Source organism: Rhodopseudomonas pentothenatexigens (genome assembly GCF_900218015.1).
Taxonomy (GTDB): Bacteria; Pseudomonadota; Alphaproteobacteria; order Rhizobiales; family Xanthobacteraceae; genus Rhodopseudomonas; species Rhodopseudomonas pentothenatexigens.
Genome location: NZ_UFQQ01000011.1, coordinates 61,457 through 173,948, shown reverse-complemented (window position 1 = coordinate 173,948; position 112,492 = coordinate 61,457). Strand labels below are relative to the sequence as shown.

Below are 112,492 nucleotides of genomic sequence, written 5' to 3'. Positions count from 1 at the left end.
ACTGAGAGCAAGATGGATATCAACGTCCCCGCTCTACTGGCGCAGCTTCTGGTCGGCCTGATCAACGGCTCGTTCTACGCGCTGCTCAGCCTCGGCCTCGCCGTGATCTTCGGCATGCTCAACATCATCAACTTTGCGCACGGCGCGCTGTACATGATGGGCGCGTTCTGCGCCTATTTCCTGCTCAATCTGCTCGGCCTGAACTATTGGTGGGCGCTGATTCTGTCGCCGATCATCGTCGGCCTGTTCGGCATGGTGATGGAGCGCACGCTGCTGCAATGGCTGTCGGGGCTCGATCATCTCTACGGCCTGCTGCTCACCTTCGGCGTCGCGCTGATCATCCAGGGTGTATTCCAGAACTATTTCGGCTCGTCCGGCCTGCCTTATGCGATCCCCGAGCAGCTCCGCGGCGCGATCAATCTCGGCTTCATGTACTTGCCGGTGTATCGCGGCTGGGTGGTGGTGTTCTCGCTGGTGGTGTGCCTGCTGACCTGGTTCCTGATCGAGCGGACCCGGCTCGGCGCTTATCTGCGCGCCGCCACCGAGAACCCGACGCTGGTGCGCGCGTTCGGCATCAACGTGCCGCGGATGATCACGCTGACCTACGGCCTCGGCGTCGGGCTCGCGGCGCTCGCCGGCGTGCTGTCGGCGCCGATCAATCAGGTCCGGCCCCTGATGGGCGCCGACCTGATCATCGTGGTGTTCGCGGTGGTGGTGATCGGCGGCATGGGTTCGATCATGGGCTCGATCATCACCGGCTTCGCTCTCGGCGTCGTCGAGGGACTGACCAAATATTTCTACCCCGAGGCCTCCAACACCGTGGTGTTCGTGCTGATGGTGCTGGTGCTGCTGGTGAAACCCTCGGGCCTGACCGGACGGACAACCTGACATGACCTCGATTGCGCACAATTCCGTCCCGACCACGACTCGCCGCCCAGTGCGTGACGAGATGATCGCGTTCGCGATCATGACCGTGCTGCTCGCTGTGGTGCCTTTCACCGGGGTGTATCCGTTCTTCGTGATGCAGGGGCTGTGCTTCGCGCTGCTGGCCTGCGCCTTCAACCTGCTGATCGGCTATGGCGGACTGCTGTCGTTCGGCCACGCGATGTTTCTCGGCACCGCCGGCTATGTCAGCGGCCACGCGCTGAAGGTCTGGGGACTGCCGCCGGAACTGGCGATCGTGGTCGGCACCGGGGCGTCGTTCGCGCTGGCGGTGGTAACCGGGCTGATTGCGATCCGCCGCCAGGGCATCTATTTCGCGATGATCACGCTGGCGCTGTCGCAACTGCTGTATTTCATCTATCTGCAGGCGCCGTTCACCCACGGCGAGGACGGCATTCAGGGCATTCCGCAGGGCAAGCTGTTCGGCTTCATCGACCTGTCCAACACCGACACGCTGTACTTCGTGGTTCTGGCCGGGTTCCTGATCGGCTTCCTGATCATCTACCGCGCGATCAATTCGCCGTTCGGCGAGGTGCTGAAGGCGATCCGTGAGAACGAGCCGCGCGCGGTGTCGCTCGGCTACAAGACCGATCAGTACAAGCTGCTGGCGTTCATCCTGTCGGGCACGCTGGCGGGCTTCGCCGGCTCGCTGAAAGTGTTCGTGGCGCAGAACGCGTCGCTGACCGACGTGCACTGGTCGATGTCCGGCGAAATCGTGTTGATGACTCTGGTCGGCGGGCTCGGCACGATCTTCGGCCCGGTGGTCGGCGCTTTCGTGATCATCGCCATGCAGCAATATCTCGCCGGCTTCGGCCAATGGGTCACGGTGATCCAGGGCGTGATCTTCGTCGCCTGCGTGCTGACCTTCCGCCGCGGCATCGTCGGGGAGATCGGGCACCTGTTCAAACGGTCGCTGTAGCGACCAAGGAGGGCCGCGGCTCCAGAGGCGTGAGCAGCGGCGAGCGGCACTTCGTTTTCCTGAACGGCAACCTGTCCAAATGAAAAACCGCCGCGTGGCTGAGCCGCGCGGCGGTTTGCTTTCGCGGCAGATCCCGCCGGCGCTACGGCTTCGGCGGCAGCTCGGGCCGCGCCGTGTGGTCCAGCGGCAATTCGGCTTCGCCCTCCGCGCGATGTTCTCGCCGTGGCTGCGCCGCCTTCTTGCGTGGCCGGGAGTGTTCGACCGCGTCGGTCATCAGCTTCTCGACGTCGGCACTGTATTTCGGTAGCGGGCCGGCCGCTTCGGCACTGGTGCTGCTCGCCGCAGCCTCGTCGGCCATGGCCGACTGCGGAAACGGCGCGGATTGCTCGGCCGGAGCTGGTGGCGCGTGGGTCAGGACGTTCGGCAGCACGTCCGGCTCCAGCGGTCGAGGCGGCACCGACGGAGCTTCGGCGACTGTATTGGCCGGCTCCTGTTCGGACGTGGATGCCGCCGGCTCGTTCTGAACGGGTTCGGGATGGGGAGGCTCGACCGGCCGAGCAGCCTCGACCCGCGGCGTCTCTGCCGGTGACGGTTCACTGCGGACCGGTTCGGCGCGGGCAGCGGAGCCGGCGTCGGCCAGAACCTGACGGACCAACTCGCGGGTGTTGAGGTCGTCGACCGGAATACTGTCAGGCCAGCGCAGGCTGCGTTCGGCGGCAGGCTCCAGGTGCGATGCTCGCTCCTGGACCGGGCTGTCAGGAGGCATCCGGACCCGCGGCGCGGCCTCGGCCGCGAACGCCTCGCGGCGCGGGCGCCGCGGCATGATCAGATTGCGGACGTCGATCTCGCTGCTTTCGAACTCCGGCTCGTCGAAGTCGCGGGCGCCGTAATCGCGCATCGCGTAGTCGCGGGCGACGAATTGCGGCGGACTGCGCCGGGCCGCCGCGCGGCGGGGGCGCTCGTCGTAGCGATCGTAGTCGTGGCGCCGGGCGAACTCCCGGCGATCGACATCGCGTGGATCGTGGTCGTCGTAGCCGCGGTCGTCATCGTCGCGGCGGCCATAGCGCCGCCAGTCGTAGCCGCGCCGATCGTCGCGGCGCCGCAGCTCGTCGTGTTCGGCATAGTCTTCACGGAAAGCGCGTTCGCGCGGTTCCGGGGCATAGGGGTCGAAATCGCGGGAGCGTTCGGCCGGCCGCTGCGGCTCAGGACGCGGATCCGCCGCCCGGACCGGCGCTGCGGGGGCTTGCGGCTTCGGCGGTTCGGCCGCCGCGGCCTGCGGCTGGGCGATCGTCACCGGCTCGACCGTCATCGCCGGCAGGGTGATGGCGGCCATCGCGGGCGCCGGAGCGGGCTTCGGTGCTTCGTCCTCGAGATCTTCGTTGTTCTCGATCCGCTGCCGCGCGCGTTCGACCTGCGCCTGAATCTTCGCGGCGTAGACGCTGGGCGGCGAGAAGAAGATTTTCGCAACCACCGGAACGATTTCCAGGAAGATGATGAAGAACCGGGTCATCCACGAGAACAGCGTCATGGTGGCGCCGTCGCGCGGATCGTTCTTCAGTTCCTGATATGCGGCGATACGCGTCAGCGGATCGAATGTGTCCTTCTTTTCCTGGAAGTAGGAGTCCGCCATCACCTTCTTGCGGAACTCGGCGACGCTGGCGACCTTGTCGACCTCGAACTGCTTGAGGTCGGCCCGCGCGGCGTCGATCCGGTGCTGCAGCGCGTCCGCCCGCGCCTTGATCGCGGCGCGCTCCTGCTCGCGCGCGGCGAGCGCGTCGGCGGTGATCTTGGCCTGCACCGCGCGCAGATCGTCGCGGCGGGCGTGCAGCTGCACGATCTCGGCCTCGCGCTCGGCGCGCTGGGCGATGAAGGCCTGGCGCTGTTTCTTGGCGAATTCGTAGCGGGGGCCTGCGCCCGGGCGGCCGGAATTGTTCGGGGCGGCCTTCAACCCGAACTCTTCGGCGTTCATGTCGGCGGTATAGCGCTGGATCGTCCGGTCGATCTCGGCAATGTCGGCGCGGATGCCGGCTTCGCGGTCGGTGACCGACTTGATCTGCTGCTCGATGTCCTCGGTGCGCGCCTGGGTGGTCGGCTCCGGCTTCGGCTGTTCGGTGAGGGCGGCGCGGTGCAGCGCCTCGAGCTGCTCGATGTCGGCCTGCCGGCGTTTGGCCTCGGCGTTCAGCCCGGCCTCGAAGGTGGCGATCTTGTCGTAGATCGGCTGATTGGCGGCGATCCGGTCGGCCTCGATCTTCTCGTTGATGGTCGAGGAGAAGATCGCCAGCTCCAGGAACATCGCGATCACCCAGGCCAGCCCGAACGACAGCGCCAGCCGGACGCCGACCCGGACGAACCGCCAGCCGGTCTGCTTGGCTTCGGCGCGCGACTGGATCGGCGCGGTATTCCACAGCGTGCCCTGATAGAACCAGTCCGACTGGCACAGCGCGCGGTCGAACATCAGCACCGTCAGGGCGATCACGCCGGACACCATCAGCCGGGTCCAGATATTGTCGATCATGTAGCCGGTGGCGTGAAACGACACGCCCAGCACCACGATGAACGACAGGCAGAGCGAAGCGCCGAGATGGGCGGCCCACAATTTGTCCGACGCCGGACAGCTCTGCAGAGTCTTGCGATCGACGCCAGCGATGATGCCAAGGACGCGTTGAATCATGGCCGCCCAGTTCTGCGGTGTCATGCGCCGCGGTTTGGAGTGACAGGTCGGCGGAGTCTAACAGAGCGTAAACAAATTCAATACGAGTGGCGCTTCAGGGGGCGAGTCAGCAGCCTGTCAAACGACCTCAGCACTGCCTGCTAAGTGCTGGTGATCGATGATAATCTCGGCTGTTACGAAGCGCGCCGGAACGGCCGCTCCCGTCCTCAATATTTTGGCAGGGGAGTCGGATCGGACACACCCGTCCATTCCTCTGTTACCACTCGGAGTCATCGCTGCGGGGCTCGAATTCACCCGAGCGGGTTCAAGTGATTCGCGAACCGTGAGTCGCCGCGATGACGCCGACGCCCGCCGGCGACCGGCCGCCCGGCAAATCCTGTGGACGATGCGTCGGCCCCGAGCCGGCCGGCGCAGCGGCGCGCGGGCGGTTTGCACGGATCGGCGCGCCGATGCCGGTCGGCTGCCCGGAATGGACGGTTGCCTGACCGGCTCCGAAGTGTTTTATGACGCCGGTGTGACGCGGCCGGGTGCCTCCGGCCCCGGACGGCCGACCTTTCAAATCCGCGTCACGTCAACCGGATAGCCCCAGATGCTACGATACTTTCGAGCCTTTCTGCCCAAGGAGGAGAGGTTCTTCGACCTGTTCGCCCAGCACACCCATACCGTGGTGCAGGGCGCCCAGGCGCTGCAGGACATGTTGCGCGGCGGCGACGAAACCCTGGTCCACTGTCAGCGCGTCAGTCATTTCGAATCCGAGGCCGACAACGTCACCCGCGAGGTGCTGACCGCGGTGCGCCGCACCTTCATCACCCCGTTCGACCGCGTCGACATCAAGAACCTGATCACCTCGATGGACGACGCCATCGACCAGATGCAGCAGACCGCCAAGGCGGTGATCCTGTTCGAGGTCCGCGAATTCGAGCCGCCGATGCGCGAGATCGGCGCACTGCTGGTCGAAAGCGCCAACCTGGTCGGCAAGGCGCTGCCGCTGATGAAGTCGATCGGGCCGAACCTGCAGATGCTGACGGCGATGACCGAAGAGATCACCAAGCTCGAAGGCCGGGTCGACGATCTGCACGACATCGGGCTCAAGGAGCTGTTCCTCAAGCACCGCAACGCCAACACCATGGACTACATTGTCGGCGCCGAGATCTACGACCATCTCGAAAAGGTCGCCGACCGGTTCGACGACGTCGCCAACGAGATCAACTCGATCGTCATCGAGCAGGTCTAGGGCAGGGGCCGGCCGTGGACGCTTCGCTCGGGCTGCCCATCCTGGTCGGATTGATCGCCGTCGCGCTGCTGTTCGACTTTCTGAACGGCCTGCACGACGCCGCCAATTCGATCGCGACCATCGTCTCGACCCGGGTGCTGCGGCCGCACTATGCGGTGTTCTGGGCGGCGTTCTTCAACTTCATCGCCTTCCTGGTGTTCGGTCTGCACGTCGCCAACACCATCGGCACCGGCATCATCGAACCGGGAGTGATCGACGCCGCGGTGATCTTCGCGGCGCTGACCGGCGCGATCGTCTGGAACCTGGTGACCTGGGGGCTCGGCATCCCGTCGAGCTCGTCGCATGCGCTGATCGGCGGCCTGCTCGGCGCCGGCCTCGCCAAGGCCGGCTTGTCGGCGGCGGTGTGGAGCGGGCTGACCAAGGCGCTGCTGGCGATCGTGCTGTCGCCGCTGGTCGGATTCCTGCTGGCGCTGGTGCTGGTGGCGATCGTGTCGTGGGCCTCGGTGCGGTCGACGCCATTCGCGGTGGACCGCGCCTTCCGCATCCTGCAGTTCGCCTCGGCCTCGCTGTATTCGCTCGGCCACGGCGGCAACGACGCCCAGAAGACGATGGGCATCATCGCGGTGCTTTTGTATTCGCAGGGCTATCTCGGCAGCGAGTTTTCGGTGCCGTTCTGGGTGGTGCTGTCGTGCCAGGCTGCAATGGCGCTCGGCACGCTGATGGGCGGCTGGCGGATCGTTCGCACCATGGGCCTGCGCATCACCAAGCTGACGCCGATGCAGGGCTTCTGCGCCGAAACCGGCGGCGCCGCGACGCTGTTCACGGCGACCTTCCTCGGCGTTCCCGTGTCGACCACCCACACCATCACCGGCGCGATCGTCGGCGTCGGCGCGGCGCGGCGGATGTCGGCGGTGCGCTGGAACGTGGCGAGCTCGATCGTGTACGCCTGGGTGATCACGATCCCGGCTTCGGCAATCGTCGCGGCGCTGGCGTATTGGGCGACCAGGCTGCTGCCGACGCACCTGTTCTGACGGTCACGAGGTTGCGCTCAGGCGACTTTCAGCGGCTGGATGTGGCTGACATCGACGTTGCGCTCTGCATGCCAGGTATCGAACGCAGCCTGCATCCTGACCCATGGCGCGGCGCCACCGCCGAACAGCTTGCCGACTCGCACCGCGACTTGCGGGGACATTGGCTTCCGCTCGCTGAGAATGTCGTTCAAGTGCTGGCGGGAGATGCCGAGCAGTCGGGCGATCTCCGACTTGGAACGTTTGACGGAAGGGATAACGTCCTCGCGCAGCACGGCGCCCGGATGGGCTGGACAACGGTCCTTGCTGCGCTTGGCGATATGATCGTTCATCGTTCTGCGTCCTGATGTCGAAGGTGAGCCGGCTGTTCCGCGTCAGTGATACTGTTCGAAATCGACCCGATAGGCATCACCTGCTTCGAATTCGAAGGTGATGCACCAAGGGCCATTCACATGTACCGAATAGCGCTGAGGTTTGCCGCGCAGCGCGTGAAAGTCGAAACCAACGACGTTCATCTGCTCCGGTGAAGTCACCACATCGAGCTGGTCGAGACGCCTGAGAACCCGTGCCAGCATCTTCGCGTCGATCTTCGAGGTCTTTCCGGTCGACCACAGCTCGGCCAAAGCCTTGGACCTGAACGTCTTGATCATGCCTCGGAGCCCGCATGACTGTCAGCAAACAGCTTACAGCAGCGGCGATGTCGACGCAATCAGGCCGGCTTCTGCGACGAGCCGAGCCTCAGCCCACCAGCTTCAGCCCGACGATGCCGGCGACGATCAGGCCGATGCAGGCGAGGCGGCCGACCGTGGCGGGATCGCCGAACAGCGCGATGCCGAGCGCCGCGGTGCCGACCGCGCCGATCCCGCTCCACACCGCATAGGCGGTGCCGATCGGCAGCGTCTTCAGGGCGAGCCCGAGCAGCGCGACGCTGGCGACCATCGCCGACACGGTCAGTGCCGTCGGCACCAGCCGGGTGAAGCCTTCGGTGTATTTCAGGCCGAGCGCCCAGCCGATCTCCATCAGGCCGGCGACGAACAGATAGAACCAGGCCATGGCGGCCTCCTTGCGCACGTCCGGGCAATTTTGATGAGGCCATCCAGCGGGATGGCGCGCCGGCGCAATGCGCGGTCTTGGCGGAGGCCGGGTCGTCCCGGCCGAAAAGGTGATTTTGAGGTCGTCCTCGAACCCCTATATGAGGGACGCCGCTGCGCCGCGCAACTGCGGGCGCGGCGATCCGCCGGAAGCCCTTGATTGCGCCGGCTTTCCCTGCCACAGGCTGACGCATGTCCGACACCGCTGTTCCGGCCGAAGCGCCGTCCTCGACCCCGATTTCGCTCGCCCATGAAGTGGCGCGGCGGCGCACCTTTGCGATCATTTCGCATCCCGACGCCGGCAAGACCACGCTGACCGAAAAGCTGCTGCTGTTCGGCGGCGCGATCAATCTCGCCGGTCAGGTCAAGGCCAAGGGCGAACGCCGCAACACCCGCTCGGACTGGATGAAGATCGAGCGCGACCGCGGCATCTCGGTGGTCACCTCGGTGATGACCTTCGAATTCGACGGGCTGGTCTTCAACCTGCTCGACACCCCGGGCCACGAGGACTTCTCGGAAGACACCTACCGGACGCTGACCGCGGTCGACTCCGCCGTGATGGTGATCGACGCCGCCAAGGGCATCGAGGCGCGCACGCGGAAGCTGTTCGAGGTCTGCCGGCTGCGCGACATTCCGATCATCACCTTCATCAACAAGATGGACCGCGAGACCCGCGACATCTTCGATCTCTTGGACGAGATCGAGAAGACGCTGGCGCTCGACACCACGCCGATGACCTGGCCGGTCGGGCGCGGCCGCGACTTCCTCGGCACCTACGACGTGCTCGACGGCGGCGTGCGCCTGCTCGAAGGCGGCGGCGCCAAGACCGGCGCGGCCGAGCAGATCACGATCGAGGAACTCGGCAAGCGCCATCCCAATCTCGACGTCGCCGCGGTCAAGGAGGAGCTGGAGCTCGCCACCGAAGCCTGCAAGCCGTTCGACCTCGAGGCGTTCCGCGAAGGCCATCTGACGCCGGTGTATTTCGGCTCGGCGCTGCGCAATTTCGGCGTCGGCGATCTGCTGCAGGGCCTCGGCCGCTACGCGCCGCCGCCGCGCGCGCAGGAAAGCAGCGCCCGCAAGATCGCCGCCGACGAGCCGAAGATGAGCGCCTTCGTGTTCAAGATCCAGGCCAACATGGATCCGAACCACCGTGACCGCATCGCGTTCGCGCGGCTGTGCTCGGGCAAGCTGACCCGCGGTATGAAGGCCAAGCTGGTACGCACCGGCAAGGCGATGCCGCTGTCGAGCCCGCAGTTCTTCTTCGCCCAGGACCGCTCGGTGGCCGACGAAGCCTTCGCCGGCGACGTCGTCGGCATTCCCAACCACGGCTCTTTGCGGATCGGCGATACGCTGACCGAGGGCGAGGACGTCACCTTCGTCGGCGTGCCTTCCTTTGCCCCGGAAATCGTCCGCCGCGTCCGGCTCACCGACGCGATGAAGGCCAAGAAGCTGAAAGAGGCGCTGCAGCAGATGTCGGAAGAGGGCGTCGTGCAGGTGTTCCGCCCGCGCGACGGCGCTCCGGCGCTGGTCGGCGTCGTCGGCCCGCTGCAGCTCGACGTGCTGAAAGCCCGGCTCGCCGCCGAGTATCAGCTGCCGGTCGATTTCGAAGTGTCCGAATTCCAGCTCGCGCGCTGGATCTCCTCCGACGACCGCAAGAAGCTCGACACCTTCATCGCCCATAACGGCTCGTCGATCGCCGACGACGTCGACGGCGATCCGGTGTACCTCGCCAAGAACGAATTCTATCTCGGCTACACCAAAGACCGCGCCGAAGGGATCGTGTTCTCGGAAATCAAGGACGTGAAGAAGACGGGTTGAGGCGACGTACTACGCGCCATCACGATGCGTCATTGCCGGGCTTGCCCCGGCAATCCATCCTCTTCGTCTGATCGTCGTCTTTGTTGCGCGCTCGGCGCGCGATGGATGCGCGGGTCAAGCCCGCGCATGACGACTTTCATGTAATCAACCCTGTCAAACAGCCACACCTCCGCATCCTCGCGGCGCAATGCGCCCGAGCTTTGCCCGAACAGCCGCCCCGAAGTGAGGGGCGGCGGCGCGCCGCAAGACGCGGCGTTGGTCGTGTCGCGATCCGGCCTTCGCCCGCGCGAGGGGCGAAGATCGCGAACCGCGCGTCGCCTTGCGGCGCGCCACCCCGGCGGTTTTTGGCTGAAGGGCCGCTCTTCCGGGATACGGCGAGCTTGCGGGCTTTCCCCGGCCTCTACTCGACCCGTCCAGCCTCTGAAGCGGCGGCCGCTCGTAGTAGCGGCGGACGGTGACCCTCAGCCTCCCGGACGCGTGGGTGCGAGCCACGACGCGCAGGACGCCGTATCCCGCTCCGCCTCGCAAGCGCCCTCGAGAAGCGCCCCTCGCGAACGAGACGAATAGGAATATAAGCCGTGGTCGCGGGCTTGTCAACCGATCTGAATGCGCGTTTCCTGCGCCGTCAGGCTTGAAATCCATTTATATAGTTATTTATATAGGTCGGCTGTGTCCAAGGATCTTCCGAAGCGCTTGGTCTGGATCGCATCCAGCCGCCGCGACATGCAGACTCTTCCGAAGAGCATTCGCCGGAGCTTCGGCACGGCGCTGTTCGCGGCGCAGATGGCGTAGCGCCGCCCATCGCCAAGGTGCTGAAGGGGTTCGGCGGCGCCGGCGTGTTGGAGTTGATTGAAGACGATCGAAGCGGGACGTACCGCGCGGCCTATACCGTGCGCTTCGCGACGGCGGTCTACGTACTACACGTTTTCCAGAAGAAGTCGAAACAGGGCATCGCGACACCGCATCAAGATATCGAGCTGGTCCGATCGCGATTGAAGGTCGCTGAAGAATTGCACAGGAAGGCCGACCATGAAAACTCATGAAATCAGCAGCGGCAACGTATTCGCCGATCTCGGCTTTGCCGACTCCGAACAGGAACTGGTTAAGGCCAAGCTGACGGCGCAGATCTACAAACTTCTCTCCGAACGCTGCATGACGCAGGGGGCGGCGGCGAAGCTTCTCGGCACCACGCAGCCGCAAGTCTCGGCGCTGATGCGCTGTCGGCCGACGTCGATCTCGGTCGGACGACTGATGGAATTTCTGACTCTGCTTGGGCAGGACGTGCAGGTCACTGTGAAGCCCGCTCCGCGCCGGAAAGCGGCGGGCGGGGCGGGGCGTTTGTCGGTCGTGGTGCAGGCTTAGAGGCGCGGCCCAACTATCTGCTCTCCACAATCCTCTTGATATTCCCCAGCCCCAGCTCGGCCTCCGCGCTCATCCGCTCCACCATCTCGGGCGTCGGCGGTTTCGGCCGTGCCGGATTGCGCAGGATGCGGGTGAAGCGGGTGCCGCCGGCCACAGCTTCGAACGTGTAGTGCACCACCACCGGGCCCATGAAGCTGGTGGTGGTCATGCCGATCCACAGCGTCGGGCGGTCGCTGGCGATCACCAGCCAGTCGAGATCGACCGGGCCGGTGCGGGTCGACCAGTGTTCGTGGAAAGTGTCGCCGAACCCCATCGGGCGGTCGTCGCAGTCGAGCGCGTGGGAGGAGGGCAGCCATTCCGGCCACGACCTGGGGTTAGTGACGTAGTCGAACACGGTTTCCGGCGGCGCGGCGATCACCATTGCATGACGGATTTGGAACGCCGAGGTGGCGGTCGCGGCGGTGGTGGACATCCGGGTTCCTCATCAGGTGTCGCGCGGCGGCTGCAGTGCGGGCTGCGCGATCGGCACGTGCATCGGCGATTGGCGAAGCCGCGCAGCCGATCACAGGCCGATACGAGCAGCGAAGCGCGACTTTCAGGTCCGGAGAGTGTACTTAAGTCGATGTCGGGTAATGACCCGTTGCAGACCTCTGCGCCTTTTGTCCCGTTGCGGAGCCGCCTGCATTGAGATTTTTCTCGTCGCCGCGGCGGATCGTCGAGGTCCGGGCGCTTTGAGCGACTCGCCAGCAAGTTCCGTCAAAGAATAGGTCAAAGTGAGCGGCCTACTCAAAGCGCAAGCCAAACAGTCCCCCGGTGTCCGTGGCGTCAGTCAGCTTCGTCTCCATCACGCGCGAGCGAACATCAAAGCCAGGCTTGAAACCCTCCTGCGGCAGCGCATCAGAGTTCATCGTGACGATATACTGAAACCCCGCAGCTTCGGCACGTTCGGCGCCGAGTTGCAGCGCTTTGGCCACTTGCCGCTCGTCTACGCCGTCGAACAGATGGCTGTCATGGATCAGGAAGCCGGGACCGCGGCCGTTCTTCAAGCTGATTTCCGTCAACATGAGATCGAAGCAGAATATCTGCATGTTGGTGATGCCCTTGCTTCGTTGTCCGTCGATATGGACCTCGAATTGGGGGCCGCTTCCGGTTTCGGAAATCGTCAGGCTGCCGGCCTTCTCGTAAAGGGATTCAGAGAGCGACTCGAAGGAAAGGATAGCTTCACGGATGATGTCAGCCCGCTCATGGATGTCGTCGCGTAGCGACTTGGTCAGGTTGGCGCGCTCGATGTCGAGTTCCGCCTTGGTGCTCTCGATACGTTCAGCGGTGTCGAGACGTTGCCGAAGGCCCTCGACCTCAGCTTCGGCCCGACCGGTTTCCTCGCGTAGCGAAGTGTAGTGTTCCAATGCTCCGCCGGAGCGCAGCACGCCCATGATCTGCCGACGGCGCCGGTCGCGCTCTAAAGTGCGCTGATCGCGTTCGGCAACACGTGCCTCGGCGGAGGCGATCTCGGCTGCCAGATGCGCACGCCGGTTCTCGATGATTGTCCGGTGGAAACGCTCAACTTCGTCGAAACGCCGCCGCACCATGTCGGGCAGAACGATCCCTGCCTCGGCATATAGCTTCGAGACATCGCCCAGATCGGGCGCATCTTCGTCGGTCAGCGAGGCGCGTAGCTGCTGAAGGAGATCGCCATCGACTACGTTCTCCACGTTCATGCCATCAATTTCGCGCGTGATTTCGTTCGCCTCTCGCTCCAGCGCTTTATATTCCGGCACGACCTCGAAAGTCTCAAGCTGCTGCCGCAGCCGCACCGCGCGTGCCTCGGCGATCGTCAGCTTCGTCCTGAGATCGGCCGCCTTACCGAAGAACCGGCCAAGGTCGCCGCTGCGGGCGGCCTTGCGTAATTCTTGCGCGACCTTTTCCTGCGCGCGCAACTCCTGAAAGCGGCCGGGGATGCTCCAGTCGAGGCCGAGCAGGTAGCAGATCGAGACTTGCTGATCCCATGCCTGCTGCATCGCCGAATGCTGCATCGGTTGCTGGAAGCCGCCGCTGTTTTGACGGCGGACGAAATAGGAGAAGAGCGAGCGGAACGACGGGTGGAAGCGCTCGGCTTCATCCTCAACCGAAATCGGAAGGCCGAACCAGAGCTGGCCGAGATTGGCCTTCCAGTTCTCGTTCGAGAGCTCGAACATCCCGGCGCGGCTGTCGAACTGCGGCGAGATCGGCCAAATCTCCACCGGACCGTTGACCACGATCCGGCTTGGCTTGGTGCCGGTGCGCGCGGCCGAGATAGTGTCTCCTTTGATGTCGACGACGACGTCGAACGTCCAAGCCGACAGCACGTCGGAGCGAAAGATGCTGTCCTTCCGGGCATCGGCGCCGAACAGGAAATGGACCAGCTCGATGAAGCTAGTTTTGCCAGCACCATTCCTCGACTGGCGATCGTTCGCGCCTTCGCTCTTGTCGGCCAGCAGGATGTTCAGGCCGGGTTTGAAAGTCAGCGTCTTGAAAGACGAGAGGTCGCTTCCGAACCGGCGGATCATGACTGGACCCTCCGCACCAAGCCTCGATCGTAATCAACTGCGCCGATCATAAACAACAGGTCGAGTGACAGGATGAACCACTGATAATCAATCGGGGCGTTGGGTGCGTGGAGCGAGCGCCGTCCGCGCATCTCGTCCCACAGCCGCGACATAGTCATCGGCCGCTTGAGGATATCGAGAACCTCGGCGCCTACGCCGATCAACGCGCGATCGGAACGGACATGCTTCGTCGGGAGGATCATGGTGCCTCCACAGCAATGACGATCGGATCTTCGAAGATGTCGCAGCTATCGAAGAAATAGGCGAGGACAGCCAGCGCCGCGCCTTGCCGTGTCGGCTCGCCGTTGAAGCCAGCGTAGTCCTGAAGGTGCTTGAAGATCGTATCGGCCGAAAGGTCAAAAGCCTTCAACTCGGCGTAGCGCAGACGGAAAGCCTCGGCGATGCGTTCGCCGAGATCGGGACGCGGGCTTTTGCGGAAGAAGGTTCCGACGAGCGCCGACTTCCGACGACCGATGCGTAGGAACAGGTCCGATTCTTCGGACAGGGCGTTTTTCTCCAGCTTTTCGGGTGACGGTGGCGTCAGGGGCGGATCGCTCGGATTGGGTTCCTGCCGCTGAAGTGCCTCGATGATCGGCACCAGATCGGCCATAACGAGACGATCCACGATCGCGATCGACGCCGCGGGACCGAAGAGAGCCTGAAGTGGCGACAGATCGAGCTTCATGGCAAGATCGAGCAATTCCGGCTCCGACCAAGTTGCGATCTTAAGCGGCGCATGGGCCTGACGAAGCCCGTCGAGATGCTGGACTGCGTTCGGCGGAAGTCCGCGCCCGTCATTATGGACGAACACCCATTCCTGCATATTACCGCCCCAATGGGCGCGTGCGCCGTGGAAGTCCGCATCGACCTTGGCGATGAGCTCGGCTTCCTTCATGGCGTCGGGCGCGTAGCACTGGAATACCGAGCCGGAGCTGATCCGGCGGCCGTCGCATTTCAGATCGCCATAGGGTCCGTAGGGGCGAACTTCCTCGAAATCGGGGCCAAAGGCGTAGCCCGCCAGAAGAACGAACCAATCCTGAAAGGCTGCGCCTTTCTTCGTATGAAAGGCTAGACGGAAGCGGTCGACGTAAATGGACCGTTGCAGCTCATCCATGGCGCCGCCTTGGCGATGGATCGCCGCTCTTCTTCCGGGCTGGCACCGCGTCCACCGGCGCAAGATCGCCCAGATGATGAATCCGCATCGCCGGCCGTTTGGGCAGTTTGACGGTCAGCTCCAGTTCGCCCCCGACAGCTTCCACGTAGTTGCGCAGCGTCGAGAGGTGCATATCTGTCTGCCTCTCGATCTTCGAGACCGAAGGCTGGGTAATGTTGAGGGCGAAAGCGATGTCCGCTTGCGCCTTGCCCACTATCTGGCGCAGTTCGCGCAAACCGTCGACGTCCTGCCTCAATGCGTCATGGTAGGCTTCGCCCGCGACCTGCTGATCAAGAGGAAGGACGGCAATGATATCGTTGCGGCTCCGGCCCATCCTGCTGTCCATTCTTGATGAGTGTTAGTCGTATCAGGCCAACCCCCTCCGAGAGCCCCCCATAACGAGATCCCGCGTCGGACGTGCTCACGTGCATAGCCCTGAAGCTATATTCATGTCAATGGTGTGATGCCTATCTATCCCTTGACAGGATGCAAGATTCCGAACTCCGAGCACCCGAACCCCTCTTAAAGGAGGGCTACAGCGTGAACGTACTTCTCATCATCACCCGGCGCGGCGCGAAACTTTCAATCTAAGAACGGTCGCGTCTGTAATTCCGCTTCTCGCCCATGGCGGCCATTAGGGCGTGTCGACCCTGTTGGCCGCCGCTTCTCCGGTCGGCTCACCGCCGCTCCACGATCTTCTTGATATTCCCGAGCCCCAGCTCGGCCTCCGCGCTCATCCGCTCGACCATCTCCGGCGTCGGCGGTTTCGGCCGTGCCGGATTGCGCAGGATGCGGGTGAAGCGGGTGCCGCCGGCCACGGCTTCGAACGTGTAGTGCACCACCACCGGGCCCATGAAACTGGTGGTGGCCATGCCGATCCACAGCGTCGGGCGGTCGCAGGCGATCACCAGCCAGTCGAGATCGACCGGGCCGGTGCGGGTCGACCAGTGTTCGTGGAAGGTGTCGCCGAACCCCATCGGGCGGTCGTCGCAGTCCAGCGCGTGCGAGGAGGGCAGCCATTCCGGCCACGACCTGGGGTTGGTGACGTAGTCGAACACGGTTTCGGGCGGCGCGGCGATCACCACTGCATGGCGGATTTCGAACGGCGAGGTGGCGGTCGCGGCGGTGGTGGACATCCGGATTCCTCATCGAGGGTTGCGCGGCGGCCGCGGTTCGGGCGGCGCCGTCGGGGCGGGTGAGGCGGGACTATTCATCGCAAGGCCGCTCAATTCTTGCGCGAATTGCCGGTTCCGTTCTGTTTCGGGACATTTCCGGCATTTCACGTGGCAAAAAGGCAACGGCGGGGTGCAATTGCGGTGCCTTCGCGGAAAAAAAGATACCGCCGGGCGAACGCCTCCCGCAAAATCCCGACCAATTAGCTCGGCCAACGAGCAAACGGTTTCCAGATCAGATGATTTCGGGGTGCGGCGTGCGATTGAAGGCGACAGGGATGAGCGCTGTGGCGGCGATGTTGATCGCCGTCTCCGGCGCGTCGGCGCAGGAGGCGAAGCCGACGCCGGCAGCCGTGGTGCAGCAGGGCTACGACGCGCTGTTCAATCAGATGTATCAGCAGCCGGCGAATCTCGACGTCAGCTTCACGTTCGCCCATGCGGCGGTCGAGCGCGGCGACTACGAGGCGGCGATCGGCGCGCTGGAGCGGATGCTGTTCTTCAATCCCGACCTGCCCCGGGTGAAGCTCGAACTCGGCGTGCTGTATTTCAAGCTGGCGTCCTACGAGATCGCGCGCGGCTATCTGGCCGACGCGATCAAGGGCGGCAACGTGCCGGACGACATCCGCGCCCAGGTGATGGCGTATCTCGCCGAGATCGACCGCCGGATGTCCAAACACGAATACAGCGTGTTCATGCACGGCGGCATGCGCTATCAGACCAACGCCAATATCGGCCCGAACTCGCTCCAGGTGCGCGCGCTCGGCCAGGACGCGATCCTCGATCCGCGGTTCGGCCGCAAGCCGGATTGGAATGCGTTCCAGACCATTACCGCCGCCTACGCCTACAAGCTCAATCTGCGTGGCGACGCGATCGAGACCACCTTCCTCGGCTACAATTCGCGGCAATTCACCCAGAGCCAGTTCAATCTCGGCCTGCTCGAAGGCACCATCGGCCACCGTGTCGGGCTCGGCCAGAGCGCCTCGTTCAAATACTACGCGATCGGCGACAAGGTCTGGCTCGGCGACTACAGCTATTTCAGCGCGCTCGGCGGCGGCCTGTCGGCGCGCTCGACGATCGGCGACAACGGCCTGATCGAAGGCTATGTCGAGACCCGGCATCGCAAGTTCAGCGACTCCACCTACTATCCGACCGCCGGCACCCAGACCGGCGACCTGACGACCGCGGCGATCACCACCGACTTCAGGTTCGGGCCGGTGCACTGGACCACGCGCGGCGGCTACGACGTCAACAAGGCGGTCGCCGACTACAACAGCTACAAGCGCTATTCGATCGACATGGCGTTCCCGGTCCAGTTCGTGGTGCCGGTGTTCGGCCAGCCGCATCAGTTCGTGGTGGCCCCGACGATCGGCTACAGCCGCTCGACCTACGATGCGCCGAACTTCATCGTCGATCCGACCACGGCGCGGCGCGAGGACGAATATCGCTACGGCGCGATCCTCGATGCGCAGATCGCCGGCAATGTCGGGCTGCGCACCCAGGTGCTGTACACCAAGATCGACTCCAACCTGCCGAACTATCGCACCAACAACCTGTCGGCCTCGATGGGCCCGACGGTGCGTTTCTGAGGAGGCTCGCGATGCGTCTGTCGGGATGGATGATCGGAGCCGCCGCGCTGATCGCAGCCGGGGGCGGGGCGAAGGTCGCGATCGCCCAGGAGGTCGGCAAGGCCTCGGCGGTGAACCCCGCCGCCACCGCCAATCTGCGCACGATCTCGATCGGCGCGTCGATCACCCACAAGGAGCGGATCAAGACCACCGACAAGGGCTCGGTGCAGATCCTGTTCATCGACAAGACCTCGATGACGATCGGCCCGAACAGCGATCTGACGATCGACGAATACGTCTATGATCCGAACGCCGGCAGCGGCAAGCTGGCGGCGCGGCTCGGCAAGGGCGCGCTGCGCTTCGTCGGCGGCCAGATCAGCCACACCGGCGACGCCGAGATCAAGACCGCCTCGGCGACCATCGGCATCCGCGGCGGCGTGGCGATGATCGGCCCGGGCTTCGTGTTCGCCGGCTACGGCAATTCCACGGTGACGACGCAAGGCGGCACCGTGACGCTCGGCGCCGGCGAATTCACCCAGACCCCCGGCGGCGCCCAGCCGCCGTCGCCGCCGGCCCCGCCGCCGCCGAACTTCGTGCAGAATCTGATCCGCTCGTTCCAGAGCGCGCCCGGCCAGAGCGGCGGCGCCGGGCAGGGCACCGCCTCGCGCGGCAATGTGCAGCGCGCCGAAGCGCGGGCCACCGGCAGCCCGAACGGCTCGGTCGCGGGCTCGCTGACCCCGCAGCCGCCGCCGACGCCGCTGCCGCAGATCAATCAGGTGGCGTCGAACCTCAACCAGACGATCCAGACCTCGACCCAGCAAGCGGCGGTGCAGCAGACGGAGTCGCAGCACAGCGAGTCCCTGGTCGGGTTCATCGGCGGCCTGATGACGGCGTGGCTGACCTCGGGCAGCTACTCGTACGGCGGTTCCTCGGTCGGTCCGTACACCGGGACCGCCACGGTGGGGATCGACAGCACCAGGCGCCGGGTCCAGGCGAATTTCGACGGCACGGTGTCGCACGGTCAGCAAGGCCAGTATCTGCCGGGATCGTTCAACTATCAGTTCGGCTTTCTCGATACGAACGAAGACGCGCAGGGCGGCTATTACGACTCGTCGAACTTCGCCGCCGGGCCGGCGATCCGCAGGAACGGCGAGATCGTCTCCAAGATCGACAACGCGCCGATCACCAACCACACCGGCGTGATGGTGTCGCTGTCGCGCGACATGGCGCAGCAATACGTCTCGGAATACGGCTTCGGCAACGTCTCGCCGTGCGACTGCGACTACACCAAATGGGGGTTCTGGAGCAGCGTCAGCGACCAGGGTCCGTACAAGGACTTCGCCCACGGCTTCTGGGTCGCCGGCCGCCCGACCACCGCCGGCGAGGTGCCGCTGAGCGGGCAGGCGACCTATGCGGGCCACGTCGCCGCCGCGATCGAGAACGCCGGCAGCAGCTATTACGCGGCTGGTGCCTTCAACAACACCGTGAATTTCGGCACCCGCACCGGGCAGGTCTCGGTCACCGGCCTCGACGGCACCAACTACACCGGGCAGGTGTCGCTGCTGCAAGGCTCGACCGCGTTCGGCGGCACGCTCGCCGGCAATGTCGGTGGCCGCAATATGGCGGTGGACGGTTCGTTCTTCCGCGGCGTCGCCGGTCCGGTCGGCGAGATGGGCGGCAGCGTCTCGCTCAGCGGGCCGAGCTATCTCGGCGCCGGCATCTTCGCCGCCAAGATGCAGTGAGCGCGGCCTGAAATTGCCGTGCTTACATGTGAGCCGGCGGCCCGGCGTGGCGGCCGATGGCGGCCGACTGCTGATCGATCCGGCCGGCGCTCGGCGGCACGTAGCGGGCGGTGGCGCTGGCGCGCTGCCGGGTCGTCTGGTCGGTGACTTCGACGGAAACTTCGAGCGTGTCGGCGGAGGGCGCGCTGGCCGTTACGGCGGCCGGACGGTCACCCAGCACGCGCTGTGCGGCCGCTGTCGATACCGCGGTGCGGCGCTGCTCGGTCAGTGGCGCGCTGGCGGCGAGCGCGCGGACGCCGGCCAATGCCGCCTCGTCGGCGAGGCGCTGCAGCGGCCGGTCTGTATGACCCAGCAGCGGCACCGCGTAGACCGCGCCAAATCCGACCGGGGCGGCGAGCAGCAGAGCCAGCGGTGCGGTGAGCCGGAGACGGGAGCGGTGCGGTCCCATGGCGTGATCCTCCTGATCGTCGCCGCGGCGCAGCACGCGCTGCCTCCGCGCCGGGCGCGGGCGTGGCCGGTGCTCCCGGTCCGCCCTGCAATCTGCTAACGTCGCGCCGATGGACCAGTTCCCCGATCCCGGCATCGATCCCAGCCGAGCCGAGCGCCGGCCGCTTGCGCCATGCGTCTGCTGAGCCGCTCCGCCCATCCGGTGCTGGTCCGGGCCGCGCGCGGCCTGGTGCGGCTGCGCTGGCTCGCCCGCGGCAAGTACATGCGCGCGGCGGCGGCGGCGCTGCTGATGCTGCTCGCGCTCACCGCCTTGCGCACCTACGAGCCGCGGATCGTCACCGAGACCAAGGAGCGCGCCTTCGACGCCTATCAGCGGCTGCAGCCGCGGCAGCCTGCGCCGGATCTGCCGGTGCGGATCGTCGACATCGACGAGACCTCGCTCGCGGCGTTCGGCCAGTGGCCGTGGCCGCGGACGCGGCTGGCGGCGTTGACCAAGCGGCTCGGCGAGCTCGGCGCCGGCGTGATCGCCTACGACATCATCTTCTCCGAGCCCGACCGCACCACGCCGGAGCGGCTGATCGCCGATCTGGCGGCGTCCGATCTGCCCGACCGCGACCGCGCGGTGGCGCTGCTGAAGAGCCTGCCGGATCACGATGCGAGCTTCGCCGAGGCGATGCAGCGGACCGGCGCCGTGCTCGGCTTCGCCGCGACCCGGCGCCCCAACGACACCCGGCCGTCGGTGAAGACCGGGCTGGCGTTCGTCGGCATCACCCCGACCACGGTGCTGCCGCCGTTCCGCGGCGCGGTCGCCAATCTGCCGATGCTCGACGAGGCGGCGTCCGGGATCGGCGCGATCAACCTGTCGGCGCGCGACCGCTCCGGCGTGGTGCGGCGGCTGCCGATGCTGATGTCGGACGGAGCCCGGGTGTATCCGAGCCTCGCGGTCGAAGCGCTGCGGGTCGCGCAGGGCCAGAAGGGCGTGATCGTGCGCGGCACCGGCGCGTCGGGCGACGACGACACCGGCCATGCGGCGCTGGTCGACATGCGGGTCGGTCAGTTCAAGCTGCCGCTGACCGACGACGGCGAGGTTTGGCTGTACTACACCCGCGACGATCCGGAGCGCTACGTCTCGGCCAAGGACGTGCTCGACCCGGCGCAGACCGAGCGAATGCGCGACCGGCTCGAAGGCACCATCGTGCTGGTCGGCACCACTGCGTCGGGGCTGGTCGATGCCCGCGCCACGGCGATCGGGCAGGTGATGCCCGGGGTCGCGATCCAGGCGCAGATGATCGAACAGATCGTGTCGCAGGAATTTCTCGAACGCCCAGATTGGGCGCGCGGCTTCGAGATCGTGATGACGCTGCTGCTCGGCTCGCTGGTGGCGGCGCTGGTGCTGCTCGCCGGGGCGCGGTTCTCGCTGGTCGCCTGCGGCCTGGTGTTCGTCGGCGCGATCGGCGGCTCGTGGATCGCGTTCTCGCAGTTCCGGCTGCTGATCGATCCGGTGTATCCGTCGCTGGCGACGCTGTTGACCTACATCGCGGTCGAGCGGGTGCTGCACACCGCCTCCGACCGCGAGAAGAAGTTCGTGCGCCAGGCGTTCGGGCAATATCTGGCGCCGGATCTGCTCGCCCAGCTCGAACGCGCGCCGGACGGGCTGCGCCTCGGCGGCGAGCAGCGCGAGCTCAGCGTGATGTTCATGGACGTGCGCGGCTTCACGCCGATCTCGGAGACGCTGAGTGCGACCGAGCTGGTCGATTTCATCAACACCCTGCTGTCGCCGCTGTCGGATGCGATCCAGGACGAGCTCGGCACCATCGACAAGTACATCGGCGATTCGATCATGGCGTTCTGGAACGCCCCGGTCGACGTGCCGGATCACGCCGCGCGCGCCTGCCGCGCCGCGCTGAAGATGCGCACGGTGGTCGACCAGCTCAACGACGCCGACGCGTTCGGCTTCGCGGCCCGCGGGCTCGCCGATCCGGTGGTGCGGATCGGCGTCGGCCTCAACACCGGCGTCGCCTGCGTCGGCAACATGGGCTCGGAGAAGCGCTTCAACTATTCGGCGATGGGCGACGTGGTCAACGTCGCGGCGCGGATCGAGAGCGCGTCCAAGGAGTTCGGCACCGATCTGTTGGTGTCCGAAGAGGTCGCACGCGCCGCGCCGGGCTTGGCGCTGCTGGAAGCCGGCGAGATCATGCTGAAGGGCAAGTCGCGGCCGACCCGGCTGTACGCGCTCGCCGGCGACGAGAGCTATGCGGCCTCGGACGTCTTCGCCGAATTGCAGCGGCTGCACCGCGGTCTGCTCGACGCGCTGGCGGCGCACGACGCAACCCGCGCCCACACCACGCTCGAGGCGTGCCGCGCCGCCGCGCCGCCGGCGCTGGCCGGACTGTTTGATCACCTCGCGCGGCGCGTGGCGATGCTGGCGGCCACGCCCCATCCGGTTCTGAACCGCGCCGACGGTTAGTTGGCGCGCGCTATTCCGCCGCGTAGGGGCTGAAAATGGCCTGCTGGCGCGGCGGGTCGGCGCAGGGCAGGGTGAAACGGAACAGCGTGCCGCCACCCGGCGACGGCTCGGCCCTGATCGAACCGCCATGGGCCTGGATGATGGTCTGGGAGATCGACAGGCCGACCCCCATGCCGTCCGCCTTGGTGGTGGCGAACGGCTGGAAGATCCGCTCGGCGATCAGCGAGTCCAGCCCGGGGCCGGTGTCGGCCACCACCACCTCGACCATGTCGTCCTCGACCAGCCGGCTGCCGATCGTCAGGCGGCGGTCGCGCTGCTCCCACATCGCCTCGAAGGCGTTGCGGATCAGGTTGAGGAACACCTGCTGCACCTGGACCTTGTCGACCAGCACGCGGTCGATCGCGGGATCCAGCGCCAGCGCGACGTCGACCGGGCGGTCGCGGGTCAGCACCGAGGCGAGGGCGAGCGCGTCCTCGGCGATCGCGCGCAGGCTCTCGATGGTCTTGTCGGTCTCGCCGCGGCCGACGAATTCGCGCAGCCGCTGGATCACCGCGCCGGCGCGTAGCGTCTGCTGCGCCGCCTTGTCGAGCGCGGTGCTGATCTTGCCCTTGTCGGGATGGCTGCTGGCCTCGATCAGCCGGCGCGAACCCTGCACGTAGTTGGTGACTGCGGCGAGCGGCTGATTGAGCTCGTGCGCCAGCGCGCTCGACATCTCGCCCATGGTGCTGAGCCGGGCGACCCGCAGCAGCTCGGCCTGCAGCGCCTGCAGCCGCTGGTCGGCCTCCTGCTGCCGCGCCACCGCGCGCTGATGCTCGATCAGAAACGCGGCGATCGCGGCGCTGCCGACGGCGAGGATCAACAGACAGGCGGTGATCAGCGCGGCGGCGAGGCTTTCGCGGTCGTGGCGCGACAGCCGCTGGATCAGCAGCGCCTGCTCGGCGCGGGTCAGTGTCGTCAGGCTGGTCTCGATCCGCTCGGTCAGCCGGTCGACGCGGGCCTGCTCGAGAATGTCGAGCGCCTCGCGCATCCGCTCGGGGCCGAGTTCGACGACGCGGCCGAGCTGCGCCATGCGCATGTCGGTGAGCAGCCGCAACTCGTCGATGTGGGCAATCTGCTCGGGATTGTCGGCGAGCACCGCGCGCAGACTGTCGAGACGCGTCGCCAGCGCCTCGCGGGCGCGACTGTAGCTGTCGCGATAGGTTTCGACGCCGGTCAGCAGGTAGCCGCGCTCGCTGGTTTCGGCTTCCAGCACCGCCTGCTGGATCCCCGACAGCGCCAGCAGCGCCTCATTGGTCTGCTGCACCCACGAAAAGCTGTCGCGCAGCCGCATCAGGTTGAGCACCAGCGCGCCGGCGATGACGATGAACAGCAGCAGGGTGGCACCCAGCAGCCACGGTCCGAGAACGCCTGTTGATAATGATTTTCGCGACATCGCCACTCACGCACACACGACCCGAATACCCTAGAGCAAATCCGTTACGGATTGAATCCGCATCAGACTGGTAGATTTGTTCTAGTGTGGCGTGGGCAGCAGGCGAAACAGGGTCAGACCCGCCGCCGGCTTAGACGAAAGGCGAGCCTCGATCGCGCAGCTTGCGTCTGCTGCGAGCGAGTTGCAGTGCAGCTTACAGCTTGCGACTGAGCGTGAAGGCGCCGCGCATCTGCCCCGGCGCGAAGCCGGTGGCCTGATCGGCAGGGTACAGCGCCCGGATCTTGGCAGCCACCTCCGGCTTCAGCGCGCTGCCGTGACAGGTCAGGCACAGCTCGGCGGTCGGGATCGCCTGGATATATCTGAACACGCGTTCGCCGTTCTGCTCGACGATCTCGGCGTGGCGCAGCGAGGCGGTGGGAGTGCCGCCAGCGATCTGCGCCACGAATTCGGTCATCACCCGGCGCTCGAACTCGTCCGGCGCCGCGTGTGGGTTGCGCGGCTTCAGGCTGGTGCGGGCCACGGTCCAGCCGCTCTGTTGCGACGCCGTCTCGGCGATCGCCGGGGCTTCCCTGTTGCAGAACGCGATCGCCTCGACCGGCCCGGAACTCTCCATCGTGCTCTTCAGCACGCCGAGCAGCGCCGTGCTGTAGTCCTTGATCAGGCCGCGCGCCTCGGCCTGCAGCGCCGCTTCGTCGACCGAGCGATCGCGCGCCACCAGCGCCGCGAAGGCGACCGCCGCGGCGACCACGAAGGCAACAAACGCTCTGGTCGACATCGGTGCACCCCGCTCGTCCGGTTGGGCCATACGTTCGGCATCGGTAGAGCGGGCGACGGTGTCGGTCTGTGATCAAGTCACGCGGCAGACGGGCTGCAGAACGCCAGCGCGGCGTCCGCTGCCGGGATCGACGCCGCGGAATCTGCGGGCCGGCCCGGCTAGGTTCGCGCAATCGACCGCGGTTTCAACGCGGTGATTTCGGCACCGCGCCGGAGCACCGCGCGAATGCAAGCGGTTATCGATAATTGATTGAGATCAATTCGCAAACTCGAGCTGCTTCTTACAATCAAAACCAGCATTGGAGGTTTCGGTTGTGAATTTCAGACCTGACAGCAGTCATTTTACGTACGCGGATCTCGAGCCGATCGACATTCATCGGCTCGATCGTGGTCAGCTCCGGTCGCGCGAGAGCGAGATGTTGCACTCGGTCGGCCTGCGCCCGACGGCGCAGCGGCTGGTGCTGACGCGGCTGCTGTTCGGCAATGGCGACCGCCATGTCACCGCCGAGATGCTGTACGAGGAAGCGAGCCGGTCGAACGTCCAGATTTCGCTGGCGACGGTCTACAACACCCTCAACCATTTTGCCGAGCTGGGCATGGTGCGCCGGGTCAGCATCGACGGTAGCAAGACTTATTTCGATACCAATGTCGGTGACCACCATCATTTCTACCTGGAGAACAAGCACGAGCTGATCGACGTCCCGCTCGATCACATCGCGCTGGGCGGCCTGCCGGAGATCCCGGAGGGCTATGAAATCAGCCGAATCGACATGGTGGTCCGGCTGCGGCGCAAGTCGCGCGGGTAGAGCGCAAGGCGCGCTCGCGCGAGGCGGGATCTGCGGCGCTGCGACCGGCGGCAGCGGGCTCTGTTCGGCGCGCGCCCGCGGCCCGTGTTGCGCGCGCCTGCATCGCCGGATCTGCGGGTTCAATTTGGATGGATTCCAAGTTGCGGGTGGCTGTCATATGCACCTGATATGATAGGTCTGCGCCTCCAGGATGGAGGTAGCTAGATGATGTCGACGAAGTTGGGGCGCTTCGTTGGAGGCACGGCTTTGCGGGCCTTGCTCCGCTCGACCGCGCTGGGCGCCGGGTTGGTCGGATTGGGTCTGCAGGCCGGAACGGCACTGGCTCAGTCCAGCCGCGATCTGCCGGCGGTCACGGTGGACGCGCCGAAGCCGCAAGCTGCGCGGTCATCGAAGCCGCCGCGGCGGGCGAGCCGCCCGGTCACCGCCGCGCGCCGAACCGCTGCGCCGTCACGTCAGCAGGTCGCCGAGCCGCCGGTCCGCGCGGCAGGACTCGGCCGGGGCGCCGAGCGCGCCGATGGTCCCGTCACCGGATATCTGGCGAACCAGAGCGCGACCGGGACCAAGACCGACACCCCGATCCTGTCGACCCCACAATCGATCTCGGTGGTGACCCAGGACCAGATCCAGGCCCAAGGCGCCCAGAACGTCGTCGAGGCACTGCGCTACACGCCGGGCGTGACGCTCGACACCTACGGCGCGACGACGTTTTTCGATTCCTTCAAGCTGCGCGGTTTCGACGTGCCGCGCTATCTCGACGGGCTGCGGCTTCCGGTCGACCCCGGCACCCAGTTCGCGTTCCCGCGGATCGAGACCTACGGGCTCGAGCGGATCGAAGTGCTGCGCGGGCCGTCGTCGGGGCTGTACGGCCAGACCGATCCGGGCGGCCTGCTCAACATGGTGAGCAAGCGGCCGACCGCGTACTCGCAGCACGAGATCATCGGCAGCTTCGGATCGTTCGAGCGGTTTCAGGGCGCGTTCGACAGTTCGGGGCCGATCGACCGCAACGGCGAGTTCCTCTATCGCATCGTCGGTCTCGGCCGCAGCACCGACGGCCAGCAGGACTTCGTCCACGAGGACAAGGCCTACATCGCGCCGAGCCTGACCTGGCGTCCGACGGCCGACACCTCGCTCACCATCCTGTCGCACTACTCGCACATCAGGAACGACGGCTGGCAGCAATACGTGCCCGGTGGGCTGTCGCTGCGGCCCGGCGCTTTCGGGCGGGTGCCGTACAGCCGCTACCTCGGCGAACCGGGGCGAGACGGCTACACGCTCGATCAGTTTTCGGTCGGCTATGCGTTCGAGCACCGGTTCGACAACAATCTGCAGTTCAGATCCAACCTGCGCTATTTCGACGTGTCGCAAGACCTGGCCGGCGTCCGCGCCGAAGGCCTGCTGGCGGACGACCGGACGGTGCCACGCTCGTACAACTACGTGAAGTCCTCGGCGAAGAACCTGGCCCTGGACAATCAGATCCAGGCCGATTTCGCGACCGGGCCGCTGCTCCACAAGGTGCTGGCAGGGTTCGACTACCAGCGCCAGGATTCGAATTCGGACTACCGATTCACGATGATCGGGTCGATCGACGCGTTCGCGCCGGCCTATGGCGGTTTCGTGCCGCCTGCGGCGTCGGTCGCGCCGTTCATCGCCACGACCGCCACCTCGGAGCAGGCCGGTCTCTATCTGCAGGACCAGGTCAAATACGACGGCTGGACGCTGACTCTGACCGGCCGCCAGGATTGGGCCAACGCCCGAACCGTGAGCACCGCGCTGTTTCCGGCCGCAGGAACCTATCTGCAGAACGACAAGGCGACGACCGGCCGAGTCGGGCTGAACTATCTGTTCGACTTCGGCCTGTCGCCCTACGTCAACTACTCGTCGTCGTTCGTGCCGACCTCGGGCACCGATCAGTTCGGCAACACCTTCAAGCCGACCACCGGGGAGGGCGGCGAGATCGGCGTCAAGTTCAAGCCGCTCGGCTCCAACCTGATGCTGACCGCGGCGGTGTTCGAGATCAACCAGAAGAACGTGCTGACCCCCGATCCGACCAACATTATCTTCAGCGTCCAGACCGGTGGGGTCCGGGTGCGCGGTTTCGAATTCGAAGCCCGCGGCAACGTCACCCGCGAACTGGAGATCGTCGGCGGCTACAACAAATACGATCCGCGCGTCACCAGCAGCAACAGCGGAACGGCAGGCAACTATCTGCTCAACACCGCGCTGGAGCAGGCCTCGCTGTGGGCCAAATACACCTGGTACAACGGACCGGTCGCCGGTCTCGGGATCGGCGGCGGCGTGCGCTATGTCGGCAAGAGCTACGGCGATGCCGCCAATACCGTGTTGATTCCCTCCTATGCGCTGTTCGACGCCAGCATCAGCTACGACCTGCAGTATCTGCGGCCGGATCTGAAGGGCTGGAGCATGCAGGTCAACGCCACCAACCTCGGCAACCGCTATTACGTGTCGTCCTGCGTGACGAGCCTGACATATTGCGGTCTCGGTGCGGCGCGCACGGTGATCGGAACGTTGAAATACGCCTGGAACTGACCGATGCCGGGGCGCTCGACGAGATCGCTGCGGGTGTGGGGGCTCGTCCATAAATGGACGAGCCTGATCTGCACGCTGTTCATGCTGCTGCTGTGCGTCACCGGCCTGCCGCTGATCTTTCACGAGCAGATCGATGCGCTGCTGCACAGCGAGGTCAAGCCGGCCGAGGTGCCGAAAGGCACGCCGCCGGCGGATCTCGACCTGGTGTTGGCCAACGCGCTCGCCAAGGTGCCGGGCCAGGTGCCGCACTTCCTGATCTGGGATCGCGACGACCCCAGTGCGCTGTTCGTCAGCGTCGGCCCGTCGATCGAGGCCAACCCGGTGGACAACCGCCTGGTCCGGATGGATACCCACACCGGCGCGTTTCTCGACGCGCCGGACGTCACCGGCCGTTTCACCTACATCATGCTGCGGCTGCATACCGATATGTTCGCAGGGCTGCCCGGGAAGCTGTTTCTCGGGGTGATGGGAATCCTGTTCTGCGTCGCGATCGTGTCCGGCATCGTGGTGTATGCGCCGTCGATGCGGAAGCTCGAATTCGGCGCCTACCGAAGGCAGCGGCCGCGCGTCGTGCGCTGGCTCGACATCCACAATCTCGCCGGCATCCTGCTGGTGATGTGGACGCTGGTGGTGGGATTCACCGGCGTGATCAACACCTGGGCCGATCTCGTGGTGAAGTTCTGGCAGGCCGACCAGCTCGCCGAGATGACCGCACAATATCGCGACCGCAAGCCGCCCGCTCAGCCGAGCTCGCTGCAGGCCGCGGTCGAGACGGCGCGCCGCGCGGTGCCGGGAATGACGCCGAGCTTCGTCGCCTTTCCGGGCTCGCTGTTCTCCAGCAAGAGCCACTATGCGGTGTTTCTGCACGGCGATACGCCGCTCACCTCGCGGCTGCTGAGGCCGGCGCTGATCGACGCCGAGACCGGGCAACTGACCGACAGCCGCGACATGCCGTGGTACGTCTCGGCGCTGCTGATCTCCCAGCCGCTGCATTTCGGCGACTATGGCGGCATGCCGCTGAAGATCCTGTGGGCGCTGCTCGACGTCCTGACCATCATGGTGCTGGTCACCGGCGTCTATCTGTGGTTGCGACGACGCCGCGCCGGGCTCAGCGTCGATCGTGCCATCGCCGGCGGTTCGGCCGCGACCGCGCCGCTGCTGTCGCGATAGGGGCCGGCATGTCGCAACACCGCACGCTTCGGCGGATCTTCGCCGTCCCGGCGATTGTCGCCGTCTTGAGCGGCATCGGGCTGGTGTCGGCGCTGGTCGGCGACGGCTGGTGGGACATCGCGTCGTGGCTGACCTTGACGCTGCCGGTCGTGCTCTACCTGTTCTACGTCGAGCTCCGCAGCCGGCTGCGGCCGTGAGCGTGCTGGCTCACGGCACGTCGGCAGCCGCGCTCAGTGTTCGGGGACGCAGATTTCGCCGCGGACCATGGCGATCAGCGTGCGGATGGTGAGGCCGGCGATGACGGCGGCCAGCACCGCATACAGGCCATAGCCGATCCACCGGTAGGGCTCGATGCCGCTGCGGTCCGCCATCACGAAAAGCGCGATCGTCAACGCCGCCAGCGGGAACGAATACGCCCACCACGACAGCGCGAACGGCAGCCGGGCGAACTTGCCGAGCTGCGGGAGCATCAGCAGGAAGAAGAACACCGCCGCGAAGAACAGGATGCGGCCCGCGGGATCGAGCTGACCGACCAGCGCGGTCCAGGAGATGAAGCCGACCGCCGGCGGAGCGATCAGGATGAACAGCGTCGGCATCAGCTTGGCCGGCAGCGGGTGGTGGAAGATCAGGCGGTTGACCACGACGGTCAGCAGCACGATCCAGAACAGCAGCCCGACCGAGAAGTACAGCCAGGAGACGTCCGCCGGCGCGTGCTGAATGCCGGAGATCGGCACCAGGATGTTGCCGACCACCGGAATGAACCACGCCGGGTTGAGGTGCACGACCTCGTAGCGCGAATGGTCGATCCAGGCGGTGATCACCAGCACGGTGAACACGAAGTGCAGCACCGCGCCGATGATCCACAGCCACAGCGACAGGCTGCGGTCGAGATGCAGCGAAGCGATCGACAGCAGAATCAGCGCGATCGACATCGCCGGGAAGAAGGCGATGCGCACCGGGTGCCGCCACTCCGCCATCACCGCGGCCGGCCGTAACGCCAGCTTCGCAAGATAGACGAGACCGATTCCGAGATAGACGGCGCTCGACGCGACGAACAGTCCGTCGCTGACCCAGCTCGGCCAGCCGAACGATGTCTCCAGCCTATGGGTGGCGATCGTCAATCCGGCAACGCCCATCACGACGGAAAAGAACGACACCGGAAAATTCGACAGGCGGTCGGTGGCGATCGCCGAATTCGGCGTCAACCCTATGGCGGTCATCGCAGTCTGCTCTCGTTGGTTGTTTGCGGCCGTGTGGTCGCGGCGATATGGAATTCGATGAGAACGGCGAATCGCACGGCGGCGCCTCGCGGTCTGTGACGTTGTCACTGCAGCGTCAGGTTGCGTGTGCGAGTCTGGAGTCCTGGACTTCTGCGGTCATCGAAATGACGCAGCAGGATGGGTGATGCCGTCGTCGTCGCGCCGATCTGCGACGATGCAATGATCGGAAAGGGACCTGAAAAGATGAAACTGCGAATTCCTACTATTGTCGGCCTGGCTGTCCTGGTCAGCGGCGTGGCGGTCGCGCAGACCGATGTGATCGCGCAGCGCAAGGCGATGCTGAAGCAGATGGGCGACTCGACCAAGCCGATCGCCGCGATGATGAAGGGCGAGGCCAAGTTCGACCAGGCCGTGGTGCAGAAGTCGCTGGCGTCGATCGCCGACGATGCCAAGAAGCTGCCCGCGCTGTTCCCCGCCAATTCCAAGACCGGCGGCGACACCGCGGCGCTGCCGAAGATCTGGGACGACAAGGCCAAGTTCGACGATTTGTTCGCCAAGCTGGCGGCGGCGGCCACGGCGGCGCAGGGCAGCATCAAGGACGAAGCCTCGCTCAAGGCGAGCATGGGCAGCGTGTTCGGCACCTGCAAGTCGTGCCACGACGATTTCCGCGCCAAGAAGAGCTGACGGAATGAGCGACGCGAGCGTCGTCGCCTGGGACGGGCCCACGCGCGTCTTCAAGTGGGCGCTCGTCCTCGTCGTCGTCGACGGCTGGATCAGCAACAGATATGGCGGGGGCTTCCCCGCCTGGCACAAGCTCAACGGCTACGCCGCGCTGGTGCTGATCGTGTTCCGGATCCTGTGGGGCTTCGTCGGCGGATCGACGGCGCGGTTCGGCAGCTTCGTGGCGATGCCCGGCAAAGTGCTGGCCTACATCGCCGACAAGAAGAAGTTTCTCGGTCACAACCCGCTCGGCGGCTGGATGGTGGTGGCGCTGCTGGCGCTGGTGCTGGCGATGGCGACCAGCGGGCTGTTTTCCGGTGACGAAGATCGTCTGATCATCGACGGGCCGCTCGCCAAGACGGTGTCCGACGCCGCGGTCGAATCCGCGACGATGTGGCATCGGCGAATCTTCACCGCGATCGAGATCTTCGTGGTGGTGCACGTCGCCGCCAACGTGCTCTATGCGCTGTTCAGTCGTGAGCCGCTGATCCGGGCGATGATCACCGGCCGAAAGCCTGTCGACAGCTATGCCGACATGCAGGCGGCCGAACCGGGACCGTGGGGCAGGGCGTTCGCCTGCCTCCTCGTTGCGGCGTTCATCGTGCTGGCGCCGCTCTACATCGTTGCCGGCCGGCTGCTGTAGCCGGCGCCGGCCCGGTATCGCCGACCCAGGCTTGAAGCTCCGGCTCCGATCCATTCAGAGCCGGAGCTTTTGCGTCGGGCGGACTAGGACCGAAAGCTCTCCGGCATCTGCACCGCGACCACGCGACCGCGCGCGGTTTCCCGACCGGCGGCGATCACCGAGGTCTCGACCACCACCTTTCGTCCCTTGATCTCGACGACCCGGCCGCGCAGCTCGAGTTCGACCAGCGGCGTCGGTTTGAGATAGTCGACGTGCAGAGAGCCGGTGACGAAACGGAATTCCGGCAGGCTGTCCATGTCGCGGCCCTCGTGCCGGTACATCGCTGCGGCTGCGGTCCCGGTGCTGTGACAATCGACCAGCGAAGCGATCAGCCCGCCATAGACGAAGCCGGGAACGGCGGTGTGATACGGCTCGGGCATGAACCGCGTCACGCTCTCGTCGCCGTCCCAGCAGGTCTTGATCTGGTGGCCGTGGCCGTTGAGCCGTCCGCAGCCGAAGCAATGCGAGACGTTCTCGGGATAGTGGTCTTGAAATGCATCCATGGACAGTTTCCGGTTAGAGCGTCTTCGAGCGAAGTGGAAACCGGTTCGCGGGGAGGGCGCGTCGGAGCAAGCGACCGGACCTCCGGTTCTGATTCTCACAGAACCGGAGATGCTGTCGCGTCCCGCCCGACGCCCGCGACCGGGCGGCGGTTACAGGCTGGATCTGCGCCGGATGACGAAGGGGCTCGTCCGCAGCAGCGACTGCAGCGTGTACACCAGGATCGCCGAGCCGCCGGCGCCCAGCACCGCGACGGCCAGCATGACGATCCAGTCGACCGGCCCGCCGAGATCGCGGAAGTCGGAATGGGTGACCGCCTGCACGAACAGCACCGCCGCGATCGCGCCGAACGGCATCGACAGTTGCGCCCACAGGAAGCGCCGCATCGACATCTTGTGGTCGCGGATCAGCACGTAGAGATAGCCGGCGGTGATCAGCGCGGCGACCCCGACCAGGGTCCAGAACAGCGCCGGTCCGTACAGTTCTTCGAACACCGCGATCAGGGTTTCGAAACTCAGTTGCTTCATGGCGGTTCTCCTCATGCCTTGCCGCGCAACATCGCGTAGTAGGTGGGACGCAACGCGACCTCCTTCATCAGCCAACTGATCCACAGCTCTTCGAGCGGCGCGATCAGGCCGGGGAACGACGGCGCCAGATTGTTGCGGTAGTCGAACTCGATCAGCATCGCGCGGCCGACCCGGGTCATCAGCGGGCAGGAGGTGTAGCCGTTGAAGCGCTCGGTGCCTTCCTTGCCCTGGATCGCCGCGACCAAATGATCCTCGACCACCGGGACCTGCCATTTGACCGAGGCCGCGGTTTTGCCCTTCGGCACGCCGGCGACGTCGCCGAGTGCGAAGATGTCCGGATAGCGGCGGTGGCGCAGCGTGTACTGGTCGACCTCGACCCAGCCCTGGTCGGTCCATTTGTCGGCCCACGACAGGTCGGATTGCCGGATCAGGGCCGGAGCGCGCTGCGGCGGGATCACGTGGATGTAATCGTAGCCCAGCTCCTCGGTGCCCTTGGGGGTCTGGAAGGTGGCGATCCGGCGGCCCGGATCGATCGCCTTCAAGACGCGGCTGTACACGGCGTTGATACCGCGCTCCTCGAACAGCATCCGCACCTTTTCGGAGACGATCGGCACGCTGAACAGCGAGTCCGCATGCGCCGCATAGGTGATCTTGTAGCGGCCGGCGCCGACCTTGCGGCTGGCGATGTCGTCGATCAGGAAGGTGTGCTTGAGCGGCGCGCCGGCGCATTTCATTTCGGTGGCGGGCCGGGTGAACAGTCCGGTGCCGCCGGTCTCGGCGAAGCGCGACGCGGCCGCCCAGGTCCGCGCCGCGTATTCGGGGCCGGCATACAGCGCGCCGACGCCGTTGCTGCCGACCAGATCGAGCGAGAAGCCTTCGATCGCCTGGTGATCCAGCACCAGCCCCGGTGCGACGATCAGATAGTCGTACGGCACGGTGTTGCGCGCGGCGGTCGCGACCGTCTTGGCCACCGGGTCGATCGCCACTGCCGGCTCTTCGATCAGTTTGACGCCCGGCTGCAGCCAGTCCTTGGTGCGGGACACCACGTAGGAGGCGGGCCGCAGCCCCGCCGCCACCAGCGACAGGCCGGGCTGGTAGATGTGGTCGCGCCGGCCGTCGATGATCACGATACTGGCCTGCTCCAGCCGCATCGCCAGCCGGTTGGCAATTGCGGTGCCGGCCGCGCCCGCACCGATGATCACGATGCGCGCCTTGGTGGCGATCGGTTGCGCCGCCACCGAACCAGCGACGCCGGCGGCGGCGATCGCCCCGGAGACGATCCCCATGAAGTGCCGTCGTGAGATGAATTCGTCCGAAGCCATGCCAACCCCCCTTGCGCCGTTTTGCGGCGATCATTGTCCGTAGCGACGTGCCGTCCGGCGGACAGCCTCCGAGAATGCTCGGACAGGTGCTTCGCGCGTCACCTTATGAATGTCCGCTGCGCTGAATTTCGGCGCAGGTCTGCCACCAGCAAGCCGTGATCTTGCGCCGCCTTGGCCGCGCGCACAGTGACGATGTCACTTTCAACACCGGTCCGGGACACGGGCGGCGGTCGCCTTACGCGCGCAGGATGTATGATTTGCGAAGCACCAACAATCGCGCGCCGCAGTCCTCCGTATCAATACGGAGTGGACGCACTCCGCGGTCGACGAACGTCGAGTCCTGTGACGAAGTCACCGAGCGATTTGAATGCCTCTGACATTCTGTCGCAGCAGCGCCGCTCGACCAAGCCATCGCCCGATCGGCCATCGGCGGCAACTCTGCAACAGGGGGCCCGATCGTGATCGGGACTTCGCCGTCATGAATCTGGACATCTCCCTGTCGGCCGCGTGCGAAGCCTCGCATGCTCTCTCTCACCGCATCGTCACGGAGCCGCCGCCTGCGGCGGATCGGCTTCACCCCTCGGAAGGATGTCGGCCATCATGGTGGACTCAACATTCGTAGAGCTGTCGCGCTGGCAGTTCGCCGCGACCGCGCTCTATCATTTTCTGTTCGTGCCGCTGACGCTCGGACTCTCCTGGCTCCTGGTCATCATGGAGACGGTCTACGTGATGACCGGCAAGGAGATCTACAAGGACATGACCAAGTTCTGGGGCAAGTTGTTCGGCATCAACTTCGCCCTCGGCGTCACCACCGGCCTGACCATGGAGTTCGAGTTCGGGACCAACTGGTCGTACTACTCGCACTATGTCGGCGACGTGTTCGGCGCGCCGCTGGCGATCGAAGGTCTGATGGCGTTCTTCCTGGAATCGACCTTCATCGGCCTGTTCTTCCTCGGCTGGGACCGGCTGTCGAAGCGCAAGCATCTGGCGGTGACGTTCCTCACCGCGATCGGCTCGAACCTGTCGGCGCTGTGGATCCTGATCGCCAACGGCTGGATGCAGAACCCGGTCGGCTCGGTGTTCTCGCCGGAGACGATGCGGATGGAGATGACCAGCTTCGCCGAGGTGTTCCTCAACCCGGTCGCGCAGGTGAAGTTCGTCCACACCGTGGCGGCGGGCTACGTCACCGCGTCGGTGTTCGTGATGGGCATCTCGGCCTGGTACATCCTGAAGGGGCGGGACCTCGCATTCGCGCGTCGTTCGTTCGCGGTCGCGGTCGGCTTCGGCCTGGCGTCGTCGCTGTCGGTGATCGTGCTCGGTGACGAGAGCGGCTACACCCTCGGCGACGTGCAGAAGGTCAAGCTAGCCGCGATCGAGGGCGAATGGCACACCGAAAAGCCGCCGGCGGCGTTCACGCTGTTCGGCTTCCCGAGCCAGACCGGCCAGGCGATCGCCGACGCGGTGAAGATCCCGGCGGTGCTCGGGCTGATCGCGACGCGGTCGATCGACAAACCGGTCCAGGGGCTCGCCGACCTCGAACGCGAGCATCTGGCGCGGATCGAATCCGGGCGGATTGCTTACGCGGCGATGACCAAGATCCGTGCCGGCGACACTTCGCCGGAGACCCGCAAGACCTTCGACGCCCACGTCAAGGATCTCGGCTTCGGCCTGCTGCTGAAGCAGTTCGTCGAAGATCCGGCCAACGCCACGCCGGAGCAGATCAAGGCGGCCGCGGCCTCGACCATCCCGACGGTGTGGCCGCTGTTCTGGGCGTTCCGCATCATGGTCGGCCTCGGCTTCCTGATGCTGTTCACCTTCGCGGCGGGCTTCTGGTTCAACGCCACCAAAAGCCTCGAACGCAGGCGCCTGTTCCTGTGGTTCACGGTGCTGATGATCCCGGCGCCGTGGCTGGCTTCCGAAGCCGGCTGGTTCGTCGCCGAGTTCGGCCGGCAGCCGTGGGCGATCGGCGAAGTGCTGCCGACCTTCCTGGCCACTTCGAGCCTGACCTCGGGTGACCTGATCTTCTCGCTGACCGGCTTCCTCGCCTTCTACACGCTGCTGCTGGTGATCGAGCTGTTCCTGATGTTCAAGTTCGCCCGGCTCGGTCCGAGTTCGCTCGGCACCGGACGCTATCACTTCGAGGCCGACGCCAAGACCGCTGCCAAGCCCGCCGCGGCTGTGGTGTGAGCCGGAGGAGATCATCATGCTCGATTACGAAACTCTCAAATTCGTCTGGTGGATCTTCGTCGGCCTGCTGCTGATGGGCTTCGCGATCACCGACGGCATGGACATGGGGGTCGGCACCTTGCTGCCGTTCGTCGCCCGCAAGGACGTCGAACGCCGGATCGCCATCAACTCGGTCGGCCCGCATTGGGACGGCAACCAGGTCTGGTTCATCACCGCCGGCGGCGCGATCTTCGCCGCCTGGCCCGCTGTCTACGCCGCCGCGTTCTCCGGCTTCTACATGGCGATGCTGCTGGTGCTGTTCGCGCTGTTCTTCCGGCCGGTCGGTTTCGACTATCGCTCCAAGATCGAGAACCCGACCTGGCGCAACGCCTGGGACTGGGGGCTGTTCGCCGGCGGCACGATCCCGGCGCTGATCTTTGGCGTTGCGTTCGGCAATCTCTTGCAGGGCGTGCCGTTCCGGCTCGACGAATTGCTGCGCGCCCACTATCAGGGCTCGCTGCTGACGGCGCTGCTGCCGCTGCTCAACCCGTTCGCGCTGCTCGCCGGCGTGATCAGCCTGGCGATGCTCGCCGCGCACGGCGGAGTCTGGCTGCAGCTTCGCGCCTCCGACGCGGTCGCCGATCGCGCCCGCAAGGCGGTGCTGCTGCTGTCGCCGATCGTGGCGGTGGCGTTCGCGCTGGCCGGGGTCTGGCTGTGGCTCGGCATCGACGGTTATCGCATCGTCAAGGAGGCGGCGCACAGCGCGGCGTCGAACCCGCTCACCAAGGAAGTGGTGCGCGCGCCCGGCGCCTGGCTCGATATCTACGCCAAGCAGCCGCTGGCGATGATCGTTCCGGCGATCGGCCTGATCGCGCCGCTGCTCACCATGCTGCTGGCGGCCGTGCATCGGCCGGGCCTCGCCTTCGTCACCAGCGCGTTCGGGATGGTCGGCATCATCGGCACCGCCGGGCTGTCGATGTTCCCGTTCATCATGCCGTCGAGCATCGATCCGCGATCGAGCCTGACGATCTGGGATGCGGCGTCGAGCGAACTGACCCTGACGGTGATGTTCTGGGCGGTGGTGATCTTCCTGCCGATCGTGCTCGGCTACACCGTGTGGTGCTACGCCAACATGTGGGGCAGGGTCACCGCCGGCGAGATCGAAGCCCGCGCCCATTCGGCTTACTGAAAGGAGAATCGCCATGTGGTACTTCGCCTGGATCCTCGGCGTCACCGCCGCTGCGGCGATCGCCGTCATCAACGTGATGTGGTACGAGTTTCAGGACGGTCTGATGGTCGCGGTGCCGACCCACGAGCGACCTGACGGCTCGCAGGTGCCCGACCGCGTCGTTTAGCAGTCGAAAGGCGTGACATCCCGACGAGGCCGGTGCGATCGACGCGCCGGCCTCGCGTCTGATTCATGAGTTGTAATCTCGAGGCGCCGTCACCGTGACTGCACGTTCCGCCCCGTCCGCCGCGCTGCTGCGTTCGCTCCGCGCGGTCGCCGGACGCCATGCCCGCATCGCGACGTCTGCAGCCGCGTTCGGCGGCGTGCTGGCGGTGGCGACGGCGCAACTGATCGCGATCGCGGTCGACCGTTTGGTGTTCGGCCATGCGGCGCTGCCGGCGATCATGCCGCTGCTGGCTCTGCTCGCCGGCGTCGCATTGCTCCGTGCCGTGGCGGCGTTGCTGGCCGAGCGGGCCGCGTTCGAGGCCGCCGCCAAGGTGAGGCGGCATCTGTTTCGGCGGGCGCTGGAACGGGTGTCGGCGCTCGGCCCGGTGCGGCTCGGCGCGCATCCGCCGGGCGAACTGGTGGCGCTGCTGACCGACTCGCTCGACGCGGTGGCGCCGCTGTGGCGGGCGTGGCAGCCGGCGATCGTGCGCGCCGCGGTGGTCCCGGTTGCGGTGCTGGCGGTGGTGACGTGGCCCGATCCTTTGGCGGCGGGCATTCTGCTCGTCGCGCTGCCGCTCTTGGTGTGGTTCTCGATCCTGGCCGGGCAGGGCGCCGAGCGGGCGAGCGGCGAGCGCTGGGCCGGGCTCGCCCGGCTCGGCGGCCATCTGCTCGATCAGATCCGCGGCCTGCCCGAACGCAAGCTCGCAGGCACCGCCGACAATGCGGTCGCCGCGGTGAAGGCCGCTGCCGAGCGCTACGGCCGCGAGACCATGGCGGTGCTACGCATCGCGTTCCTGTCGGCGCTGGTGGTCGAGTTCGTCGCGACCGCGGCGATCGCCGGCGTGGCGATCGCTGTCGGCTTCCGGCTGCTGTGGGGCGAGATCGATTTCGCCACCGGCCTGTTCGTGCTGCTGCTGGCGCCGGAATTCTTTGCGCCGCTGCGCGATATCGGCGCGCGCCGCCACGCCAAGCTGGAAGCGCTCACAGCGCTCGACAAGCTGGCGCCGCTGCTCGACGGGCCGCCCGCCGCCGGCCGGTCTTATGTCGTAGCGGCGCCGCCGGCGATCCGGTTCGACGACGTGCGCGTCGTCCATGCCGACGGCCGAGTCGCGCTCGACGGGTTCAGCCTCGACATCGCCGCCGGCGAACACGTCGCGCTGGTCGGGCTGTCCGGCGCCGGCAAGAGCACGGTGCTGGCATTGCTGCTGCGGTTCATCGAGCCGAGCAGCGGCCGGGTGCTGATCGACGGCGAGCCGCTGTCCGAGATCGATCCGGCGTCGTGGCGGCGGGCGCTGGTGGCGATGGCGCAGACGCCGCAGTTCTTCGAGGGCTCGATCGCCGACAACGTGGTGATGGGCCGTGCGGCCACGCCGGACGATGCGGCGCTGCGCGAGGCGCTGTGCGCCGCCGACGCCGCCACGTGGGTCGACCGGTTGCCGGACGGCGCCGCGACCCTGCTGGCGGAGCGCGGCGCCAATCTGTCCGGCGGCGAGGCGCAGCGGCTGGCGCTGGCGCGCGCGATCTACGCCGCGGGGCCGCTGCTGTTGTTCGACGAGCCGACCGCGCATCTCGACGCCGAGGCGCAGCGCGTGGTGATGCAGGGGCTGGCGCGGCTGCGCGAAGGACGCACCGTGCTGACGATCGCGCACCGGCGCGAGACCATCGCGGCCGCCGACCGTGTCGTGGTGATCGAGCGCGGCCGCGTCGCCGCGCAGGGTACGCCCGCGCAGATCCTTGAAGGCGCGCGCGACCGATCCGACGCGGAGCGATCCGATGCGTGACCTGATCCGTCTGGTCCGGCTGTGGCGCGGCTCGCTGCCGCTGCTGTTCGGCGCGCTGGCGATTTCGCTGCTCACCACCTTCGCCAATCTGGCGCTGATGGCGACGGCCGGCTGGTTCGTCACCGCGATGGCGGTCGCCGGCGCCGCCGGTGTGACCATGAACTACTTCACGCCGTCGGCGATCATCCGGTTCGCCGCGATCCTCCGCACCGGCGGTCGCTGGCTCGACCGCGTCGTCAGCCACGAGGCGACCTTCGCGCTGCTGGCGTCGACCCGCGTCGCGCTGTTCGCGCGGCTGGCCGAGATCGCGCCCGGCGGTCTCGCCGATCTGCGCTCGGGCGAGGTGGCGGCGCGGCTGAAGCTCGATATCGACCGGCTGGAGATCGTGTTCTTGCGGCTGGTCGCGCCGGCGGTGGTCGCGATCGTGGTGGGTGGCGTCGTGGTCGGAGCGGTCGCCTGGCTCGGCCAGAGCGCGCTGGCGTGGGGGCTAGCGGCGATCCTGGTGGCCGGCGGGCTGATCGGCCCGACGCTGGTGGTGCGCGCCACGCGCAACGCCGCCGATCGCGACGCGGTGCTGGCCGCGACGCTGCGCCGCCGCACCACCGAACATCTCGACGGGCTGGCGACGCTGCTGGTCACCGGTGACGATCGCCGCCGCAGCGACGCGCTGGATGAACTGCTGGCGCGGCGGATCGCGGCCGAGCGGACGATCGCAACGCGCAGTTCGCTCGGCGCGATCGGCCTCGGCGCCGCGTCCGACATCGCGGTGATCGCCGTGCTCGGCGTGGGTAGCTCGGCGCTCGGCAGCGCGGCGATCAGCGGTCCCGACCTCACCTTGATCCTGCTGCTGGTGCTGGCGTCGTTCGAAGCGTTCGCGCCGCTCCCGGTCGCGGCGGCGGGGCTGGGCGCGACCCTGGTGTCGCTGCGGCGGCTGTTCGCGCTGTGGGACCGCGCGCCGCTGGTCGACGAGCCGGCGCAGCCGGTGCCGCTGCCGCAAGCGTACGATCTGGTCGCGGAGAAGGTGTCGCTGACCTATCCGGGACGCACCACGCCTGCGCTGCGCACCATCGATATCGTCCTGCCGCAGGGCGACGAGCGGCGGCTCGATGGCCCGAGCGGCAGCGGCAAGTCGACGCTGATCGATCTGCTGGTACGGGTTCGCGATCCCGATGCCGGCGAGATCCGCCTCGGCGGCGTGCCGATCCGCCGGCTGGCGCTGGCCGATCTGCGGTCGGTGATCGCGCTGGTGCCGCAGCAGCCGCACATCTTCGCCGCGACCATCGCCGACAATCTGCGCAGCTTCGCGCCGCAGGCGAGCGATGCGGAGTTGTGGGCGGCGCTCGACGGCGCCGGGCTGAAGCAGGCGGTGGCGCGGATGCCCGAGCAGCTTCAGACCTATGTCGGCGAGGGCGGCGCCAGATTGTCGGGTGGCGAGGTGCGGCGGCTGGCAATCGCGCGCGGCCTGCTGCGCACCGAGGCCCGCATCCTGATCTTCGACGAGCCGACCGAAGGCCTCGACAACGCGACTGCAGCGGAGGTGATGCAGGGCGTGGAACGGCTGCGCGGCGCGCGCAGCCTGCTGCTGGTGTCGCATCGGCCGGTACCGGCCGCGAACGTAGGCGCGCCATCGGCGGAGTTATCAGCTCCGTCGCACCAGGTTCAGCGCACCACCACCTTGGCGCCTTTCGGCACGCGAGAGTAGAGGTCGATGACGTCCTGGTTCAGCATCCGGATGCAGCCGGACGACACCGCCTTGCCGATCGTCCACGGCTCGGTGGTGCCGTGAATCCGGAACAGCGTGTCCTTGCCGTTCTTGTACAGATACAGCGCCCGCGGCCCGAGCGGATTGGTCTCGCCGCCCTCCATGCCCTTGGCCCATTTGCCGTAGCGTTCCGGCTCGCGCGCGATCATGTTGCGCGTCGGCGTCCAGTGCGGCCACTCGGCCTTGCGGCCGACCTCCGCGGTGCCGGTGAATTCGAGTCCGGCTTTGCCGACCCCGACGCCGTAGCGCAACGCCTTACCGCCTTCGAGCACCAGATAGAGAAAGCGCTTGCGCGGATCGACCACCACCGTCCCCGGCGGCTCGGCGCTGCGGTAGTCGACCAGTTGCCGGACGTAAGCGGGGTTCAGGTCTTCGGGCTCGACGGCGGCGATCGGATGCTGATCGCTGTCGATCGCCGCGTAGCGTGCGGCGATCGCAGGGGCCACCGTCGCGGCGCTGGCGGTCGGCGTCTCGAGGTCGGCGGTGGAATTGGTGACGCAGCCGCCGAGCGCCAGCGCGGCGACCGCGACAATTAGAAACGAGCGGATCGGCATCGGATGCTGCTGGGACCGGCTCACTTCGCGCTCTGCCGTCCGCGTGCCTGCGCCACCACCTTCCTGAACGCATCGGCATCGAGCGCGGCGGCGACCTTGTACGGCCCGACCAGATACACCGGCGTGCCCTGCAAGCCCATCGCTTCGGCCTGCGACAGCGTCCGCCGCAGCAGCGCGGTGATGGCCTCGCCGTGGCCGTTCAGGTCGCTCTGCAGCCGCGCCATGTCGACGCCCGCAGCCTCGACCGCGGCGCGCATCTGCTCCTTGCTGATGCCGCGGCCGGGGATCGCCATCATCGCATCGTGAGCGGCCTGGTACTTGTTCTGGTACTTGGCGCCGAGCGCGATCTGCGCGCCGTATACCGACGCTTCGGTCAGGATCGGCCAGTCCTTGTAGACCAGGCGGATCTTGCCGTCGCTGCGCACCACCTTTTCGAGATCCGGCTCGGCCTTTTTACAGAACGGGCAATTGTAGTCGAAATAGCTGACGATGGTGACGTCGCCCTTGGGATTGCCGGCTTCGGGAGCGTCCGGGTCGTGCAGGATGGCATCGACGTCGACGCCTTCGGCCCAGGCCTGTGGCGCACCGAACGATCTGATCAGCGGCACGGCGGCGATCGCGCCGAGGATCATCAGGGCTTGTCTGCGGTTCATGGTGTTTCTCCAGTGTGGCGGTGATCAGGACCGCGCGTCGAGGCGCTTCAGGGTCCGGGTGAAGGCGTCGGCGGAGACCTCGCCGACGACGCGGGCGGCGGAGACTTCGTCGCCGTCGCGGGCGTCGAGAAACACCACGGTCGGCGGTCCGACGACGTCGAAACGCTGCATCAGCGCCGCGGTCTCGGCAGTGGTGGCGGTGACGTCGGCGCGAATGACGGTGAGGCCGGCGAGGCGCCGCTGCACCTCGGGCTTGGCGAAGACTTCGCGCTCCATGGTCTTGCAGGCGGTGCACCAGTCGGCCGAGAAGTCGATCATGATCGGCGTGCCGCGGTCGCGCCCCTCGGCGATCGCCGCATCCAGTGCGGCGAGCGAGGTCACTGTCCGTGCGTCGTGCAGAGGCTGCGCGGTGTGGCTGCTACTACCGAACACTGCGAGCGGCCGCAGCGGATCGTCGGCTCCAGCGGCCGCCCCCACGATCAGGGCGGCGCCGTACACGAACAGCGCCAGCCCGGCGGCCTTGCCGAGCCGCGGTATCGCCCCGCCGGGCCGGCCGATCCGGTCGAACGCGCCGAAGAACACCGCGGTCCCGATCGCCAGCACCGCCCACAGCAGCAAGCTGACCGAAGCTGGCAGGATGCGCGCGAGCAGCGCCGTCGCGATCGCCAGAAACACCACCCCGAACAGCTTGTGCACGGTCACCAGCCACGGGCCGGAGCGCGGCAGGACGCCGCCGCCGAACGTCCCGACCAGCATCAGCGGAAACCCCATGCCGAGCCCGAGCGCGAACAGCGCCGCGGCGCCGCGCGCGGTGTCGCCGGTCTGCGCGACGTAGAGCAGTGCGGCCGCCAGCGGCGGCGTCACGCACGGGCCGACGATCAGCGCCGAGGCGAAGCCGAGCGCCGCGGCCCCGAGCAGCGGGCCGGCGCGACCGCTGATCCGGCCGGTCAGCGCATCGCCGAACCGGGCGGGAAGCTGCAGTTCGAACAGGCCGAAACTCGACAGCGCCAGCGCGACATACACCGCCGCCATCGCGGCCAGCGCGGCCGGGGTCTGCAGCACCGCCTGCAGGTTCTGCCCGGACCAGGCCGCGGCGACGCCGAGCGCCGCATAGGCCGAGGCCATCCCCAGCGTGTAGATCAGCGCCAGCGTGAAGCCGCGGACCGGGGTGATGTCGCGCCCGGCCCGGGTGAGCATGCCGGCGACGATCGGCACCATCGGCAGCACGCAGGGCGTCAGCGCCAGCAGCAGGCCGAAGCCGGCAAAGGCGAGCAGCAGCGGCAGCCAGTCCTGCGTCATCGACGGCAGCACCGATGCGGCGGCGGTGTCGAACTCTGGCGGCGCTGCGGCGTTGCGCGGCTCGGCGCCGGGCTGCGCCGGCGGCTCGGGCCATGGGATCTGCGGCCGGGTGTCGGCGTTGCCGGCGATCGTCACCGTGGCGCTGGCGAGGTCGACGGTCGCGGTCACCGGCGGATAGCAGATGCCGCGCTCGGCGCAGCCCTGGTAGCCGACGCTGAGCCGGGTCGCGCCGTTCAGCACCGCCGCCGGGATCGCCGCTTCGACGCTGCGGTGATACACCTCGGTGATGCCGAAGTTGGGATCGTCCTTGGTCTCACCTTGCGGCAGTGCCGGAGTCAGCCGGGCGCCGTCCGGCGTTCGCACCACGATCTTGTCGCGGTACAGGTAGTCGCCGGGCGCAATCGTCCAGCGCAGGGTCACGCCGTCGGAGGCCGGCTGGACCGCGAGCCGGAACGACGGTTCCTTGGACGCTGCGGTCGCGGATTGCGCTGCGGACAGGGTCGCCGCTGCGACAGCCAGCAGGACGACGATGCGTAACAGACGATTGGCCATGGTTCCCCGGTCGTTGGCACGAACCGGCGGCAGTCTGGCCGCCCAGCTTAAGCCAGCCTTAAGCCTGGCGTCGCAAGCCGTGACGAGGAGGTGATCGGCCGATGCGGATTCTGGTGGTCGAGGACGATGCGATGATCGCGGACGGCATCCGTGCCGGGCTGTCGCTCGCCGGCGCCAGCATCGACTGCGTCGGCGGTTGCGAAGATGCGCGGGCGGCGCTGGCGGCGAACGAATTCTCGGCCGTGGTGCTCGACATCATGCTGCCGGACGGCAGCGGCGTCGATCTGCTGCGCGCCATCCGCGCCGCCGGCGACACGACGCCGGTGCTGCTGCTGACCGCGCTCGACGAGACGCCCGATCGGATCGCCGGGCTCGACGCCGGTGCCGACGATTATCTCGGCAAGCCGTTCGATCTCGACGAACTGTCGGCGCGGCTGCGCGCGATCATCCGCCGCCGCGACGGCCGCGCCGCCACCTGCCTCGAACACGGGCCGATCCGGCTGTACCCGGCGGAAGGCCATGCGACGCTGGACGGCGTATCGGTGGCGCTGTCGCGCCGCGAATTCGCCGTGCTGCACGCGCTGATGGAGCGCCCCGGCGTGGTGCGCTCGCGCGCCGAACTCGAGGAGCGGCTGTACGGCTGGGGCGACGAGGTCGACAGCAACGCGATCGAGGTGCACATCCACAACCTGCGCAGCAAGCTCGGCCGCAGCGCGATCGAGACGATGCGCGGCCTCGGCTATCGAATGGCGCCGCGATGATCGGCTCGCTGCGGCTGCGGCTGTTCGTCGTCCTGCTCGGCGCCACCGGAGCGGTGTGGATCGCGGCGGTGGGCTGGATCTACACGTCGAGCCAGCGCGAGCTGGAGCACGTGCTCGATACCCGTCTGCAGGAAGCCGCGCGGATGGTTGTGTCGCTGGTCGGCAGCATGGAGGGCCGGCTGCCGGAGACGCTGCCGAACTTGCAGCCGCCGGTCACCGGCGGCAACTACGAACGCCAACTCTCCTGCCAGGTGTGGTCGCTGCAGGGAACGATGATCGCGCGGTCGAGCGGTGCGCCGGAGCAGCGGCTCAGCGATCAGCCGAGCGGGTTCTCCGAGCGTCTGATCGACGGCGAGACCTGGCGGATCTACGCGATCGAAGACGAGGGCAGGGGCTTCCGGGTACTGGTCGGCGACCGGCTCGGCCTGCGCGACCGGCTGGTCGCCGATCTGATCAAGGGGCTGCTGTGGCCGGCGCTGCTGATCGCGCCGCTGCTCGGCGTGCTGATCTGGGTCAGCGTCGGCCGCGGCCTGCGGCCGTTGCAGGCGATCGCCTCGGATCTGGTCGGCCGCGGCGCCGACGACATGCGGCCGGTCGACGCCAGCCGCGCCCCTTCTGAAGTGAAGCCGCTGACCGAGGCGCTGAACGCGCTGTTCGACAAGGTGTCGCTGGCGCGGCGGCACGAGCGGGAGATCACCGCCTTCGCGGCGCACGAACTGCGCAGTCCGCTCACCGCGCTGAAGACCCAGGCGCAGGTCGCGCTCGCCGCCAACGATCCGGCGGTGTCGCGCGCGGCGCTGCAGCAGATCCTGCTCGCAGTCGATCGTGCCACGCGGCTGGTGCGGCAACTGCTGACGCTGGCGCGGCTCGACGCCCACGCCGAGATCGACGACCGCGGCCGTGTCGCGATGCGCGCGCTGATCGAGGACGTGGTCCGCGCCACGCCGCGCGCCGACGGCATCGTGGTGACGGTCGACGAGGCGCTCGGTGACGCGGTGTGGAGCGGCAATCGTGAATGCCTCGAACTCGCGATCCGCAATCTGCACGAGAACGCCGTGCAGTACATGCCCGGCGGCGGCGAAGTCCGCTGGCGCCTGGACGACACGCCGCGCGCGATCATTGTCGAGGACACCGGCCCCGGGGTGCCCGCGGACGAGCTCGACAAGATCGGCCAGCGCTTCTTCCGCGGCCGCAACAAATCGGCGATCGGCAGCGGCCTCGGCCTCGCCATCGCGTCACTGGCGCTGGCGCGCAGCGGAGCCGAGATCAGCTTCGGCAACCGGCCGTCAGGCAGCGGCTTTCAGGTGCGGATCGCGATCGGCGAGCGGCCGCTCAGATCGGCACCCTGACGAACAGCGCGGTGCCTTTGCCGACCTCGGATTCCAGTTCGACGGTGCCGTTCACCGACGCCAGCCGTTCGCGCATGCCGACCAGGCCGAGCCGGCGCGAGGACTGCTGCTCGGGCGTGGCCGAGATGCCGCAGCCGTCGTCCTCGACGATGCAGATCACTTCCGAACCACGAAACTCGAGAATGATGCCGACGCGGCTGGCGTCGGCATGACGCACGACGTTGGTGATCCCTTCCTGCACGATCCGGTACAGCGCGACTTCCACCTCCGCTGACAGCCGGCGTTCGCCGATGCCGAGGTGCAGATCGAAGCGGAGGCTGCAGTGCGGCTCCCAACTGGCGGCGAGCTGGGCGATGGCGTCTTCGAGCCCGAGCGTGTCGAGCGCGGTGGGACGGACCTCCCACGCGATCCGGTGCAGGCGGGTGCCGATGTCGGTGGCGATCTGCTTCAACGACGCGGTCTTGGCAGCCAATTCGGCCCCGCTCGGCGCGTCGCGGCCGAGCGCGTCCAGGCCGAACTGCATCAGCGTGACGAGCTGCCCGAGATCGTCGTGAAGTTCGCGGGCGATGCGTTGCCGCTCGGCCTCCTGATCGCTCATGGTCTGCCGCAGCACTTTCAGCACGTCGGCTTCGGCTGCGGCGCGCCGGCCGCTCTCCACCGCCAGCTTGTTGGCGGTCATCTGGCATTCGGCGAGGCGCTGGTCGAGCTTGGCGAGGGTCTTGGCGTGACGCGTCGCGTAGCGCATCGACCGCTCCAGCAGGACGGCGTCGATCTCGCCCTTGACCAGATAGTCGTTGGCGCCGGCGTCGGTGGCGGCCGCGTCGACCATCGGGTTGCCGTGGCCGGTGAGGACGATGATAGGCTTGCTGTTGCCTCGGCTCCGGGCGTGCCGGATCAGATCCAGCCCGCTGTGATGACCGAGCCTGAAATCGACCAGATAGAGATCGTACTCGTCGCGGTCCAGCGCGGCGATCGCTTCGGAAAAGCTCGATACCCAATCCAGCGACACCCGCGCCGCCGGAATCTTATGCAGCATCCGCTGCATCGTCAGATGTTCGATTTCCGCGTCGTCGATCAGCAGGATGCGGGACGGAATCGGGTTCAAGATCGCACCACCTCCGGAGTCGGCAGCGACGCGATCTCCATCCAGAACCGCCACAGCGCGCGAATGGCCTCGACATAGTCGTGCACATTTGCGGGCTTCACCAGGTAGGCGTTGAAGCCGATCGAATACGCCTCGTTGATGTGCTTCTCGCTCTCCGAGGTCGACAGTGCGATCACCGGCAGATGCCGGAACGCCTCGTCCTGGCGCAACAGCCGGATCACCTTGCGGCCGTCCAGGCGCGGCATGTTGAGGTCGAGCAGGATGATGGCGGGAGCAGGCGCGGATGCGGGCTCGGTGAAACGGCCGCGGCGGTGGATGTAGTCGAGCACCTGTTCGCCGTCGCTGACGAAGCGAAGGTCGGCGGAGATCGCGGCGCGCGCGAACACTTCCGTCAGGATCACCTTGTCGTAGTCGTGATCCTCCGCGACCAGAACGGTTCGCTTGGCGGTGTCGCGATGCATTTAGCTCTCCTGCTCGCCGAGGCGGGGCAGGGGCAGCGTGAAGCTGAACACCGACCCCTCGCCCGCGACGCTGGTCGCCGCGATCTTTCCGCCGTGGCGGTGGACGATCTTGCGACAGATCGCCAGGCCGATGCCGGTGCCTTCGTACTCGCCCGGGCCGTGAAGCCGCTGGAACGGTTCGAAGATCTGTTCGCTGTACTCGTTGTCGAAGCCGATGCCGTTGTCGGCGATCGAGATCAGTGTCATTCCGTTGTTCTCTTCGCCCGGCGCTTCGCCGGCGTTGCTCGGCTCGACCCGCGCGCTGACCTTGATGTGCGGGAGCCTGCTGCTGTCACGATACTTCAAGGCGTTGCTGATCAGATTCTGGAGGAGCTGGCGGATCTGGCTCCTGTCGCACAGCACCATCGGCAGCCGGTCCACCGCGATGTCGGCGCGCGCGTCCTGCAGCATCGGCTTCAGGTCGGACAGCACGTCGGTCAGAATCTCGTTGAGGTCGGTCGGCTGCAGCGGCACCGCCTGGCGGCCGACGCGGGAATATTCGGCCAGATCGTTGATCAGCGCCCGCAGCCGCCGCGACGACGCCTCGATGCCGTTGACCATCACGCCGAGCCGGGCCCGGGCCTCCGGCAGCAGCAGATCGCTGAGCAGCCCGGCGAACGCTTCGATGTGGCGGAGCGGCTCCTTGAGGTCGTGCGCGGCGACGTAGGCGAACGATTCCAGCTCGTCGTTGCTGCGCGACAGATCGCGATTGGCGTTCTCCAGTTCCTCGGCGCGGCCGAGGATGACGTCCACCACCAGATCGCGGATTTCCTCCGCGGCGGCGATCTCGTGACTGCGCCACGGCTGCGACTTGCCCTGGACTTCCTCGCGCCAGGCCTCGAACGACGCCCGGGTCTGCAGGCGCAGTCCGCGCGGACCGATCTGCACCGGCTTGTGCGGATCGCCGCCCCAGGTGACGGTCTGCGCCACCTCGGGCCGAAACCACAGCATCAGGGTGGTCGACGCACGGCCGAGCGGAACGGCGAGCAGGCCGCTGGCCCGATCGGCGTAGGAGGCGGCCGGCGGGTAGTGCGCGGGCAATTGCTCGGTCTGGAAAATGCCCCTCGGCTCGCGGCGGGCCAGCCACGCCGCCAGCGCCAGGATGTCGTCGCGGTCGGGTGTCGAGCCGAACGCCGCCACGCCGTCGAAGCCGCACAGCGCAAAACCGGTGGCGTCCATCAGGGCGAGCATCTGGTCGGCGACCTTGCTCAAGCCTGCGGGCAGCCCCTGTTCGTCGGCCAGTTCGTGCAGCAGCCGGTTCTGAATGGCGCGCACCCGCACGCTGTGCCGGACGACTTCGGCCTCTTCGAGCACGCTGATCTGCCACGTCAGCACCTGGGCGATCAGTTCGCACGCCTGCCTGATCTCGTACGACACGAAATGCGGCCGGGTGTTGTGGCAGGAGATCATGCCCCACAGCCGGCCGTCGCGAACGATCGAAATCGACATCGCGCCGTGCATGCCCATGTTGACCATGTATTCGAGATGGGTGGGCGATACGCTTCGCAGCACCGAGAAACTCAGGTCGATCGGGCCGCCGGCCAGCGGGTTGTGATCGGGCACCAGCGGCGTCGGCCGGTAGCGAATGTTCGGGATGATGCGGGTAGGGTTGACGGTGTACAGCGCGCGCGACTGTGCCGGGATGTCCGACGACGGAAAGTGGAAATCGAGCAGCGAGGGAACGCCGGCGGCGCGGTCCTCGGCGATCACCTGGCCGCTCCAGTCCGCGGCGAATCTGTAGATCTTGACGCGTTCGAACCCGGTGATGCGGCGGACCTCGGTGGCGGCGATCCGGCATGCCATCGTCAGATCGGTCGCGGTCTGAAGCCGGCGGATGGCGCTGCGGACGCTGCGGAAGAACTCGGTGGATTGTTGCAGCTCGGTGCGCGGCTCCAGCTCGAGGAAGGTCAGCGCATCGTGGCGGTGGACGATGCCGTTGAAGGTGCGCTCGCCCGCGGGGGTGACGACGTCGATCCGGATCGGATTGGTGGCGGCCAGATCCGGAGCGGAAAGGACATCGGCCAGTCGCGCCGCGCTCGCGGTGGACAGATAGCCGGGCAGGGAGCTGTCCACCACCAGGTCGGCGGGACGACCGAGCAGTTCTTCGACATTGGCACTGACGGAAATCAGCCGGTGATCGGAGCCGGCGAGCGCGAACAAATAGCCGTGCGGCTGAATCGAGCCCGGAATATGAATCGGCTCGCGGTCGCACTCGGTTAGATCGACGGCCATGCGGCCGCTCGGATCGGCGATCGAGGCGTCGCCTGCGGACGACATGCCGGAGCTTCTGGAATCTGACTTCGACGTCATGCCGGATGTCCTTCCGAAGAGGCCGGAAGCGGCAGCGTGAACCAGAAGGTCGATCCTTTGCCGATTTCGGTATCCACACCGACCTGGCCGCCGTGGCGCTGGACGATCTTGCGGCAGATCGCGAGGCCGATGCCGCTTCCTTCGTATTCGTCGGGGCCGTGCAGCCGCTGGAACGGTTCGAACACCTGCTCGGCGTATCGTCTCTCGAAGCCGATTCCATTGTCCGCAATGCAGATCCGCACCGCGCCACCCTTGCGGGGTTCGCCGCGCAGACCGTCGTCTTCGGCCGGCTCGGCGTAGATCCGGATGCGGCAAGGCCGCGCTGAATCCCGATACTTCAGCGCGTTCGACAGCAGATTCTGCAGCACCTGGCGCATCTGGCTTCGATCGCAGCGCGCGAACGGCAGCTTGTCGACCTGAATGTCCGCATCGGCTTCCATGATCCGCGGATGCAGGTCGGCCACGACCTCGGCGGTGATCTCCTGCAATGAGGTCCAGGCCAGCGGCTTGGATTGCCGACCGAGCTGTGAAAATTCGGCGAGATCGTTGATGAGATTGCGCAGGCGCCGCGACGATTTCTCGATCCCGCCGACCATCGTTCCCAGCCGCCGGTCGTGCATCTCGGCGACGTTCTCCGCCAGCAGTCCGGCGAACGCCTCGATGTGACGGAGCGGCTCCTTGATGTCGTGCGATGCCACGTGGGCGAAGGATTCCAGCTCCTCATTGCTGCGCGCGAGCTGGCTGTTGACGCGTTCGAGCTTTTCGGTGTTGCGCAGGATCACATCGATGATCAGGTCGCGGATTTCGACCGCCGCGGCGATCTCGTGCGCCTCCCAGGGAATCGCCCGGCCGTGCGTCAGCTCCGTCCACGCCGCGAACGAGGTGCGCGGGCGCAGCCGGTCGCCCTCGGCGCTGATCGACTTGTCGGGATTGCCGGCCCAGTGCACGTTCTGTGCGACTTCCGGACGAAACCAGATCATCACGCGGCGCGGCGGGGTGCGCGACAGCGGCACGGCGAGAACCCCGCTGGCGACGTCGGCGAACGGCTCCGCTTCGGGAAGGATCTTCGACAGCCGGTCGGTCTGAAACAATTCGGGGCCACCGGACTGGCCGGCCAGTTGAACGAGCCGGTCGATCAGGTCGGCCGGCGGCGTGGTGCCGATGCTGATCATCCCCTCCCGGCTGTGAAGGCACAGGCCGGAGGCGCCCATCAGCTCGAGCAGCGCCTCGCTGTTGCGCGCGAGCCCGGCACGATGATCGTGTAGCTGCTCGATGTCGCCGATCAAGCTGCGCTGAATCGCCTGACCCTTGAGGGTCTGCCGCGTCACCACCTGGTCCTGCATCACGCCGATCTGCCAGGCCAACACCTGCGCCACCAGCTCGCAGGCCTGTCTGGTGTCGAGGTCGAGATATTTCGGCTCGCGGTTGTGGCAGGCGATCAGGCCCCACAGCCGCTCGCCGCGCAGAATCGAGATCGACATCGTGCCGCGCATCCCGATATTGCGCATGTATTCGAGATGCACCGGCGAGACGCTGCGCAGCGTGGCGAACGACAGGTCGATCGCCGTCCCGGTGAGCGGATTGATGGCGGGGACCACCGGGACCGGCCGGTAGTCGATATCCGGGATGATCCGCACGGGGTTGATGCTGTACAGCCGGCGCGCCTGGGCCGGGATGTCGGACGCCGGGAAATGCAGTCCGAGATAGGATTCGACGTCGGCGCAGCGGCTTTCGGCGATCACCTGGCCGCTGAAGTCGGGCGCGAAGCGGTAGATCATCACCCGGTCGAAGCCGGTGATTTCGCGGACCTCCTGGCTGGCCGCCGCGCAGGCGGCCTCCAGGGTGGGCGCTCCCTGCAACCGCCGGATCGCGCCATGAGTGCGCCGGAAGAACGCCTGGGTCTCGGCGATCGCGCCCTGCGGAGGTTCGAGCTCGACGAACACCAGATTGTCGTGCCGGTGCCACGATCCGAGATAGGGCGGGGCCTCCCGGCTCAGGAAGCCGACTGGAAAGGGCGTTCCGATCGATACGCCCGGCTCGGCGGCGGCGTTCAGGCGCGCCTCGGTCGCGGCGTCGAGCAACTCCCCCGAGCTGCGTCCGATCAGCTCGACGTGGTCCAGTCCGGTCCAATCGGCGAAATTCGCGCTGACCGCCACGACCTTCATGTCGGGGGTCAGGGCCAGCAGCGCACCGTGCGGCTGGATTGCCCCGGGAATATGGATCGGTTCGCTGTCACATCCCGTCAGGTCCAGTTCGGAGGCGGTCGATCGGTCGGCCATCTGTCAATCGTCTCAATTGCGATGTGCCGTGGACGCGAGACAGCCGAACTCGAAACCCGAGTCCGCGATGCTTCGCGCTGGACGGATCAAAAATGCTCGCCCCAACCCCTGGAACCGGGTTTGCGCTAGATCAAGTCCCGGCAAAGAAACCGCTGTGCCGCTGCCGATCTGCGATCCGCGCCGAGGTGCGAGCGTGCGCGGAATCGCGCGTCGGGGCGGCATTTGGCTACCAGGCTCGGCTGCGAAACCTAGAGATCGGCGCTTTCGAGCCAACCCATTCCGAGCGCGAAGCGGATCAGTTCGACCCGGTTGCTGAAGCCCAACTTGTCCATCGCACGCGCCTTGTAGGTCTCCACGCTCTTCGGGCCGACCTGCAGCCTGGCGGAGATCACCTTGTTGCTGTGGCCGACCGAAGCCAGCCGCAAGACTTCGAGCTCGCGCGAACTGAGATGCGAGATCGCGCCGCCGTTGACGTCCGGCGTCGCCGCCGGAGCGACGCGGCCCACCGCCTGACCGGCGATCGCCGGGTCGAGGTACAGACCGCCCTTGGCGACCGCGTGAATGCCCCGGATCAGTTCGTCGGTCGCCGAGCGCTTCAGGATGTAGCCGGCGACGCCGAGCTTCAGCAGCCGGCGCAGATTGGCACCGTCCTCCTGCACCGAGATCACCAGCACCCGGGCTTTCGGCCGCGCCGCCAGATATTTCTGGATGACCTCCATGCCGTACAGGCCGGGCATCGACAGGTCGAAAATCGCGAGGTCGGGTTGAAGCTCGAGAGCGCGGCGCAACGCGGTGGGGCCGTCGCCAGCCTCGCCGACGATCTCGAAACCCGGCTCCGCCGCGATCAGCATCTTCATCCCGCTCAACACGACGGGATGGTCGTCGGCGATGAAAATTCGCAGAGCGGACGCGCACGAGCGCCTGAATGTCTTCTGGTCCATCGGTGAGTACCACAGCCGGTGAGACGAGGTCGTGACGGACGACAGGCCGTCCCAGCCATCGCCTCCGACCGAAAAATACACCGGCTGTCGAGGTGCACGGATTGGGACAGATCAAACCGAAGCGTCAGGAAATCCTGACGACGGAATCCGGCCTCCAGCATGATACGGACGGCCTCGTTCTGTCAGCCCAAATTGACGCTTCGCGGCACCGGCGTAGTTTGGCGACGCTTGCTGATCACGGAGTCTTGATGGCGATGTGAACGGCGAGCGCGAAAGCCGAGCGAAGCGTGCGTCCCCACTCGGCGCACCGACGCGAGGCGATCAGATCCATTGCTGACACCGCGAGCTTTCGTTCGGCGTAGCAGTGAAAACATACCTGCGTGCGGGTTCAGCACGAAACTGATCGTTAGTCTCTTAGGAGGTTATCCATGGTAGACGATCCGAACAAGGTCTGGCCGACTGGTCTGACCATCGCGGAATCGGAAGAGCTCCACAAGCACGTGATCGACGGCACCCGCATCTTCGGTGCGATCGCGATCGTCGCTCATTTCCTGGCGTACGTTTACTCGCCCTGGCTGCACTAAGGAGTATCGAACATGAATCAAGGTCGTATCTGGACCGTCGTGAAGCCGACCGTCGGCCTGCCGCTGCTGCTCGGCAGCGTGGTCGTCATGGTCTTCCTCGTCCATTTCGCTGTGCTGACGCACACCACCTGGGTGGCGAAGTTCATGAACGGTAAGTCTGCCGCGATCGAGAGCTCGGTCAAGGCAGTCTGAAACAGTCTCTGACTGTTGCTGCGGTGGCTGGGGTCCGAGGATCCCGGCTACCGTGGTCGCCAGCGGGAAACCGCTTTGCGAAGTGCCGCTCGACACGCCACGAGATCCGCGCCGATAGGGCGCCGACCGCGGTCGTCGATCTGGCCGACGAGTGTCCAGCGGTAGCGCGCAAGAGCGAGGCGACGATGTCGTTGCCAGCGTTGCGTCACATTGATGTCCGTTCGCCAGGCTGTGGTGATCCGCAGCCATCGATATCGCGGACGGACTGCAAGACCTACGAGTTTCTGCCCGATCCACCGGATGCCGACCGGGGCGGGTCCGTCTTATCTGCGCGATGGTACCGACGCGTTCTGGTCGAGAACGCGTCGACCTGATCAGGCTCGCACGACGCCGCATTGCGTCGTGCTGGAAGACTGTCGCACGTGGTCCCCACGCGCGCGAGAAGCGAGGTCGAACACCCATTCTCTCTGCCGGCAGTGTTTTCAGCCATCACTTGCCGGCGGTCCGCGGTAACTCGAAGAACCAGCGAGTCTGCCATCTCGCGCACCTCCCGAGTTGCTTACGGCGCAGGCGGCACTTTCGGGTGCCGCCTGCGGACATTTGGTCCCCCGGTCCCCGCCGAAACCGCCGTTCGCGCAGGCCCTTGCCGGGCCGCGATGGTGCGAGCCGATGATGGCGCGAGCAATGCTGGCGAGAGACAGTCACGGCGATAAGGTCGCGACGGCGCGTTGGGGCGTGGAATCCGATCAGGTGCGGCGTCGCCATAGTGCAGCGATCCGCTCAGCCAGCCTGTCCAGCGCAGACCTGCGCGTCGCAGATCGGCCGGCTTGAATCGCGGGCGGCCCGGCAGCGCCGAGTGTCGAGTCGACATAACTGCCGCCCGCTGCGACGATCTGGATCGCGCTTACCAGATGATCAGTGGCGGAACGTTTCAGGACGAAGCCGGCGACCCCGGACTCGGCCGCGCGCCGCAGCAGAACCTGATCGTCCAGCACGGTGAGGAAGACGACGGCGGAGCGGGGATGTGCCGCCAGAAAACTTCTGGCCACCTCGAATCCGTTCAGTCCGGGCATGCAGATGTCGAGGACCAGGACGTCCGGAGCGGTGGCGACCGCGCCTTGCAGGGCCTCGCTGCCACTGCAGGCTTCGCCGACCAGTTGCAGGCTACGATCGGTCGCGATCACAGCCTTCAATCCGGACAGCACCAGAGGGTGATCGTCTGCGACAAAGACCCGGATCCGCCGGGAAGGTGAGGGATCGCTCGTGTCCGGTGCGATCAAGAGGTCGACGGCGAGTGAAGCGGGTCGTGGGGTCAGGAAGGAGCTCTCGGCCGTCCGACTCTCCAGGAGGACAGAGCGGCGACCTCGAACTCCCTCCTTCACCCAGACAGCTACTTCTTCGCCGGAGCGGCCGGGGCGGCCGGTGCCGGCGCTGCTGCCACGGTCTTGCCGTTCATGAAGGCCGAGACCCAGGAGGTATTCTCGAGCACAGCGAAGTGAACGGCGAAAGCCATGGCGGCAACGCTGCCGAGCAGCAGCGGAAGACCGACGGTCGGGCTGACCACGGTCCAGATGCGACCTTGATTCATCTCAGGTGCTCCTTAGTGCAGCCAAGGCGAATACACATACGCCAGGAAGTGCGCCACGATGGCGATGGCCACGAAGATGCGTGCGCCGTCGATGACGTGCTTGTGGATTTCTTCGGATTCCGCGATCGTCAGGCCCGTGGGCCAGACCTTTTTCGAATCGTCGACCATTAGATGACCCTCTCATTGCGCCGCGTAACGCACGCGGACGCGCTGTGACACTAGGCTCACGAAGTGCGGAGTAAATCGGGAATGACATGTGGGCGGGTCCGTCCCATCACGGACGCGGACGCTGCTGTCAGGAAATCCTGACCGGACCACGGCAGCCGGCGGAAGTAACAACTCGGCAACGTTGGCATAGATCGCGCGAACGCGTAGCGACAAGAATGCGATCGGCGGAGATACGCGCAACTGATCACCAGCGCGTACCGCGGAGCTGCCGTAACCGATCACCGTCGCTGCCCGGGGGTCGGTCAGCCAATTCGGCCCAGTGGAAGAAGGTGGCGCTGGCGTCGTCCCCGATGGAAACGGCTGTGGAGGCGCCACAACCTGGATATCACCGACGGCATGCATCGCGCGGTTCACCCGAGGCATGTCCGTCGATGTTCACCTGCGTGGGATCGTTGGTGCTGGTGCGAAGCGCCGTTCGACTTCGCTGCTCCGCAGCGCGGTTACGCCCGGCGCAGCCACTGGTTCTGCCGCCAGCGGCTGAGCGCCATCACGCCCAAATGGCCGAGCGGCTCGAACACCACGTGTTCGATCGGCACCGTGGCGGCGGCGCGCTTGAGCAGCGCACGGCGGCGGGGGCGGGGCACGTAGCGATCGAAGCTGCCGACGGCGAAGCGGCTGGCCGGATCGATCCGGTCGAGCCAATCGATCGGGTTGAGTCCGCGCAACGCGCGGGTGAAATCGGCGAGGGTGACGCCGCGCGCTTCGGCGTGACGGCGCACCTCGCGTGCCGCAGGGCTCTGCCAGATCATCAGGTCGCCGCGGTCGGCCGACGCGAAGCTCCACAGCGGCGTATTGTAGCGGCCGGCGAGCAGCGTCGCCGGCACCGATCCCATGCTCAGCCCGACCAGGACCGGAGGACGGCGGCGCTCGATCTGATCGGCCGCATCTTCGATCACCGAGCGGTTGGCGCGCGCGCACACCTCCGGATCGGCGGCGACCACTGCGGCCGGCAGCTCGTAGCACAGCCGCCATCGCCGCAGTCCGACGAGACCGAATTCGAGTGCGGTCCGAAAGGTGGTGCGCCATGGCAGGAAATAGATCGCTCCGTCCGCGTCGTTGCCGACGATCCGGCGGAATCCGTCGGCCCCTGCCATGGCGCGGTCCGTCAATAGGTGGTCGTGCCGTAGGTCGCGCCGCGCGACGACAGCAGACGGGACAGCGGGACGATCTGATACACGGCCGAGATGGCGACAAGGATGTACACGATCCGCGCCGCTGCCGACGAGGTTGCGGTTTCCTCAGCGCCGTTGCCGAGGAGAGCGGTGACCAGATCGAAATCGAACAGGCCGACGAGACCCCAGTTCAGTCCGCCGATGATGACCAGCAGAAGCGTCAGGGCGTTGATGATGCGCATGGCTTTCTCCATCTCTGAAGCCGATCCAACCCCGGCCTCTGAAGCCGATCCAACCCCGGCGTGATCGGCTCGTTCCTAAGCCGCCGCGCGCAGGCAGCGATCAGCAGAGCGCGGACGACAGAGATCGCGAAGGGCGCGGCGGCGCGCCGATCGGCCGATCGCTCGCGCAAGCCTCGCTTGCAGATCCGGATCGCGTCCGCGGCAGCGTCGTTCGCGACCGGCCGGGGAACGATGATCGCGACAGCCGATTATCAGCGTCAGGTGATGGAGGACGCGATGGACGCTGAGTCGCAGTTTCGCAACCAGCTTGGGGCAGCCGTGCTGGAGGTCTGGGGTGATCTGCCGCGCGATCTGCAGGAGGCGATCTTCGAGACCGCGGTGCGCGACGCGCCGGATCAGCGTGGCGAGCTCGCCAAGCTGCTGCACGAGCGCCACCCGCGCACCGAGCATCCGTCCGGTGCTTAGCGCACCGGAGCTCAACTCGGCGGTACTGATCGGATCGGGAGCGGTGCTGCGGCCTATTTCCTGATTTCGCGCAGCACGTCTTCGGGCGCGACGTCCTTGGTGACTTCAGGCAGTTCGTCCGCGATCTCGTGGTCGACCTCGAGCTTGTCGGCGATCGCCGTCACCAGCTTGATCAGCGTCGTCAGCTCGTGCTCGGCCAGCAGATTGATGTGCAGGTCGAGGTCGTCGCGCTTGTCGGTCGTGGCCATCGCGCGGTTCTGGCTGATCAGCACGAAGGTCGACAGAAAGATCGCCTCCACCGAGGCGGCCATCGCCAGCATCACGTAGGACGGATCGAAATGCGGCAGGCCCGGTACCGTGTTGACGACGATCCAGCTGCCGTAGATCGCCAGATGCAGATAAACGAACCGCATGCTGCCGGCGAAGGCGGTGATCGCGTTGGCGATCTTGTCCTGGACATCGATCGAGCTCGCTTCCTCCCGCCGCAGCCGGCGCAGCGCGGCGATGTTCCGACGCAGCGTCGAGCTGAGGTTGGCGGATGTCTCGTCGCGCGGGCGGTCGGGCTCGTCCACTCAAGCGCTCGGGCGGGTCACGGCCGCGTCGCCGGTCAAGAGCCGCTGGCCAGTGACAGCTGGCTGCGCGCCGAGCGGCGCGGCTTGGCCGATGGGGTGCTCTCCTTGAGCTCCGAGGTCGCGGTGCGGAGCGCAAAATAGGCGATGGTGGCGCGCAGGCCATCCTGCAGCGACACGTTCGGCCGCCAGCCGAGCGTTTCCAGCGCGGTGTCGATCGCCGGCTTCCGCCGCTTCGGATCGTCGACCGGCAACGGCTCGAATTGCAGCCCCGACTGCGAGCCGGTATGCGCCAGGATCTCGCGGGCGATGGCCTCGATGGTGACTTCGTGCGGGTTGCCCAGGTTGCACGGGCCGGTGACCGTGGCCGGACTCTCCATCAGCGATTCCAGGCCGCGCACCAGATCGGCGATGAAGCAGAAGCTGCGGGTCTGGGCGCCGCTGCCGTAGATGGTGATGGCTTCGCCCCGCAGCGCCTGAACGATGAAATTGGAGACGACACGGCCGTCGTTCTCCAGCATTCGCGGCCCGTAGGTGTTGAAGATCCGCGCCACCTTGATCTCGGTGCCGTAGAGCCGATGAAAATCGAACATCAGGGTTTCGGCCGCGCGCTTGCCTTCGTCGTAGCAGGCGCGGGGACCGGTGGCGTTGACGTGGCCGACGTAGGATTCCGGCTGCGGGTGCACCTCCGGATCGCCGTAGATTTCGCTGGTGGAGGCCTGCAGCACGCGCGCGCCCTTGGCGCGGGCGAGCTCCAGCACGTTGAGCGTGCCGAGCACGCAGGTCTTCATCGTGCCGATCGGATCGCGCTGGTAGTGTCGCGGCGAGGCCGGGCAGGCGAGGTTGAAGATGCGATCGATCTCGCCGGAGATCTCGATCGGTTCGCGGACATCGTGCTCGACGAAGGTGAAATTGGGATGGTTGAGCAGCGGCCGGACGTTGCGCATCGACCCTGTGAACAGGTTGTCGAGGCAGATCACCGTCTCGCCGCGCTGCAGCAGCGAGTCGCACAGATGCGATCCGATGAAGCCGGCGCCGCCGGTGACGACGATGCGGTGGTGGCGGCGGGTGCTGTGTCCGTTGCGATACTGGATGGTCATGGCGGCTCCATTCACTCCGCGGCTCGGATGGCGTAGCTGTCGGCGCCCTCGGCAGGCTCGGCGGCGGGCCGCCGTGGTGCCTGCCGGCGGCGCGCCGCGGCCTCGGCGTAGTAGGCCGCCAGCTGCCGGGCGCGATGGTCCGGGGTGTGCTCGGCGAGAATCCGCCGGCGCGCCCGATCTCCGATCGTCAGGCGCTGGTCGTCCGACATCTCGCGCAGCATGCCGATCACGTCACGCGGATCGGACGCGATCAGGATTTCGCTGTCCGGCTTGAACAGCGTCTCGATGCCGGGCCACGTGTCGGAGATCACTGGCACGCCGCAGGCCGCGGCTTCGAACAGCCGGACGCTCGGCGAATAGCCCAGCGCCCGCATGTCGGACCTGGTGACGTTGAGGGTGAAGCGCTGCGCGGCGTAGAACTCGGCATGGGCGCGCGGCGGCAGATGTTCGATGCGCTCGACATTGCCGGGCCAACGGATGCTCGCCGGATATTGCGCGCCCGCGACGATGAAGGAGTCTTCCGTGAGCGCCTTGGCCGGGGCGATCAGCAGGTCGTCGAGCAGCGGCTGCCGGTCGTCGCTATAGGTGCCGAGATAGCCGAGCGACCAGCGCGGCGGGCAGTGCTGCGGCCTGTACAGATCGAGATCGGCGCTGCAGTAGAGCTCCCGCGCCATCGGGCTGCCGTAGTCGCGCTCGATCGACGCCGGGATCGGTCCGCCGGAGAACGACAGATACAGATCGAGGCGCGGAATCATCGCGGCCGACAAATAGGGCAGGCCGCGATCGAGCCCGGCCAGCGTTACCGGCGTGTCGATGTCGTAGAACGCGGTGACGCCCTGCGCGGTCGCGGTGACCCAGTCGGCGATCGCGAGGCCGTCGGGCACGTAGGAGCCGACCACGACCAGATGCGCGTCGCGCACCAGCGCGGCGTATCTGCTCGGCAAATCGGGGAGCGTCTCGTAGAGTTCGACGGTCCAGTCGGCCGGATCGGCGAGATCCCGATGCTCGCGATACCAGGGAACGTCGCGCTCGAGAAAGGTGACGCGATGGCCCTGGCGCGCCAGTGCGGCGATCAGCGCGCGATAGGTGGTGGCGTGTCCGTTGCCCCACGACGAGGTGACCGATAGCCCGATGAATACGATGTTGAGCGTCATTCCGCCGCCTCGCTGCTCGCTGTCGCCGCCGGCCTGAACAGGCGGTCGAATTGCTGCGCCCGGTGGGCGTAAGTGTGATGCGCCAGGATGCGGCGGCGGGCCTGCTGTGCGATATCAGCGGCGCGTTCCGGCGACAGCTCTTGGAGGTGACGAACGACGTCGTCGGCGTCGGCAGCGACCAGCACCTCCCGGCCGGGTTCCAGAAACAGTTCGATGCCTTGCCACGCATCGGTGATCAGGCAGGCGCCGGCACCGACCGCCTCGAACACCCGGGTCGGCGGCGAGAAGCCGTAGCGCGCCATGCTGTCGCGATTGACGTTGAGGGTGGCGCGGCCGGAGCCGAAGAACGCGTTGTGGTCGCCGGTGCCGACGTGGCCGACGGCACGGACATTGGCGGGCATCGGCTTGGAGTCCCAACCCGAGCCGCCGAGCACGAAGCGTTTGTCGGGCAGCCGCGCGGCGACCTCGAGGAAAAACCGCTCGATCCGAGCTTCGCGGTCCGGCAGCCGGTTGGCGAGCAGGCCGAGATCGCAGGCGAACCGCGGATCAGACGGCGCCGCGAAGTGGCTGTCGGGGTCGAGCGCGTTATACAGCGGCACGCAATCGCGTGCGCCGATCGCCCGATAGGCGTTCACCACCGGATCGCCGCCGCCATAGGTCAGCACCAGATCGTAGCGCGGGATGGCGTCGCGCAGGTGATGCTGCGGATCGTGCTCGACGGCATCGAGCGTAGCGGGAGCGTCGACGTCCCAATACACCCGCATCGACGCGCTCGGCGCCTGCGGCAGCGCCGTTTCCAGCTCGGCGTCGAACACGCCGACGCCGCTGGCCTTGATCAACAGATCGGCGTTGCCTGCGGCTTCCGCCAGCGAGTGTTGCCAACCGTCGGGCGTGGCGGGATAGACGACGACGCGCGCGTAATCCGGGTCCGCAATGTCGCGGTTGGCCTGACGATCGAACGCGTCCGGCTCGTAGAACGTGATCTGATGGCCGAGCGCAGCGATCTGTTTCAGCATCCCCCGGTAGTAGGTCGCGGCGCCGTTCCAGTAGGACGACACCAGGCTGGAGCCGAAGAACGCGATTCTCATGAGGCGACCTCTTCGAGGCGGGGAGCAACGGATTGCGGGCGATGGATGCCGTCGACGATGCCGAGCAGCTCGGCGGCGCGGTGGCGGCACGAGTGCCTCTCGGCGATGCTGCGCAGGCCGATCGTCGTCAGCGAGACGACCAAGGCAGGATCGGATCGCAGGGCGCCGAGCGCCGCGGTCATCTCGGCGCCGGTCCGAACCCGCAGGTAACTGCCCTCGGGAAACAGCCCTTCGGCGTCGTCCCACGGCGCCGACACCAGCGGGATGCCGCAGGCGAGGGCTTCGAACACCCGGATGGTCGGGATGCCAGGAAGCGCGCGGGAATACGGCCCGCGCGGCACATGCACAGTCAGATGCGCGGTGGCGAAGGCCGCAGGCGCCCGGTGCGCGGGCAGCCAGCCGCGATAATCGATACCCGCCGACGCGATCGCGCGCAGCGCTTCCGGCGTGTAGCGGACGCCGTGGATGGCGGCGCGGATCTGCAGCGCGACCACCGGGCGGATCAAATACTCGTCGAGCTCGGCGGCGCGCTCGCCGTCACCCCAATTGCCGATCCACACCAGATCGTCGCGGCGCGCCGTCTCGGGCTGTGGCCGATACAGCGCGGTGTCGGCCGCCTCGTGCCAGGTGAAGGCGCGATCGGCCCAGCCGAGCCGGAGATAGATCTGGCGCAGCGCCTCGCCGAAGGCGAGCACGCCATCGAAGCCGGACAGATCGAACCGCGCCATTTCCTCGGGCGCGGTGACGGCGCGGTGATGGGTGTCGTGGAACAGCAGCACAAACCGGCCGCCGTGGCGTCGCCGCCGCCCGACTTGGGCAATCAGCTCCGGCGGATTCCATTCGTGTACGATCACGACGTCGGCGCCGTCCAGCGCCCGGTCGAGGTCGAGCGACGCATCGTAGCGGTGAACATCGACATCCGGAAACAGCGCGGCGACTTCCGCCACAGCCTGATGCCCGCCGTCCTGCAGCGCGTTGCCAAGGCTCCAGCCGTCCGCAGGTTCATACACCACGACCTGGTGGCCCGCGGCGGCCAGCTCGCGCGCGATGCCGCGCGTGAAGTGGGCGTTGCCGTTGTTCCAGCAGGAGCTGAAGGCGTGATAGAACAGCACGAATTTCATGCCGGCACCTTGATCGCATCGGTGGCGTGTGCGCGCGGCGCGACGTGAGCGCGGTACAGGTCCGCATAGGCCGCCGCCGTATGGGCCAGCGCGTAGTTCTGGGCGCGCATCCGTGCAGCGTCCTGCAGCGCGAGCCGTTGCGGCCGATCGCGGCACAGCTCGCCGAGCACGTGATGCAGCGCCGCCGCATCATTCGGTGCCACGAAGCGCGCCGCGCCGTCCCACAATTCGCGGAAGCTCGGGATGTCCGACAGCACCAGCGCACATCCGGCCGCAGCGGCTTCGAGGACGGCGAGCCCGAACGGTTCGTACAGCGCCGGGCTGACGAAGATGCCGGCGCGCTGCATCCGCGTCGTGAGGCCGGCGTGCGGCAGCACGCCCAGCCGGACCAGATTGTGCGCGGTCGGACGATCAGGCGATGCATCGGCCTCGCCGGCGACGCAGACCGGCCAGGGCAATCCCTCCGCGGCCTCGGACACCGCCGCCAGGTTCTTCGCCGCATCGCGCATCCGGCCGGCGGCGAGGATGAACTGCTGCTTGCCGGACTGCGGCTGCCGTACGGGCGCCACGCCGTTGTGGATCACCACGCCGCTGCCGACCGGCCGATAGATGCGGACGACCTCATCGCGGAAGGCGCGGGTCGGCGCAACCCACAGCCTGGCGCGATCGAGGCCCTGGCTCACCGCCTCGGTGTAACGCCGCCATTCGGGCTGCTGCAGCCAGCCGGTGTCGTCGCAGGCGTGGGCCCAGGAATTGACGCAGGAGTGCGCCACCACCAGCGTCGGCGCCGACCAGTCGTAGCGCGCTTCGCGAAAGCCGTTGAGATGGACGATGTCGGGGCAAATGCAGGCGTCGATATTGCCGAGCACCGCGCGGGCCCGAGGCTCGTCGTCGCCGGCGGGATCCTGCCATTCGAGATCGAGTCCGCTGTCGATCAGTTGGATGTGCGGGTGAGCGATCATGGTCCGCTGATCGGGGCGCGTCGGCGGGCCGATCGTCACCAGCAGAACGTCGATGTCGAGACGAGCCAGGGCGCTGGCGAGCGTCGCCGCATAGGTCCAGACGCCGCCGACGGTGTCGGTCGTCATCAAAACGCGAAGGCGGGCGGGGGCTTTCATCGGCCCACCTGCAATTCGAGGTCGGCCAGCGGCACCGGGCGCTGCTCCTGGACATCGCTGAAGCGATCGAACAGCGTCAGATAGTGCTGATGGGCGCGCTCCCAGGCTGTATCGTCCGGCACGCCCCACAATTTGCGATAGTCCGGCGAGCCCGGATACGGATACAGCGGCACCGGATCGTTGGCCCAGACGCCGGCGTCCTGCATCCGCCCGCGCCAGCGCTGCACCACCGGATCGTCGTCTTGCGACATCTCGATCAGATTGGCCTGCACGAACGGCACGTGCCGCCGCGCCTCGATCAGCCGGTCGGCGAGCTGATCTGTGGTCATCCGGCAGTTCTTCTCGAGCGCGGCGCGGCCCTCGGGCGTCAGGCTTTCGACGCCGGCTTCGATCGATACGCAGCCGGCGCGGCCGAGCAGCGCCAGCATCTGCGGCTTCCACAGATCGATCCGGGTCTGAACGCCGAACTTCAAGCCGCGCCCGACCAGGCCTTCGAGCAGCGGCTGGTTGGGCAGGAAGATCTCGTCGATGAAATACACGTATTCGACGCTCTGGCGCTGCAGCGCCTCGATCTCGTCGAGCATCACGCCGGGCGGGCGGCGGCGATAGGCGTCGCGGAAATTGTCCTTGGCGCAGAACGTGCAGTGATACGGACACCCGCGCGACGCCTCGACCTCGGCGCCGGGCCCGGTCGGCTCCGCATCGAAGCGATGGTGATGATGGTGGTGCCGGCGGATCATCTCGTCGGGCCAGGTCAGCGCCGGCAGATCGACGAAGCGCGCCGCCTGCGGTCCGCCATTGACCTTGATCCCGGCGCCGTCGCGGACGCACAGCCCGGCAAAATCGCGCTCGCCCGCCGCGAGCCTGGCGATCGTCTCCTCGCATTCGCCCATCGCCACGATGTCGACGCCGAGCTTGCGCAGCGCGGCGCGTGGCGTGGTCGAGCCGTGCGGGCCGACGGCCACCAGCAGCGGCGCAAGATCGCGGATCGCGGCGACCAATTGCTGCGGCACGCGCAGCTCCGGCGGCGCGCAGCGCCAGAACAGATAGGTGGGCGCGGTGGTGACGACGACGATGTCGGGCCTGAACGCGGCGAGCTCGGCGCGGATATCGCCGGCCTCCAACCCGAACATGTGCGCATCGAGCAGCAGAGTGGCGTGACCGGCCCGCTGCAGCAGCAGCTCGGACCAGCCGAGCTCCAGCGGCAGATGCGGCGCGCGGCATCCGAAATAGATACTGCCGTCGAACCGCCAATGCGGGTTGATCAGCGCCACCCGGCTCATGCGATCGCCTCGCGCTGGGGCGCTGCTGCGAACCGGCCCGAGAGCCAGTCGTGCAGCGACGCTAGACCTTCGGCCAGCGCGATGCGCGGCTGCCAGCCGAGCGCCGCGGTGAGGGCACTGGTATCCGTCACGTACCAGGGCTGATCGCCGGGTCGCCAATCGGCCAGCGCATGCTGCACCCGCCGACCGGTGAGCGACTCGATCGACGCGATCAGCTCGCGAAGGCTGACCGAGCGCGCCGGTCCGCCGCCGAGATTGAAGGCATGGCCGCTGACGCTGTCGATCCGCGACAGCGCGGCGAGCCACGCATCCACCGCGTCGGAGACGTGCAGCGCGTCGCGCACCTGATAGCCGTCGCCGAAGATGGTGAGCGGCGCGCCGCGTAACGCCGCGAGCATGAAGTGTGCGATCCAGCCCTGATCCTCGGTGCCGAACTGCCGCGGTCCGTAGATGCAGCTCATCCGCAGCACCGCCGTGCGCAGGCCGAACACCCGCGCGTAGTCGCGGACGTACTGATCCGCGGTGCCTTTCGAGCAGCCGTACGGGCTGTGGAAGTCGAGCGGGGTGTGCTCGCTGACACCGCTCGCCAGCGACGGCGATGCGGGGACGTAGCGCTGCCCTTCGCGGACCACCTCCGCATCGTCGATCAGGCGCCCATACACCTTGTTGGTCGAGGCGAACAACAGCGGCGCCTCCGGATTGTGCAGGCGAATGGCCTCGAGCACGTTCAAGGTGCCGCGGGCATTGATCTCGAAATCCGCCACCGGATCGGCAACGCTGTCGGTGACGGCGACCTGCGCGGCCAGATGCAGCACGCCGGCGACCTCGCGCACCGCCTCGATCAGCCGGATCGGATCGCGGACATCGGCGGTGACGATCTCGATGCGGCCGGAATGGCGCGCCTTCAGCCACTTCGCGTTTTCGACCACGCCGGCCCGCGCCAGGCTGTCGAGCGCCACCACCTTGCGGCCCTGGCTCGCCAGCCGGTCGGCGAGATTGCTGCCGATGAAGCCGCAGCCGCCGGTGATGAGAATCGGCCGGTTACGATCGGCGACCGTCATGCGACCAGTCCCCGGCGCAGCAATTCCTCGGTCGCCTGTTCGGCGCGATCCTCGGCGATCTGGTCGGCGAGGTAACCGGCCAGCTCGTCGAGTCCGTCTTCGAACGACACCTGCGGCGCGAAGCCGAGCCTGGCGCGGCTGGTCTCGATATCAGCGAAGCAATGGCGAATGTCGCCGGCGCGATACTTGCCGGTGATTTCGGCGCTGATCCTGGCGCGGCCCATCACCCGCGCCAGATCCTGCGCGATCGACAGGATGCTGCGCGGCTGTCCCGAGCCGATGTTGAACACCTCGCCCGCAAGCTCGCTGTCGAGCGCCAGCAGGCAGGCGCGTGCGACGTCGCGGACATGCACGAAGTCGCGGCGCTGCCGGCCGTCCTCGAACACCAAGGGCGGACGCTCGTTGAGCAGCCGCGCTGCGAAGATCGCCAGCACCCCGGTGTAGGGATTGGACAGCGCCTGCCGGGTGCCGAATACGTTGAAGAAACGCAATGCCAGCGTGGAGATGCCGTAGGCCTTGCCGGTGATCAGGCACATGCGCTCCTGCGCGTATTTGTTGAGCGCATAGATCGAGCTCAGCGTCGGCTGTTTGGTCTCGGGCGTCGGGATCGGTTCGAGCACTTCTCCGCCCGGGCCGCGCAATTCCCAATCACCGTTGCGAAGCTGGCTGACCGGCCGTTCGTCGGGAGATACGGATCGGCCGTCCGCGCTGCGGCACAGGCCTTCGCCGTAGATGCTCATCGAGGACGCGACCACCAGCTTGGCGACCGGGTGCTTGGACAAAGCCTCGAGCAGCACCGCCGTGCCGAGTTCGTTGGCGCGGACGTATGACGCGATGTCGTACATACTTTGCCCGACGCCGACCGCGGAGGCGAGGTGCAGCACCTTGTCGACTCCGCGCAGCGCGCGCTCCACGGCGACCGGGTCGGTGACATCGCCGACGATCAGCTCGGCACCGTCGGCGAGATAGGGCGGGCGCAGCCGGCCGTTGCCGTGGACCTGCGCATGCAGATTGTCCAGGACACGAACCTCGTAGCCGGCGTCGAGCAGCGCATCCGCTGCGTGCGAGCCGATGAACCCGGCGCCTCCCGTGATCAGCACACGTGCCATGTCCGGCGATACTCCAGCTGGTTGATAGTCGCAGCTCTTGGGGGAAGAGCCGGCGCGGCCGTCGATGCGATGGACGGCGATCCTAGTGACGGAGGAAAGCTGCTGCTGGGCCGAACGTTCCTATCAGTACGAGGAACGATCAGTTCCCTAACTTGGGTTAAGCGGACCGCGGAGAGTGCGGCTAAGCCATCGCCGATGTGAGGGGCTGCGGTTCTGCGCCGGCCGCGGGGCGCGCGGCGTAACGCTCGATCATGCTGGCGCAGAATTCGGCGAACCTCTCGGGCTCCCGCGGCGGGCTTGTATGGTGCGGCTCGACGCCGAGATGCTCGGGTGTGAAGCAGAAAGTGACGGTGACGTCGAACTCGGCCAGCGCATCCATCTGACGGTCGAACCAGTCGAGCGCACGGGGGCGGAAGCTGTCGGCCCAGGACAGCCCGGTCCGCAAGTGACGCACCCCGAGCCGCCGCATCCAGTTCACCGCCTGACCGAGGCGATGATCCTCGAAGTGGAACCACTGGCACAGGCCGATATTCGCCGCGTGCTGTTCGTAGCTTTCCAGCGCGCGCTTCGGCGTGCCGTCCTCGCGCAGCAGGCCCATGTGGAAGTGTCGGTAATAACTCGACCCCTCGGCCTCGCGGTGACGGGTGGTGGCCTCCCAGGCGGAGGGCAGGTCGTAGAGGCTGTACCAGTGAATGCGCGGCGCGCGTCCGCTCAGCAGTTCGGCGGTCCGCTGCATTCCCCAGGCCTGCACCTGCTCGGCGCCGAACGACGATACGCCGACCTCGGTCACCCAGACCGGAAGCGCGACCAGGGCCTGGATCTCGGCGAGCTTGGCGGGCCACTCGTCGATCTGCCACAGGTTCCAGTCGAGCGGAAAGCCGTGCACGGCGACGATGTCGACGTGCTCGAGCACGCCGCGCGCCTTCATGTTGGTGATGAACGACGGATCGATCGGCGAGATGCCGCCGAGAACCCGCGGCAGCGTCGGATGCACCGCGCGGATTGCTGTCCCGGTGAGAATCGCCAGCTCGGCGAACTTCTCCCACTCGGGATCGAGCTGCAGGTCCCAATGCGACTTGTTGTTGGGCTCGTTCCAGATCTTGGCAGCCTCGATCATGTCTGGCTCCTCCGCGCAGGATACACCGGTCCGTCCGGCTGCGGCCGCACCGTTCGTCGGCACAGAAACACTTCTTCCTCGGGATGGGCGGCGACGACGAAGCCGGCGCTGCGCAACATGGCTTCGACGCAGGCGCGATTGGGCGCCCACCAGTTGGTCGGATCGGCCGCGTAGCGATGCTCGATGAAATGCATCTTGGGATAGCCGGGACGCTCGAACTGTTCGACCGCCCAGAACTCGTAGTCCGGCTCGACCGGATCGACACGCATGCTGCCGCGCAGCATCGATTGAAACAGCAGCATGTCGCCGGCGACGTGCTCGTGGATCAGATCGAGCGCCAGCAGTGGATGGCGCAAATGATAGAACACCCCCATGAAGATCACGAGATCGAAGCGCTCGCCGAGCTGTCCGACGTCGTAGGCCGACATCTTGCGGAATTCGATGTCGAGCCCGCTGACGTCGGCGGCGAACGCCGCCTGCGCGAGGTACTCGTCGTCGGTGTCGAGGCCGAGGACCCGATCCGCGCCGCGACGCTTCATTTCCATGGCGTAGAAGCCGGCGTTGCAGCCGATGTCGAGCACCGTCTTGCCGCTGAGATCGTCGGGAATCGCAGCGGCGAACCGCCGCCACTTCACCCGCGGATAGTCGCCGAGAAAGTGAGACGGCGCGGTGGCGACGCCGTTGAGATCGAGGTTGTGAAACCACGGTCCGAGCTCGTCGACACGGCGCCGGATCTCTTCGGAGGTAAGGGCGGGACTCACGCGGGCGCTCCTGGACTGTGAATTGGCGGCGCCGCTACGTCACAGCGGCACTTGGCGGTTGATCTGCTCGATCAGGAAGCCGTCGTGACTGGTCGCCAGCGTGCTGATGCTGGCCGGCTCGACCGGGACGGCCGAGAAGTCATCGACCGACACGCCGGCATAGTGGAGCAGTGCGGCACGGATCGGTTCGGCATGGCTGACGATCGCCACGACGCTGTCGCTGCCGTCGCGGCGCAGCGTCTCGAGATGCTGCACCACGCGTCGCTGCAACTCGGCCATGCTTTCGCCCCGCGGCGGACGGGTGCTGCCGCGCCGGGCATTCCACTGCCGCCAGCGCGGATCGCTGTCCAGCTGCTCGAAGCTGGAGCCGGTCCAGTCGCCGACATCGAGTTCGTCGAACGCGGCGACGGTCCGCACCGGCAGGCGGAAATGCGCTGCGAGGAACAGCGCCGACTGCCGCGTCCGCAGCCGCGGCGACGACTCGATCAGATCCGGTGCGGGCGCCAGCACGGCGGCGCAGGCGCGCATCTGCGCCTGGCCGAGGTCGTCCAGCGCCACGCCCGACATCCGGCCGCACAGCCTGCCGAGCTGGCCGTGATGCCCGTGGCGAACCAGGTGCACCCGCTTCACCATCGCGGAGTCAAGCTTTGCCTTCGATGAAGTCGATCGTGGCGCGGCGCGCCTCGTCGTCGGTGAACTGCCGCGGCGGCGACTTCATGAAATAGCTCGACGGCCCGATCAGCGCGCCGCCGATGCCGCGGTCCATCGCCAGCTTGGCGCAGCGCACCGCGTCGATCACCACGCCGGCGGAGTTCGGCGAGTCCCAGACTTCGAGCTTGAGTTCGGCGCTGAGCGGAACGCCGCCGAAGGCGGTGCCTTCGAGCCGGATATAGGCGAGCTTGCGATCGGTCAGCCACGGCACGAAGTCGCTCGGCCCGACATGGACGTCGTCGGCATCGAGCGGCACCTCGAGCTGGCTGGTGACGGCCTGGGTCTTGGAGATCTTCTTGGAGGCGAGGCGCTCGCGCTCCAGCATGTTCTTGAAGTCGGTATTACCGCCGACATTGAGCTGATAGGTGCGATTGAGCTGGACGCCGCGATCGCGAAACAGATTGGCCAGCATGCGGTGGATGATGGTGGCGCCGACCTGGCTCTTGATGTCGTCGCCGACGATCGGCAGCCCGGCGCGTTCGAACCGGCTGCGCCATGCCGGATCGGACGCGATGAACACCGGGATGCAGTTGACGAAGGCGCAGCCGGCATCGAGCGCGCGCTCCGCGTACCACTCCGACGCGCGCTGCGCGCCGACGGGCAGATAGGAAACCAGAACATCGGTGCGCGATTTCATCAGCACGTCGACCACGTCGGCCTCGGGCTCGTCGGAGATCGGCACATCGTCGGTGGTGTAGCGGCCGACACCGTCGAGCGCGGGCCCGCGCGCGACGACCGCGCCGGTGGCCGGCACGGCGGCGAAGCGTTGGGTGTTGTTCGGCTTGATCCAGATCGCGTCGGCGACGTCGCGGCCGACCTTGCCGGCATGGATATCGAACGCCGAAGCGATCTCGATGTCGCTGACGTGGTAGCCGCCGAGATCCACGTTCATCAGGCCGGGCACCGGCTCGTTGGATTGTGCATCCCGATAGTACGACAGTCCTTGCACCAGGGCGCTCGCACAATTGCCGACGCCGACGAGCCCGACGCGGACTCGTCGACCATCTTGCAGACGTGAATGCATCGATGATCGCCCTCCAGGGTGTGGCGGCGCGGAACGCCGGCCGTAGCGCGAGGGGCGAACCGCGGAACAGCAGCGTGGTTCCTGGGGACGCCGGGCCGGAGAGGCAAGACATCAGAGATCTTAACTTGCGATAAGTCCGGCTCGGCCCGTGCGGCGGTTAAGAACCATCCTCGGCGGACGTCGTTGGTTCAAAGCCGGAGCGACTGAGGGCCGGACTCGAGCCGAGGACGATGGTGATGAGCGACAGCACGACCACGACCGACCACGATGCGATCCGACAATGGGCGGAGCGACGCCAGGGCCGACCGGCGACCGTGAAGGCCACCGAACAAGGCGATCACGCCGGCATCCTGCGGATCGACTTCGGGCCCCCGGACGAGGGGCTGGAGCCGATCGAATGGACCGAATTCTTCCGCAAGTTCGACGAGTCCAGGCTCGCATTCCTGCATCAGGACAAGACGGCCGAGGGCAAGATCAGCCGCTTCCACAAATTCGTGCGCCGATAGAAGGACACGATCGCCGGCAACCGCCGCTGCAACGACGTCACGAGTCCGGCGACGTCACGACAACGGCGTCGCGATTCGATCACCGCGGTCGGTCAAACAAGGCGCCAGAGCATCGGCGGCGCACTGCATCTGCGGCTCTCGCCGGAGATGCAGATAGTCCGGCGTGAATCCGGAGACACGGACCAGCGCGTTCCAGTTCGTGATCGTGATCGTCTTCGCGTGCCACTGCAGCCAGGAACTATGGCGCAGGTCCTGGATGATGCGGTTGGCGTGCACGGCCGAGATGCCGCAGGCCGCGGCGAGATCGGATTGCGTGAACGGGGAGGGGAAGCGGTAGTCGCGCGCGAGGCCGACGGCCTGCAGCCGCGTGGCGATCTCGCAGAGCAGATGCGTCACCCGGGTCAGCGAGTCGCGCGCGCCGAGATTGACCACCCAGTTGCGGAGCGTCGCGACGTCCGCGAGAGCCAGCATCGCCAGGGCGTTAGCCATCTGCCTGCTCTGCGCCGCGACGCTGCGAAAGAATTCGTGCGGCACGAGCGCCACCACGGCGGGGCCGAGTGAGTTCAGCGTCGCCTGCCGGCACGGCGCCAGTATGGTGTGCAGATCCGGCACGTCGCCCGGAATATGGATCGAGGTGATCAACGCATCGTTGCGGTCGCCCTGACGCCAGCACAGGAAGCCCTGCAACACCACGCAGCATTCGTCCGAATCTTCGTTCTGGTGCAGCACGGTCTCGTGCGGTTTCAGATGGCGGATCGTTGCGGGCATTGCAGTGAGGAGCTCGAGATCCTGCTCGGACAGCTCCGCGACACTGGCGAGACGATTGGCCAAGCTGGTGAATGCGAAGCCGGCTCGCATTGGCGATCCACTCTCACTGACGTTTCCAGTGGAGCAGAGTAGCGACGGAACGCAGCATCGTCTTTATCATAAGACACAAGGCGCCGAGTGCGGCGAACAACCGGGCCGCGGCGCATCGTGATCACGCCGTGTGGCCCGGATCGTCGTGCAGCGGCGTCTTCTTGGCGCGCTGCGGCGTCATCCGGTCTCGCTCGCGCTGGCTGCCATCGGTGGTCGAGCCGAGTTCTGCGCGGGCCCGATCGTCTTCGGTGAACGGCGGCTCGCGGCCGTTCGGCGGAACGTCGGCTGGAGTGGTGGTCGGCGTGCGGTTGGTCATGGGCCGGTCTCCGTCGTGAGCATGCAGCAAATCAGCGGCTGCTGATAGCCCTGATTGTGTGTGTTCTGTTCGATGTTGTCGCGCTGGCCGCGGGTCGCATCGACGTCGCGGACGCCGCTGTCGTCGCGCGGGGTCGAGGCCGGATCGGCGCCGGGGCCTTTCGGGCTGCGATTGTCGGGCGGAACGGGCGGTTGCTTGGTCATGGCTTGTCCTCCTCGGTGATGAACGCGAGGCGGTGGGCCCCGTTCCGATTGCCGCCGCTCGGCGCGATCTGCATGAGCCCGGGGAACGACGGTGGTCGCTCGCGCTTAAGGACGTCATGGAAGACGATAAACTCGACGCCAAGCGCACCGGCAACGAACCCGCCCCGATCTTGCTACTCGCGATCGCCGTGGTTCCACTGATCGCGATCGTGGCCTGGCTGATGGGCCTGTTCGGCTGACCGGAACGGCCGCGCCCGCCGGTGATGATCGGCCAGGGATGATCGAGAAGCTCGCCCGCGCTGCTGTCGGAGGGCTGCGAGGAACGGGCGGCTCCGCTCCCGGTTGTCCGCCAAACCATCGGAGCAGGCCATGACCGAACAACGTCCCTTCGCCGTCGTCACCGGAGCGTCCACCGGCATCGGCTATGAGCTCGCCAAATGCTGTGCGGAAGGCGGCTTCGATCTGCTGATCGCGGCGAACGAGCCGGAGATCGAAAAGGCCGCAGCCGAGTTGCGCGTCTCCGGCGTCGCGGTCGAGGCGGTCCAGGCCGACCTGTCCACCGAGCAAGGCGTCGACGAACTGCTCGGCGCGACCAAGGGACGGCCGGTCGATGCGCTGATCGCCAATGCCGGCCGCGGTCTCGGGCACGCGTTCCTCGACCAGAATCTCGAGGAAGCCCGCAATGTGATCGACACCAATGTCACCGGCACGGTGCTGCTGGTGCACCGAATCGGCAACGACATGCGTCGGCGCAACTCCGGTCGGATCCTGATCACCGGCTCGATCGCGGGTTTCACGCCGGGCAGCTTCCAGGCGATCTACAACGCCACCAAATCGTTTCTGAACTCGTTCTCCTTCGCGCTGCGCGACGAACTGAAGGACACCGCCATCACCGTGACCTGCCTGATGCCCGGCCCGACCGAGACCGACTTCTTCCGCCGCGCCGACATGCTGGACACGGCAGTCGGCGCCGCCGAGAAGGACGATGCCGGCGAAGTCGCGCGGATCGGCTTCGACGCGATGATGAGCGGCGAGGGCGACGTCGTCAGCGGATGGAAGAACAAGCTGCAGTCGGCGGCGGCCAATGTCATCCCATCCGGCGTGCTGGCGGGCCAGCATCGCAAGATGGCCGAGCCCGGCAGCGCCAAGCGCTGAGCCGGGTGTGACGCGGACTCTGCGGATCGGCCCATCATCCGCATCCGACGGCGGTCCCGCCGGGGCCGCGCGGCATCGCCACGTCTGGATTGCGGCGGCGCTGCTCGGGGTGATCAGCAGCAGCTATTCGACGCTGCTCAGTCAGTTCGCGGCCTCGCTGCTCGGGCGTGACGCCGCGGTCGACTGGATGTCGGTCGCCGCGATCCCGACCCGGGATTGGGCGCTGACTGCCGAGCCCTCCACGGCCGCGATCGCGGCCGGGATCGCGTTTCATCAATGGGCGGATTTCTCCTGGGCGGTGTTCTTCTTCGGCCTGCTGTCGCGATGGACCGCCGGGCTGTCGCCGATGCGGCTCGCGCTGATCGCGCCGCTCTGGGCGGTCGGCACCTCGGCGCTGGAATGGGCGGTGCTGGTGCCGCTGTTTCCGTTCTTCCAGCCGATCTTCACGTTGCAGCAGCCGTATTGGATCGGGTTTCTGGTGCACTTGTCATCATCGCTGATCTATCCGCTGTTTCCATGGCTGTACCGCTCGCTGTCGCGCGTCGAGCGCCGCTTCACCCTGGGCTGGACCGCGGCGATGGCCGCGCTGCTGATGCTGGTTGGGCTCGGTGCCGCCGGCGCCGCTGTCGATCGCGTCTGGCCGTGGCGCGGCGAGTCCATTGTCACCGACCAGACTTTCATGCGCCACATGCACACTCATCACCAGCAGGGTATCGAGCTTGCCTCGCTGGCGATCGAACGCGCCCGCGATCCGCATCTGCGGGCGCTGGCCGGGCTGATGGTCGCCTCCCAGGCGAGCGAGAGTTCGTATCTCGAGCGGTGGTGGCGGAGCTGGTTCGACGAGCCGATGCAACTGTGTTCTGCAGAGGAACGCGCCGCGATGCCGGGCCTGCTCAGCGACGCAGAGGTCGCCGAACTAAGATCGACGCCGCCCGCGACGTTCGACGCCGACTTCGTGGCGGCGATGACCAAGCACCACAAGGGCGCGGTGGCGATGGCGGATCAGCAGCTCGGCGCGAGCGGCGATCTTCGGCTGACCATCATGGCGCACGCCATCCGGCACGAGCAGCAGGGCGAGATCGCTTTGATGCACGGAGTGGACGGCACGGCCGCCGTTCGCCTGGCGATCGCCGCGATGTTCGCCGACAACGTCAACCGCCCTGGGCAGCCGCGAGCGGCGTCACGGTCGGACGAGACGACGCGTGGCGCCGAATGACGCGCAGCTCGCCGGTCGCGGAAGCGTCGGGTGCGAGCGCCGCACGCATGTCGTCGAACCCGGCCTGCCAGCGCCGCGCCAGCGCTCGTCTGGAGAAGTTGAAGCTCTTCTCCGGCCCGGGCTCGTTCGCCCCTGCGCGATAGCTCAGAAGGGTGATCTCGTCGGCAGTCGTCGGACGACCCGCGGCAGCGCGTTCGAGTTGCCTGATCCGGATCTTGTCCTGGAGCCGCAGATAGGTCTGGTTGCCGAACAGCAGGTCGTTCTTGCGCTCGAGTGCATCTTCCAACGTCGTCGGCGCATGGTCGTCGCGCGCATAGAGATCCACTACGAACAGCCGGAGTGGCCCGTCGCATTCGGCCAGAACCGGATCGAACGGCGCATTGAGCGACAGGCCGCCGTCGACCAGCGTCCGGTCGCCGATCGTCACCGGTGCGAACTCCGGCAGGAAGCCGCAACTCGCCAGCAGGTGGTCGAGCTCGATCGGCTCGCCGCCGGTGTCGAAGATCACCGGATCGCCGCTGCACAGGTCGGTCGCCGCGATCGACAGCCGCAGGTCGCCGGCATTGAGGCGGGCGAAATCGATCAGCCGCGCCAGCCGACGGCGCATCGGTGCCAGATCGTAGAGACTCCGAAAATGAAACGGCACCGGCAGCCGCGGGTGAAAGTGGCCGGGATCGCCGAGCAGATGCGCCGTCATCGCGCTCGCCCAGCCCTCCAGATGCGGCAGCGGCGACCACGCCGGTTCGGATGCCGAAAGCCCCCAGAATTCGCGTAGCGCGGCGCTGCGCCGTAGCGGCGGATTGCCGGCGATCAGCGCGGCGGTGATCGCGCCGGCCGATGAGCCGGCCAGCCAGTGCAGCGGCTGTGCCTGAGCCGAGAACGCCTCGAAGGCACCGCCGTGATACGCCGCAAGGCTGAGGCCGCCGGCGAACACCAGCGCGGTGAGGCCTCCGCCGTTCTCGTCGGTGGCGGTCAAGCTAGACGCGCTCCGCCGCGTGGCCGTTGCGACGTCGGTCGGTCGTCGTCAGCGCCTGTGCGCAGGCCCAGTCCAGCATGGTGATGCCGCCGACGGCGGCGAGTGCGAGCGCCACGTTGCCTCGCTTCGGATTGTCGCGGCGGAGCTGCAGCGCCAGCGTGCCGATGTCGAGCGCATCGCCGCCGACGCGACTCCAGACCGACGAGGCGGATTCGGTGCTGAGAATCGCCACCCCGGAAGCGATTTCACGCGCGCCATAGAGCTGCAGCAGAGGCTCGCGGCCTTCCATGCCGAGCGCGCGGGCGAGACGCCGTGGCGCCGCAATTTCCGCTGCGCCGAGACCGAGTGACACCCATCCGAGGAACCGCGCCAGTCGGCGGGATTCGCTCGGCGTCATTTGCAGAGAGGCAGACGTCATCGGCGCGGTCTCCATCAGGTTCACTCGCCAACGGGGCCGATTGCCGAGCGTTCCAATGCGAGACACCCGGGCTCCATGGAACGTCGTCGAACGGGTTCGGTTCTTCGCCTGTTCATGATGGAGAATCCCGGTGCGCGTCGTCCCGACCCGATTTCACGGAGTGATCGATTACCTGGTGTCGCTGCTGGTGCTGACGCTGCCGTTCGCGGCCGGCGAACAGGGAGCGATCCGCTGGGTCTTCGTGGCGCTCGGCTGTACCGGGATCGTCTACAGCCTGATCACCGACTACGAATGGGGCGCCCTGCGCCTCCTGCCGATGCCCTGGCACCTGGCGCTGGATGTGGTGTTCGGCGTCGTCATGCTCGTCATCGGCGTCGCGCTATGGTCCGCGGCGCTGGGCAAGATCAGCGTCGCCATCGGCGTTGCGGCCCTCGTACTTTCAGGCATCACGGAGCTGCAGCCGCGCCGGCCCGCCCGCGGTTCGTGACGGACGGCGTTGTTGCAACGAAAAGTTCGAGCGTTCGCGTCGGGAACCAAGCGCTGCACCGCTCGCTTAAGGAGGCGTGGAGGATCGGTGATGGCGGAGCAGCGAAAGACCGAACGAGATCAGACCAAGCCGCGCGACAGCGGCGGGGCCGGGCATCACCTGCCGCCGCGATCGGATGACGCGCCGGTCGACGATACTGATCGGAACACCGACCGCGTCATCACGCCTCCGCCGCCGCCGGACCGCACCAAAGGCGGTTAGCATCGGCATGCTGTGTTGAGACGTTCGACGAGGATGCGCCGCCAGAGCGGGCAGGTCGCGTCGCGGCCACCGAGGACGCCGAAGTCATCGACGGGCGATGGCCATGCACAGCGACCCGGCGCGTCCAAGCCTGTCGCGGCTTCGCGCCGCGCAAAGCAGCAGATTTCGTCGGCCGCGCCGTTGGGGTTGCTGGCCCTGCATCTGCTGAAGCTGCGCCGCAGAGCTCGACCGCACGGTGTCGTGTTCGTCGCCCGCGACGAGGCTCGCGCAGAGCGGCTCGGTGCAATCCTGCACACATTCGATCCGCGTTGCGGTGTGCTGGTGCTGCCGCGCTTCGACACCTTGCCGTTCGAACAGCTCGAGCCGTCACGGGAGATCGCGGGCCGGCGCAGCCATGTGCTACGCCGCCTGGCCGAACATACCGATCCGCCGCTGCTGATCACGACCGTCGATGCGCTGCTGCCCCGCGTTCCCGCACCCCAGGCGTGGGCGCGTGCGACCCTCCGCATCGAGATCGGCCAGGCCTTCGAACCGAACGCGTTCGCCGAGCGGCTGCAAAGCCTCGGCTACGAGCTCGACGAGCCCGCCGACTACCCGGGAGGCGCGCTGTTTCACGGTCAAACGATCGAGATCTATCCGGCCGGTGCGCTCGCGCCGATCCGGATCGAACTCGGTGACGGCATCGTCAGCGGGATCCGGTCGTTCGATCCCGGCAGTTCGAGCGAAGGCGTCGCGCTGGACGAGGTGGTGATCGATCCGATGTCGGAGCGCGGTGTGCTCGCGTCGGCCGAGGACGGGCCCCAGGCTGCAAGTATCTTCGCCTGCCTTCGTGGCACCGGCCTGATCGCCGACGCCGGCGTTGCGCGACGCGCGGACGCGCAACTGGCGGCGATCGAACGCAGCGATGCAGATGAAGAAAGCCGAGCCGATTTCGTCAGCCGCGGCGAGTGGGACGCGGCGACCGCTGGGATCACCGAGCTGCCGGCTGATGCGGAGCTCGAAGCAGTGCCGGATTTTTCGCAGGCGCGCTCACCGCGCTCGGCATTGCGCCGCTTCATCGCGGACAGCCGCGACCAGGGAACGAGCATCATCTTCACTGCGGCGACGGCGCCGGATCTGGCGCGCATGGAGCGGCTTGCCGGCGAAACTACGCAGCGGCTGGAGTGGCGGCGAGCCGTGGGGGCGACCAACGACGCGATCGCATCCGTGCTGGCCGATCTCGACGCCGGCTTCCGGTTGGCGACGACGCCGGCGCGGGTGGTGGTCAGCGCGACCGAGGTGCTGGGCAGCCGCGCGCACCATCTTCAACCGATGGCGCGGCGGACGGCGACGGGCGAACTTGTTGCAAGGCCGGTGCTGGGCGGCGCGGTGGTGCATTTGCGGCGCGGTCTGGCGGTGCTCGAAGGACTGGAGCAGGTCTCGTCGCCGGGCACGCCGGCTTCCGAGATGATCAGGTTGCGGTTCGCGGGTGACCAGACGGCGTTGTGTCCGGTCGCCGACCTGGGCCTGATCTGGCCGTATGCGAACGACCCCAGCGGGCTCAAACTGGACGACGCGGATGGCTCGTCCTGGACAATGCGCAAGGATGATGCCGAACGCGAGGTCGAGCGAGTGGCGCGGACGATGGCCGAGGCCGTCGGCGCCCGGCGCGCCACGCCGGCCCCGAAGATCAGCCCGCCGGGCGCGGATTACGAGCGGTTCGTCGCGCAGTTTCCGTACTTTCCGACGCCCGATCAGATCGACGCGGTCGAAGACGTGCTGCGCGATCTCGCCTCGGGACATCCGATGGACCGCATCGTCTGCGGTGACGTCGGGTTCGGCAAGACCGAAGTCGCGTTGCGCGCAGCGGCCGCCACCGTGCTGTCCGGCAGGCAGGTGGCGCTCGTGGTCCCAACCACGGTGCTGGCGCGGCAGCACGTCGTCACGTTTCAGAAGCGGTTCGCGCCGCTCGGCGCCCGCGTGGGACAGCTGTCGCGATTGACCTCCGCGGCCGAGGCGCGCCAGATCAAGCAGCAATTGCGCGACGGCTCGCTGGCGATCGTCATTGGCACGCAGGCTCTGACCGCCAAGGGCGTTCACTTCGCCGATCTCGGGCTGGTGATCATCGACGAAGAACAGCATTTCGGCGCGGCCGAGAAGGCCAAGCTCGCCGCGCTCCGCGACGGCGTCCATAGCCTGACGATGAGTGCCACGCCGATTCCACGAACGCTGGCCGGAGCGCTGGCGGGACTGCGCGACATCAGTGTCATCGCCACCCCGCCGGTGCAGCGCGTCCCGGTCGTCACTTCCGTTGCGACGCTGACGGATTCGACGCTGACGATGGCGCTGCGGCGCGAACACCGAAGGCGCGGGCAGAGCTTCGTGATCTGTCCGCGTATCAAGGATCTTGCGCCGATGCAGGAGCGACTGCGCAGCAACGTGCCGGAGTTGCGGGTGCTGACGCTGCACGGCCGGATGCCGGCCGCCGACATCGACGACTGCATGATGCGGTTCATGGCCGGGGAGGCCGACATCCTGCTCGCCACCAACATCATCGAGAACGGCCTCGACATTCCCCGCGCCAACACCATCGTGATCTGCGAGCCCGAACGCTTCGGCTTGGCGCAACTGCACCAGCTCCGCGGCCGCGTCGGGCGCGGCGGCACGCGGGCCTATGCGCATCTGCTCAGCGACGAGGCCGGCGAGGCCGCCCAGGCGCGGATCGAGGCGCTGAGGGAATTCGGCAGGCCGGGCGCAGGGTTTCAGATCAGTGCGCGCGATCTCGATCTGCGCGGTGCCGGCGATCTGCTGTCGGAGCAGCAGGCCGGCCACGTCCAGGTGTTCGGCGCGGCACTGTATCATCATCTGCTGGCGCAGGCGATGCGTGGACGGCCAAAGCGTCTCGACGATTTCTGGGCGCCCGAGTTGCATCTCGACCTCGAGGCGCTGTTGCCGTCCGACTATGTCCCCGACGAAGCGACACGGCTCGACCTGTACGCGCGTCTCGCTCACGCGGAGACGGCGGCGGAGGTCGAGGAACTCGAGGACGAGGTGATCGCTCGATTTGGTCCGGCCCCGCCGCAAGCCGATCGCCTGCTGGTGCTGGCGGACCTGAACCAAGCGTGCCGCGATCTCGGCATCGCACGGATCGACGCGGGCCCCAACGGGATCGCCGTGACGCTGCGCAGCGACGTGTCGCTGTCGGAGCTACCGCGGGGCGTTGTCCGGCACGACGGACGCCTGCTGCTGAAGCGGAGCCTCGACTCTGCGAAGCGGCTGGTGGCGGTGAGACAGCTCGTCGACGCTCTGCAACAGGCGAACGTCTGAGACCTCATCGGCGGCTTCGATTGGAACCTTCGCCTTGGCTCGCGCTTGCGCTTGTCGCGGGCCGGTGGTCGCGGCAGCCGTTGCTTGCGGCCGTGCTGGCGAGCTGCGAGGGGAATTGCCGATGGCTGATGCTGCTCCACCTCCGTTTCCTGCCTCGGCGGGGATTCTGTTCGGGCTCGGCCTCGGCGGTTTTTTCGACGGCATCGTGCTGCATCAGTTGCTGCAATGGCATCACATGCTCAGTACCTGGTATCCGATCGACACCATCGACAACCTGAAGCTGAACACCACCTGGGACGGGATCTTTCACAGCCTCACCTACCTGTTCATCGTCGGCGGCCTGTTCATTTCGTGGCGAGCAGCGCAGCGGCGGCGCTGGGCGTGGTCGAGCCGGCGCTTCATCGGCCTGTTGCTGATCGGCTGGGGGCTGTTCAATCTCGTCGAGGGCACCATCGATCACCAGCTTCTCGCCGTTCACCGCGTCAACGAGACGGTGCCCGAACCGCAGCGGATCTATTGGGACATCGGCTTCCTGGTGTGGGGCGCGGCGATGGTGATCACCGGCTGGTGGATCACCCGAAGTGAAGGGGCGTCCGATGCGGCGATCGTCTCGGGGCCGCGCTAGCGCGCCGCTGCGAACCACGCTGATCTATGCCGGCTTCGCCGTCCTGGCCGTGCTGGCGACGGCGCCGGCCTGGCGCCTCGCGGTGTTCGGTTTCAGCATCGACGACCTGCTGCAATTGCGCTGTTTCTGAGCTGTGCCGGCGCGGACGGTGCCGCAGGCCGACAGAACCCGCTCAATCCGGTGGATTGAGCGGGTCGTGTCTCCCAGTTCAGTACATCCGTGAATCTGGAAGCGCCTCGCGAGGGAGGCCGTCGGCAGCAGCGGCGACGGGCGCCGATGAAGTGCCCGCGGCCGGCCGAGAAGGATCATCGCTGATCTTCTGTCGCGGCGATGACGCTTCACCGCGCCAAATGTTCCTAGTCTGTCGCCCGAAGCGACCGTTCGGAGCTGGTCGGGAACGTTCGATTGCCGCCCGCGATTGACAGACACGGCGCGAACTCCGTTGCCCGCATGAGGAACACAGCTTGACCGATCGAACACGCGATGCAGAAAACCGCTCGACGCCACGCGGCACCGAGCCGCGCGATGATCGCGATCAGGGCACGACCAAGCCCGCCGAGCGCAATCCCGCCGGCCCGCATGCGACGCCCGGCCTGACCGACGAGACCAAAACGCCCGGCAGCGGAATGTTTCCCGAGTCCGATCAGGCCACCGAATCTCCGAGCGGCTGATCGAGGCGGCTCGCGCGCCCCGTATCGGTCGTGCGTTACAGCAGCAGATACGGTGCGGTGGCGATCGCCGCACCGATGATGATGGTCAGCCCGATGATCCACCACGCCTGACCAGGGCCGCGGCCGGCCGGATCGGACGAGGTCACGCCGCGGCTCGCCTCCTGGCGATGGGCATCGGCGACCTGTTGACGGCTCGGGGAGGCGCCGCCGGCTTCGTCGTCGGTGCCGAGCGGCGCCGCTGCCGGATCGGGCCACGGCATCTTGTCGCCGGCTCGGCCTGCGTCGATCTCGGCGCGGAGCTGATCGACGTTGCGCACCTCGGTCATGTCGCCTCGTTTCTCTGTCGATTGGACGTGGGTCGTCGTCGTTCCGTCCGGTGCCCGACTTGACGTCGCCGCTTGGCGGATCCGGAAGGCTCCAGGAGGAGACGGCTGAGTCTGAATCGGCCTTTGTCGCACGAGGCAAGCCGCCAGCTTCGCCACGGTTCCTAGCGCCGGCAACCCTCGGGATAGGAACCTCGATATCGCAGCGGCGTTCTTCGCGCTCTGGAGGATGGTTCCGCATGAAGGCTAGGCAGTACGGCGTTATTCCGTTTCGCGTCACGTCGCGCGGCACGGAGGTGCTGCTGGTGACCACGCGCACCAAGGGGCGCTGGTCGGTGCCGAAAGGCTGGCCGATCAAACACCACCCGCCGCACAAGACCGCCGAGATCGAGGCGATGGAGGAGGCCGGCTTGCATGGCGAGGCGGCGATGATCCCGGTCGGCCGGTTCACCAACAAGCGCGTGAAGCGCGGCCAGCCGATCCGGTGCACGGTCGATCTGTTTCCGTTTCGCGTGCACGGCGAATTCGATAACTGGCCCGAGCGATTGCAGCGGCAGCGCCAATGGGTCGACGCATCGATCGCCGCCACGATGGTGCGCAAGCGCGGATTGAAGCGAGCGATCCGCACCTTGATCAAGACGCAGCAAACGCAGCGCCGCCGGATCTCCTGTGGCGAGGTCGAAGCGTCGTGACGGCCGGCGGAGCAGCACGCCGCCTGTCCGCCTCCGGAGATTAGGAACGTGCCCGCAGCCGCAAGGTTGGCTTGAAACGATCGATGTCCGTATCGCGTCAGCCGGACGATCGACTGCCACCGATGCAGCTTGTGAGGTGCCGATGCTGTTCTTCACCGTTTCGCTCTGGGCGTCCGCGTCGTTCTGGCTGATGGGGATCGGATACACCGACGCGATGACGTGGACGATCGCGCTGGTGATCGGACTCGTCTGCTTCGTCCTTCTTCTGCAGCGCTGGATGCGGGAGTGGCGGTCACTGCGGTCGGCGCAAGGTCGTCACTGGTGAGTGCGGCGTGAGCAGCGTCGCTTCGATGTTGCCCGACATCATCGCGGCATTGCCGTGGACGCTGCTGGCGCTGATGCTGCTGCACCTGGTGTGGAGCTGGCGGAGCGCCGTATTCGCCGGCGTCATCGCCATCATCATCGCGGCAACCCAGCTTCTCCCGTCGCAGAGCCTGGCGTGGATGCAGTGAGGTTCGCCGCCGTCGAGGTTGCAGCATCGGCGACGCGCACCACTTCGCGCAACACGCGGCAACCGATCGCCTTCATCGCTCGCGTCGGCCTGCCTGTAGGAACGGTGGCTCGCGCCGCCGATTACCAGAGACACCGCGGCAGCAGCGACGCACGTCACACGTGCCATTTCGCTGGCGGCATCGGGCCGATCGCCGCAATGGGCATCACCCGATTTGAAAGGGCCAAAATGACTGCGAAACGCGACCTCGCTCGAACACATGCGGCGCTTCGCGGAGGACTGGAGAGCGAAGGCAGCTCGCCGGGCAATGGTCGCAGCGCCGGCCCGGAGGCGATGGCAGATCCGGAGTCCGCGTGGGACGTGGTCGCGGAAACCTCCGACGAGTCGTTTCCGTGCAGCGATCCTCCGGCCTGGTCACCGACCCAGGCCGGTAGCAGCGAACGTCGGTCGTAACGCGATGAACCGGAGCGAGGAGACGACGGCCAAAGCCCGCCCAGCACCTGATCCGCGAGGGCCGGGCGCGCATCCGCGCCGTCCGGCCGCCGACGTGACGACGCCTCGTCGCGAGCCGCAGCTCGTGAATCCGTCCGAGGGCGCGGCGCAGATGCGGCGGCGGTCGGTGGTGGTGATCGGCGGAGGCTTCGGCGGGCTCGAAGTGGTGCATGCCTTGGCGGGCTGCGAGATCGATGTGACCCTGATGGACAGGAAGAACCACCATTGCTTTCAGCCGCTGCTCTACCAAGTGGCGACCGCGGCGCTGTCGCCAGCAGACGTGGCGTGGCCGATCCGATCGATCTTCTCCGCGCAGAAGAACGTCACCGTGATCATGGCGGAGGTCGATCGGGTCGATACCGGAGGGCAGGTCGTGACGACGACGGATGGATTGAATATCCCGTTCGACGAACTCGTCATCGCCACCGGAGTCACCAGCTCGTATTTCAATCACCCGGAATGGGCACAGTACGCGGCGGGGCTGAAGACCATCGAAGACGCGACCCGCATCCGGGCGCGGATCCTCGGTTGTTTCGAGCGCGCGGAACGCACGGCCGACCCGGCGGCCCGTCAGACGAGCATGACCTTCGTCATCGTCGGCGGCGGTCCGACCGGCGTCGAACTCGCCGGCTCGATTGCCGAGATTGCGCAAAACGTGCTCGCGCGCGATTTTCGCCACATCAACCCTCGGACCGCGAAGGTCGTCTTGGTCGAAGCCGGCGAACGACTGCTCTCGGCATTCGCGGCGGATCTGTCGCGCTATACGGAAGGCGCGCTGCAGCGCATGGGGGTCGAGGTGTTGACCCGCGCGTCGGTCGCACGATGTTCGGACGACGGCGTGGTGCTGGCGGACGGTCGCCGCATCGACTCGTGCTGCGTGTTGTGGGCGGCTGGCGTGCGGGCGACGCCGGCGGCGAACTGGCTCGGGGCGCAAGCGGATCGCGCTGGACGATTGCTGGTGGACGCGCAGCTGCGGGTGCCGCCGCATCCCAACATCTTCGCGATCGGCGACATCGCTGCGGCCAGGAGTGAAGGGCGGCCGGTGCCCGGCCTGGCGCCGGCCGCAAAGCAGATGGGACGCTTCGTCGGCGAGCTGATTACGCGCAAGGTTTCGGGACTGAAGGGTGAGCAGCCGGTGTTCGTCTATCGCCACCAGGGCGATCTCGCCACCATCGGCCGCAAATCGGCAGTGGTTTCGATCGGGCGTCTGCGCCTTACCGGGTTTCTCGGCTGGCTGTTCTGGAGCGTCGTTCACGTCTACTTCCTGATCGGCGTGCGGAACCGCGTTGCCGTCGCGATCAATTGGTCATGGGAGTACCTGACGTTCCAGCGCGGCGCACGTTTGATCTCCTGACCGTGGGACCCGACGCGGAACCGCGGCGATAACGATCGTGCGTGGCCTGCGCGTGATGGGGCGCGAGTGAGGCGAGGGGGCCAGTCCGTCCCGGTTTCGGAGCGGCGAGTGATGCCGCTGGCACCGAACGGACCGCGCCCTGGTCCAACGACCGGACGGCAGGGCCCGCCCGGAAGATTAGAACCATTCCGATGGCGGCGCGTTGGGCGTGACCAGAATGGAGTTCCCAATGCCGCTGATCATCAACGGACACCCGTTCGGTTTCGCGGGTGACCCGCGCACCAGCCTGCTCGATTTTCTGCGCCGCGACTGCGACCTGACCGGCACCAAGAAGGGTTGCGATCACGGCCAGTGCGGCGCCTGCACGGTGCTGATCAACGGTCAGCGCATCAACGCCTGCCTGACGCTGGCGATCATGCACGAGGGCGACAGCATCACCACCATCGAGGGGCTCGGCTCGCCCACCGACATGCATCCGCTGCAGGCGGCGTTCGTCCGTCACGACGGCTACCAATGCGGCTATTGCACGCCGGGCCAGATCTGCTCGGCCCAGGGCATGCTGGAGGAGGCGGCGCTCGGCTGGCCGAGCTTCGTCACCGACGATCTTGCTGGCGACGTGACGCTGACGGCGGACGAAATCCGCGAGCGGATGAGCGGCAATCTGTGCCGCTGCGGCGCCTATTCCAACATCGTCGATGCGATCACCGAGGTGAAGGAGGCGGGACGTTGAGGCCGTTCGAATACACCCGCGCGCATGGCCTCGACCGTGCCGCGCAACTGATGGCCGATGGCGGCCGGCCGATCGCCGGCGGCACCAATCTGCTCGACCTGATGAAGCTCGAGGTCGAGACCCCCAGCGAACTGATCGATATCAACCGGTTGCCGCTCGGCGGCATCGAGGCCGATGGCGACGGCCTCAGGATCGGCGCGCTGGTCAGCAACAGCGCCTGCGCGGGCGATCTGCGCATCCGCCGCGACTATCCAGTCCTGGCGCGCGCGATCCTGGCCGGCGCCACCTTCCAGCTTCGCAACAAGGCGACCACTGCCGGCAATCTGTGCCAGCGCACGCGGTGCAACTACTTCTACAACATCGATACGCCGTGCAACAAACGCGAGCCCGGCAGCGGCTGCGGGGCGATCGGCGGCTTCAACCGGATCCACGCCATCCTCGGCGCCAGCCAGCAGTGCATCGCCACCTATCCGGGCGACATGGCGGTGGCACTGGCGGCGCTGAACGCGATCGTCGAGATCGCTCGGCCGGGCGGCGGCACCCGCAACGTTCCGGTGCGCGATTTTCACCGGCTGCCCGGAGACACGCCGCAGCACGACAACATGCTGGAGCCCGGCGACATCATCACGGCCGTGGTGCTGCCTGCGCCGGCCGGCGGCAGGCAGCTCTACCGCAAGGTGCGCGAGCGGTCGTCCTATGCCTTCGCCCTGGTGTCGATCGCCGCGGTGGTCCGGATGGACGGCGAGACGATCGGCTCGGCGTCGCTGGCGTTCGGCGGCCTGGCCCACAAGCCGTGGCACGATCCCAGGATCGACGAATTGCTCAGCGGTGCAAAGCCGTCCGACGCGCTGTTCGACGAAGCCGCAGACCTGCTGCTCGAGACCGCGATCGGCTACGGCGACAATGATTTCAAGATCCCGCTCGCGCGGCGGACGCTGAAAGCCGTGCTGCGCGAAGCGACCGGAGCCGCCGCATGACCCGCTCTTTGACGATGGACAAGCCCGACGAGCGCAACCGGCTGGACGCGATGCGGCAGGGTGTGATCGGGAAACCGCTGGATCGGCCGGACGGTCCGGCCAAGACCACCGGCACCGCCACCTATGCGGCCGAGTACAAGGTCGACGGCTGCGTCGAAGGTGTGATCGTCACCGCGACGATCAGCAAGGGCGAGGTTGTCGAGATCGACGAAGCGTCGGTCACATCGATGGCCGGCGTGATCGCGGTGATCTCGGACGCGCGGATGGTGGCGCGGCCGGCGCAGGGCGGGGCCGGCAAGTCGCCGGTCCGCGACGTCCGCAAGGTCGAATATTGGGGGCAGCCGATCGCAGTGGTGATCGCCGAGACCTTCGAGCAGGCGCGCGACGCCGCCAAGCATCTTCAGGTGAAATATCGCGCCGAGGAGGGGGCCGTCGTCGATCAGCATTCCGCCGACGCGCCGGTGGAGCCGCAGGATGCGACAGTGCAGGGCGACCTCGACCATGCGATGCGCGAGGCGGCTCATACGGTCGATGTCACTTACACCACCGAGTGCCACAACAGTGCGCCGATGGAGCCGCACGCCAGTATCGCGCAATGGAACGGCGACACCCTGACGCTGCATTCCAGCCTGCAGATGCTGAAATACAACGTCAAGGAGCTCGCCGATGCGCTCGGTCTGCCGCCCGACAAGGTGCGGCTGATCTCCCCTTACGTCGGCGGCGGGTTCGGCTCCAAGCTCGGCATCAGCGTCGAAGGTGTCGCCGCGGCGGTCGCGGCGATCGAACTGAAGCGGCCGGTTCGGGTCGTGCTGCTGCGCCAGCAGGTGTTTCAGAGCATGATGCGCCGGTCGGAGACGACGCAGCGGCTGCGGCTCGCGGCCGACCGCGAAGGCCGGCTGATCGGGTTCGGCCACGAGGTCCGTGTCTCCAACCTGCCGGGCGAAAGCTTCGCCGAGCCGGTGACCCAGGCGAGCGAATTCCTCTATGCCGGGCACAACCGCCTGCTGCGGGTCGATCTCGCGCGGATCCACCTGATGACGGCGGGCTCGGTGCGTGCGCCCGGCGAGGCGGTCGGCATGCAGGCGCTGGAAGCGGCGATGGACGAGCTTGCCGATGCCGCCGGCATCGATCCGGTCGGGCTGCGGCTGCGCAACATTCCGGAGCGCCATCCGAGCCAGGACATTCCGTATAGTTCGCGCAAGCTGGCCGAATGCCTGAAGCAGGGCGCCGAGCGGTTCGGCTGGAAGGCCGGCGAGCGCAAGCCGCGCCAGCGCCGCGACGGCGAATGGTGGATCGGCACCGGCGTCGCCAGCGCGGCGCGCGTGCACAACCTCAACGAGGCGCAGGCGCGGGTGACATTGCGGGCCGACGGCACCGCCGAGGTCGCCAGCGACATGACCGACATCGGCACCGGCAGCTACACGGTGCTGGGACAGATCGCCGCCGAGATGCTCGGGCTCGATCCGGCGCTGGTCGAGGTCAGGCTCGGCGACTCGACGTTTCCGCCCGGGGCAGGCTCGGGTGGAAGCTGGGGCGCAGCGTCGACCGGCTCGGCGGTGTTCGAAGCCTGCGAAGCGATCCGCCTCGCACTGGCGGACCGTCTCGGCTGTGCCGAAGACCAGCTCGTGCTCAAGGACGGTTTCGCAGAGACCGGCAACCGCCGGGTGGCGTTCAGCGAGCTGCTCGACGGCGAGCCGATCGACCAACTCGGCCACTTCAAGGCCGGCAAGATCGCCGACGCGTTCTCTGCGGCGATGTACGGCGCGTTCTTCGCGGAAGTCGCGGTCAACGCCTATACGGGCGAGACGCGGGTTCGGCGGTTTCACGGCACGTTCGGGCTCGGCCGCGTGCTGAACGCCAAGACCGCGACGTCGCAATGCATGGGCGGCATGGTGTGGGGGATCGGCAGCGCGCTGACCGAGGAGATGGTGTTCGACAAGCGCGACGGACACCTCGTCAATCCGGATCTCGCCGAGTACCACATCCCGGTCAATCTCGACGTGCCGCATCTCGACGTGGTGCTGCTCGACGAGCGCGACCCGGCCGGCAGTCCGCTGCAGGCCAAGGGCGTCGGCGAACTCGGTATTTGCGGCGCGGCGGGTGCGATCTGCAACGCGATCCACCACGCCTGCGGCGTACGGGTCCGCAGCTTTCCGATCACGCCCGACAAGATCCTCGCCGGACTGGCCGAACCATAGCAGCATCGCGGTGGTGCGGATGACCGTCGCATGTCCCGCCGCGATGCGCCGCTCGGCGACGGCCATTTTGTTCGTGCGAGGTTCGCCTCGATGGCAATCGTAACGTCGGCCCGGGTTGTCGACGTCGCGCTGTGATGTCGCTCCGTCATTGCTTCGCTGCTTGCGCTCACCTATCAGGCCGTTCTGATATCGAGGCGAGGGGCCGCTGCTGGATCGATTGCCGGGGCCGCCAAATCAGCAACCTACTTGTGCACGCCACGGCGCCGGCCGCGCGGGCGACCGGACTTCGTGTCGGCCGCCCAGGTGCGAGCGAGACCGATGAAGGCTTTCATCGCGGCCGAGGGATTCCGGCGTCCCGGGTAATAGAGGCACAGCCCGGCGAAGGGCGGCGTCCAATCCTCCAGCACCCGAACGAGACGTCCGGCATCAATGTCGGCGAGGACGTCCTGCTCCATGAAGATTCCGATCCCGATGCCTTCCAGCGCCGCCGCGCGCGCAAGCGTCGCTTCGTCGAGCGTGATCGGCCCATCGACGTCGATCTGCACCGGCTGGCCGTTCTTTTCGAACGGCCAGCGGAAAAGCGCGCCATTGGGCAGCCGCGCGCGAATGCAGCGATGATTGATCAGATCGGGCGGCACCAGCGGCTTGCCATGATCCGCGAAATACGACGGCGCCCCGACCACCGCATAGCGCTGTGGCCGGCCGAGCGACACTGCGATCATATCGCTGGGCACGAGGTCGGCGACGCGGACGCCGAGATCGAAGCCGTCGGCGACGATGTCGACCAGCCGCCCCTCGGTGACCAGATCGATGTGCACGTCGGGATATCGGCGGAGAAATTCCAGGATCAGGGGCGAGAGGATCTCCCGCGCGGCCATCGCAAAGGCATTGATCCGCAGGGTACCCGACGGCGTCGCCTGCCGGGACCTCGCCGTATCGATCGCAGCTTTGATGTCCTGCAGCGCAGGGCCGGTTTGGCCGACGAAGAGCTGCCCGGTGTCCGTCAGTGACACGCTGCGTGTCGTCCGGTTGAACAGACGGACGCCGAGGCTCGCCTCGAGCTTGCCGATCGCGTTGCTGAGTGCGGTTGTCGAGATGCCGAGATCGAGCGCGGCCGCGCGAAACGACCCGCGCCGCGCGATGGCGATCACCGCTTCCAGATCTTGCAGGGAGGCCCGCGGCATTATCCCGATTTTCGCAACACGTCGTCCTCATTCTATGTGCTTACCGGAATGATTGTCCATCGCTAGATCAGGCTCGTCACGCCGACCAGGCGGCCGCCGATCCGGCGACGCCACGACGCCTCGCTCGACGCAGACACCGAAAAGGACCGACATCATGCAACTCGACCTGCCGCCCCCGATCGCCGCTTATCTTGCCGCCCATGGGCGCCGCAGCGACGGCATCGCTGATCTGTTCACTCAGGATGCCGTGGTGAAAGACGAAGGCCACAGCTATGTCGGCGTCGCCGCCATCTCGCGCTGGCTGACGGAGAGTTCGGCGAAGTACGACTTCACCGTTCAGCCGATCGCGGGGGAAGCCGCCCACGGTACGACCATCGTGACGTGCCGTGTCACGGGCAATTTTCCCGGCAGCCCGGTCGACCTCCGCTATCGGTTTCGGATCGATGGCGACAAGATCGCTTCGCTGGAGATCTCGCCATGAGCTTCGATCTCGTGCCGAAAGGGCGCCGCGCGCTCGTCACCGGAGCAAATGACGCGCTCCGGCGTCGTTCGCCTGGCTCGGAAGCGCATCGTCCGGAAATGTCACCGCCAGCAGATGTGTGACCTTCGGCTCGGCCGCCGCGTGGAAGCGGCGCACCGAGTCCTGGACGACGCGGTCGGCGTTGGTGACGCGCTGGTGCTGCCGCAGATGCTCGAGCCACGACGCCACCTTGAAGACTTCGACGAAGCAGCCTTTGTTGGCGGCGTCCTCGAACACGTCCCATGCGTAGGCGCCATCGCGGCGGCGCTGCCGGCTCAATTGCAGGATCGCGCGCAGGAAGGCGTCGCGCTCGGCGTCGGCGATCCGGTATTCCACCGTGATCAGCACCGGTCCCTGATCGGCATCTGCCTCCACCGTCAGGACCGGTGAGGGCCAGTGCATCGACGGCGACAGATCGCTGTCGGCGCTGCCGCGCAGCTTCCAGCGCCAGGTCGCGGCGATCCCGAGAACGGCGCCCGCGGCGGCGGCGAAATGCGCGGCCGGCAGGCCGAACATCGATGCCACCTGGCCCCACAGCGCGCTGCCGGCGGTCATTGCGCCAAAAAAGGTGGTGACGAACATTGCCAGTCCGCGGCCGCGCACCCAATCCGGCAGCGCCACCTGAACCGAGACGTTGAGACTGGCCAGCACCGCGATCCACGACATGCCGGCGATGACGCAAGCCAGCACCGCGAGTTCGGCTCGTTGGACTGCCCCGAACAGGACGAGGGAGATCGCGGTGCCGAACGTGCCGGCGGCGACCACGCGATCCGGCCCGAGCCGGGCCTTGATCCAGGGAAGGGCAAAGGCGCCGCCGATCGCACCGAGGCCGATCGCGCCGAGTAGGATGCCGTAGAGTTCCGGACCGCCGGCGATGCGCGACCGTGCCACCAGCGGCAGCAGCGCCCAATAGGCGCTCGCGAAGAAGAAGAACGCGACCGCGCGGATCAGGGTGGCGCGCAGCTCGAGATTGTAACGCGCGTGGCGGAAGCCGATCACGATCGCGCCGAACAGGCGCTCGGGCGGCAGCGAGCTGCTACGCGCCGCCGGAGGCCGCCACCACAGCAGTGCGCCGATCACCGCGAAATTGCTCAGCGCGTTGATCCAGAACGGGGCGGCGATGCCGATGATGCCGATCACGACGCCGCCGAGCGCCGGTCCGATCGCGCGACTGACGTTGACCCCGACGCCGTTGCTGGTCACCGCCGAGCCGAGATCCGGCTTCGGCACCAGCAGCGGAACGATCGACTGCCAGGCCGGCGCGGCAAACGCCGCACCGGCGCCGAGCAGGAAGGTGAACAGCAGCAGCAACACCGGGTTCATGCGGCCGAGCCCGACCAGCGCCGCACTGGCGACGGCGAACACGGTCAGGACGATTTCGATCAGGATCAGGAAGCGGCGCTTGTCGACGATGTCGGAGAGCGCGCCCGCGGGAATCGCAAACAGGAACATCGGCAGGCTGGAGGCGACCTGCACCAGCGACACCGTGAACGCATCCGCCTCGAGGTTGGTCATCAGCCAGCTGGAGGCGGCATTGTACATCCAGGTGCCGGTATTGGCGACCACGGTCGCGGTCCACATCACCGCGAATGCAGTGTGACGAAACGCGGTCCAGGCCGACGGCCGCGGCGGCGCAGCCACGGGCGGCTCGCCTTCAGCATTGCTCATCCGGAGTCTCGCTCGGCTGCATCCGCAAGGGGACAACTTTGGTCAGGAGACTAGGCGGAGATCGCGCCGCCAGGATTGCAGCGCTTTGCCGCCGTTTGAACGTTTGAGCCCAACGACGCGCCGGACCCGCCGGAATTCCGCAAACCCGCCGACGTCCGCCGTGGCGGGCGATCGCGCGGCCCCCGCTGCCGACCTGCGATGATCCGTCCACGCACTGACCGCACGTTCGTGCAATCGGCGACGGGTTCGTCCAAGCGAAGCGAGCGGCGGGCAGGGCATGATCGGGCGCAGTGGCCTCAGCCCCAACCCGGAGAGTTCCGATGTCGAAACTGGATATGCTCACGCCCGAGAACAGCGCGATCGCGCTGATCGATTATCAGCCGGCGATGTATCAGGGCGTGCAGTCGCACGACCGTCTGGTGGTGTTCAACAACATCCAGATCCTCGCCAAAGCGGCGAAGCTGTTCAAGATTCCGACGGTGCTGACCACGGTGGCCAAGGATTCGTTCTCCGGCCCGTTCATGCCGGAAGTCACCGAGCTGTTTCCGAACCTCGACATCATCGACCGCACCTCGATGAACTCGTGGCTTGATCCGAACTTCCGCAAGGCGGTGGCCGCCACCGGCCGCAAGAAATTCGTGATCGCCGGGCTGTGGACCGAAGCCTGCGTGATGTTCCCGACGCTCGACATGCTGAAGGAAGGCTACGAGATCTACATCCCGGCCGATGCCTGCGGCGACCTGTCGATGGAAGCGCACAACCGTTCGATGGAGCGGGCGATCCAGGCCGGCGCAGTGCCGATCACTTCCTGCCAGTACGCGTTCGAACTGCAGCAGGACTGGGCGCGCTCGGAGACCTATGAGGGCATGATGGACATCCTGCGGGCGCACTCGCCCTACGGCATCCAGATCCGCTTCTCCAAGTGGGCGCTCGGCGAACACGCCTCCGAGGGCGGCACCAAGGCCGCTTGATCTGGCCGGCGCGGGGAGAGCACGATGAAAGTGTATCTGCTGTCGCTCGGTGCCGGCCTGTTGGTCGGCGTCATCTACAGCCTGCTCAACGTGCGCTCGCCCGCGCCGCCGCTGGTGGCGCTGATCGGGCTGCTCGGCATTCTGGCCGGCGAGCAGATCGTGCCGGTGGCGCGCCAGATCATCTCCGGCCACAGCCTCGCCGCGGCGTGGCGGGACGCCAGGTGCACGCCGCACATCTTCGGCATGCTGCCGGGGCGCCGCGCCGCCGACGCGTCCACGACTTCCGAACCGCACCAGATGGAGAAGCACTCATGAGCAACGCGCCCGACGTCATCCTGCATCGCGGCCTGTTCACGACGCTGGACCGGAGCAACCCGACCGCCAGTGCGGTGGCGATCACGGACGGGCGGTTCACGGCGGTCGGCCACGATCGCGATGTCCTGCCGCTCGCCGGTCCGTCGACGCGCGTGATCGATCTGAAGGGCCGGCGGGTGCTGCCCGGCCTGATCGACAACCATCTCCACATCATCCGCGGCGGCCTGAACTTCAACATGGAGCTGCGCTGGGACGGCGTCCGCTCGCTCGCCGATGCGATGGGCATGCTGAAGCGCCAGGTCGCGATCACGCCGCCGCCGCAATGGGTGCGCGTGGTCGGCGGCTTCACCGAGCATCAGTTCGCCGAAAAGCGGTTGCCGACCATCGACGAACTCAACGCGGTGGCGCCGGACACGCCGGTGTTTCTGCTGCATCTCTATGACCGCGCGATCCTCAACGGCGCGGCGCTGCGCGCTGTCGGCTACACCAGGGACACGCCGGAGCCGCCCGGCGGCGAGATCACCCGCGATGCCAACGGCAATCCGACAGGCCTTCTGCTCGCCAAGCCGAACGCCAACATCCTCTATGCGACGCTGGCGAAGGGCCCGAAGCTGCCGTTCGACTATCAGGTCAATTCCACCCGCCACTTCATGCGGGAACTGAACCGGCTCGGTGTCACCGGCGCGATCGACGCCGGCGGCGGGTTCCAGAATTATCCCGACGATTACGCAGTGATCCAGAAGCTCGACGAGGAGGGGCTGCTGACGATCCGGCTCGCCTACAATCTGTTCACGCAGAAGCCGAAGGGCGAGAAGGACGACTTCCTCAACTGGACCAAGACCTCCAAATACAAGCAGGGCAACGATTACTTCCGGCACAACGGCGCCGGCGAGATGCTGGTGTTCTCGGCCGCGGACTTCGAGGATTTCCGCGTGCCGCGCCCCGACATGCCGCCGGAGATGGAAGGCGAGCTCGAAGAGGTGGTGCGCATCCTGGTGCAGAACAAATGGCCGTGGCGTCTGCACGCGACCTACGACGAGACGATCTCCCGCGCGCTCGACGTGTTCGAGAAGGTGAACCAGGACACGCCGCTCGACGGTCTGCACTGGTTCTTCGATCATGCCGAAACGATTTCGGACCGCTCGATCGACCGGATCGCAGCGCTCGGCGGCGGCATCGCCGTGCAGCACCGGATGGCGTATCAGGGAGAGTACTTCGTCGAGCGCTACGGCTTCGGCGCCGCGGAGGCGACCCCGCCGGTGAAGCGCATTCTCGACAGCGGCGTCAAGGTCTCGGCCGGCACCGATGCGACCCGGGTTGCGTCGTACAATCCGTGGGTGTCGCTATCCTGGCTGGTGACCGGCCGCACCGTCGGTGGCTTGCGGATCACGCCGCAGCGCAACTGCCTCGACCGCGAGACCGCGCTGCGGATGTGGACCGAGAACGTCACCTGGTTCTCGAACGAGGAAGGCAACAAGGGGCGCATCGCCGCCGGTCAGCTCGCCGACGTCGTGGTGCCCGACCGCGATTACTTCTCCTGCAGTGAAGCCGAGATCGCGGATACGACAGCGCTGCTGACGTTGGTCGGCGGCAAGGTGGTGTATGGCGCCGGCGAGTTCGCCGGTCTCGACGACAGCGCGCCGCCGCCGGCGATGCCGGACTGGTCACCGGTGCGCCGGTTCGGCGGCTACGCCGCCTGGGCCGACGATGACAATGCTGCCGGCAAGGTCGCGGTGCAGGCGATGACGTCATGCGGTTGCGCCAACAGCTGCACGCTGCATGGCCACGATCATGCCACCGCGTGGTCGAGCAAGCTGCCGGTCTCCGATCTCAGGAGCTTCTGGGGCGCGTTGGGCTGCGCTTGCTGGGCGGTGTGAGGTGAGGCCGGCTGACGAGCCGAGGTGGGCGGCGACGATCCTGTCGTCGCCGCTGCTGTGGCACGCCGCGCGCTTCGCGCTGGTGTCTGCCTATCTGCTCGGCGGCGTGGTGAAGCTGATCGACTTTGCCGGGGCTGTGGCCGAGCAGGAGAGGTTCGGCCTGCATCCCGGCTGGCTCTGGGCAACGCTCGCCATCATCGTTGAACTGGGTGGCTCGCTCCTGCTGCTCGCCGATCGACTGGTCTGGATTGGTGCCGGCGCGCTTGGCGTCCTGACCTTCGTGGCGATGCTTACGGCGAATGCGTTCTGGTTCGCGCCCGCAGCGGATCGTGGGATGCAGGCCAACGCCTTCTTTGAACATCTCGGACTGATCGCCGGCTTCGTGCTGGTGGCGATGCTGTCCGACCAACGGCGATCGACGTCCTGATATTGGCGAGGAGACTTCCGTGAAACAGATCTCGAAACCCCTTCTGTTGCTGGCGATCGCCGCCGCGCTGAGTTCGCCGGCGGCCGCAAAGCAGACGCGCCATACCAACCCATCGGTTGCGGTCGCGCCGCAATACGACACCACACATGTCTATGTGGCACCCGAGGACGTCGATAAATTCGTGGCGAGCTTTCTCGCCACCTTCGGCGGCAAGAGCACCAAGCAGGTGGTCGCAACCGTGACGCCGACGCCGAGCAGCACCACCTCGCAGTTGTTGCAGACCCCGGTGGGCACGGTGTCGTTGTTCGGGTTCAAGACACCGATCCCGTACCCGTTCGGCGCTGAGCGCAACGGCTATCTGGTCAGCGATATCGATGTGGCGATCAGGCAGGCGCGCGCCGCGGGCGCGTCCGTGATCGTGTCGACCTTCCCGGATCCGATCGGACGCGACGCGGTGGTGCAGTGGCCCGGCGGAGTCAACATGCAGCTGTATTGGCACACGACCAAGCCGGACTATGCCGCGTTCACGTCGGTCCCGGAGAACCGGGTGTATGTCGCGGCCGATCGGGCCGAGGCGTTCGTGCGCAGCTTCGTCAAGTTCTCGCACGGCCGGATCGTGTCGGACAGCAGCGTCGCATCCGGCGCAGAGGTGGGGAAACCCGACGCCAAGATCAAGCGAATCCGGATCGAGTCCGCATTCGGCAAGATGACCGTGTTCGTCACCGACGGACATTTGCCGTATCCTTACGGCCACGAGACCACGGGCTATGAAGTCGCCGATCTGGATGCGACGATGGCCAAGGCGAAGGAAGCAGGGGTGACGGTGCTGGTGCCGCCTTATTCGTTCGAGAACCGCAAGGCCGCGATGCTGCAATTCCCCGGTGGCTACGTGGCCGAGATCCACGCCGCGGCGCAGCGGCACGCGGCGGCGGCCGAGTGACGGCGGCCGGCGGAGAGCGCGGGGAAGTTCGGCGTGCGGTGCGCGTCCGCTCGGCGCTGCTGGCCTCCGTCGCGCTCATCGCCTTCGGCAGTCTCGCCCGCGCGGCGGACGATGCGCCGGCGCGGCCGGCGATCCAGTCCAACCGCTGGGCCGAGGATTGGTCGGTGCTGGCCGATCCGAAGCTGCGGACCGAGCCGTTCGATTCCCTCAAATACGTGCCGCTGTGGGTGTCCGATCCGAAGAGCTATGTGTCGTTCGGCGCCAATCTGCGCGAGCGGTTCGAGTTCAACGACGCCCCGGCGTTCGGCACAGCCGGCAATGCCCGCGACAGCTATGTCATCCACCGTCTGCAGGTCCATGCCGATGTGCATTTCGATGCCAATTGGCGGGCGTTCGTCCAGCTCGAGGATGATCGGGCGTTCGATAAACTGAACGTCACCTCGGTCGATCAGGATCGGGTCGACCTACGGCTGGCGTTTCTCGAATACACCAAGCAGTTCTCCGGCGGGCTGCTCAAAGCCCGGTTCGGCCGGCAGGACTTCGCCTTCGACCTGCAGCGTTTCGTGTCGTCGCGCGACGGCCCCAACGTGCGGCAATCGTTCGACGCTGTGTGGGCCGATTGGGAGACCGGCACCTGGCGGTTCATCGGCTTCGTCAGCCGGCCGGTGCAGTATTTCGACGACCGGCCGTTCGACGATCGCTCGTCGGATCAGTTCCGTTTCAGCACGCTCCGCATCGAACGCAAAGTGCTCGGCAATAACGAGCTGTCGGCGTACTATTCGTTGTATGAGCGCGCCGGCGCGCGTTATGTCGACGCCACCGGCGATGAGCGCCGGCATATTTTCGACATCCGCTTTGCCGGCAAGCAGGGCCCGCTCGATTGGGACCTCGAAGCGATGGGGCAGACCGGGCAGGTAGGCGCCTCGGCGGGGCGGGCCTGGGCGGTGGGAGCCCGCGCGGGCTACACGCTGCCGGCCACCTGGCAGCCGCGGCTCGGGCTGCAGTTCGATGCTGCCTCCGGCGACGACCGGCCGAACGACGGCGTCGTCGGCACCTTCAATCCGCTGTTCCCGAACGGCTATTACTTCACGCTGGCGGGCTTCACCGGCTACGCGAACCTCGTCCATCTCAAGCCGTCGATCACCGTGTCGCCGGCGAACCGGCTGAAGCTGATGGCGGCGGTCGGCCTGCAATGGCGCGCCACGACGGCGGACGCGATCTACGTGCAGCCGAACGTCCCGGTGGCCGGCACCGCCGGCGTTGGCAGCGCCTGGACCGGCGCCTACGTCCAACTCCGCCTCGACTACGCCTTCGACGCGCATCTCACCGGCGCGATCGAAGCAGTGCATTTCGAGGTCGGCGACACCATCCGCACCGCCGGTGGCCGCAGCAGCGATTATCTCGGCGCCCAGTTGCAATACGGTTGGTAGGAGCCAGGTAAAACGCAACGGCCCGGCGCGACGACGTGTCGGGCCGGGCCGCTGCTTGGTTGCCGTGGGGCCTTATTCCTTCACGAACGCCAGCAGGTCGGCGTTGAGCACCTCGGCATGGGTGGTGAGCATGCCGTGCGGATAGCCCGGATAGGTCTTCAGCTTGCCGTTCTTCAGCAGCTTGACCGAAAGCTTGGCGGAGTCCTCGATCGGCACGATCTGATCGTCCTCGCCGTGCAGCACCAGTGTCGGGACGGTGATGGCCTTCAGATCGTCGGTCTGGTCTGTCTCGGAGAACGCCTTGATGCCGTCATAGTGCGCCTTGGCGCTGCCCATCATGCCCTGGCGCCACCAGTTGTTGACCACGCCCGGCATCGTCTTCGCATCGGGTCGGTTGAAGCCATAGAACGGGCCGGCCGGGACATCGAGGAAGAATTGCGCGCGATTGCCGGCGAGCGCCTTGCGGAAGCCATCGAACACTTCGATCGGCAGGCCGCCGGGGTTCCTCTCGGTTTTCAGCATCAGCGGCGGCACGGCAGACACCAGCACGGCCTTGGCGACGCGGCCCTGCGGCTCACCGAACTTGGCGACGTAACGCGCCACTTCACCGCCGCCGGTCGAGTGACCGATGTGCACGGCCTTCTTCAGATCGAGATGCTCGGCGACGGCGGAGGCATCGGCTGCGTAGTGGTCCATGTCGTGGCCGCTGTCGACCTGAGACGAGCGACCATGGCCGCGGCGGTCATGAGCAACCACGCGATAGCCGTTGGCCAGGAAGAACAGCATCTGTGCGTCCCAATCGTCGGACGACAGCGGCCAGCCGTGATGAAAGACGATCGGCTGAGCCTGCTTCGGGCCCCAATCCTTGTAGAAAATATCGACGCCGTCCTTGGTCTTGACGAATCCGCTGCTCATCGGGTGGCCTCCTGGTGAAGTTTGGGTGGGGTGGATCGGTTGCGACATCGCGCTGCCGGGCAGCACCGCCAAACTGGCGGCGCCGACCATCAGGACGCGGCGCGAGATGTGAAGATCGGGCCGGCGCGTCGGCGGCGTGGTCTCGGTGTCGTGCTGTTCATTGTGCGTCATGGCGGAACTCCGATGCGGGCGCTCAGCCGGCCACCGCGACCGAGTCGACTGCCTCGACGATCACGTCGGCGACGGCGCGGGGCTGCGACAGGATCGACAGATGGCTGCTGTTCAGTTCGGTCGTCCGCGCGTTCAGGCGCGCCGCCAGCTCGCGCTGCAGCTCGATACTGACGACGCGATCCGCGGCCGAGACAATGAACCAATTGGGCCGCGTCGCCCACGCCGCTTCGGTGATCCGGTCGCCGAAGGTGGAGGCGGGAAGCGGCGGCTGCACCACGGCGAGCACGCGCGCGTCCTGTTCCGGAATGTCCTGCGCGACGTCGCGGACCCAGCCCTCCGGACTGAGCTTCAACATCCCGCGGCCATCGTCGATGATCTGGCTGAGACCGGGAGGAGAGGGGTGGGAGCCGACTAGGTCGCCCACGGATTCGTCGGCCTTCGGCGGCAGCGCGGCGACGAACACCAACGCCTTGACCTTCGGATCGTTTCCGGCCTGGGTGATCACCGCGCCGCCCCAGCTGTGACCGACCAGCACCACCGGGCCTTCGATCGCGTCGAGTGCGAGGCGCGTCGCTTCGACGTCGGCGGCGAGGGACGTCGTCGGGTTCTGCACAGCGACGACAGGGATGCCTTTGTCGAGCAGCAGCGGCACCACCAGGCGCCAGCTCGATCCATCGGCCCAGGCGCCGTGCACCAGCACGACCGTGGGAAGTGTTTTGGGTGGGGCGGTCATGACGTCGTCCTTCCGGGCATCCGTTGCTTCACGCCTGCTGTACTGCACCGGATGTGCCGGCTCTTGTCGCTTCTTGCGGCGGCTTGAATGAAGGCGCGGTGCCGCGCCGCGGCTCAGGACGGCCGTGGCAGCGCGAACTGGAAACGCGCACCGTGTGGCTTCACCGGGGTCGCCCACAACCGTCCGCCATGCGCTTCGACAATCGACCGGCTGATCGACAGTCCCATTCCCATGCCCTGCGGCTTGGTGGTGACCAGCGCCTCGAACAGCTGGTCGATCCGATCCTCGTCGAAGCCGAGGCCGTTGTCGGCGACGCAGACCACGACGCTGTCCGAATCCGCGATCTCACTACTGACCGTCAGGGTGCGCCGCCCCTCGATCGCCGCCATCGCCTCGATGGCGTTCATGCACAGATTGAGCAGCACCTGCTGAAGCTGCACCCGGTTGCCGACCACGGTGACGTCCGGATCGGTCAGCCGGGTCTCGAGCTGGACGTTGTTCTGGCGCAGTTCGCTCTGCAGGATCGACAGGATTTCGCGGATCACCGAGTTAATGTCCACCGCCGTCATGGTCGGGGCCGACTTGACGGCGAGCCCGCGGATCGTCTGCACTACGTCGGCGGCGCGCCGGCCGTTCTCGATCACCCGCCGGGCGGCGCTCTGGGCTTCGGCGATCGACGGTTGCTCGTTCCCGAGCCAGCGCAGGCAGACGTCGGCGTTGGTGATGATCGCGGTCAGCGGCTGGTTGATCTCGTGGGCGATCGAAATCACCAGTTCGCCGATCGCGGTCAGCCGCGACATCCGCATCAGCTCCGACTGCGATTTCTGCAGGGCCTCGACCAGGGCGTCCTTTTCTTCCAGGAAGGCGTTCTTGAGCGAGATCGCGGCCTGTGACGACAGCAGCTTCAGCACCGACAGCTTCAGCGGCGTGAACACGCCGGCAGCCAGATCATTCTCGAGAAAGATAATTGCAATCAGCTTGTTGCGCTTCATCAGCGGAAGGCACAGCAGCGAACGCGACCCCATGCGTGCGACGTAGGGGTCGTCGGCGAACGGGCTGGACTGGGCGTCGTCGATCGTAATCGCTTCTCCGGTCCGAGCGGCCAGGTTAACCAGCGAGGTGGGCAGATCGTCGGTCGTGGCGACGTCGTCGCGCAGCGCGACCTGGATGCCGCCGTCGCCGGTCTTCGCCTCGGTGCGGATCGTCAGCTCGGCGAGCTGGGGCAGGATCAGCAGGCCACGCTGTGCGCCGGCATGTTCCAGCACCAGGGTCATCAGCGTCTCCATCAGTCGCGGAACGCCAAGTTCGTTGGAGACGGCCTCCGAGGTCTTCACCACCGCCGCGAGATCGAAGCTTTCGGCCAGGCTGAGCGGCACCTGCGCGGCAGCCGGAAACCCGATCGCCAGGTCGGGATGATTGCGCTCGAGCTGCTCGACCTTCGCAATTGCTCCCCACTGCTGGTAGCAGTCTCGTGCCTTCAGCAGGTGGGCCTGATGCGCCGTGTCGAAGCCCTGCTGACGGCAAAACTGCGCGGCGAGTTCGTGAGCGATGGCCTCGACCTGCGACACGCGCACGCGCCGCGACGACGACACCGCCTGCTGGTAGAGCTGCATCGCCTCATAGGGGCGGTTCTGCAACCGCGCGATCTCGGCGGCGAGCAGCGCGGTCGCCCCCTTGTAGTTTCCGGGGTTGTGGACTTCCCACAGGGTCATCTGCCGGTGGGCGCCCGCCAGCCGCTGTTCGAGTTCGGCGCGCGGTGCGGGCGGAGCCGGGGAATCGGCGAGGGCGGCGCTGATGACGCCGACATAGAAGTGAAAGATCGAGTACTCGTGGTGGCCGACCGTGGTCCACAGCAGCGGTTCGGCCTTGCGTTGCGCGTCGAACGCCCTCGCATAGTCGCCGGCGAAGTAGCTGGCCTGCATCTTGCGGATCCAGAACCAGCACGCGGCGATGTCGAGGCTGCGATTGGCGGCAAGGTCACGTGCGAATTCGTTCTCGTCGAATTCCGGTCCGTTGAGCGAACCGAGCGCGATCGTCTCGCCGCGCAGCGACCGGAGGTATTGCAGCTGCGTAGTGATGATGTGAACGATCAGGCCGAATCTCGCCCGCTGCATCAGCGCCAGCCGCGCGACGGCGTCCTTTTCGACCTCGTCGAGCGGGTCCCCGGCCGACAGCCGGTTCGTGATCAGCGTACAGGACGAGAAACCCGCGTAGGTCAGGTCGCCGGTTTCGACGGCTTCGTCGAATGCGCGACGCAGATACGGTTGAGCCTCGTGCAGCGGGCGCGCCCAGGGCAACACGTGGGCGCCGTAAGTGAGGTGCACGCGCGCCTTGTAGTGACCGAGGCCACGCGTCTCGACCAGCCGAAGGCCGAGATCGCCGTATCGGAATGCCGCGTCGTAGTCGTCGAAGCACGGGCCGACCACCATGCCCAGATAGGTGTAGGCGAGCGCGGAAGCGTCGCAATTGCCGTGCTGCACGCTGATGTTGGCCATCCTGCACAGCAGCAGGCAGACGAGGTTCAGATCGGTGAAGAAGGCCGGGGCCAGCGCCGCGCTCATCACCGCCATCGGGGCGGCCCTGGACTGATCGGCTATCGTCGGAAGGTCGATCAGCGACTCGATCGGGCGGCCGGCGAGCCGTTCCGTCAGCAGGCGGTATTCGGCCTTCGCTTCCTCGCGGCTCGGATGCCGCGGCCAGGTGATATCGAAGTCGCGCAAATAGGCGAGGCAGGCGTCGATCGCGCGGTCGCTGCGGTCGATCGCCGTGTACAGCGTGATCTGCAGCGCCACCACGAAGGATCGGGCCTGAAGTGTCGGTGCATTGTGCTCGAGGCGCTGCAATCGCGCCTCGGCCTGTGCCATCGCGCCGGTCAGGAATTCGCATTCGGCGATCAGGTGTTCGATCTCGAAGGCAAGAGCGGCGTTGCGGTCCCAGCCGTCGGTCCCGAGCAATGACAGCGCGGTCGACAGATAAGCCAGCGCCGAGTGGTAGGCGATCGCCTTCATGGCGTTGCGGCCGGCTTCGCGATTGAGCCGCGCGACCGCCAGCCGTTCGGCGTCGGAGGCGACCAGTGCGGCGCCGAGATTGTAGTGATCGACGATCTGGAACAGAGCGTCCGGCCGGGTCGGAATGCTGGTGGCGAGGTGGCGAGCGATCTCCAGATGGGTCCGCGGCAGGTCGGACGAATCGATCAGCCGGTAGGCGGCCTCACGGACGCGGTCGTGAACGAAGCGATAGTCGTCGTCAGCTCGCAACACCAGTTCGCTGGCGACCAGATCCTGCAGTCCGTCGTGGACGTCGGCCGCGGCCATGTCGCACAGCCGTCCGAGCAGGTGGGCATCCGCGTTCATGCCGATGCAGGCGAAGATCTTGAGGATCGCGCGGGTGTGCGCCGGCAAGCGGTCGAGCCGGCGGCTCATCAGATCGACGACGTTGTCGGTGAAGCCCTTGCCCTCGATCAGCTCGACATTCCAGCTCCATCGCTGGGCCAGTACGTCGAAGCGGACCAGTTGCTCGTTGATGAGCGACGAAAAGAACTGGATCGCAAAGAACGGGTTGCCGCCGGTCTTGCGGTGAATCAGCGCCGCCAGAGGAGCGACCTCGTCCGGGGCGCAGCGCAGCACGTCGGCGACCAGCGCCCGAACATGGATCTGACCGAGTGGAGTCAGCCGCATCTCGACGAGATGAGGCATCCGTGCCCGGATGTTCTGCAGCGCTCGGGTGAGCGGATGGGCGTCGTCGATTTCGTTGTCGCGATAGGCGCCGATCACCAGCAGATGGTTTGTCTCGGTGCTGTCGGCTAACCGCTCCAGGAAATCTGCCGTGGCCTTGTCCAGCCATTGCAGGTCGTCGAGGAACAGCACCAGCGGGTGTTCCGGCCGGGCGATCGCCGCGATGAAACGGCCGAGCAGGGCTTGAAACACCCCGCGCATGTCCTGCGGTGGCATCTCCCGCAGCGGCGGCTGTTCGCCGATCACCAGAGCCAGATCCGGCACCAGATTGATCATCAGTTCGCCGTGCTCGCCGACCGCGGCCTGCAGTGTCCTGCGCCACAGCTCCAACGCATCGGCGTCCCGGCCGAGGATCTGACGGACCAGCGAATGGAACGCCTGCGCCAGCGTGGCGAACGGGGTGTCGCGCTTGTACTGGTCGAATTTGCCGGCGATGAACCAGCCGTTGGTCGGCGTAAGGCTCTTGCGCAGTTCATTGACGGCCGACGATTTGCCCGCACCGGAATAGCCGGAAATCAGCACCCATTCGGTCGCACCGGTCGTGGCGGCGCGATGATAGGCGGCCAGGATGGCGTTGATCTCGCTGTCGCGGCCGTACAGCTTCTCCGGCATCCGCACGACCCCGGCCGGGTCTTGTGCGGTCAATCGGACCCCGGCGGTGTGCCCGTGCGCTTCCCACGCTGCCAGGCAAGCCCGCAGATCGCGCTCGACGCCGGCAGCGCTCTGGTAGCGGTCGTCGGCAGACTTCTCCAGCAGCCGGAACACCAGACGCTCGATCGCGGCGGTCGCGGTGCCGCTGGAGGGCAGCGGGTTGGGTCGGCGTGCGATATGATGGTGAATCCACTGCGCCGGATTGGAGGCGTGGAACGGCAGGCTTCCGGCCGCGAGCATCTGATAGAGAATGATGCCGAACACGTAGAGGTCGCTACGGCTGTCGACCGAGCGGTTCACCCGTCCGGTCTGCTCGGGCGAGACGTAGATCAACGAGCCGTATGGACCGTCGTACAAGCCGAGGTCGCGGCGCTCCCGGCGCGATCGCGACGCGCTTCCAAGGCCGCTCAGCCGTATCCGATCCGAATCGTCGACCCAGATCGTGTCCGGACGCAGGCCGCGATGCACCAGCCCGCGCTCGTGGATGTGGCCGAGCGCGTGCGCAATGCCGATCGCCCGGCGCAGCAGCCTGGGCACGACTACCGGTTGCGCCAGCAGTTCCGACAGCGGCCGCGCGCCGTGATCGTCGATCAGCAGTGCCGGTCGGCCCTGGGCCGATACCAGCTCGCGTGGACAAACCACGATCGTCGGATCGAGATCGCGGGTGAGCTCGAATTCCTGCCTGACGCGCTCCAGCGGGCAGGGATCGTCGGACTCGGCGACCATCAGCAGTTGCGGCTGCGGGTCGTCGCCGCGCATCCGGTACACGCTGAAGTCGCTGCCCCGCGTCACGAGATCCAGCGCAGCGGTGATGTGCTTCACGGCGATGCTCCGGTGGTGGTGGACGATCGCCCCATCAGCCCGATGCGCTGTCGCGGGACGCCAAAGCCTTCTGGATGCAGTGGACGAGCGTCTGTGCTTCAAACGGCTTGCTCAGGAAACCGAGCGCCCCGAGCGCATGGGCCCGTGCCTCCATCCGTGCGTCGGGGAACGCGGTGATGAAGATCACCGGGGGCGCTTTGCCGCCCGCGATCAGCCTGGTGTAGAGCTCAAGTCCGTTCAGTCCTGCCATCTGGACGTCGGTAATCAGGCAAGCCGTCGCGTCGTCGATCCCGGACTCCAGGAACTGCCGCGCAGAAGCAAAGCCCCGAGCCGAATGGCCGAGGGAGCGAACCAGTTCTTCGATCGCGACCCGAACGTTCTCGTCGTCGTCGATCACCGTTATGATCTTGCCGATGGTCATTTCGGCCATCCTCAAGGGTGATGCAGCACGATCCGACGTCGAGCGACTCTGCGGCAGCGTTCCCGGCCTTATAAGTCATACGATGGTTTTACGTCGCCTCGCGGGATTGCGGGGCGATCACTTCGGCCATGCGCACCAGATCCGCGAACGAGCGGGCGCCCATCTTCTTCATCACGCGACCGCGATGGATCTTGACGGTGATCTCGCTCAGTCCGAGATCGGCGGCGACGTTCTTGTTCAGCGCGCCGGCCGAGACCATGTCGAACACCTGTTTCTCCCGCGGCGTCAGCGCGGCGTAGCGCTGCAGGATGTCGTCACGGCGGCCGTCGCTCTCGCGCCGCCGTCGGTCCCGCGCGACCGCCACCGACACGGCGTCGAGCATTTCCTGCTCACGAAACGGCTTGGTCAGAAAGTCGACGGCGCCGGCCTTCATGCCGCGAACGGACATCGGCACGTCGCCGTAGCCCGTCATGAAGATCACCGGAATGCGAATATCGAGCCTTGTCAGCATGGTCTGCAGGTCGAGGCCGCTGGTGCCGGGCAGCCGAACATCGAGGATCAAGCAGTTGGCGTCGTCCGGGACGCCGGCCGCGAGCAGGTGCTGAGCCGATTCGAACGAGACGACGCGGTTGCCGATCGATCGAAACAGGCCGGCAAGCGCATCCCTGATGTCGGCGTCGTCATCGACAACGACGATCAAGGGGCTGTCTGATGCTGTCATGCTGGCTTTGAAAGACGACCCGTGTGTAATTTCAGCATCTTATTCCACCCGATGCCGAATGCCAACCACTCCGCGGCGGCTCCGGCTCGCCCGGACCAAGTGTCGCTGAGGCCGCCGACAGCAAACCTTGGTTTGCTCCCGACGAAACCAATGCAGGCCGCGACGGCACGTTGGTTCGACTATCGAACGGCGGCCGGACATCGTTTGGTGTCGTGCGATGGCCAGCGGATCGTGCCCCTGCGATCCGGCAACGGGAGATCGGTCGATGCACAGCCTCACGACCAGCGGTGATCAGCCGAGCACGGCGAGGGCATTCGTCTGTCTGGCGGAGATCCTCAAAAAGGCAGCCGAGACCGTCCAGTCCGATCCCGCCATTGCGCAGTCGTATATCGAGCGCGCGGCGGCGCTACTGCGCGACGTGAAGGCTCGGCACGACCTGATGGACGACATGCCCGCGGCGAAGTCCTGCGGCCCCGGATTGGCGCGATGGCAGCTGAACCGGGTGCTGAGGCATATCGAGCAGAATATCGACTGCAGCCTGCGGATCAGGGATCTGGCGCAACTGATCGATCTCAGCCCCAGCCACTTCGCGCGGGGATTTCGCCAGAGCCTCGGCGTCGCACCCCGCAATTTCCTGCTGGAGCGCCGGGTCGCACGCGCCAAGGACCTGATCCAGAGCACTGATCTGCCGCTCTCGGAAGTCGCGCTTGCCTGCGGACTGAGCGACCAGGCCCATCTGTCGCGGATATTCCGCCGTTTCACCGGAACGACGCCGAACGCCTGGCGCCGACAGCGGCGTGAACGCGAGTTTCAAATACATGAAACAAGGGTTTCGTCGGAAGCATGAACTCGTGGCCGTATAGGCGACGTGATCTAGCGAAGGCGTGAGCGCGCGCCGAACATGATCGCGACGTGGGCCCCTGTCGTGCTATCCTTGATTTCGACGCGGCCGCCGTGCAACCGCGCGATTTCGCGAACCAGGTTGAGACCGAGTCCGGCGCCGCGAGTGCCCGGACTCACACGATAGAACGGCTCGAACACGCGCTCGCGATCCCCGCTCGGCACGCCCGGCCCCTCGTCGATCACGGATAGCTCCGATGCGCTGACGCGAACCAGGATGCGGCCGCGGCGGCCGCCGTATTGGACTGCGTTCTGAATCAGATTGGCAATCGCGCGCTCCAGTGCACCTTCGTCGCCCGGCATCGTGAGCACGTCGACCGTGGTTTCGAACCCGATCTCGTAGCCGGCAGCGATGGCGAGCGGGGCGAGGTCCGCGGTGGTGCGGCGGGCGATGTCGACCAGGTCGACGGCAACCCACGGCGCTGCGGTTTGTCCAAGCCGTTCGACGTCCAGAAGCTGGTCGGCAAGGGTCGACAGCCGTTTCATATCCTCCAGCAGCCGCGCCGTTTGCGGACCGAGATCGAGTGACTCGATACGGGTCTGCAGGATCGCAATCGGCGTTCGCACTTCATGGGCGGCGTTCGCCAGGAACAACTCGCGACGCTCCAATCCTTCGTCGAGGCGCCGCAACGCATCGTTGACGGCGCGCACCAAGGGCACGATCTCGCTCGGCACCAGGTCGAGCGGAAGCTGCGTGCCACGCCGGTCGATGTCGATCGCCTCGGCCTCCGCCGCGGCGGTTGCGAGGCCGGCCAGTGAGCGACGCACGACCATCGGGGTCGCGATCAGCGTCGCCAGCGCCATCACGACGGTGACCGGAAGAATGATGCTGGCCATCAGCGCGGCGACGACGCCGGCAAACCGATGCCAGGGCACCGTGCCGCCGGCGCCGGCCAGGATCTGGAGCGGGCCGCCGGGCGCGTCGACCCAGCGCATCCGCGCCCCACCGTGTGGCGCGTCGCCGGCAGTCCAGCCGAGGCGGGCCTGTCCGATCGCGTCGAGGGAATCGCCGATCCGGGCAAATTCGGCCGGCACTTCGCCGCGCGAGACCGAATGCCCGGATTTGTCTCTGACCAGAAACCAAAGCTCGGGCATCGCCGCGAACTGCCTTGCCAACATCGGCGTCTGCCTGAGCGTCAGCCCCCCCGACTCATCGCGCGCGACCGCATCCCTGATCGCACCGATGGTTTGGTCTTCAGGCTCGGGCGGCACCACGAAGCCGCCCGCCCACAACGTGCCGATCCACGCGACCGTCAGGATCGCGAGCACCATCGCCTGCAGCGCGACGAGGCGGCGGACCAACAACCATCGCAGCGAGGTGCGCGGAGCCGTCGTCATGGTAAGCGATTGATCAGATAGCCGATGCCGCGAATGGTGTGGATCTCGACGCCGGCATCGGCGTCGATCAATTTCCGGCGCAGCCGCGAGATGTGGGTGTCCAGTGCGTTCGACTGGATTTCATCTTCGAAGCCGTACACCGCTTGCACCAGCGCGGCGCGTGCGACGGTTCGACCGGACCGCCGCAGCAGCGCCTCGAGCACCAGCAGCTCGCGCCGCGGCAGGTTGAGGTCGACGCCGGCGACGCTGGCCTGGCGATGGGCGCCGTCGAAGCAAAGGCGGCCCAGCCTGAGAATCTCCTCCGACAGACCGCTCGGCCGGCGCAGCACCGCGCGCAGCCGGGCCAGTAGTTCGGCGATGGCAAATGGCTTGCCGAGATAATCGTCGGCGCCGCTATCCAGTCCCGCGACGCGCTGGGCGAGGTCGCCGCGCGCCGTCAGCACGATGATGGGCGTCATCAGGCCCTTCGCTCTCAACGCGGGGATGAGCGAGAGCCCGTCGCCGTCGGGCAGTTGGCGGTCGAGCAGAATCGCACTGTAGCTGTTGTCGATCAGAGCCTCGCTGGCCAGACCGAGCGTCGCAACCCGATCCACCACCATGTCGTGGTTTCGCAGGGCGCCGGCCAGCGCCGCCGCCATTTCGGGCTCGTCCTCCACCAGGAGCACACGCACAGCAGAACCCTTCCGACCTCATCGGGATTCGGTATATTCGGCGAACATTGCGTCAACCTTGCGCAGCGCGGAAGCTAACCGTTCATCCGGCGCCGAGCAGCGGCAATGCCTCGTCGCGCTCGCTCGTAGAGATAACGCTGGCAGCGCGACGCCTCACCGCTCTGACCGGTCAGCTTCGGATTGTCGTTGAGAATCCGCAACGCCTCGTCGCGTGCCTGCGTGATCAACTGGCCGTGGACTGCGGAGCGCGCGATCCGGTATCCTGGTGGGCGACTCTGACGGATGCCGAGCACGTCGCCTTCGCCACGCAGCTTGAGGTCTTCCTCGTTCGATGCGGAAGCCGATATCAGCTCCGAGGGAGGGCGCTTCGCTGGCGAGATATTCCAGCGAGCGAACCACGCCTGACCTGCGGACGCCCAGGGGGCGGTCGCGACAAGTCCGCGCATCATGCCACCGCTTTTGTGAATGGCACCACACCCGCATCGAGCGGCATCTGGTGCGGGCGTGCCTCGGTCCACCTGACGATCTCGAAGCGACCGTCATGATGCTCGACGACCCCGGTGCAGGATTCCACCCAGTCGCCGGTGTTGATGTAGCGAACGCCGAAATCGTCATGCATGGCCGCGTGATGGATGTGGCCGCAGATCACGCCCTGAGCCTGGTGGCGCGCCGCTTCCGAGGACAGCACCTCCTCGAAACGGCCGATGTGGTTGACCGCATTCTTGACCCGCAACTTCGCCCAGGACGAGAACGACCAATAGGCGAGCCCGAACCGGCTCCGGATTTTGTTCAACCAGACGTTGGAAGACAACGCTGCACGATAGCCGGCATCGCCGAGCAAAGCGAGCCAGCGGGCGTGACGCACGACGAGATCGAAATGATCACCATGGACGACGAGATAGTCGCGCCCGTCGAGACCATGGTGGATCGCGTAGTCGACCACTTCGAGGCCACCAAATGCCGAGCCGACATAGTGGCGCGCAAACTCGTCGTGATTGCCGGCAACATAGACGAGGCGCTTGCCCCGGCGCGCGAGGTCGACCAGCTCCTGCACGACCGCATTGTGCGCCGTCGGCCAGTACCAGTTCGACGTCAGACACCAGCCATCAACGATGTCGCCGACCAGGAACACGGTTTCAGCGTCATGGTGGCGGAGAAAGTCGATCAGCCGATCGGCCTGGCATCCTCTGGTCCCGAGGTGGACGTCGGAAATGAACAGGCTCCTGACCCTGATGACATCCCGAGGCAGGGAGCTGGCCGCGTCCGGTTGCTGCGCCGGCAGATCGCGGTCGCGGTGCTCGCGCAGAAAGGTCACCGCCGCGGCTTCCGCCAGGCCCGCGATGACCTTCGTCACGTCACGGCTGGCGCGCCGCCTGAAGATCGAGCGGTGCCAGTAGACGCCGACCGCCACAACGAGCAGCGCGAGTTGGGCGCCACGATGCCGGCCATCGGACGCCGCGACGCCGAACTGAAGGCTGGCGAGCAGGGTCAGCACCGCGGCCAACAGATGCTCGAGCGCACGGGAGCCGGATCTGAAACGGGCAAACAGTGCTCTCATGCGAACTCCTCGGCGCTCAGTGGCGCAGCGGCTGCACGCGGCCGTGCAAGACGGGGCGGCGCGATCGAACGCTTGTAGAGGCGAAGCCCCAGGATAATCGCGGCCTCAGCGGCGATCATGACCGCGGCGACCCAGACGCCGACAGCGACAGGATCGTGGCTGCTGCCGCGTAGCGCATAGCCAAGCGTCAGGAACGGCGTGTTCCAGATCACGATGCCGATCGCGGTGGCAGCGACGAAGGTTCGCGGCTCCAATCGCAGGACACCGGCCGGCAGAGCCAGATAAATCCGCACCACCGGCAGCGTTTGGCCGATCACCGTCACCCAGAAATGATTGCCGCGGTAAGCGTCGGTGAGTCGGCGATAGAGCGCGAGACGCAGCGACACATACTTTCCATAGCGCGTCACCAGCCCCTCGATACGCTGCGAACCGAACGCACGGCCAATGCCGTACCAACAGATCGCCCCGAGCAGGGATCCGATGCTTGTCGCGATGATGGTCATGGCGAGCGTCGTGCCGTCGGCAACCGTCAGGCCGAGCAGCATCAGCAGGACATAGGACGGAAACAGCGGGATGAACTTCTCGGCCACCGCCAGGCAACCAACGCCCAGCAGGCCGAAATGGAGAAACACTGCAATCGTGCTCGACGTGTCCATGGTGCCTCTCAAACGTGAGGGTAGCGGCGACTGATCCGATACACCGACGCCGGCGGCAGATTGCGCAAGGTCTGCCCAATGCAGGTTGCTTGCAGGCCGAGCCGATCCAGGATCACGTCAGCAACGGAGCAATGCGGGCCATAGGTGATCTGATAAAAGGCGCCGCCCGGGCGGAGATAGGCAAACGAGCCGTCAAGGATGGCAAAGACTTTCTCCGGCGGCATCGTGAGCAGCCCGAGCCCGCTGACGACGGCACCGACCGGCGCGCCCTCGAACAGCTTTTCCCTGCGCAGCCAGGCTGCATCCATCCACAGCACGCGAGCTCCGGGAAAGCGTCGCTGCAAGAGCGGGATGAATTCGGAGCCGTATTCGATCAGCGTCAGATCCTGTTGCCTGACTCCGCGCCCGAGCAGTGCGCGGGTGAACACACCGGTGCCGGGGCCGAGCTCGATGACCGGCCCGGTCTCGGCCGTGATCCCCTGCACCATCAGGGATGAGACGGCAGGCCCCGACGGGGCGACAGCGGCGACGCGCAACGGATTGCGAATCCACGCTCGGAAAAATGGCAGGATGTCAGCGGTCGACATGGTGGATCTCCCGGACAATAAACGTACGGACGGTGATGCGGGGGTGGTTTGCTATTGACGTCATGTACATCGCTTTCA

Annotated in this window: 113 protein-coding genes and 1 pseudogene; 52 read left to right on the top strand and 62 right to left on the bottom strand. The window is 66.8% G+C overall.

The genetic code is table 11. The features are described from left to right. Positions 1-12: 12 nt before the first annotated feature. Both DWA33_RS12585 and DWA33_RS12580 read left to right on the top strand, forming a co-directional pair. A complete protein-coding gene (locus tag DWA33_RS12585; RefSeq protein WP_114358425.1) occupies positions 13-888 on the top strand; it encodes a branched-chain amino acid ABC transporter permease in 876 nt (291 codons plus the stop codon). A gap of 1 nt (position 889) precedes the next feature. Next, positions 890-1,861, top strand: a complete 972-nt coding sequence (locus DWA33_RS12580) for a branched-chain amino acid ABC transporter permease (protein ID WP_114358424.1) — start codon at positions 890-892, stop codon at positions 1,859-1,861. 142 nt (positions 1,862-2,003) lie between these two features. Here DWA33_RS12580 and DWA33_RS12575 read toward each other — a convergent pair whose 3' ends face one another. Next, complete coding sequence (locus DWA33_RS12575) at positions 2,004-4,532, bottom strand: DUF4407 domain-containing protein (protein WP_347337894.1); 2,529 nt, start codon at positions 4,530-4,532, stop codon at positions 2,004-2,006. A 589-nt stretch (positions 4,533-5,121) separates the two neighbouring features. Between DWA33_RS12575 and DWA33_RS12570 the strand changes: the two genes are divergently transcribed. Beyond that, a complete protein-coding gene (locus DWA33_RS12570; protein ID WP_114358422.1) occupies positions 5,122-5,766 on the top strand; it encodes a DUF47 domain-containing protein in 645 nt (214 codons plus the stop codon). A 14-nt stretch (positions 5,767-5,780) separates the two neighbouring features. Continuing rightward, positions 5,781-6,797, top strand: a complete 1,017-nt coding sequence (locus DWA33_RS12565) for an inorganic phosphate transporter (RefSeq protein ID WP_114358421.1) — start codon at positions 5,781-5,783, stop codon at positions 6,795-6,797. 17 nt (positions 6,798-6,814) lie between these two features. Here DWA33_RS12565 and DWA33_RS12560 read toward each other — a convergent pair whose 3' ends face one another. The 3 genes from DWA33_RS12560 to sugE all read right to left on the bottom strand — a co-directional run bounded on the left by DWA33_RS12560 (position 6,815) and on the right by sugE (position 7,847). Further along, on the bottom strand, positions 6,815-7,126 hold the full coding sequence (locus tag DWA33_RS12560) for a HigA family addiction module antitoxin (protein WP_114358420.1): 312 nt from the start codon (positions 7,124-7,126) through the stop codon (positions 6,815-6,817). Between the two features lie 42 nt (positions 7,127-7,168). Continuing rightward, a complete protein-coding gene (locus DWA33_RS12555) occupies positions 7,169-7,444 on the bottom strand; it encodes a type II toxin-antitoxin system RelE/ParE family toxin (RefSeq protein WP_011157836.1) in 276 nt (91 codons plus the stop codon). Between the two features lie 88 nt (positions 7,445-7,532). Continuing rightward, entirely contained in the window at positions 7,533-7,847 is a 315-nt protein-coding gene (gene sugE, locus DWA33_RS12550) for a quaternary ammonium compound efflux SMR transporter SugE (protein ID WP_011157837.1), read from the bottom strand. Positions 7,848-8,077: 230 nt separating this feature from the next. Between sugE and DWA33_RS12545 the strand changes: the two genes are divergently transcribed. From DWA33_RS12545 to DWA33_RS12535, 3 genes are all read left to right on the top strand, one after another. Next, complete coding sequence (locus tag DWA33_RS12545; RefSeq protein ID WP_114358419.1) at positions 8,078-9,703, top strand: peptide chain release factor 3; 1,626 nt, start codon at positions 8,078-8,080, stop codon at positions 9,701-9,703. Between the two features lie 809 nt (positions 9,704-10,512). Then, entirely contained in the window at positions 10,513-10,746 is a 234-nt protein-coding gene (locus DWA33_RS25440; protein WP_244601279.1) for a type II toxin-antitoxin system RelE/ParE family toxin, read from the top strand. Next, on the top strand, positions 10,733-11,065 hold the full coding sequence (locus DWA33_RS12535) for a helix-turn-helix domain-containing protein (RefSeq protein ID WP_114358418.1): 333 nt from the start codon (positions 10,733-10,735) through the stop codon (positions 11,063-11,065). Before DWA33_RS25440 ends, DWA33_RS12535 begins: the two co-directional genes overlap by 14 nt. Positions 11,066-11,078: 13 nt before the next feature. Here DWA33_RS12535 and DWA33_RS12530 read toward each other — a convergent pair whose 3' ends face one another. The 6 genes from DWA33_RS12530 to DWA33_RS12505 all read right to left on the bottom strand — a co-directional run bounded on the left by DWA33_RS12530 (position 11,079) and on the right by DWA33_RS12505 (position 15,939). Continuing rightward, positions 11,079-11,537 (bottom strand): SRPBCC family protein, encoded by a 459-nt coding sequence (locus DWA33_RS12530; protein WP_114358417.1) that lies wholly within the window; start codon positions 11,535-11,537, stop codon positions 11,079-11,081. 310 nt (positions 11,538-11,847) lie between these two features. Next, positions 11,848-13,611, bottom strand: coding sequence for an ABC-three component system protein (locus DWA33_RS12525; RefSeq protein ID WP_114358416.1), 1,764 nt, complete (start codon positions 13,609-13,611; stop codon positions 11,848-11,850). After that, entirely contained in the window at positions 13,608-13,853 is a 246-nt protein-coding gene (locus tag DWA33_RS12520; RefSeq protein WP_114358415.1) for an ABC-three component system middle component 6, read from the bottom strand. The genes DWA33_RS12525 and DWA33_RS12520 overlap by 4 nt, the downstream gene beginning before the upstream one ends. Continuing rightward, positions 13,850-14,764 carry an ABC-three component system protein gene (locus tag DWA33_RS12515; protein ID WP_114358414.1) on the bottom strand — a complete coding sequence of 305 codons (915 nt, stop codon included), beginning with the start codon at positions 14,762-14,764 and terminating at the stop codon, positions 13,850-13,852. The genes DWA33_RS12520 and DWA33_RS12515 overlap by 4 nt, the downstream gene beginning before the upstream one ends. After that, the gene (locus tag DWA33_RS12510; protein WP_114358460.1) at positions 14,757-15,137 is read right to left on the bottom strand and encodes an XRE family transcriptional regulator; all 381 of its coding nucleotides are present in this window, start codon (positions 15,135-15,137) and stop codon (positions 14,757-14,759) included. Before DWA33_RS12510 ends, DWA33_RS12515 begins: the two co-directional genes overlap by 8 nt. 343 nt (positions 15,138-15,480) lie before the next feature. Then, the gene (locus DWA33_RS12505; protein ID WP_114358413.1) at positions 15,481-15,939 is read right to left on the bottom strand and encodes an SRPBCC family protein; all 459 of its coding nucleotides are present in this window, start codon (positions 15,937-15,939) and stop codon (positions 15,481-15,483) included. Positions 15,940-16,253: 314 nt separating this feature from the next. Between DWA33_RS12505 and DWA33_RS12500 the strand changes: the two genes are divergently transcribed. Next, positions 16,254-17,561, top strand: a complete 1,308-nt coding sequence (locus DWA33_RS12500) for a tetratricopeptide repeat protein (protein ID WP_181902408.1) — start codon at positions 16,254-16,256, stop codon at positions 17,559-17,561. Between the two features lie 11 nt (positions 17,562-17,572). Further along, positions 17,573-19,282, top strand: a complete 1,710-nt coding sequence (locus tag DWA33_RS12495; protein ID WP_114358412.1) for a FecR family protein — start codon at positions 17,573-17,575, stop codon at positions 19,280-19,282. Positions 19,283-19,304: 22 nt separating this feature from the next. Here the strand turns inward: DWA33_RS12495 and DWA33_RS12490 are convergent, their stop codons facing one another. Then, positions 19,305-19,766 (bottom strand): hypothetical protein, encoded by a 462-nt coding sequence (locus DWA33_RS12490; protein WP_116080221.1) that lies wholly within the window; start codon positions 19,764-19,766, stop codon positions 19,305-19,307. 135 nt (positions 19,767-19,901) lie between these two features. Here DWA33_RS12490 and DWA33_RS12485 point away from each other — a divergent pair, with 135 nt between their 5' ends. Then, positions 19,902-22,196: a CHASE2 domain-containing protein gene (locus DWA33_RS12485; RefSeq protein ID WP_114358410.1), complete on the top strand. Its 2,295-nt coding sequence runs from the start codon at positions 19,902-19,904 to the stop codon at positions 22,194-22,196. Positions 22,197-22,206: 10 nt separating this feature from the next. Here DWA33_RS12485 and DWA33_RS12480 read toward each other — a convergent pair whose 3' ends face one another. Beyond that, entirely contained in the window at positions 22,207-23,628 is a 1,422-nt protein-coding gene (locus DWA33_RS12480; RefSeq protein WP_114358409.1) for a sensor histidine kinase, read from the bottom strand. A 193-nt stretch (positions 23,629-23,821) separates the two neighbouring features. Beyond that, positions 23,822-24,403, bottom strand: a complete 582-nt coding sequence (locus DWA33_RS12475; protein WP_114358408.1) for a Tll0287-like domain-containing protein — start codon at positions 24,401-24,403, stop codon at positions 23,822-23,824. Between the two features lie 364 nt (positions 24,404-24,767). Here DWA33_RS12475 and irrA point away from each other — a divergent pair, with 364 nt between their 5' ends. From irrA to DWA33_RS12455, 4 genes are all read left to right on the top strand, one after another. After that, positions 24,768-25,208: an iron response transcriptional regulator IrrA gene (gene irrA / locus DWA33_RS12470; protein WP_283808610.1), complete on the top strand. Its 441-nt coding sequence runs from the start codon at positions 24,768-24,770 to the stop codon at positions 25,206-25,208. Positions 25,209-25,454: 246 nt separating this feature from the next. After that, positions 25,455-27,755, top strand: coding sequence for a TonB-dependent siderophore receptor (locus tag DWA33_RS12465; protein ID WP_244601278.1), 2,301 nt, complete (start codon positions 25,455-25,457; stop codon positions 27,753-27,755). Between the two features lie 3 nt (positions 27,756-27,758). Next, positions 27,759-28,925, top strand: coding sequence for a PepSY-associated TM helix domain-containing protein (locus DWA33_RS12460; protein WP_114358406.1), 1,167 nt, complete (start codon positions 27,759-27,761; stop codon positions 28,923-28,925). A gap of 8 nt (positions 28,926-28,933) precedes the next feature. After that, positions 28,934-29,122 carry a hypothetical protein gene (locus DWA33_RS12455; RefSeq protein WP_114358405.1) on the top strand — a complete coding sequence of 63 codons (189 nt, stop codon included), beginning with the start codon at positions 28,934-28,936 and terminating at the stop codon, positions 29,120-29,122. Between the two features lie 33 nt (positions 29,123-29,155). On the opposite strand, the gene DWA33_RS12450 is transcribed toward DWA33_RS12455, so the two are convergent. Beyond that, positions 29,156-30,145: an SLAC1 anion channel family protein gene (locus DWA33_RS12450; RefSeq protein WP_114358404.1), complete on the bottom strand. Its 990-nt coding sequence runs from the start codon at positions 30,143-30,145 to the stop codon at positions 29,156-29,158. A 243-nt stretch (positions 30,146-30,388) separates the two neighbouring features. Here DWA33_RS12450 and DWA33_RS12445 point away from each other — a divergent pair, with 243 nt between their 5' ends. Then, a complete protein-coding gene (locus tag DWA33_RS12445; RefSeq protein ID WP_114358457.1) occupies positions 30,389-30,829 on the top strand; it encodes a c-type cytochrome in 441 nt (146 codons plus the stop codon). 4 nt (positions 30,830-30,833) lie between these two features. Next, a complete protein-coding gene (locus DWA33_RS12440; RefSeq protein WP_114358403.1) occupies positions 30,834-31,508 on the top strand; it encodes a cytochrome b/b6 domain-containing protein in 675 nt (224 codons plus the stop codon). Between the two features lie 83 nt (positions 31,509-31,591). On the opposite strand, the gene DWA33_RS12435 is transcribed toward DWA33_RS12440, so the two are convergent. From DWA33_RS12435 to DWA33_RS12425, 3 genes are all read right to left on the bottom strand, one after another. After that, on the bottom strand, positions 31,592-32,050 hold the full coding sequence (locus DWA33_RS12435) for a PaaI family thioesterase (protein WP_114358402.1): 459 nt from the start codon (positions 32,048-32,050) through the stop codon (positions 31,592-31,594). Between the two features lie 150 nt (positions 32,051-32,200). After that, positions 32,201-32,575 carry a DUF5368 domain-containing protein gene (locus DWA33_RS12430; RefSeq protein ID WP_114358401.1) on the bottom strand — a complete coding sequence of 125 codons (375 nt, stop codon included), beginning with the start codon at positions 32,573-32,575 and terminating at the stop codon, positions 32,201-32,203. An 11-nt stretch (positions 32,576-32,586) separates the two neighbouring features. Next, complete coding sequence (locus DWA33_RS12425) at positions 32,587-33,897, bottom strand: NAD(P)/FAD-dependent oxidoreductase (protein WP_114358400.1); 1,311 nt, start codon at positions 33,895-33,897, stop codon at positions 32,587-32,589. Between the two features lie 600 nt (positions 33,898-34,497). Here DWA33_RS12425 and DWA33_RS12420 point away from each other — a divergent pair. The 5 genes from DWA33_RS12420 (at position 34,498) to cydC (ending at position 40,939) form a co-directional block, all read left to right on the top strand. Then, the gene (locus DWA33_RS12420) at positions 34,498-36,084 is read left to right on the top strand and encodes a cytochrome ubiquinol oxidase subunit I (protein ID WP_114358456.1); all 1,587 of its coding nucleotides are present in this window, start codon (positions 34,498-34,500) and stop codon (positions 36,082-36,084) included. Between the two features lie 16 nt (positions 36,085-36,100). After that, on the top strand, positions 36,101-37,252 hold the full coding sequence (gene cydB, locus DWA33_RS12415; protein ID WP_114358399.1) for a cytochrome d ubiquinol oxidase subunit II: 1,152 nt from the start codon (positions 36,101-36,103) through the stop codon (positions 37,250-37,252). A gap of 13 nt (positions 37,253-37,265) precedes the next feature. Then, positions 37,266-37,418, top strand: a complete 153-nt coding sequence (gene cydX / locus DWA33_RS12410; RefSeq protein ID WP_114358398.1) for a cytochrome bd-I oxidase subunit CydX — start codon at positions 37,266-37,268, stop codon at positions 37,416-37,418. Positions 37,419-37,512: 94 nt separating this feature from the next. Next, positions 37,513-39,237: a thiol reductant ABC exporter subunit CydD gene (cydD, locus tag DWA33_RS12405; RefSeq protein ID WP_114358397.1), complete on the top strand. Its 1,725-nt coding sequence runs from the start codon at positions 37,513-37,515 to the stop codon at positions 39,235-39,237. Continuing rightward, positions 39,230-40,939 carry a thiol reductant ABC exporter subunit CydC gene (gene cydC, locus DWA33_RS12400; RefSeq protein ID WP_244601277.1) on the top strand — a complete coding sequence of 570 codons (1,710 nt, stop codon included), beginning with the start codon at positions 39,230-39,232 and terminating at the stop codon, positions 40,937-40,939. The genes cydD and cydC overlap by 8 nt, the downstream gene beginning before the upstream one ends. Here cydC and DWA33_RS12395 read toward each other — a convergent pair. The 3 genes from DWA33_RS12395 to dsbD are packed head-to-tail and all read right to left on the bottom strand — an operon-like array spanning position 40,897 to position 44,057. Continuing rightward, positions 40,897-41,577, bottom strand: coding sequence for a L,D-transpeptidase (locus DWA33_RS12395; RefSeq protein ID WP_244601276.1), 681 nt, complete (start codon positions 41,575-41,577; stop codon positions 40,897-40,899). The two genes, cydC and DWA33_RS12395, sit on opposite strands and share 43 nt — an antisense overlap. Further along, positions 41,574-42,206 carry a DsbA family protein gene (locus tag DWA33_RS12390; protein WP_114358395.1) on the bottom strand — a complete coding sequence of 211 codons (633 nt, stop codon included), beginning with the start codon at positions 42,204-42,206 and terminating at the stop codon, positions 41,574-41,576. Before DWA33_RS12390 ends, DWA33_RS12395 begins: the two co-directional genes overlap by 4 nt. 24 nt (positions 42,207-42,230) lie before the next feature. Then, the gene (dsbD, locus tag DWA33_RS12385; RefSeq protein WP_114358394.1) at positions 42,231-44,057 is read right to left on the bottom strand and encodes a protein-disulfide reductase DsbD; all 1,827 of its coding nucleotides are present in this window, start codon (positions 44,055-44,057) and stop codon (positions 42,231-42,233) included. 101 nt (positions 44,058-44,158) lie between these two features. Here dsbD and DWA33_RS12380 point away from each other — a divergent pair, with 101 nt between their 5' ends. Both DWA33_RS12380 and DWA33_RS12375 read left to right on the top strand, forming a co-directional pair. Further along, on the top strand, positions 44,159-44,818 hold the full coding sequence (locus DWA33_RS12380) for a response regulator (protein WP_114358393.1): 660 nt from the start codon (positions 44,159-44,161) through the stop codon (positions 44,816-44,818). Further along, entirely contained in the window at positions 44,815-46,167 is a 1,353-nt protein-coding gene (locus tag DWA33_RS12375) for an ATP-binding protein (RefSeq protein WP_181902407.1), read from the top strand. Before DWA33_RS12380 ends, DWA33_RS12375 begins: the two co-directional genes overlap by 4 nt. Here the strand turns inward: DWA33_RS12375 and DWA33_RS12370 are convergent. The 5 genes from DWA33_RS12370 to DWA33_RS12350 all read right to left on the bottom strand — a co-directional run bounded on the left by DWA33_RS12370 (position 46,151) and on the right by DWA33_RS12350 (position 53,302). Beyond that, on the bottom strand, positions 46,151-47,272 hold the full coding sequence (locus tag DWA33_RS12370) for an ATP-binding response regulator (RefSeq protein ID WP_114358392.1): 1,122 nt from the start codon (positions 47,270-47,272) through the stop codon (positions 46,151-46,153). The genes DWA33_RS12375 and DWA33_RS12370 overlap by 17 nt on opposite strands. After that, positions 47,269-47,733 (bottom strand): response regulator, encoded by a 465-nt coding sequence (locus DWA33_RS12365; RefSeq protein ID WP_114358391.1) that lies wholly within the window; start codon positions 47,731-47,733, stop codon positions 47,269-47,271. Before DWA33_RS12365 ends, DWA33_RS12370 begins: the two co-directional genes overlap by 4 nt. Beyond that, positions 47,734-50,049 (bottom strand): ATP-binding protein, encoded by a 2,316-nt coding sequence (locus DWA33_RS12360; protein WP_114358390.1) that lies wholly within the window; start codon positions 50,047-50,049, stop codon positions 47,734-47,736. A gap of 29 nt (positions 50,050-50,078) precedes the next feature. Next, positions 50,079-52,361, bottom strand: coding sequence for an ATP-binding protein (locus DWA33_RS12355; protein WP_114358389.1), 2,283 nt, complete (start codon positions 52,359-52,361; stop codon positions 50,079-50,081). A 248-nt stretch (positions 52,362-52,609) separates the two neighbouring features. Next, positions 52,610-53,302 carry a response regulator transcription factor gene (locus tag DWA33_RS12350; RefSeq protein WP_114358454.1) on the bottom strand — a complete coding sequence of 231 codons (693 nt, stop codon included), beginning with the start codon at positions 53,300-53,302 and terminating at the stop codon, positions 52,610-52,612. A gap of 428 nt (positions 53,303-53,730) precedes the next feature. On the opposite strand from DWA33_RS12350, the gene pufB (DWA33_RS12345) reads away from it, so the two are divergent. Both pufB (DWA33_RS12345) and DWA33_RS12340 read left to right on the top strand, forming a co-directional pair. Continuing rightward, entirely contained in the window at positions 53,731-53,886 is a 156-nt protein-coding gene (pufB, locus tag DWA33_RS12345; RefSeq protein ID WP_114358388.1) for a light-harvesting antenna LH1, beta subunit, read from the top strand. A 12-nt stretch (positions 53,887-53,898) separates the two neighbouring features. Further along, positions 53,899-54,078, top strand: coding sequence for a light-harvesting protein (locus DWA33_RS12340; protein ID WP_114358387.1), 180 nt, complete (start codon positions 53,899-53,901; stop codon positions 54,076-54,078). Positions 54,079-54,824: 746 nt separating this feature from the next. Here the strand turns inward: DWA33_RS12340 and DWA33_RS25215 are convergent. The 5 genes from DWA33_RS25215 to DWA33_RS12315 form a co-directional block, all read right to left on the bottom strand. Continuing rightward, positions 54,825-55,358 (bottom strand): response regulator, encoded by a 534-nt coding sequence (locus tag DWA33_RS25215; protein ID WP_208639120.1) that lies wholly within the window; start codon positions 55,356-55,358, stop codon positions 54,825-54,827. 110 nt (positions 55,359-55,468) lie between these two features. Further along, positions 55,469-55,666, bottom strand: a complete 198-nt coding sequence (locus DWA33_RS12330) for a light-harvesting protein (RefSeq protein WP_114358385.1) — start codon at positions 55,664-55,666, stop codon at positions 55,469-55,471. 12 nt (positions 55,667-55,678) lie between these two features. Then, positions 55,679-55,834 (bottom strand): light-harvesting antenna LH1, beta subunit, encoded by a 156-nt coding sequence (gene pufB / locus DWA33_RS12325; protein WP_011158557.1) that lies wholly within the window; start codon positions 55,832-55,834, stop codon positions 55,679-55,681. A gap of 500 nt (positions 55,835-56,334) precedes the next feature. After that, positions 56,335-56,988, bottom strand: coding sequence for an alpha/beta fold hydrolase (locus DWA33_RS12320; RefSeq protein WP_114358384.1), 654 nt, complete (start codon positions 56,986-56,988; stop codon positions 56,335-56,337). A gap of 11 nt (positions 56,989-56,999) precedes the next feature. Continuing rightward, positions 57,000-57,248 carry a DUF378 domain-containing protein gene (locus DWA33_RS12315; protein WP_114358453.1) on the bottom strand — a complete coding sequence of 83 codons (249 nt, stop codon included), beginning with the start codon at positions 57,246-57,248 and terminating at the stop codon, positions 57,000-57,002. Positions 57,249-57,308: 60 nt separating this feature from the next. Between DWA33_RS12315 and DWA33_RS25705 the strand changes: the two genes are divergently transcribed. Further along, positions 57,309-57,713, top strand: coding sequence for a hypothetical protein (locus DWA33_RS25705; protein ID WP_430707891.1), 405 nt, complete (start codon positions 57,309-57,311; stop codon positions 57,711-57,713). Between the two features lie 53 nt (positions 57,714-57,766). Here DWA33_RS25705 and DWA33_RS12305 read toward each other — a convergent pair whose 3' ends face one another. The 13 genes from DWA33_RS12305 to DWA33_RS12245 form a co-directional block, all read right to left on the bottom strand. Next, positions 57,767-58,285, bottom strand: coding sequence for a DUF1003 domain-containing protein (locus tag DWA33_RS12305; RefSeq protein WP_181902406.1), 519 nt, complete (start codon positions 58,283-58,285; stop codon positions 57,767-57,769). Positions 58,286-58,320: 35 nt separating this feature from the next. Continuing rightward, the gene (locus tag DWA33_RS12300; RefSeq protein ID WP_114358383.1) at positions 58,321-59,382 is read right to left on the bottom strand and encodes a UDP-glucuronic acid decarboxylase family protein; all 1,062 of its coding nucleotides are present in this window, start codon (positions 59,380-59,382) and stop codon (positions 58,321-58,323) included. An 11-nt stretch (positions 59,383-59,393) separates the two neighbouring features. Beyond that, positions 59,394-60,536: a CgeB family protein gene (locus DWA33_RS12295; RefSeq protein WP_114358382.1), complete on the bottom strand. Its 1,143-nt coding sequence runs from the start codon at positions 60,534-60,536 to the stop codon at positions 59,394-59,396. Then, positions 60,533-61,624 carry a CgeB family protein gene (locus DWA33_RS12290; RefSeq protein ID WP_114358381.1) on the bottom strand — a complete coding sequence of 364 codons (1,092 nt, stop codon included), beginning with the start codon at positions 61,622-61,624 and terminating at the stop codon, positions 60,533-60,535. The genes DWA33_RS12295 and DWA33_RS12290 overlap by 4 nt, the downstream gene beginning before the upstream one ends. After that, on the bottom strand, positions 61,621-62,745 hold the full coding sequence (locus DWA33_RS12285) for a CgeB family protein (protein ID WP_114358380.1): 1,125 nt from the start codon (positions 62,743-62,745) through the stop codon (positions 61,621-61,623). Before DWA33_RS12285 ends, DWA33_RS12290 begins: the two co-directional genes overlap by 4 nt. Further along, entirely contained in the window at positions 62,742-63,833 is a 1,092-nt protein-coding gene (locus DWA33_RS12280; protein WP_244601275.1) for a glycosyltransferase family 4 protein, read from the bottom strand. The genes DWA33_RS12285 and DWA33_RS12280 overlap by 4 nt, the downstream gene beginning before the upstream one ends. Before the next feature lie 26 nt (positions 63,834-63,859). Next, the gene (locus tag DWA33_RS12275; protein ID WP_114358378.1) at positions 63,860-65,146 is read right to left on the bottom strand and encodes a TIGR04295 family B12-binding domain-containing radical SAM protein; all 1,287 of its coding nucleotides are present in this window, start codon (positions 65,144-65,146) and stop codon (positions 63,860-63,862) included. Next, entirely contained in the window at positions 65,143-66,207 is a 1,065-nt protein-coding gene (locus DWA33_RS12270) for an SDR family NAD(P)-dependent oxidoreductase (RefSeq protein WP_114358377.1), read from the bottom strand. Before DWA33_RS12270 ends, DWA33_RS12275 begins: the two co-directional genes overlap by 4 nt. Next, positions 66,204-67,316, bottom strand: coding sequence for an NAD-dependent epimerase/dehydratase family protein (locus DWA33_RS12265; RefSeq protein ID WP_114358376.1), 1,113 nt, complete (start codon positions 67,314-67,316; stop codon positions 66,204-66,206). The genes DWA33_RS12270 and DWA33_RS12265 overlap by 4 nt, the downstream gene beginning before the upstream one ends. 181 nt (positions 67,317-67,497) lie before the next feature. After that, positions 67,498-68,433: a glycoside hydrolase 5 family protein gene (locus DWA33_RS12260; RefSeq protein WP_114358375.1), complete on the bottom strand. Its 936-nt coding sequence runs from the start codon at positions 68,431-68,433 to the stop codon at positions 67,498-67,500. Then, positions 68,430-69,194 carry a TIGR04290 family methyltransferase gene (locus DWA33_RS12255; protein ID WP_114358374.1) on the bottom strand — a complete coding sequence of 255 codons (765 nt, stop codon included), beginning with the start codon at positions 69,192-69,194 and terminating at the stop codon, positions 68,430-68,432. The genes DWA33_RS12260 and DWA33_RS12255 overlap by 4 nt, the downstream gene beginning before the upstream one ends. Before the next feature lie 39 nt (positions 69,195-69,233). Beyond that, on the bottom strand, positions 69,234-69,827 hold the full coding sequence (locus DWA33_RS12250) for a histidine phosphatase family protein (RefSeq protein ID WP_114358373.1): 594 nt from the start codon (positions 69,825-69,827) through the stop codon (positions 69,234-69,236). A 7-nt stretch (positions 69,828-69,834) separates the two neighbouring features. Further along, positions 69,835-70,929 carry an inositol-3-phosphate synthase gene (locus DWA33_RS12245; protein WP_114358372.1) on the bottom strand — a complete coding sequence of 365 codons (1,095 nt, stop codon included), beginning with the start codon at positions 70,927-70,929 and terminating at the stop codon, positions 69,835-69,837. 236 nt (positions 70,930-71,165) lie between these two features. Here DWA33_RS12245 and DWA33_RS12240 point away from each other — a divergent pair, with 236 nt between their 5' ends. Next, positions 71,166-71,435: a hypothetical protein gene (locus DWA33_RS12240; protein ID WP_114358371.1), complete on the top strand. Its 270-nt coding sequence runs from the start codon at positions 71,166-71,168 to the stop codon at positions 71,433-71,435. A gap of 54 nt (positions 71,436-71,489) precedes the next feature. Here the strand turns inward: DWA33_RS12240 and DWA33_RS12235 are convergent, their stop codons facing one another. The 3 genes from DWA33_RS12235 to DWA33_RS12225 all read right to left on the bottom strand — a co-directional run bounded on the left by DWA33_RS12235 (position 71,490) and on the right by DWA33_RS12225 (position 72,812). Then, the gene (locus DWA33_RS12235; protein WP_114358370.1) at positions 71,490-72,293 is read right to left on the bottom strand and encodes a Crp/Fnr family transcriptional regulator; all 804 of its coding nucleotides are present in this window, start codon (positions 72,291-72,293) and stop codon (positions 71,490-71,492) included. A 121-nt stretch (positions 72,294-72,414) separates the two neighbouring features. Then, positions 72,415-72,609: a hypothetical protein gene (locus DWA33_RS12230; RefSeq protein ID WP_114358369.1), complete on the bottom strand. Its 195-nt coding sequence runs from the start codon at positions 72,607-72,609 to the stop codon at positions 72,415-72,417. Beyond that, positions 72,606-72,812 carry a hypothetical protein gene (locus DWA33_RS12225; RefSeq protein ID WP_114358368.1) on the bottom strand — a complete coding sequence of 69 codons (207 nt, stop codon included), beginning with the start codon at positions 72,810-72,812 and terminating at the stop codon, positions 72,606-72,608. Before DWA33_RS12225 ends, DWA33_RS12230 begins: the two co-directional genes overlap by 4 nt. 116 nt (positions 72,813-72,928) lie before the next feature. Here DWA33_RS12225 and DWA33_RS25605 point away from each other — a divergent pair, with 116 nt between their 5' ends. The 3 genes from DWA33_RS25605 (at position 72,929) to DWA33_RS12215 (ending at position 75,183) form a co-directional block, all read left to right on the top strand. Further along, on the top strand, positions 72,929-73,051 hold the full coding sequence (locus DWA33_RS25605) for a hypothetical protein (RefSeq protein ID WP_283808608.1): 123 nt from the start codon (positions 72,929-72,931) through the stop codon (positions 73,049-73,051). 130 nt (positions 73,052-73,181) lie between these two features. Beyond that, positions 73,182-73,967 carry an SDR family NAD(P)-dependent oxidoreductase gene (locus DWA33_RS12220; protein WP_114358367.1) on the top strand — a complete coding sequence of 262 codons (786 nt, stop codon included), beginning with the start codon at positions 73,182-73,184 and terminating at the stop codon, positions 73,965-73,967. A 7-nt stretch (positions 73,968-73,974) separates the two neighbouring features. Next, positions 73,975-75,183 (top strand): DUF305 domain-containing protein, encoded by a 1,209-nt coding sequence (locus DWA33_RS12215; RefSeq protein ID WP_244601273.1) that lies wholly within the window; start codon positions 73,975-73,977, stop codon positions 75,181-75,183. Here the strand turns inward: DWA33_RS12215 and DWA33_RS12210 are convergent. After that, positions 75,119-76,159 carry a patatin-like phospholipase family protein gene (locus DWA33_RS12210; RefSeq protein ID WP_114358365.1) on the bottom strand — a complete coding sequence of 347 codons (1,041 nt, stop codon included), beginning with the start codon at positions 76,157-76,159 and terminating at the stop codon, positions 75,119-75,121. The two genes, DWA33_RS12215 and DWA33_RS12210, sit on opposite strands and share 65 nt — an antisense overlap. A 1-nt stretch (position 76,160) precedes the next feature. Beyond that, a complete protein-coding gene (locus tag DWA33_RS12205; RefSeq protein WP_147270241.1) occupies positions 76,161-76,577 on the bottom strand; it encodes a hypothetical protein in 417 nt (138 codons plus the stop codon). A gap of 160 nt (positions 76,578-76,737) precedes the next feature. Here DWA33_RS12205 and DWA33_RS12200 point away from each other — a divergent pair, with 160 nt between their 5' ends. The 6 genes from DWA33_RS12200 to DWA33_RS12185 all read left to right on the top strand — a co-directional run bounded on the left by DWA33_RS12200 (position 76,738) and on the right by DWA33_RS12185 (position 81,927). Beyond that, a complete protein-coding gene (locus tag DWA33_RS12200; RefSeq protein ID WP_114358363.1) occupies positions 76,738-77,064 on the top strand; it encodes a hypothetical protein in 327 nt (108 codons plus the stop codon). Positions 77,065-77,154: 90 nt separating this feature from the next. Further along, the gene (locus tag DWA33_RS25210) at positions 77,155-77,325 is read left to right on the top strand and encodes a hypothetical protein (RefSeq protein WP_167443198.1); all 171 of its coding nucleotides are present in this window, start codon (positions 77,155-77,157) and stop codon (positions 77,323-77,325) included. A 180-nt stretch (positions 77,326-77,505) separates the two neighbouring features. Continuing rightward, positions 77,506-80,631, top strand: coding sequence for a helicase-related protein (locus DWA33_RS12195; protein WP_244601272.1), 3,126 nt, complete (start codon positions 77,506-77,508; stop codon positions 80,629-80,631). A gap of 121 nt (positions 80,632-80,752) precedes the next feature. After that, positions 80,753-81,256 carry a DUF2243 domain-containing protein gene (locus DWA33_RS12190; RefSeq protein ID WP_114358361.1) on the top strand — a complete coding sequence of 168 codons (504 nt, stop codon included), beginning with the start codon at positions 80,753-80,755 and terminating at the stop codon, positions 81,254-81,256. Beyond that, on the top strand, positions 81,228-81,386 hold the full coding sequence (locus tag DWA33_RS25205; protein WP_167443197.1) for a hypothetical protein: 159 nt from the start codon (positions 81,228-81,230) through the stop codon (positions 81,384-81,386). Before DWA33_RS12190 ends, DWA33_RS25205 begins: the two co-directional genes overlap by 29 nt. 334 nt (positions 81,387-81,720) lie before the next feature. Continuing rightward, positions 81,721-81,927, top strand: a complete 207-nt coding sequence (locus DWA33_RS12185) for a hypothetical protein (protein WP_114358360.1) — start codon at positions 81,721-81,723, stop codon at positions 81,925-81,927. 35 nt (positions 81,928-81,962) lie between these two features. On the opposite strand, the gene DWA33_RS12180 is transcribed toward DWA33_RS12185, so the two are convergent. Continuing rightward, a complete protein-coding gene (locus DWA33_RS12180; RefSeq protein ID WP_114358359.1) occupies positions 81,963-82,253 on the bottom strand; it encodes a hypothetical protein in 291 nt (96 codons plus the stop codon). Between the two features lie 236 nt (positions 82,254-82,489). On the opposite strand from DWA33_RS12180, the gene DWA33_RS12175 reads away from it, so the two are divergent. The 8 genes from DWA33_RS12175 (at position 82,490) to DWA33_RS12145 (ending at position 89,204) form a co-directional block, all read left to right on the top strand. Then, complete coding sequence (locus tag DWA33_RS12175; RefSeq protein WP_114358358.1) at positions 82,490-82,942, top strand: NUDIX hydrolase; 453 nt, start codon at positions 82,490-82,492, stop codon at positions 82,940-82,942. Between the two features lie 142 nt (positions 82,943-83,084). Further along, entirely contained in the window at positions 83,085-83,267 is a 183-nt protein-coding gene (locus DWA33_RS12170; RefSeq protein ID WP_114358357.1) for a hypothetical protein, read from the top strand. A 7-nt stretch (positions 83,268-83,274) separates the two neighbouring features. After that, on the top strand, positions 83,275-83,454 hold the full coding sequence (locus tag DWA33_RS24915) for a hypothetical protein (protein ID WP_147270240.1): 180 nt from the start codon (positions 83,275-83,277) through the stop codon (positions 83,452-83,454). Beyond that, positions 83,442-83,906, top strand: coding sequence for a hypothetical protein (locus tag DWA33_RS25435; protein WP_244601271.1), 465 nt, complete (start codon positions 83,442-83,444; stop codon positions 83,904-83,906). The genes DWA33_RS24915 and DWA33_RS25435 overlap by 13 nt, the downstream gene beginning before the upstream one ends. 4 nt (positions 83,907-83,910) lie before the next feature. Next, a complete protein-coding gene (locus tag DWA33_RS12160) occupies positions 83,911-85,299 on the top strand; it encodes an NAD(P)/FAD-dependent oxidoreductase (protein WP_347337893.1) in 1,389 nt (462 codons plus the stop codon). Between the two features lie 217 nt (positions 85,300-85,516). Beyond that, positions 85,517-86,029 carry a 2Fe-2S iron-sulfur cluster-binding protein gene (locus tag DWA33_RS25340; protein WP_114358356.1) on the top strand — a complete coding sequence of 171 codons (513 nt, stop codon included), beginning with the start codon at positions 85,517-85,519 and terminating at the stop codon, positions 86,027-86,029. Then, positions 86,026-87,006 (top strand): FAD binding domain-containing protein, encoded by a 981-nt coding sequence (locus DWA33_RS12150; RefSeq protein WP_114358355.1) that lies wholly within the window; start codon positions 86,026-86,028, stop codon positions 87,004-87,006. Before DWA33_RS25340 ends, DWA33_RS12150 begins: the two co-directional genes overlap by 4 nt. Further along, on the top strand, positions 87,003-89,204 hold the full coding sequence (locus DWA33_RS12145; RefSeq protein ID WP_114358354.1) for a xanthine dehydrogenase family protein molybdopterin-binding subunit: 2,202 nt from the start codon (positions 87,003-87,005) through the stop codon (positions 89,202-89,204). The genes DWA33_RS12150 and DWA33_RS12145 overlap by 4 nt, the downstream gene beginning before the upstream one ends. A gap of 242 nt (positions 89,205-89,446) precedes the next feature. Here the strand turns inward: DWA33_RS12145 and DWA33_RS12140 are convergent, their stop codons facing one another. Continuing rightward, positions 89,447-90,388 carry a LysR family transcriptional regulator gene (locus tag DWA33_RS12140; RefSeq protein WP_114358353.1) on the bottom strand — a complete coding sequence of 314 codons (942 nt, stop codon included), beginning with the start codon at positions 90,386-90,388 and terminating at the stop codon, positions 89,447-89,449. A gap of 154 nt (positions 90,389-90,542) precedes the next feature. Between DWA33_RS12140 and DWA33_RS12135 the strand changes: the two genes are divergently transcribed. After that, positions 90,543-90,869, top strand: coding sequence for a nuclear transport factor 2 family protein (locus DWA33_RS12135; protein WP_114358352.1), 327 nt, complete (start codon positions 90,543-90,545; stop codon positions 90,867-90,869). A 36-nt stretch (positions 90,870-90,905) separates the two neighbouring features. Here the strand turns inward: DWA33_RS12135 and DWA33_RS12130 are convergent, their stop codons facing one another. Next, positions 90,906-92,576 (bottom strand): MFS transporter, encoded by a 1,671-nt coding sequence (locus DWA33_RS12130; RefSeq protein ID WP_114358351.1) that lies wholly within the window; start codon positions 92,574-92,576, stop codon positions 90,906-90,908. Positions 92,577-92,896: 320 nt separating this feature from the next. Between DWA33_RS12130 and DWA33_RS12125 the strand changes: the two genes are divergently transcribed. Genes DWA33_RS12125 through DWA33_RS12100 form a run of 6 tightly spaced genes read left to right on the top strand, consistent with a single transcriptional unit; the run spans position 92,897 to position 98,536 of the window. Then, positions 92,897-93,547 carry a hydrolase gene (locus tag DWA33_RS12125; RefSeq protein ID WP_012495662.1) on the top strand — a complete coding sequence of 217 codons (651 nt, stop codon included), beginning with the start codon at positions 92,897-92,899 and terminating at the stop codon, positions 93,545-93,547. Positions 93,548-93,571: 24 nt separating this feature from the next. Then, positions 93,572-93,862 carry a XapX domain-containing protein gene (locus DWA33_RS12120; RefSeq protein ID WP_114358350.1) on the top strand — a complete coding sequence of 97 codons (291 nt, stop codon included), beginning with the start codon at positions 93,572-93,574 and terminating at the stop codon, positions 93,860-93,862. Then, complete coding sequence (locus DWA33_RS12115) at positions 93,859-95,739, top strand: amidohydrolase (RefSeq protein WP_114358349.1); 1,881 nt, start codon at positions 93,859-93,861, stop codon at positions 95,737-95,739. Before DWA33_RS12120 ends, DWA33_RS12115 begins: the two co-directional genes overlap by 4 nt. 1 nt (position 95,740) lies before the next feature. After that, positions 95,741-96,166, top strand: a complete 426-nt coding sequence (locus tag DWA33_RS12110; RefSeq protein ID WP_114358348.1) for a DoxX family protein — start codon at positions 95,741-95,743, stop codon at positions 96,164-96,166. Between the two features lie 19 nt (positions 96,167-96,185). Continuing rightward, the gene (locus tag DWA33_RS12105) at positions 96,186-97,106 is read left to right on the top strand and encodes a VOC family protein (RefSeq protein ID WP_114358347.1); all 921 of its coding nucleotides are present in this window, start codon (positions 96,186-96,188) and stop codon (positions 97,104-97,106) included. Beyond that, positions 97,103-98,536 (top strand): alginate export family protein, encoded by a 1,434-nt coding sequence (locus tag DWA33_RS12100; protein ID WP_114358346.1) that lies wholly within the window; start codon positions 97,103-97,105, stop codon positions 98,534-98,536. Before DWA33_RS12105 ends, DWA33_RS12100 begins: the two co-directional genes overlap by 4 nt. A 72-nt stretch (positions 98,537-98,608) precedes the next feature. On the opposite strand, the gene DWA33_RS12095 is transcribed toward DWA33_RS12100, so the two are convergent. From DWA33_RS12095 to DWA33_RS12075, 5 genes are all read right to left on the bottom strand, one after another. Then, on the bottom strand, positions 98,609-99,451 hold the full coding sequence (locus DWA33_RS12095; RefSeq protein ID WP_167443203.1) for an alpha/beta fold hydrolase: 843 nt from the start codon (positions 99,449-99,451) through the stop codon (positions 98,609-98,611). A gap of 193 nt (positions 99,452-99,644) precedes the next feature. Beyond that, positions 99,645-100,355: an alpha/beta fold hydrolase gene (locus tag DWA33_RS12090; RefSeq protein ID WP_114358344.1), complete on the bottom strand. Its 711-nt coding sequence runs from the start codon at positions 100,353-100,355 to the stop codon at positions 99,645-99,647. A 113-nt stretch (positions 100,356-100,468) separates the two neighbouring features. Continuing rightward, positions 100,469-105,562, bottom strand: a complete 5,094-nt coding sequence (locus tag DWA33_RS12085) for an AAA family ATPase (RefSeq protein WP_114358343.1) — start codon at positions 105,560-105,562, stop codon at positions 100,469-100,471. A 34-nt stretch (positions 105,563-105,596) separates the two neighbouring features. Further along, on the bottom strand, positions 105,597-105,983 hold the full coding sequence (locus DWA33_RS12080) for a response regulator transcription factor (protein ID WP_114358448.1): 387 nt from the start codon (positions 105,981-105,983) through the stop codon (positions 105,597-105,599). 88 nt (positions 105,984-106,071) lie between these two features. Beyond that, positions 106,072-106,704 carry a response regulator transcription factor gene (locus tag DWA33_RS12075; protein ID WP_114358342.1) on the bottom strand — a complete coding sequence of 211 codons (633 nt, stop codon included), beginning with the start codon at positions 106,702-106,704 and terminating at the stop codon, positions 106,072-106,074. Between the two features lie 217 nt (positions 106,705-106,921). Between DWA33_RS12075 and DWA33_RS12070 the strand changes: the two genes are divergently transcribed. After that, positions 106,922-107,551 (top strand): helix-turn-helix domain-containing protein, encoded by a 630-nt coding sequence (locus DWA33_RS12070; RefSeq protein WP_244601270.1) that lies wholly within the window; start codon positions 106,922-106,924, stop codon positions 107,549-107,551. A gap of 26 nt (positions 107,552-107,577) precedes the next feature. On the opposite strand, the gene DWA33_RS12065 is transcribed toward DWA33_RS12070, so the two are convergent. The 6 genes and pseudogenes from DWA33_RS12065 to DWA33_RS12040 all read right to left on the bottom strand — a co-directional run bounded on the left by DWA33_RS12065 (position 107,578) and on the right by DWA33_RS12040 (position 112,414). Further along, positions 107,578-108,942, bottom strand: a complete 1,365-nt coding sequence (locus DWA33_RS12065) for a sensor histidine kinase (RefSeq protein ID WP_114358340.1) — start codon at positions 108,940-108,942, stop codon at positions 107,578-107,580. After that, a complete protein-coding gene (locus DWA33_RS12060) occupies positions 108,939-109,613 on the bottom strand; it encodes a response regulator transcription factor (RefSeq protein WP_114358339.1) in 675 nt (224 codons plus the stop codon). The genes DWA33_RS12065 and DWA33_RS12060 overlap by 4 nt, the downstream gene beginning before the upstream one ends. 82 nt (positions 109,614-109,695) lie before the next feature. Continuing rightward, a pseudogene (locus tag DWA33_RS12055) lies at positions 109,696-109,939 on the bottom strand (ATP-dependent DNA helicase RecG); the annotation flags it as partial. Positions 109,940-110,058: 119 nt separating this feature from the next. After that, positions 110,059-110,895, bottom strand: a complete 837-nt coding sequence (locus DWA33_RS12050) for a UDP-2,3-diacylglucosamine diphosphatase (RefSeq protein WP_244601286.1) — start codon at positions 110,893-110,895, stop codon at positions 110,059-110,061. Positions 110,896-111,167: 272 nt separating this feature from the next. Beyond that, positions 111,168-111,827, bottom strand: a complete 660-nt coding sequence (locus tag DWA33_RS12045; RefSeq protein WP_114358338.1) for a DedA family protein — start codon at positions 111,825-111,827, stop codon at positions 111,168-111,170. An 8-nt stretch (positions 111,828-111,835) separates the two neighbouring features. Continuing rightward, complete coding sequence (locus DWA33_RS12040; protein ID WP_114358337.1) at positions 111,836-112,414, bottom strand: class I SAM-dependent methyltransferase; 579 nt, start codon at positions 112,412-112,414, stop codon at positions 111,836-111,838. Positions 112,415-112,492: the final 78 nt, after the last annotated feature.

Coding starts and splice junctions, on each gene's coding strand:
- DWA33_RS25605 (WP_283808608.1), top strand. CDS start 72,929: ATGGAAGACGATAAACTCGACGCCAAGCGCACCGGCAACGAACCCGCC.
- DWA33_RS12270 (WP_114358377.1), bottom strand. CDS start 66,207: ATGACGGTCGCCGATCGTAACCGGCCGATTCTCATCACCGGCGGCTGC.
- DWA33_RS12475 (WP_114358408.1), bottom strand. CDS start 24,403: ATGTCGACCAGAGCGTTTGTTGCCTTCGTGGTCGCCGCGGCGGTCGCC.
- DWA33_RS12520 (WP_114358415.1), bottom strand. CDS start 13,853: ATGATCCTCCCGACGAAGCATGTCCGTTCCGATCGCGCGTTGATCGGC.
- DWA33_RS12065 (WP_114358340.1), bottom strand. CDS start 108,942: ATGACGACGGCTCCGCGCACCTCGCTGCGATGGTTGTTGGTCCGCCGC.
- DWA33_RS12235 (WP_114358370.1), bottom strand. CDS start 72,293: ATGCGAGCCGGCTTCGCATTCACCAGCTTGGCCAATCGTCTCGCCAGT.
- DWA33_RS12095 (WP_167443203.1), bottom strand. CDS start 99,451: ATGAGCAGCGGATTCGTCAAGACCAAGGACGGCGTCGATATTTTCTAC.
- DWA33_RS12575 (WP_347337894.1), bottom strand. CDS start 4,532: ATGATTCAACGCGTCCTTGGCATCATCGCTGGCGTCGATCGCAAGACT.
- pufB (WP_011158557.1), bottom strand. CDS start 55,834: ATGGTCGACGATTCGAAAAAGGTCTGGCCCACGGGCCTGACGATCGCG.
- DWA33_RS12500 (WP_181902408.1), top strand. CDS start 16,254: ATGAGCGCTGTGGCGGCGATGTTGATCGCCGTCTCCGGCGCGTCGGCG.
- DWA33_RS12285 (WP_114358380.1), bottom strand. CDS start 62,745: ATGAAATTCGTGCTGTTCTATCACGCCTTCAGCTCCTGCTGGAACAAC.
- DWA33_RS12315 (WP_114358453.1), bottom strand. CDS start 57,248: ATGCGCATCATCAACGCCCTGACGCTTCTGCTGGTCATCATCGGCGGA.
- DWA33_RS12535 (WP_114358418.1), top strand. CDS start 10,733: ATGAAAACTCATGAAATCAGCAGCGGCAACGTATTCGCCGATCTCGGC.
- DWA33_RS25210 (WP_167443198.1), top strand. CDS start 77,155: ATGGCGGAGCAGCGAAAGACCGAACGAGATCAGACCAAGCCGCGCGAC.
- DWA33_RS12080 (WP_114358448.1), bottom strand. CDS start 105,983: ATGACCATCGGCAAGATCATAACGGTGATCGACGACGACGAGAACGTT.
- DWA33_RS12530 (WP_114358417.1), bottom strand. CDS start 11,537: ATGTCCACCACCGCCGCGACCGCCACCTCGGCGTTCCAAATCCGTCAT.
- DWA33_RS12290 (WP_114358381.1), bottom strand. CDS start 61,624: ATGAGAATCGCGTTCTTCGGCTCCAGCCTGGTGTCGTCCTACTGGAAC.
- DWA33_RS12515 (WP_114358414.1), bottom strand. CDS start 14,764: ATGGATGAGCTGCAACGGTCCATTTACGTCGACCGCTTCCGTCTAGCC.
- DWA33_RS12445 (WP_114358457.1), top strand. CDS start 30,389: ATGAAACTGCGAATTCCTACTATTGTCGGCCTGGCTGTCCTGGTCAGC.
- DWA33_RS25205 (WP_167443197.1), top strand. CDS start 81,228: ATGCGGCGATCGTCTCGGGGCCGCGCTAGCGCGCCGCTGCGAACCACG.
- DWA33_RS12220 (WP_114358367.1), top strand. CDS start 73,182: ATGACCGAACAACGTCCCTTCGCCGTCGTCACCGGAGCGTCCACCGGC.
- DWA33_RS12355 (WP_114358389.1), bottom strand. CDS start 52,361: ATGGCCGACCGATCGACCGCCTCCGAACTGGACCTGACGGGATGTGAC.
- DWA33_RS12125 (WP_012495662.1), top strand. CDS start 92,897: ATGTCGAAACTGGATATGCTCACGCCCGAGAACAGCGCGATCGCGCTG.
- DWA33_RS12420 (WP_114358456.1), top strand. CDS start 34,498: ATGGTGGACTCAACATTCGTAGAGCTGTCGCGCTGGCAGTTCGCCGCG.
- DWA33_RS12425 (WP_114358400.1), bottom strand. CDS start 33,897: ATGGCTTCGGACGAATTCATCTCACGACGGCACTTCATGGGGATCGTC.
- DWA33_RS12090 (WP_114358344.1), bottom strand. CDS start 100,355: ATGACCGCCCCACCCAAAACACTTCCCACGGTCGTGCTGGTGCACGGC.
- DWA33_RS12160 (WP_347337893.1), top strand. CDS start 83,911: ATGAACCGGAGCGAGGAGACGACGGCCAAAGCCCGCCCAGCACCTGAT.
- DWA33_RS12175 (WP_114358358.1), top strand. CDS start 82,490: ATGAAGGCTAGGCAGTACGGCGTTATTCCGTTTCGCGTCACGTCGCGC.
- DWA33_RS12545 (WP_114358419.1), top strand. CDS start 8,078: ATGTCCGACACCGCTGTTCCGGCCGAAGCGCCGTCCTCGACCCCGATT.
- DWA33_RS12585 (WP_114358425.1), top strand. CDS start 13: ATGGATATCAACGTCCCCGCTCTACTGGCGCAGCTTCTGGTCGGCCTG.
- DWA33_RS12570 (WP_114358422.1), top strand. CDS start 5,122: ATGCTACGATACTTTCGAGCCTTTCTGCCCAAGGAGGAGAGGTTCTTC.
- DWA33_RS12495 (WP_114358412.1), top strand. CDS start 17,573: ATGCGTCTGTCGGGATGGATGATCGGAGCCGCCGCGCTGATCGCAGCC.
- DWA33_RS12190 (WP_114358361.1), top strand. CDS start 80,753: ATGGCTGATGCTGCTCCACCTCCGTTTCCTGCCTCGGCGGGGATTCTG.
- DWA33_RS12380 (WP_114358393.1), top strand. CDS start 44,159: ATGCGGATTCTGGTGGTCGAGGACGATGCGATGATCGCGGACGGCATC.
- DWA33_RS12365 (WP_114358391.1), bottom strand. CDS start 47,733: ATGCATCGCGACACCGCCAAGCGAACCGTTCTGGTCGCGGAGGATCAC.
- DWA33_RS12260 (WP_114358375.1), bottom strand. CDS start 68,433: ATGATCGAGGCTGCCAAGATCTGGAACGAGCCCAACAACAAGTCGCAT.
- DWA33_RS12440 (WP_114358403.1), top strand. CDS start 30,834: ATGAGCGACGCGAGCGTCGTCGCCTGGGACGGGCCCACGCGCGTCTTC.
- DWA33_RS12480 (WP_114358409.1), bottom strand. CDS start 23,628: ATGTCGCGAAAATCATTATCAACAGGCGTTCTCGGACCGTGGCTGCTG.
- DWA33_RS12350 (WP_114358454.1), bottom strand. CDS start 53,302: ATGGACCAGAAGACATTCAGGCGCTCGTGCGCGTCCGCTCTGCGAATT.
- DWA33_RS12300 (WP_114358383.1), bottom strand. CDS start 59,382: ATGACCATCCAGTATCGCAACGGACACAGCACCCGCCGCCACCACCGC.
- DWA33_RS12120 (WP_114358350.1), top strand. CDS start 93,572: ATGAAAGTGTATCTGCTGTCGCTCGGTGCCGGCCTGTTGGTCGGCGTC.
- DWA33_RS12130 (WP_114358351.1), bottom strand. CDS start 92,576: ATGAGCAATGCTGAAGGCGAGCCGCCCGTGGCTGCGCCGCCGCGGCCG.
- DWA33_RS12580 (WP_114358424.1), top strand. CDS start 890: ATGACCTCGATTGCGCACAATTCCGTCCCGACCACGACTCGCCGCCCA.
- DWA33_RS12485 (WP_114358410.1), top strand. CDS start 19,902: ATGCGTCTGCTGAGCCGCTCCGCCCATCCGGTGCTGGTCCGGGCCGCG.
- DWA33_RS12265 (WP_114358376.1), bottom strand. CDS start 67,316: ATGGCACGTGTGCTGATCACGGGAGGCGCCGGGTTCATCGGCTCGCAC.
- DWA33_RS12560 (WP_114358420.1), bottom strand. CDS start 7,126: ATGAACGATCATATCGCCAAGCGCAGCAAGGACCGTTGTCCAGCCCAT.
- DWA33_RS12040 (WP_114358337.1), bottom strand. CDS start 112,414: ATGTCGACCGCTGACATCCTGCCATTTTTCCGAGCGTGGATTCGCAAT.
- DWA33_RS12180 (WP_114358359.1), bottom strand. CDS start 82,253: ATGACCGAGGTGCGCAACGTCGATCAGCTCCGCGCCGAGATCGACGCA.
- DWA33_RS12170 (WP_114358357.1), top strand. CDS start 83,085: ATGCTGTTCTTCACCGTTTCGCTCTGGGCGTCCGCGTCGTTCTGGCTG.
- DWA33_RS12460 (WP_114358406.1), top strand. CDS start 27,759: ATGCCGGGGCGCTCGACGAGATCGCTGCGGGTGTGGGGGCTCGTCCAT.
- DWA33_RS12320 (WP_114358384.1), bottom strand. CDS start 56,988: ATGGCAGGGGCCGACGGATTCCGCCGGATCGTCGGCAACGACGCGGAC.
- DWA33_RS12230 (WP_114358369.1), bottom strand. CDS start 72,609: ATGACCAACCGCACGCCGACCACCACTCCAGCCGACGTTCCGCCGAAC.
- DWA33_RS12245 (WP_114358372.1), bottom strand. CDS start 70,929: ATGCATTCACGTCTGCAAGATGGTCGACGAGTCCGCGTCGGGCTCGTC.
- DWA33_RS12435 (WP_114358402.1), bottom strand. CDS start 32,050: ATGGATGCATTTCAAGACCACTATCCCGAGAACGTCTCGCATTGCTTC.
- DWA33_RS12145 (WP_114358354.1), top strand. CDS start 87,003: ATGACCCGCTCTTTGACGATGGACAAGCCCGACGAGCGCAACCGGCTG.
- dsbD (WP_114358394.1), bottom strand. CDS start 44,057: ATGGCCAATCGTCTGTTACGCATCGTCGTCCTGCTGGCTGTCGCAGCG.
- DWA33_RS12135 (WP_114358352.1), top strand. CDS start 90,543: ATGCAACTCGACCTGCCGCCCCCGATCGCCGCTTATCTTGCCGCCCAT.
- DWA33_RS12295 (WP_114358382.1), bottom strand. CDS start 60,536: ATGACGCTCAACATCGTATTCATCGGGCTATCGGTCACCTCGTCGTGG.
- DWA33_RS12075 (WP_114358342.1), bottom strand. CDS start 106,704: ATGACAGCATCAGACAGCCCCTTGATCGTCGTTGTCGATGACGACGCC.
- DWA33_RS12330 (WP_114358385.1), bottom strand. CDS start 55,666: ATGAATCAAGGTCGCATCTGGACCGTGGTCAGCCCGACCGTCGGTCTT.
- DWA33_RS12555 (WP_011157836.1), bottom strand. CDS start 7,444: ATGATCAAGACGTTCAGGTCCAAGGCTTTGGCCGAGCTGTGGTCGACC.
- DWA33_RS12375 (WP_181902407.1), top strand. CDS start 44,815: ATGATCGGCTCGCTGCGGCTGCGGCTGTTCGTCGTCCTGCTCGGCGCC.
- DWA33_RS12430 (WP_114358401.1), bottom strand. CDS start 32,575: ATGAAGCAACTGAGTTTCGAAACCCTGATCGCGGTGTTCGAAGAACTG.
- DWA33_RS12360 (WP_114358390.1), bottom strand. CDS start 50,049: ATGTCGTCCGCAGGCGACGCCTCGATCGCCGATCCGAGCGGCCGCATG.
- DWA33_RS12240 (WP_114358371.1), top strand. CDS start 71,166: ATGAGCGACAGCACGACCACGACCGACCACGATGCGATCCGACAATGG.
- cydC (WP_244601277.1), top strand. CDS start 39,230: ATGCGTGACCTGATCCGTCTGGTCCGGCTGTGGCGCGGCTCGCTGCCG.
- pufB (WP_114358388.1), top strand. CDS start 53,731: ATGGTAGACGATCCGAACAAGGTCTGGCCGACTGGTCTGACCATCGCG.
- sugE (WP_011157837.1), bottom strand. CDS start 7,847: ATGGCCTGGTTCTATCTGTTCGTCGCCGGCCTGATGGAGATCGGCTGG.
- DWA33_RS12115 (WP_114358349.1), top strand. CDS start 93,859: ATGAGCAACGCGCCCGACGTCATCCTGCATCGCGGCCTGTTCACGACG.
- DWA33_RS12455 (WP_114358405.1), top strand. CDS start 28,934: ATGTCGCAACACCGCACGCTTCGGCGGATCTTCGCCGTCCCGGCGATT.
- DWA33_RS12340 (WP_114358387.1), top strand. CDS start 53,899: ATGAATCAAGGTCGTATCTGGACCGTCGTGAAGCCGACCGTCGGCCTG.
- cydX (WP_114358398.1), top strand. CDS start 37,266: ATGTGGTACTTCGCCTGGATCCTCGGCGTCACCGCCGCTGCGGCGATC.
- DWA33_RS25340 (WP_114358356.1), top strand. CDS start 85,517: ATGGAGTTCCCAATGCCGCTGATCATCAACGGACACCCGTTCGGTTTC.
- DWA33_RS12045 (WP_114358338.1), bottom strand. CDS start 111,827: ATGGACACGTCGAGCACGATTGCAGTGTTTCTCCATTTCGGCCTGCTG.
- DWA33_RS12225 (WP_114358368.1), bottom strand. CDS start 72,812: ATGACCAAGCAACCGCCCGTTCCGCCCGACAATCGCAGCCCGAAAGGC.
- DWA33_RS12505 (WP_114358413.1), bottom strand. CDS start 15,939: ATGTCCACCACCGCCGCGACCGCCACCTCGCCGTTCGAAATCCGCCAT.
- DWA33_RS12525 (WP_114358416.1), bottom strand. CDS start 13,611: ATGATCCGCCGGTTCGGAAGCGACCTCTCGTCTTTCAAGACGCTGACT.
- DWA33_RS12070 (WP_244601270.1), top strand. CDS start 106,922: ATGGCCAGCGGATCGTGCCCCTGCGATCCGGCAACGGGAGATCGGTCG.
- DWA33_RS12510 (WP_114358460.1), bottom strand. CDS start 15,137: ATGGGCCGGAGCCGCAACGATATCATTGCCGTCCTTCCTCTTGATCAG.
- DWA33_RS12280 (WP_244601275.1), bottom strand. CDS start 63,833: ATGACGACCGACACCGTCGGCGGCGTCTGGACCTATGCGGCGACGCTC.
- DWA33_RS12250 (WP_114358373.1), bottom strand. CDS start 69,827: ATGGTGAAGCGGGTGCACCTGGTTCGCCACGGGCATCACGGCCAGCTC.
- cydB (WP_114358399.1), top strand. CDS start 36,101: ATGCTCGATTACGAAACTCTCAAATTCGTCTGGTGGATCTTCGTCGGC.
- DWA33_RS12205 (WP_147270241.1), bottom strand. CDS start 76,577: ATGACGTCTGCCTCTCTGCAAATGACGCCGAGCGAATCCCGCCGACTG.
- DWA33_RS12140 (WP_114358353.1), bottom strand. CDS start 90,388: ATGCCGCGGGCCTCCCTGCAAGATCTGGAAGCGGTGATCGCCATCGCG.
- DWA33_RS12275 (WP_114358378.1), bottom strand. CDS start 65,146: ATGAGCCGGGTGGCGCTGATCAACCCGCATTGGCGGTTCGACGGCAGT.
- DWA33_RS12390 (WP_114358395.1), bottom strand. CDS start 42,206: ATGAACCGCAGACAAGCCCTGATGATCCTCGGCGCGATCGCCGCCGTG.
- DWA33_RS12450 (WP_114358404.1), bottom strand. CDS start 30,145: ATGACCGCCATAGGGTTGACGCCGAATTCGGCGATCGCCACCGACCGC.